The sequence below is a fragment of the Martinezella calliandrae genome (assembly GCF_030272695.1).
GTDB classification, from domain to species: domain Bacteria; phylum Pseudomonadota; class Alphaproteobacteria; order Rhizobiales; family Rhizobiaceae; genus Rhizobium; species Rhizobium calliandrae.
The window spans coordinates 56320-143223 of record NZ_JARFYN010000012.1; the positions used below are offsets into that span (position 1 = coordinate 56320).

Consider the following 86904-nt stretch of genomic DNA (forward strand, 5'->3'; position numbering starts at 1 on the left):
GATCATGGTGCCGACGACAGCCGGCACCGGTTCGGAAACCTCAGCCACCAATATCTTCGCCGGCCCGGAGGGCAAGAAACTCTGGATTTGGGGGGCGGAAACCAAGGCCGATCTCGTCATCCTCGATCCGGCTCTGACGATCACGCTACCAGCCGATCTCACCGCCTGGTGTGGCTTTGACGCCGTCATCCACGCCTTCGAGGCGGCGACGAATAGAAACACGCACCACGGTGGGCAGCTCTACGCTCACCGGGCCTTGCGGCTGCTCACCGGCGCACTGGAAACGGCTGTGAAGGAGCCCGGCAATATCGAAGCGCGGGGCGATGTATTATTCGGTTCCTGCCTCGCCGGCATCGCTATCGACAATTGCGGCACGGCGATTGCCCACAATATCAGTCATGCCTTAGCGGGGCTTGCGCCGGTCCACCACGGGCTCGCAACCGCCCTCGGCTTCGAAGCGTCGCTGCCCTGGTTGGTCGAGGCGGATACGGATGACCTCAATGCCGCCGCAAAAGCTTGCGGTCTCGATAGCGCGGCGGAATTGCCCGCCTTCCTCTCCGATTGGATGGACCGTTGCGGTATCGCCCGCGCCCTGCCGGCAGCTTTCAAGCCCTTCGATACAAGTGATCTCGCGCGAGAAATGCGCGCTCCGGAAAATCAGCCAATGCGACGCTCGACCGTCCGCGATGTCACGGATGCCGATATCGACCGCTTCGCCGCTGCCGTCATGGCACTGCCGAAAGGAATTTGAGATGACCAAGAATTACACACGCGACTATTGGGAAGGCGTTCTGTCCGGCCTCAAACTCGAAGGGCGGCATTTCATCGATGGCGCCTATCGCGCCTCTTCGTCCGGTGCGACCTTCACCCGAAGCCGTCCAATGGATGGCAGACCGGGTGCGGAAATGGCGCGCGGCAATGCGGCTGACGTCGATGCGGCCGTGGCAGCTGCGCGCGCCGCATTTGAGAGTGGCGTCTGGCGCAGGAAGCAGCCGTTGGAAAAGAAAAAGATCATGCTGAAATGGGCGGAGCTCATCCGTGACCATGGCGAAGAGCTCGCCATGCTGGAAACGCTTGACGTCGGCAAGCCGGTCATGGCGTCGCTGACCGTTGATGTTCGCCTTTGTGCCGATGGCATCCAGTTCTACGGCGAGATGATCGACAAGATGTATGACGAGATTGCGCCGACCGGGCCGAATGCCCGCGCTTTGGTGCGCAAGGTGCCGCTCGGCGTCGTCGGGGCGATCACGCCATGGAATTATCCGATGATCATCGATGCCTGGAAACTCGGGCCGGCCATCGCCGCCGGCAATTCCGTGGTGCTGAAGCCGGCGGAACAATCCTCGCTCTCGGCCATCCGCCTGGCCGAACTCGCCCTCGAAGCGGGCTTGCCTGCCGGCGTCTTCAACGTCGTTACCGGTTATGGCGAAGAGACCGGCAAGCCGCTGGCGCTGCATATGGATGTCGACATGATCGCATTCACCGGCTCGACCGAGGTCGGCAAGCTCATAATGGGTTATGCGGCGCAGTCGAACGTCAAGCGCGTGGCGCTGGAACTCGGCGGCAAGTCGCCGTTGGTCGTCTTCGGAGATGCCGATCTCGATGCGGCGGCGAGTGCGGCCGCCTGGGGCTGCTTCTATAATTCCGGCGAAACCTGCCATGCCTCGACGCGGCTGATCGTGCAGCGCTCGATACAGGAGAAGCTGATTGCGAAGATCGAGGCGGTGACCCGCTCCGATATCGTGCTTAAGCATCCGCTCGACCCCTCCGCCCAGATCGGTGCCCTGATCGAGGAAGAGCATATGAACAAGGTGCTCGGCATGATCGCCGCGGGCGAAAAAGAAGGTGCACGCCGTGCTTTTGGCGCCGAGCGCGTCTTGAGTGAAACCGGCGGCTATTATGTCTCTCCGGGCGTCTTCGTCGACATGACCAACGACATGAGCCTTGCGCGTCAGGAAATCTTTGGGCCCGTACTTGCCGCCATTCCCTTCGATACGGAGGAGGAAGCGCTCAAGATTGCCAACGACACGATCTATGGGCTGGCCGGTGCCGTCTTCACTAAGGATATGGATCGCGCCCACCGCTTTTCCGAATCGATCCACGCAGGCACTGTGTGGATCAATACCTACGATATGTCGAATTTCGCGACACCCTTTGGCGGCTTTAAGCAGTCCGGCTTCGGCCGCGATCGCTCGGTGCACGCGATCGACAAATATTGTGACTACAAGACTATCTGGCAGCAGTTCGGCTGAGGTTTGCGGGGAGGCATGACCATGAGCAAGATCGTTTCCATCGAGATCACCCATCACCGGCTGCCGCTCGCCCCGCCATTCAAGGCGAGTTGGGATGGGCGGCCTCGCCGGCATTTCGATGCGACGATCGTTCGCGTTCGGGACGACGAGGGCCGTGAAGGCATCGGTTCCGGCGACCTGATGAAGGGGTTCGAGGGCCACGAGGATCTGTTCATCGGCCAGGACCCGCGACACCTGGAACGTCATTACGAGGTCCTGTCGCATATCAACTTCCATTATGGCCGCTGCTGGCCGATGGACCTGGCGCTATGGGATCTCTCAGGCAACATCACCGGCGAGCCGGTGTGGCGGATGCTTGGGGGCCGCGCCAGCCGTGTACGGCTCTATGCCTCCTCTGGCGTGTTGCGCGAGCCGGCCGCGATGGCGGAGCAGGCGGAGCGTTATCTCGAAGAGGGCTTTCCAGCGATGAAGGTGCGCTTCTCCTCATCCGCGGGCGGGCGCAGCAGCTGGCGGGATGATGTGACGGCCCTTGAGGCGATCCGCGCCCGTATCGGCACGAAGCTGGAGCTGATGGTCGACTGTAACCAGGGTTGGCGGATGCCCTGGGATACGACATTGCCCTGGACCTTCAAGGACGCGCTGACGGTTGCGAAAGAGCTGGAGAGGCTCGGCATCTATTGGATGGAGGAGCCGCTGCACCGCTCCGACCGCAAGGGCATGAAGGAGCTGAAGCAGGCGACTTCGGTGCGCATTGCCGGCGGCGAGATGACGCGTGAGCTCTATGAGTTCCGGGACATTATCGAGGAGCGCGCCTTTGATATTGTGCAGCCGGATGTGGCGTTGGTCGGCGGCATTACCGGTTGTCGGCGGCTGGCCTATCAGGCGCGCGAGGCGGGTGTCCAATTTACGCCGCACTCATGGACGAATGGTATAGGTGTGCTGGCGAACGCGCATTTGACCGCGGGTGTCGGCGATGCGCCTTGGCTTGAATATCCGTACGACAATCCGGAATGGAGCGAGGCCCGTCGTGACTACCCGATGGCGATGCCGCTCAAGCACGATCAGGGTTGGCTGGATTTGGGCCTATCTCCCGGCCTCGGCGTTGTTCTCGATGAAGAGCGTCTGAAAGCCACCCGCATCTGACCTGATGCTCGGCCATCGTGGTCGAGTTTCGTTTCCCACCTTATCTGCCGCCCAACGGTTTTCCTTGGGCGGCTTTTTTGTCGGGCGTGGGTGTCGTCCGGGTTGCCTGCTCGCGCGTGCGGGCCCAGCGAATGACCGGGCGTTCCAGAAAAATGTAGCTGATTGTGCCGATCGCAAAGATGATCGCGATCGCGGCCAGGCTCGATGTGATCCAGCCGTCAAGCACATTGTTGGAGCCGGTGCCGAAGGTCCAGGGGAAGAGCTGCGTCATCAGCGTCAGCACCATATCCTGCCAGATATAGACACCGAAGGAGACGGTGGCGACATAGCGGATGAGACTGTTGTCGAGCACTCTTCCCAGAAAGACCGACTGCGGCAGAACGCAAAGGGCGATGGCCGCCGCCAGGGGAAACAGCGGAAATTGATAGGGAATGCCAAACAAGGCATAGCCTTCCGCTGCGCCACCGATGGATTGCGGCAACTGCCATGCACCCATGACGATCGCGAGAGCTCCGATGACATCGTAGATTGCCGAGCGGCGGGCTGGAATAACGGTCTGGATTCCGGCCGCGAGCGCCCCGATTGCGAATATCGCGAAGAAGCCGATGGGGTTGTAGCGCGGCATCCATTCTTTGGCGCCACCCTCGAAGCCAAATTGCCACCCCCGCCCGACGCTGTCTGTCGGGAGATAGGTAACAATCAGCCAATGGCCGACCAGCGCGGCCGCGATAATGCCGATCCAGAGCGAGCGGCTGATGAGAGGGGAGCGTGACCTCAGCGTGGCATGGAACAGCAGCAGGAAGCCGATTGGCAAAAGAATATAGCAGGTCGTCTCGAAGGGGATAGACCACAATGGCCCGTCACCCTGTACTGGAAAAAAGGTGCGCCAATGCCATTGGCTCATCAGGAAGAAGCCGGCGATGTAGCGGCCGAACAGCTCCCCATCGAGTGGAAACCCATAGATCGTGAAGCTAATTAGGAAGCCGACTGTCAGGGCGACCCAGAAGCCCGGTAGGATGCGGGCGGCGCGGCGCATGGTGTAGATTTTCAACGACGGTAACGGCTGGGCTCTATCCAGCGCCAACCAGAATGGCCGCGAGAGAAGAAAGCCGCTTAGAACGAAAAAGACCGAGACGCCGTGATTGCCGAAGCGGGCCAATATGAAGGTTAGGTCCAAGGTCGGGGGGATTTTGTTGAAATCCATCCGAAGTGCGAGATGATGGACGAGCACCATCAGGCACGCGACGGCGCGCATGAAATCCGCTCCTCCCAGGCGCGTCTCTTTCTCGATCCTCATCGCGCAGACACCTTCCTCGACGCTTGGTTAGGGCATCGTGAAGGTGTCGGCAAGTGTGAGTGAGTTTAGCCGAAGAGCGCGTTGGTGTAGTAAGCGCTGAAATCCGGCTTGTCCCTGAGAACTGCTCCTTGGCCGTCGAGCAGGATACCGTGAGCGAAGAGGAAGTCGCCGAGCGCCAGCGTCTTGACGGGATCGATAATGCCGCTTTTGCCGTCGGCGGTCTTGAGGTAGTGGCCGGCAATGAGTTCCTTGAGGGATGCCTTGACGAGATCTGTGTTGGTGAGCGCGCCGTTGGCACCAGCGATCAACAGATCCGCGGATTCGTCGGGATGGTACACAGAGTAATCGTAGCCGCGCTTGGTCGCCTGGATAAAAGCCTTGGCCGCCCCGGGGTTCTTTGCGATATAGGCGTCGCTGGAGCCGATCAGGGTCGTCTGTTCGTCCGGAACGCCGTAATCAGCATAGCGGAAGCGGCGCAGCGCCTTCTTCTCGAGTTGGGCCTCGATACCCTCCCAGGTATAGACCTCAAGCGTGAAATCGACCGAGCCGCTGGCAAGCGCCTCATAGGCCGAGGTGCCGAGCGTCACGGTGTTGATTTTACCCTCGCCGCCATCATTGCGGATGATGGCGGAGATCAGGGCATTTTCCCAGGCGCTGCCAAAACCGCCATAGGTCTTGCCGTCGAGATCTCTCGGGCGTTGGATGTCCTTGCGGCTGTCGTTGAAGATGACGCGGCCGGTCTCGGTCTGCACGATGGCATAGACGCTCTTGATGTCCGCGCCGGCGGCGCGTTGGGTAAAGACGCCGATCGGCCCGGTAATGCCGAAGTCGGCGACGCCATTGGCAACCAGAGTACCGGCACCGGTGTCGGTATAGGGCAGGATCACTACATCGAGCCCAGCATCCTTGTAAAAATTCTTCGCCTGGGCGACATAGAGGCCGATGTGATTGGTATTCGGCGTCCAGTCGAGGGCGATTTTCACCTGCGCCGGTTCGGCGGCCGCAAATGCGGTGCGGGCGAGCGGCAGGGTGGCGGAGGCAAGCGTCAGGGCAAGAGCCTGGCGGCGTGTCAGAAGCGGCATGGCGGTCTCCTTTAAGAGGGTCGATGAAGCAAGGTTTCGAGAATGTCGGCCTCGATATCGCGGACCGAGGCATCGGCAAGATCGGCAAGCTTGCGCGGACGCGGCAACGGCACGCGGATTTCGCGGATGACCCGCGCCGGGCGCGGCGAAAGCACATAGATGCGATCGGAGAGGAACACGGCCTCGCGGACGTCGTGGGTGATCAAGAGCGCCGTCCAGCGGTGATCGGTCCACATGGTCTGCAGCCATTCCTGCATCTGCGTGCGCGTCAGCGCATCGAGTGCGCCAAAGGGCTCGTCGAGGAGCAGCATGTCATGCTTCTGCACGACGGTGCGGAGCAAAGCGACGCGCTGGCGCATGCCGCCGGAAAGCTGAGACGGATAGTGGTTTTCGAAACCGGCAAGACCAAAGGGTTCGAACAGCGGTTCGACCATCGCGCGCGCCTCCCTCCGGTCCATTCCCTGGACGCGAAGGCCGAGCGTGGCATTGTCGATGATCCGGCTCCAGGGCATCAGCGCGTCGCGCTGCGGCATGAAGGCGAAGGTGGCGGCGCTTTCCGAAAGCGGCAGGCGATCGAAGACTATGTCGCCACCACTCGCCTTTTCAGTACCGGTCAAGAGCCGCAGGATGGTGGACTTGCCGGCTCCCGAGGGACCGACGATGGTGACGAATTCGCCACCGTTAACGGTAAGCGAGATGTCGTCCAGCACGGTTATCGCGCCGAAGGATTTGGATATCCCACGAAATTCCAGCCTATGTGCAGTCATTGGCTGTAAGGCCAGTGCTTGTAAAGTCATGGCGATGTCGGCCTTTCGCTATGGCGCCAGGGCATCGAAAGGTGGCCGACCAGGACGGTGATCGCAAAAAGTGCGAGCGTCAGGCCGGCGCTGACGAAGACGGCGGCGAGCACGAGATCGGGGCGAAAATTGTTCTTGGCGTTCAGGATGTAGATACCCAGCCCTTTGGCGGCGCCGGCGTATTCGGCGAAGATGGCGCCGACGACGGCATAGGTGATCGCGATTCTCAGACCCGCGAAAAAATAGGGCAGCGCCGAAGGCAGGCGGGCCAGGAGGAAGATCCGCCAGCGCGCAGCCTTCATGGAGATCAGCAGCTCGCCGATATCCTTATCCGTTGCCTCATAGCCCTGCAGCAGCGCCACCAACATCGGGAAGAAGGTGACGAGGGCGACGAGCAGGATTTTCGGCACCAGGCCGAAGCCGAACCAGAGCACGACCAGCGGCGCAATCGCCACCAGCGGCAAGGTCTGGCTGATGACGAAGAGCGGAAACAGTGCACGGCGCACCGGCCGGGCGAAATCCATCAGCACGGAAAAGATGAAGGCGACGGCGAGCGAGCAACCGAAGCCCGCGAGCGTGGCGTTGAGCGTCGGCCATGTGTTGTCAATCAGCGCCTGCCGGTTGACCCAGCCCTGCGCCAGGACGCGAGATGGCGCCGGCAGGATGGACGGGCGGATGCCGGAGAAGTCGGCGTAGATTTCCCACAGGGCCAGGAAACCTGCGGCAGCGGCAACCGCCGGCAAGGCGCCGATAATGGCAGTAGCAAGCGCAGATGGCGCAAAAGCGGACAGACGTCGTGACATGGCCGATAAGCTCTGATCAGGCTTTGGTCGGGCTGTTTGCGGATACCGTGATGTCCAAGGTGACGTGGCCTTCGGGCGGACCGAAACTGATGAAGGCCTGCTGCACGGTGGCGAAGATAGCGCCAGCGTCGCCCCGCAACTTGGTGGAGAAGTTCTTGGCCTTATCGAAGGTGCCCGACCGTTTCAGGAAGTCGATGCAGCCATAGATCTCGTCCATATGGTCGCCGGTGCCCATGACATAGAGCGAGAATTGGGCAGCCGACGGCTGATTGGTAACCGGCGTCTCGGCAACGGCGGCGAGCGCGGCATCGATACGCTCGGCAAGCGGCGCCTTGACGCTTCCCCCAAGGGTGACGCCACAGATCGGATCGTCCGGTTCGCCGGGGCAGCCGCGCGAGACGGCGGCCGAAAGCACGCAATGTTCGCCCGATCGTGCGGCAAAGACGAAGAGATCGCGCATGGCAGCGAACAGCACATCGGGCGGGCCGACCAGAAGGGTTGAAATATCGTCGGTTTCAATGCGAAGCGCATCACGGTAGGGGTCGAGGCCCTTGATGGCTTCGAGGATGATGCCGGCGAAATTGCCGGACATGGGATACAAGGATACTTGCGCGCCTGAGAACATTTTAACCTCGCTCCGCTGGCATTACCCAGATCAGCTTTGAAGGGTCCGGAGGCTTGTCGCCTCACATCTCAGCCCCGGCTTTACGGAGCTCCCCTGTGATTGGCGCGAAAGCTAGCACCGGTTTTATGACAACGCAACGGCAAATGTTCAGGTGCCGGCCACGCAACAAGCGGCTGGGCTCGTACGGCGAAGGCTTAACAAGGGGCGCGAAACGGGACGGTATAGAGCCCGTCTGTCTGCGGGGGAGAGGAAACGCGCAGCGGTCAGTCTTCGACGATCTCAATCTCGGGACGGCCGGCAAGCGTGAGCCGCTGGCGGCCGCGGTCGGCGCGCTCAAGTGTGATCGGCCCCGCCTTTTCCTCCAGTCGCCGGCGTAGCAAGATCAGCCGGGTCTCCAGATTGTCCTTGAAATCCGGCAGTTGCAGGCGCCGGTCGCGGCGGATCTCGCGGTTCAGAAAATCCTGCTTGCCGGTGCGTGTATACTCTTCGAGGAAGTGTAGGAGCAGCCGCCCCGGGACGCCGCGGATGAGATAGTCGTCGTCGACGAACAGCGAGCCGTCGCGCGGATAGAAGCGCACGGCGATGCGCCGACCGGCGGGCAGGCTCCAGACCTCGTCGGCCGACGTCTCCGTCTTTTCGCGCCGACCCATCTCCGTCCGCTCGCGTTCCTCGGAAAGAAAGGAGAGCGCGGTCGCCAGGTGCGCGGCGATAACGGTCAGCGCCTCTTCGTCGCGATGGCGAAAGGTGAACCGTTCCGTCGATTCCGAGAACAGCACGCCAACGAGCCTTCCGCGTGAGATAAGCGGCAGCGCGGTCTGGCTGAGCGGCTTGTCGAGCGCCGGAAGCGGGATCGGCGTCGCATCCTCGACGCCCGCCATGGCCCGCACTGCCTGGATGTAGCGCTGGCCGCGACTCAAGTCGGTGATCCGCACATTGCGGCGCCGCTCAGCCGCAACGCCGATAATGCCGCACCCGGGCGGAACCTCGGCGCCGAATCCGAACTGATCGTAGCCGCGGCTGGCGATCGTCGTCAGCCCGTCGCGTTCGCCGTCCGGCACCAGTACCATGGAATGGTGGTAGCCGAAGCACTCGGCGAGGCCTTCAAGCGTCACGTCGAGCAGCGCTTCCGGATCGCTGCAATCCGACATCCGCGCCGTCAGCCTCGCCACCTTGCCCATCAGGTCGGGCAGCACGAGCGGCTCCGCCTCGACCAGCGGATTGGCGGCCGGCACGGCCTGGCAATCCTCCACCCGGTAGATGTCGACGGCGCGCAGCGTCATGATCCCGGTCATCCGGCTTTCCAAAATCGCCAGATGGACCGCCACCCGCTCGAAGATCTCGCCCTCCATCTCGGAGCGCTCGAACACTAGGTCGAGGACGTGCTGCTGGCCGCTATAGCCGTCGACCACCATCACCGTCGCCAGCCCGTTGCGCGCCACATTGGTAGCGGTCTTGGAGAAAAACTGGTTGGAGAGCGCAACATGCGTCTCGTCGACGTAATGCACGTGCGAGAGATAGGAGATATTGGGCATTCCGTCCGCACCGGTCGTTGCGATGACGGAGGGAATGACGCCCTCGAAGCTGTCACGCAGCCTTTCGAGCGGGATCATGCTACAGCTTCCGGTATCAGTCTGCGTCCGGCGCCCGGCCCGGGCGTCTGCTCGAAGATCTCCTGCGGCTCGATCGTCAGGCAGACGAGCTCCTGGTCCGAGAGCGTGCTAGAGAGTTGCATCCGGGTGACCCCGAGCGCCAGCATCCGCGCGAGCTGTTCTGCCACATAGGCCTGACCCAGCGCCCGGCAAGCAGCATCCGCCGGCTCCGCCTTCAGGACCCGGCCCTTGATCTGGCAGGCCTTGTAGTCGTCGGCCCGCACATAGGTCGTGGCAATCGGCCGGCCGGTCAGCGCCTCGCCCACAGCCTTCGGCCATTGGCAGCGGGAGGCGAGAAAGTGCAGATGCCCGCTCTGCCTGTCGAAACGCACGCCGGAACCGCGGCCAATCATCGGCCGGCCAGCTTCGTCGCGCGTGGCGAACAGCATCATGACGGGACTTTCTATAAATTCCGCGAATTCCGGCCTCAGCAATACTTTTCCCCCTGAAATGCGGCGATGATAATTAGTTAGGATATTCTTAGCAATCGTTGCAATCGCTTAGGATAGTTTTAGGAAGCGCCTCGGAAAGACGTTGGTTATCTCTCGGCCATCAGCCCGGTGCACAGAAAGAGGCGCCGGCCAACGAGAGGAAAACCATCATGAGCCACGAATTCTCGCTCACCAGCATTCCCGATCTCAACGGCCGTTATGACATTTACGGCGCGATACACAAGGGCCTGCGCAAGGCCGGCTGCGATCTGCTCGGACGCCTCGGCACTGCCGACTTCCAGAACGCTGAGGAGACAGTCTTCCTGATCGACGACCTGCGCAATTACCTGATGCTCGCCGCTTCCCACGTCAATCACGAGGATGACCATATCCATGTGGCGCTCGCCGCCAAGGGTGTCTCGACCGTCACACTGGATGACCAGCACGACGACCACCGCACTGCCTTCCGCGAACTTGAGGAACTGATCGCCGCCTGGGAAAAGGCCTGGCCGCTGCACAAGCCTGCCTGTGGCCGCAAGCTCTATCTCGCCTTCGCCGCCTATATCGCCGACGATTTCGCGCATATGCACGAGGAGGAGACGGTGACCGGCCCTTTGCTGTGGAGCAACTTCACCGACAACGAAATCCTCGGCATCGAGATGAGCATCATATCCTCGTTGCCGCCGGAAAAGAGCATGGCCTTCATGCGCATTATGATCCCGGCGATCAATCCGGCGGAGCGCGCGGCACTCCTGGGCGCCATGAAGAAGGATGCGCCGCCGGAGATATTCCAGGCGGTCATTGACTTCGCCGTCCGACCGGGCCTTTCGGCCATCGACTTCGCCCGCCTCGCCGTCGCGCTGAAGCTGGCGGCCTGAAAAGGCTACCGCCGGCCGAGGATCGAGGCTCCGCCCGCGGCATCGCCATGAATTTCCGGAGAAGAATGATGTGCAAACCGAACGGCGAGGCGGGCATCACGGCCGAGTGTCCGCGCCGCGGCAATTGTAGCGGCTGCTCCATGCTGCTTTCCGCGACGACGGAGGAGGGGATCGCCGCGCGTGTTGACGCGCTAGTCAAGGGAGAGCGTTCGGTGCGTGCGCCGGTCGTCCTGGAGACGCGCCTCAAATCTGGTTGCCCTATGCCGATCCCGAGAAAGAGAGGAAGCACTCCAGCTGCGTGACGTCGTCGCGCTAGACTGTTCGGTGCCAACTCTCCCACCATCTGAGCACCCGCATTGCCCGTAAAGTGACCCACCGTGAGGGCTTGCCTTGTCCGTTGTCGACCTCGAACCACGCTCGTCCTGTGGGGCTCCAGTCGAGCGGCCATGTGCCGTTTTCCAGGCGTCTGGAACGAAGATGGTCGATCGCCTCCCCAAGTCGCGGATCTGCATCAGCGCCGGTCAGTATTGCGCAGAAGCGGAAGTAATCGAGGGCGCGCAGGATGTCATAACGCCAACGGTTGGGATGTACGAACCGCAGAAAGCGCTCGTCTGCGGGCTCGCCGGTGCCGAGACGGCGAAAGAGGTGGCGTTCCAAGAGATATTCTTGGCCCGACTTGCGCGCCTCTTTTGATGCAGGCGTGCCCCCGGTCGCGCGCTCGTGCTCCAGCAACCCCTCCAGCACGTTGATCGTGCTCGCGAAGGACGAACGGACCGAGCCGTTGATCCTCTCGCAATTCCAGCCGCCGTCTTTGAGACGCTCGCCCACGAGCCTGTCGACGATGGATGAGACGTCGATCCCGAAATAGGCGCCATCAGCAACGGTTCGGCCGTTGATGCATTCCTCGACTTCGCCCTCCCAGTAGGGCTGGCCGCCCTCATCCCAGCGCGAGTTTGCGCCGATCAATTCGACTGTTCGTTTTGCCCGCTCCGACGAGGGATCAAGACCAAACTCCCGCAACTGCGACAAGGAGAAGCTTGTGGCTGTCCACGGCTGACCGAGTTGATGCCACTCTCGGGAGTCGAAATTGCGTGGCAAAAAGGCGCCGCCCGCCCATTGGCCGTCGTCGTCCTGAAAAGAGAGAAGTCTGGCGCCCCAGCCCTCGGTCTCCACTTTGGCTCGCTCCGCTGCCCATTCCGATTCCGGGGCGTCGAGCAGGTCGCGCATCACCTGCCACCGGATCGACGGGTCAGAGTCGAGAAGCCAGTTGATTACCGCGCCAGAGTTAGTCATGCGAGCAAGCCTATCAGCAGATCGGGGCGACGCCTCTTTTAATGGCTTCCGTGGGTTCGCGCCAGCCGCGCTTACGAGGAATCCGGCTGGAGCTTGCGCAGCCACTCAGGCCTGGACGCGCGTGCCGGCCATATAGTCATCCAGCTTTGCGGCTTCGTCCTTCGAGAGATAAAGGCCCTTTTTCGAACGGCGCCAAAGAACGTCGGCGGCGGTGTAGGCCCATTCATGCGCCATGAGATAGCGGACTTCCGCCTCATAGAGATCGCTACCGAAGCTGCGGCCGAGATCGGCCGTGGTCTTCGCTTCTCCAAGAATCATCACGGCGCGGGTGCCATAACGGCGCACGAGTTGGCGCGCGTGCGGGTCGGCGAGGAAGGGATAGCGCCCCTTCAGCTTGGCAACCTCCGCCTCATAGCCGCGAACCGGGAAATCGCCGCCCGGAAGCGAGCTCTTGGCCGTCCACGGCATGCCCTTAAGGCCGAGGACCTCTCCGATCTTTTCCAGCGCATGTTCGCTTAAGCGACGATAGGTGGTGAGCTTGCCGCCGAACACGTTGAGCAAGGGTGCCTGTCCCTCCGCGCCTTCGACCTTCAGCACATAATCCCGCGTCGCTTCCTGAGCCTTGGAGGCACCGTCGTCATAAAGCGGGCGTACGGCGGAATAGGTCCAGACGATGTCCTCGCGTCGGACCGGCTCCTTGAAATATTCGCTGGCGGCGTTGCAGAGATAGATGGTTTCATCGTCGGAAATCGTCGCATCCTTCGGGTCATCCTTATAGTCGCGGTCCGTCGTGCCGATCAGTGTGAAATCCTGTTCGTAAGGGATGGCGAAGATGATGCGGTTATCCGGATTCTGGAAGAAATAGGCCCGCGGGTCGTCGAATTTCTTGCGGACGATGATGTGGCTGCCCTGCACCAGGCGGACATTATGCACCTGGTTCTTGCCAAACGCCTCGGACAGAACATGATCGACCCAGGGGCCGGCCGCGTTGACCAGCATGCGCGACCGGAACGCGCGCTTCCCGCCGGTGATGGTGTCCTGTGTTTCGATCGTCCAGGCGGCGCCATCGCGGCGGGCGGAAATCACCTTGGTCCGCGGCATGATGGTGGCGCCGCGATCGGCCGCGTCCCGGGCGTTGAGCACGACCATGCGTGCATCGTCCACCCAGCCATCTGAATATTCGAAAGCTTTTGTAAACAGCGCCTTCAGCGGTCTTCCCGCCGGATCCGTCTTCATGTTCAGCATCGCCGTCGGCGGCAAGAGCTTGCGGCCACCGAGGTGATCGTAGAAGAAGAGGCCGAGGCGGATGAGCCAGGCGGGGCGGATGCCGCCCTTGTGATAGGGCAGGACAAAACGCAGCGGCCAGATGATGTGCGGCGCCATCGCCCAGAGCACTTCCCGCTCCATCAGCGACTCGCGCACAAGGCGGAATTCGTAATGTTCGAGATAGCGCAGGCCACCATGGATGAGCTTGGTGGCGCCGGAGGAGGTGCCGGAAGCAAAATCGTTCATTTCCGCAAGCGCGACCTTGTAGCCGCGTCCGGCGGCGTCACGGGCGATTCCGCAGCCGTTGATACCGCCGCCGATAACGAAAATATCGTAGATCTGCTCGCTCACGCACGCCCCTCCGAAAGGACAGTCTTTTTGGGAAATGGAAAATTCGAAAATTAGTTCATCTAAAATGAAATCAAAACGAATGTCAAACGAACGTTTCGTGACGAAAACGGTAGGGTGATCAATTCTGGCGGCGCGAAGTTTCCACCAACCGAACGCCGTGTTCCGCCGCCGTGGCGCGAACCGACTCGACGCGGCATTCGTCGGTGATGAAGGTATGGACTTGCGAGAGATGGCCAATGCGCACCGGAGCGGTGCGTTCGAACTTGGTGCTGTCGGCCACCAAGATGACATGGCGGGCGTTGGCAATGATCGCCTGCGCCACTTTCACTTCGCGGAAATCGAAATCCAGAAGCGCGCCGTCAGCATCGACGGCCGAGGTGCCGATGACAGCGTAGTCCACCTTGAATTGTTTTATGAAGTCGACCGCCGCCTCTCCGACGATGCCACCGTCCGAGCCGCGAACGACACCGCCGGCAATGACGACCTCGATCGACGGGAAGATGCGTAATTTATTGGCAACATTGATATTATTGGTGATAACCATCAGTTCATGGTGGCCGAGAAGAGCCTCGCCGACTGCTTCAGTCGTCGTGCCGATATTGATGAAAAGGGAGGTATTGTTGGGGATTAGACCGGCGGCGGCTCGGCCGATCGCCTGTTTCTCGGGGGCGGCGATGGAGCGGCGCGCCTCGTATTTGACGTTTTCCGTACCGCCCGGAAAAATCGCACCGCCATGCACACGCGATAGAACGCGGCCGTCGCAGAGGTCGTTCAGGTCCTTGCGGATGGTTTGCGGCGTGACAGAAAAGCGAAGCGCCAGTTCCTCCACCAGCACGCGGCCCTCAGCCTTGGCGATTTCCAGAATCTCGGTCTGGCGCCCGGATAGGAACATTGTCGACGCTCCCTTTCTTTCGTTTTTCTCTCATCATATGATAAAGTGAAAATTCCGCAATTGCCGGCGCGCGGAATCTGCGACTTGGGGAGGTCATCGTGTTTCATCCGAAGCTATTCGAAAATCGCAATGTCGTGATTACCGGCGCCGGCCGCGGCATCGGGCTGGAGGTGGCGCGGCAGTTTCTTGATTGCAGTGCGCGCGTTCTCGTCCATGTCGGACGGGACGCCGGCCGCGAATTGCCCGATTTTCTGATGGAGGCCGAGCTCGATCGCCGCGCCTTTCTCGTTCCTGCTGATTTCACAAGCGAGAACGGTACGCGGCACTTTGCTCTCGCCGCCGCCGATGCGTTCGATCGCATCGATGTCCTGGTCAACAATGCCGGCACCATGGTAGGCCGCTTTCCGGCCGGCGAATTGACCGACGAATGGTATGACCGGATCGTTCAGCTCAACCAGACCTCCGTCGTCGAGGTAACAAGGGCGCTATTGCCGATGCTTCGGGCGGCGGGTCATGCGGCGATCGTCAACACGGTTTCGATCTCGGCTCTGACCGGCGGCAGCCCGGGATCGGCGATCTATTCCGCCTCGAAAGCCTTTGTCGCCACCTATTCGAAGGCTCTGGCGCGGGAGCTGGCACCGGACGGTATCCGGGTGAATTGCGTGTCGCCGGGAACCATCGCCACCGATTTCCACGAGCGCTATTCGTCGAAAGAAAAGCTTGAACAGACTCGCCGTTCTATCCCGCTGCAGCGTCTGGGCACGCCGGAAGATTGCGCGCCTGCTTATCTCTTTCTCGCTGCGCCCACGCTCTCCGGCTACATAACGGGACAGGTGATCGAGATCAATGGCGGACAGCTTATCTGCTGATAAATCGGACCTTTTTTGGTGTTACGCGACTATTTGAACCAGCTTCTGGACCCATAATATTATAGGGATATCTCTATGTGAGTTACCGCCTGAGGCTATCATATGTCGCTGTGTTCACCACTTGATGGTGCTGCCGAGCATAATGTTGAGGAACTGAGTGCGAAGGCTCAAAGGGCTAGCATCCTGTTGAAGGCTCTGTCGCACGAGACGCGTCTGATCATTCTTTTTATGCTGGCCAAGCGCGAAAAGACCGTGACGGAGATCGAGGAGCTTCTCGGTTTGCAACAAGCAGTGGTTTCGCAGCATCTGGCCCGGTTGCGGCTGGAGAAACTGGTTGACACGCGCCGTGAGGGCCGACTCGTTTATTATGCAGTCGCCAGTTCCGAAATCTGTAGCGTGGTCAATTCGCTGCAGGAAGTCTTCTGCAAGTCCAATTGCTGATTTATTGTTCCTGTCGGACAAGCGGCTGACGTCCGTCATAAACGGAACATGGGTTTGGCCCCTGCCGATCACGGATGTCCTCTCGAAGCTACAGATCCACGCGCCAGCCCCGGCGACGCCGGCGAAAGCGGCGTCTGCAAGCTGTTACGGACTTTCCTTTTATTCTGAAATGCGAACAGTCATTTCAGCAAATGCGGACAGTAAGTTAGGTTTTTGTCACAAAGACGATGCCACGGAAGGCTTAGTTAGGGGTTCCTCGGACAGCGATGTCGGAGGCTTGAATAAAGGAAACCCCATGAAGAAGATCATTATACTCGCGGCAATTGGATTGTTTTCCACAAACGCCGTAGCAATGTCCAGGCACGACTCCCAATCGCTCACCTGTTCAGCCGTTCATGAGAAGATGGCCCAAGACGGCGCGGTGGTGTTGCGACATCCCTCGCACGCGCACCCGGACATGATGATGTACGATCGGTATGTCACGAATTCGGTGGCATGCATCGGGCAAGGCGCGATGGGAACTGTCAGCGTCCCGACCCAAGACGACCCGAACTGCAAGGTGAAGGCCTGCGTCTTTGCCACTGGAAAAGGGCCGAATAAAAACCACTAAGGCGACTGGCTAAGTACGTGCTCTTTGCGTGGACAGCTGAAGTCGCGTCCATGCTGACAGAAAGCCGGGATTGCGATCCCGTCTTTTCAAAAGGTCCAGTCCCAGGATCGCTGAAAAGGCCCGGTGCTCCCAGCCGGGCCTTTTCGGTCCGACGGAAGCCCGGAAATGTCTGAAGCCTCGATTTAGCCTTCAATTCATCATCGTATCGTCAATTGCTTGACACGACAGTGTTATGCAATGGCGCTAATACTCCTAGTATAAGATAAGAAGGAGGACTGGCTCGTGTATCACAGGGAAATGACGATGTCGGAAGTTTTGCGAGATCCGATGATCCGGCAGATGCTCCGTGCCGATCGGGTATCGTTGAGCGAATTTGCAAAGCTTCTGGAAAAAGCCGCCCGCGCAAGAAACGCAGTTTCTGTCGAAGGGAGTGCGATACCGTTTATCCCTCGCGTTTTCGTCGAGCATCCTTGTGTTGGCGGTGAAGCGGGTCACTAAGCCTTTTTGGGCCAACAAGCGGATAGCCGCTGAAACAATTCAATCGCCGCAGCGTGGCTGCAATCAGCGCAGCTCCGCTCGAAGATAGCGTACGCCCCGTCCCAAGCGCTGGCGCAAGAGCGTTCTTAGTGTTGCTCCGTCGGCGTAGCCGACCTCGGCTGCGATAGCGTCGAGGTCAAGGCCGCTGTCGTGGAGAAGGGGTTGCGCGTGTTCGACGCGCAGGTCCTGGAAATAGGAAAGCGGCGATTTGCCGAGCACTGCTTTGCAACGACGTTGCAATGTGCATGCGCTCGTTGCTAGTGAACTGGCGGCTTCCTGCAGAGAGAACCCAGCCTGCAGAGAGAACCCAGCCTTCAGATGATCCCGCGCCCAGCGTTCGAAGCGCAGGACAAGCGGATCTGCCTGCGCCAGATGATTAGGGATGATATAGGGTGCTTGCAGGCTGCGAATATCGACGAACAAATAGCGTGAAACGACGGTCGCCAGTTCCGGGCTCGCCTTGCATATCAGCCAGAGAGCAAGGTCGAGATGCCCCAAGCCGCGCCGGCTGTGACGCCTATGTCGGTCGGCACGAGCATATGTGACTTGTCCAGTCGGACATTCGGGTAGCGTTGCCGGAACAGCGGCGCAAGCCACCCAGTCGTCGTCGCCTCGCGATGATCAAGAAGCCCGGCTTCCGCCAGAAAGAACGTCCCGATGCAGGACGCGGCGTTGAGGGCCTTGCGCATTCCATTTCGGCAACTGCGCCCGAACCTTCTTCATATCCAGCCGTTCCGCGATGTGCTGCCACACTGGGGGATGTTGCTGCCTTTCCAATGTTGCGCTCATGCCCCGGCCCATTTAACTGTCTCATTTGGGAGAGTTAAATGATCGACAAGCTAGAATTCTTCATCGCGCTTGCCAACCAGAAGCATTTCGGCCGTGCCGCCGAAGAATGCGGGGTAACGCAGCCGACATTGTCGGCCGCGATCAGGCAGCTGGAGGATCAACTCGGCGTCATGCTCGTCAGCCGCGGTTCGCGCTTTCAGGGACTGACGCCGGAAGGCCAGCGCGTGCTGGAATGGGCGCGGCGCATCGTCGGCGATACCAGGACCATGCGCGAGGAAATGCGGGCGGCGCGCAAGGGACTTGCCGGCCATATCCGGATTGCCGCCATTCCGACGGCGCTCGCCATGGTGCCGAGGATCACCGCGCCGTTTCAGGAGCGGCATCCCGACGTCACCTTCTCGATCACCTCGCGCAATTCGCTGCAGGTGTTGAGCCTGCTTGAAAATCTCGAGATTGATGCCGGCATCACCTATCTGGAAAACGAGCCGCTAGGGCGCGTCACCAGCGTGCCGCTTTATGCCGAGCGCTATCATCTGATCACGGCGGCCGGCAGCCCGCTGTCCGAGCGCACAAGCGTGACTTGGAAGGAAGTGGGTAATCTTCGGCTTTGTCTATTGACTGCCGACATGCAGAACCGCCGGATCATCAACCGGCATCTCTCAGAAGCCGGCGCGGACGTCTCGCCGACGCTGGAATCCAACTCGATGATCGTATTGTTCTCCCATGTCTTGACCGGACGCTGGGCGAGCATCATGCCGAAGAATGTCGCGGAATCCTTCGGCTTTCCCGCCGATATTCACAAGATTCCGATCACCGAGCCGATTGCCGAGCATCTTGTCGGTTTGGTGGCCACTCATCGCGAACCCTTTACGCCGCTCGTATCGGCATTGTTGCATGAAGCGCGATTACTCGCGGAAAGTGATAAAGATTGATAGAAATTTTCTATCGGTCGACGGGACTACATTATTGATCCTCCGGTTCTTCCCTGCGATTTTTGTTAGGTGAGCATGCATCGTCGCGTGTTTGCGGAGGAGAAGCCTGGGAGGCTGCTTATGAGTTTGCATCTTGGCTCGGGCGAGATCGCGGCCCGCGCCGGCGTCATCATCGACAGCATGAAGTCGATGGAAGGCCCGCTCCTGCCGATCCTGCATGGGATCCAGGCGGAATTTGGTTATGTGCCACAGGATACGCTGCCACTGATCGCCAAGGCCTTGAACCTGTCGCGCGCCGAAGTGCACGGCGTCATGACCTTCTACCATGATTATCGCGATCATCCCGCCGGCCGCCACGTCCTCAAGCTCTGTCGCGCCGAAGCCTGTCAGTCGATGGGCGGCGATGCCGTGGCGGAGCGTGTCAAACAGCTCCTCGGCATCGATTTCCACCAGACGACACCGGATGGCAGCGTGACGCTGGAACCGGTCTTTTGCCTCGGCCTCTGCGCCTGCGCGCCATCGGCGATGCTGGACGGCGAGCTCCATGGCCGGCTGGATGATGAGACCGCCAAAGAGCTGGTGATGGAGGCGCGCCGATGACGGTGAAGATTTACATTCCCCGCGATGCCGCCGCTCTTTCCCTCGGCGCCGAGAAAGTGGCGAAGGCTGTTGCGCAGGAGATCGCCAACCGGACCCTCGATGCGCAGATCGTGCGCAACGGCTCGCGCGGCATGTTCTGGCTGGAGCCGCTGGTCGAGGTCGAGGTCGATGGCATGCGTATTGGTTACGGGCCGGTGAAGGCCAACGACGTTGCCGTGCTTTTCGATGCCGGGCTGATCACCGGCGGCGATCACGCGCTCTGTCTGGGGGAGGTCGAAGACCTCCCATTCCTCAAGCAACAGACCCGTCTCACTTTCGCCCGCTGCGGCATCACCGATCCTCTTTCACTCGAAGATTACGAAGCTCATGGCGGCCTCAAGGGGTTGCGCCGCGCGACCGGCATGGCTGTGGCGGACATCGTGAAAGAAGTGACCGACTCTGGCCTGCGCGGCCGTGGCGGCGCAGGCTTTCCGACCGGCATCAAATGGAAGACGGTGCTCGACGCGCCGGGCGACCGCAAATACATTGTCGGCAATGCCGACGAGGGCGATAGCGGCACTTTCGCCGACCGCATGATCATGGAAGGCGATCCCTTCGTTTTGATCGAAGGCATGGCGATTGCCGGTTTGGCGACCGGCGCGACCAAGGGCTTCGTCTATACGCGCTCGGAATATCCGCATGCGATTGCCACGATGACCCAGGCCGTTGAAATTGCTAGAGCCGCCGGCATTCTCGGACCTTCTGTTCTCGGCTCCGGCAAGGCTTTTGATATGGAAATCCGTAGCGGTGCCGGCGCCTATGTTTGTGGCGAGGAAACGTCACTGCTCAACAGCCTGGAAGGCAAGCGCGGAGTCGTGCGCGCCAAGCCGCCGCTGCCGGCGCATAAGGGCTTGTTCGACTGTCCGACCGTCATCAACAACGTTATCTCGCTCGCCTCCGTCCCCGTGATCATGGACAGGGGCGCGGCCTTCTACCGCGATTTCGGCATGGGCCGTTCGCGTGGCACCATCCCCCTCCAGATCGCCGGCAACGTCAATCATGGCGGGCTCTATGAAACGGCCTTCGGCCTGTCGCTTGGCGATATCGTCGACAAGATCGGCGGCGGCACGAGGACTGGCAGGCCGGTGAAGGCGGTGCAGGTCGGCGGGCCGCTTGGGGCCTATTTCCCGCGCAAGCTCTTCGATACGCCCTTCGACTATGAGGCCTTTGCCGCGAAGGATGGGCTGATCGGCCATGCCGGCCTCGTCGTCTTCGACGACACCGCCGACATGTTGAAGCAGGCGCGTTTCGCCATGGAATTCTGCGCGGTGGAAAGCTGCGGCAAGTGCACGCCCTGCCGTATCGGCTCGATCCGCGGCGTCGAGACGGCCGACAAGATCGCACGCGGCATCGAGCCGGAAATGAACCGGGCGCTGCTTGCCGATCTCTGCAACACGATGAAATTCGGCTCGCTTTGCGCACTCGGTGGGTTCACGCCTTATCCGGTCATCAGCGCGATGACGCATTTCCCGGAGGATTTCTCTCCAGTCCCCCTGATTGAAGCGGCGGAGTAAGACCAGATGTCTCTTGTTTCCGAAATCGATTACGGCACGCCCGCCTCCCGCTCCGAAAACATGGTGACCTTGACCATCGACGGGCAGCAGATCACCGTGCCGGAAGGCACTTCGGTCATGCGCGCATCGAGAGAAGCAGGGATCATGGTGCCGAAGCTTTGCGCCACCGACATGATCGATGCTTTCGGCTCCTGCCGCCTTTGTCTGGTCGAGATCGAGGGAAGGGTAGGCACACCGGCCTCATGCACGACGCCCGTGGCGCCGGGCATGGTGGTGCACACGCAGACCGGCCGGTTGAAGGATATCCGCCGCGGCGTGATGGAGCTTTATATCTCCGACCATCCGCTCGACTGCCTGACCTGCGCCGCCAATGGCGATTGCGAGTTGCAGGACATGGCGGGCGCTGTCGGTTTGCGCGACGTCCGATACGGATATGACGGCGACAATCATGTTACGGCGCGCAACAATGGCGAGATCAATCTGAAATGGATGCCGAAGGACGAGTCCAATCCCTATTTCACCTATGATCCGTCCAAATGCATCGTCTGCTCCCGTTGCGTGAATGCCTGTGAGGAGGTGCAGGGCACATTCGCGTTGACCATCGAGGGCCGCGGTTTTGGCTCGCGTGTCTCCGCAGGCATGCACGAGAATTTCATCGACAGCGAATGCGTTTCCTGCGGCGCTTGCGTGCAGGCCTGCCCGACGGCGACATTGACCGAAAAATCGGTGATATCGATCGGCCAGCCGGAGCACTCGGTCGTCACCACCTGCGCCTATTGCGGCGTCGGCTGCTCCTTCAAGGCGGAGATGCGTGGCGAGGAATTGGTGCGCATGGTGCCGTGGAAGGATGGCCAAGCCAATCGCGGCCATTCCTGCGTCAAGGGTCGCTTTGCCTATGGCTATTCGACCCATAAGGACCGCATCCTCAATCCCATGGTCCGCGAGAAGATCACGGATCCGTGGCGCGAAGTCACATGGGAGGAGGCGTTTGCGCATGTCGCCAGCGAATTCAAGCGCCTCCAATATCAGTATGGCCGCGATTCCGTCGGCGGTATCACCTCGTCGCGCTGCACCAACGAGGAGACATACCTGGTACAGAAGCTGGTGCGCGCCGGCTTTGGCAACAACAATGTCGATACCTGCGCCCGTGTTTGCCATTCGCCGACCGGCTATGGCCTCGGCCAGGCCTTCGGCACCTCGGCCGGCACACAGGATTTCGACAGTGTCGAACATTCGGATGTCGTTATCGTCATCGGCGCCAATCCGACCGACGGCCATCCGGTATTTGGCTCGCGCCTGAAAAAGCGGTTGCGCCAGGGTGCGAAGCTGATCGTCATCGACCCCCGCCGCATCGACCTCGTGCGCACACCGCATGTTGAGGCGAGCTACCACCTTCCGCTGCAGCCGGGCACCAACGTCGCCATGCTGACGGCGCTGGCCCATGTTATCGTCACCGAAGGCCTGTTCGACGAGAAGTTCATCCGCGAGCGCTGCGACTGGTCGGAGTTCGAGGATTGGGCCGCCTTCGTCGCCGAGCCGCAGCATAGCCCGGAGGAGACGGAAAAGTTTACCGCCGTTCCCGCCGATCTCGTTCGCGGTGCTGCGCGTCTCTATGCCAAGGGCGGCAATGGCGCGATCTATTACGGGCTCGGTGTCACCGAGCATAGCCAGGGCTCGACCACGGTCATGGCGATCGCCAACCTTGCTATGGCGACGGGCAATATCGGCCGTCCGGGTGTTGGTGTGAACCCTCTTCGCGGGCAGAACAATGTGCAGGGCTCTTGCGATATGGGGTCCTTCCCGCATGAGCTCACGGGCTATCGCCATATTTCCGACGACGCCACACGCGAGGTCTTCGAAAAGCTCTGGGGCGTGAAGCTCGACAAGGAGCCCGGCCTGCGCATCCCGAACATGCTGGATGCCGCCGTCGACGGCACTTTCAAGGGCCTTTACATCCAGGGCGAAGATATTCTGCAGTCCGATCCGGACACCAAGCATGTCGCGGCCGGTCTTGCAGCCATGGAATGTGTCGTCGTCCACGATCTCTTCCTGAACGAGACAGCCAATTACGCGCACGTCTTCCTGCCGGGCTCGACCTTCCTGGAGAAGGACGGGACCTTCACCAATGCCGAACGACGCATCAACCGCGTGCGCAAGGTGATGAGCCCGCGCAATGGCTATGCAGACTGGGAAGTTACGCAGAAGATGGCACAGGCGATGGGTCTTGGCTGGAACTACACGCATCCGTCCGAGATCATGGATGAGATTGCCGCAACGACGCCGACCTTCGCGCTGGTCTCCTACGATTATCTGGACAAGATGGGCTCCGTGCAGTGGCCCTGCAACGAGAAGACGCCACTTGGCTCGCCGATCATGCATGTCGATGGTTTCGTGCGCGGCAAGGGCAAGTTCATCCGCACCGAATATGTCGCGACCGATGAACGCACCGGCCCGCGCTTTCCGTTGCTGCTTACCACCGGGCGTATCCTCAGCCAGTACAATGTCGGTGCGCAGACACGTCGCACGGAAAATGTCGTCTGGCATGCCGAGGACCGGCTGGAGATCCATCCGCACGATGCCGAACAGCGCGGCATCCGCGATGGAGATTGGATCAAGCTCGCCAGCCGCTCGGGCGATACGACGCTGCGAGCACTGATCACCGACCGAGTTGCCCCCGGCGTCGTCTACACGACCTTCCATCACCCCGACACGCAAGCGAATGTCATTACAACAGACTATTCCGACTGGGCAACCAACTGTCCGGAATACAAGGTAACGGCGGTGCAGGTCTCGCCGTCCAACGGCCCGTCGCAATGGCAGATCGACTATGACGAACAGTCACGGCAGTCTCGGCGGATTGCCGGGAAAATGGAGGCTGCGGAGTGAGGTTGAGCGCGGGGAAAGACACCCCCTCCTATCGCTTTCGCGACATCTCCCCCACATGGGGGGAGATCGTTAACCTGTGGCGCTCTCCTCGCAACATAGTGAACATTATCCTCGCAGAAACGTTGTCTTTGGGTGTTATAGCGCGCAGCGAATTTCTTAGACCGATCGCCCCCCTTGTGGGGGAGATGTCACGGAGTGACAAAGGGGGGTATACACGCTCCACCAACGCCAAAGTCTATGGCGCTGCACAAAAAATTGCCGGTATCGCAGCCATATGACCCATTTCAAACCTACCATCACCGTCTCCGAAACTGCCCGCCGCAACGGCATTGTCCACTCCGGGTCGCGCATCGTGCCGGAAGAGGTACCGATCGCTTTTTCCTATGGCGGCACGTCCCATGCAGTCATGATGGGAACGCCTGCCGACATTGAAGATTTTGCGGTTGGATTCAGTCTGAGCGAGGGCATCATCACCAATATCGATCAGATCGCGGCGATCGAGCCTGTCGAGGGTGAGCAGGGGATCGACGTGCAGATCGCCTTGATCGATGACGCGGCTGGTGCGTTGCGTGTCCGGCGGCGGCATATGGCCGGGCCTGTCGGCTGCGGCCTCTGCGGCATCGAATCGATCGAGCAGGCGGTGCGCAAGGTGCCTGATGTTTCGGGCGTTTCGCTAAAGGTTGCGCACGAGGACATCGTCAAAGCCGTGGCTCTGTTGACCGATGCCCAGCTGTTGAACCGCGAAACGCGGGCCGTGCATGGCGCGGGCTTCTATGTTTCAGGCAAGGGTCTGCTTTGCGTGCGCGAGGATGTCGGGCGACACAATGCGCTGGACAAGCTCTGCGGTGCCGTCATCCGTTCCGGTCACGAAGGCGCGGAGGGCGTGGTAGCCGTCACCAGCCGGTTGTCTGTCGAGATGGTGCAGAAGGCGGCGATGTTGGGCAGCTCCGTCCTCATCGCCATTTCCGCGCCGACGGCACTCGCCATCCGCACGGCCGAGGAAGCGGGCATGACGCTGGTAGCGCTGGTGCGCGGCGACGATTTCGAGATTTTCACCCATCCGCAGCGCATTACTCCAGGGAGCATCGCCGATGTCGCCTGACGACACATCTCACGGCAAGACCGCGACCAAGCTCGTCTATATGGCGAACCAGATCGCCACCTTTTTTAAGACGCAGCCGGCCAGTGAAGCGGTGCAGGGGGTCGCGACGCATATCAATAAATTCTGGGAGCCGCGTATGCGGCGGCAGTTTTTCGAAATCATTGATAATGGAAACAGTGGATTGGATCCCCTGGTGCTTGAGGCAGTCCCGTTGATCCATAGGCCCGAGCCGGTCAGGCAGGACTGATCCGGCTTATTGTCGGCTATTTACAATGAGACAATGGACAGTTGGAATCTGTCCACGACTGCTATTCAAGATAGAATAGCTGGAAGCTCCGTTCCGAAATTCAATCATTAATTGTCCTTGACGGCCGCGACGACAGCCGTCGGCTCCATTCATGGCATGCCGCTTGCATGACTAAAACCGCCTGGAAAACCGGGCTGCTGTTTTACTCATGGAGAGTGGAATGAAAAACAGGCGCTTAAGCGGCGAGTTCTTCCGCTTCGTTTTCCTTGAACATCTTGGCGAGGTTCAGGAAGCAGATCATGCCGCTTTCGGTGGCAATGATGCCTTCGCAATAGGCGCGATCGAAGGAGGCGGTGACTTCGGGGACTGGCTGCACCTGGCTCGAGGAAATCGTCAGGATGTCGGAGACGCGATCGACCAGCATCCCGATGACCATGTTATGCACTTCGGCGACGACGATGGCGCTGCGTTCATTGGCGACCGTGCTCTTCATGCCAAGCTTGTAGGCGAGATCGATGATTGGGATGACTGAGCCGCGCAGATTCATGACGCCGATGACATCGGCGGGCGCATGCGGGATCGGCGTGGACGGCGCCCAGCCGCGGATTTCGCGGATCGTGGTGGTCTTGACGCAGAACTCCTGATCATGAAGCCGGAAGGCAATGATCTCCAAAGTGTCACCGCTGAAGCTGGTGGAATTGATCGTGGCCATGAACATTCTTCCCATTGTGGCGTGGCGCCAAAACTGGCGCGCTGTCATGACGATAGCGCAAGAATGTTGCTCAAACCTAAACCCGTGGAAGGGATTCCGACAGGATATGGCCACTTCCAGGGTTCTGGCCTATTTGGCCAGAACCTTGTCGATCTGTTCCAACGCCCAGTCGACCTGATTGTGGGTAATGACGAGCGGCGGCGCGAGGCGGATGGTGTTGTCGTGCGTATCCTTTGCAAGCAGGCCGAGATCCTTGAGCTGAGAACAATATTGCCGCGCACCGCCGGCTTCCGGCACCAGCTCGACAGCCATCATCAGGCCGCGGCCGCGAACCTCCTTGATGATATTCGAGCGGATCGAGCGCAGGCCTTGGAGGAAATAGTCGCCCATGACGGCGGCGTTCTCGATCATGCCTTCCTCGGTCAAGACGCGCAGCGCGGCGCGAGCGACGGCGCAGGCAAGCGGATTGCCGCCAAACGTGGAGCCATGCTGGCCGGGCTTCAAGACACCAAGCACTTCGGAATTGGAGAGCACGGCGGAGACGGGATAGAAGCCGCCCGACAGGGCCTTGCCGATCAGCGTCACGTCGGCCTCGATGCCCTCATGTTCTTCGGCGAGCAGCTTGCCGGTGCGGCCGAGGCCGGTCTGGATCTCATCGAGGATGAGAGTGACGTTGTTGGCTGTGCACAGCTCGCGTACACGGGTGAAATAGCCGGGAGCGGGGATGATGACGCCGGCCTCGCCCTGGATCGGCTCAATCAGCGCGGCAACGGTATTTCCGTTGATTGCGGCGGCAAGTGCATCGGCATCGCCGAAGGAGACAATGCGGAAACCCGGCGTATAGGGGCCGAAGCCGGTGCGGGCATCCGGATCGGTGGAGAAGCTGATGATGCTGAGCGTCCGGCCATGGAAATTGTTGGAGCAGACGATGATCTCCGCCCGGTTTTCGGGGACCCCCTTTACCTCATAGCCCCATTTGCGCACGGCTTTGATCGCCGTTTCGACGGCCTCGGCGCCGGAGTTCATCGGCAAGATCTTGTGCGAACCGGTCAGCGCCGCCAGCTCCTCGTAAAGATAGGCGAGCTGATCATTGCGGAAAGCGCGTGAGGTCAGCGTTAGCTTGCCGGCCTGCTCGATCGTCGCTTCGCGGATCTTCGGGTGGCAATGGCCCTGGTTGACCGCCGAATAGGCTGACAGGCAATCAAGGTAGCGCTTGCCGTCGGTGTCCCAGACATAGACGCCTTCGCCACGGGTCAGCACAACATCGAGCGGTTTATAGTTGTGGGCGCCGAGGCGCTGTTCGGTCGCAATCAGATCGTTTGGTTCGCTCATCATCATTTACCCCCAGAACTATGCCGCCCTTGTCGGGCGATCGAAAATGCGCCGTCCGAACAGGCTCGCCGCCATCTCCACCAGAACGCGGGCGCTCTTGCCGCGGTCATCGAGGAATGGATTGAGCTCAACCAAATCGAGCGACGAAACGAGGCCGCTGTCGGACAACATTTCCATGATGAGATGCGCTTCGCGGAAGGTCGCGCCACCCGGTACGGTCGTTCCGACACCCGGCGCGATGTCCGGATCGAGAAAATCGACATCGAAGCTGACGTGCAGCAGGCCGTTTTCGGCGCTGATCATGTCGAGCACTTGGCGCATGATTGCAGCCACGCCCTGTTCGTCGAGGGAGCGCATATCGAAGACGTTGACGCCGTGCTCGCGGATTTCTTGGCGTTCGTGCGGATCGACGGAGCGGATGCCGACCTGGAAAACCTTCTTCGGATCGACCAGCGGCCGGTCGGCCGGCAGGATGTCCGCAATCTCCGCTTCGCCGCAGAAGAAGGCGACGGGCATCCCATGAATATTGCCCGACGGCGATGTAGTCGGGGAATTGAAGTCCGAATGCGCATCCAGCCAGAGCACGAATAGCGGTCGGCCGACCTCAGCCGCATAGCGCGCCATGCCGGAAACGCTGCCCATGGAGAGGCTGTGATCGCCGCCGAGGATCAGCGGGAAGCCGCCTGAGGAGGCGACTTCGTAGACCTTGGCCTCGAGAGCACGGGTGAACGCACCGACGATTTTTAGATTATGCGCCTTCGGAAGGTCCGGCAAATCCGCCGCGGGGGCCGGATGCAGGTCACCGCTGTCCGTGACACGGTGGTCGAGCTCGGTCAGCATCGTCTCGATGCCAGCAATGCGCAGTGCCGTCGGGCCCATGCCCGCGCCCCGGCGGCCGGAGCCTTCTTCAAGCGGTACGCCGATCAGCGTAATGGATGTGGATTCTACGTTCATCAGCGGCGCCCCCATCAGTGCAATACCCTGAAAAATGCGAAACGATTTTCGGAAAGACTCAAGATATAAATCGGCTGTTGATCTCGATTATCGGCCGCGGAGATGACAGCAAAAAGATGGAAAATTGTCGAAAATCGACTAGTCTCCTACAGATTGATTAGTGCCATTTATCAGAATGATAAACCCATGGACGATCTCGACCGTGACCTCCTGAGCGCTCTGCGCCACAATGCCCGCACGTCCGTCTCGTCGCTTGCGGCAGCGACCGGCGCCTCACGCGCCACAGTGACCGCGCGCATCGAACGGCTGGTCGACAACGGTACTATCACCGCCTTCACTATCAGAACCGGCCATGAAGCCCGTTCTGCCGGCGTGCGCGCCATCGTCATGATAGAGGTGCTCGGCAAGATGGCGGACAAGGTCGCCGAACAGCTTCGCGGTCTGCCTCAGGTAAGGGCTCTGCACAGCACCAACGGCAAATGGGATTTCATCGCTGAGCTGGAAGACCGCGACCTTGCCTCCTTTGACGAAACGCTGCGCCGAATCCGGCTGATCAATGGCATCAATACGACTGAATCTAATATTCTGCTGAAGACCAGCAAGATGGGATTTTAGGTCTTTCTTTCCAAGGAAGCATCACCGCCCTCGCCCTTCGAGGGGCAGAGAGTGAGCACTGGTCTCTTGCATGCGCCCGAAACCCTGTCCACCTCAGCCTGAGGTGCTTTGGCGCTTGAGCAACAGCGAATGCTGCAGGGCATCAAAGCGCGAGGTTAGCGGCATACTGCCTTGGGCGGAAGTCGTGTGATCTCCTCAATACTCATGCTCGTAGACGATGCCGGCTTCGCCCGCGCCGTTCGAACCGGCCGCTCCCCTGAGCTTGACGCCGCTTCCGACGTCGAAATTGATGATCGCCTTGGTGTTGTTGGCGGCGCCCTGCTGCAGCTCGATATAGGTGCGCTTGTTCAGATATTTTCCTGCGCCCACCTGCGCCTGGCCCCGTGCGTCCGTCGTGATGTCGAGATCGTCGACGCCGAGATGGCTGCGTAGGCCCTCGAACAACGAGGTGGAGCGGCCGCCGGCGAGCTGGCTAGCGGCATCGGCGAGCTGGGCAATCTGGAGGGCCGAGAGCCTCGACATCGATTGTCCAAAGATCAGTTGCGCCAGCACCTCGTCCTGTGGCAGGGCAGGGGAAGAGGAGAAAATGATCCTTGGATCGGTGGCCAAACCGGTGACATGGACGGTGATGGTGGTGGAGCTCACGCTCGACGTGGCCTCCATGTCGAGGGCAGGCGTCAAGTCGCCACCGAAGGTGATCCTGCTGGTATTGGTGAAATCCAGGCGGCGGCTGAGGATAGTGAGGCGCCCGCGCCTCATGGTGAAACCGCCAGAGACGATAGGATCGGCCGCGGTGCCGCGGACGGTGATGCTGCCGCCGAGTTCCGCATCGATGCCGCGGCCACGAACGAAAATCTGCGAAGGTGCGTCGAGTTGCAGGTCAATGCCGAGGGTGGTGGATTTATTGCGTGGGCCTTGTGGCTGCCGGCCCTTGAACTGAGCAGTGACGGCTGCCGGCGCGTTCCTGTGTCTGATGTTGATCTGCGAAAGCGAGGCTGGAAGCTTTTCCGGCACTGTAATGGATGCCTTCGCGAGCTTCAGATTGCCCGTAAGTACCGGGGCGGTCAGAAGCGGTCCCCTGATGCCGAGCGTGCCGTTGATGGTTGCGGTCACCAGCGTGCCGTCGACATAGGTGGCGTTGTTGAACCTCAACTGGATATCGGCCGGAAAGCCGCTGTTCGGGGCGATGCCAATCGTGCCGCTTGCGGATATGCTGCCGCCGCTAGCGAGATTGCCGTTGAACCGCGAGATCACCGCCTGCCTGCCGTCAAGCGCGACGGTGATGGCGAGACCGTTGAGAGTGAGGTTGCGGCGGACATCGACGAGCCTCGCGCCATCGCTGGAGACCGAGCCTGTGACGATGGGCGCCGCCGTCGTGCCGGCGATCTGCAGATCGAGCCTTGCTGCGCCCGTCATGCTCAGGCCCTGGGCGGCAAGTTGTCCCGCCATCGCTTCGAAAGGCAGCGTGCCGGAAAACCTCAACCCCAAAGCCTTGCTACCGGCGACAGCAACCGTGCCACCGCCATTTAGCACCAGGCCGTTCTGGCCGGTCAAGTTGGTGTCGATGGTGATGGTATTGTTGGCGAACTGGCCGTTCGCCCGGATGCCGAGAGGACCGAGGCCGGCCGATCTCGTCTGGCTGGTCGCCGCCCCCGACCAATTGGCCTGAAAGCCGACGACGGGTGAGGCGGGCCTGCCGGTCACCGTCACTCTGCCGGAGATCGTGCCTTCGGCGGCAAGCGTCGGTGCGAAGACGTTGGCGAGGCTGGCGGGCAGGTTGGCGATTTCAGCCGTGATGTTCAGCGCTTGTCCAGCGGTGCCGTTGACCGTCACCGAACCGCCGCCGGTCTGGATGATGAGGCCGTTCAACGATGCCGTGCCATCCTTAATGGTGATCTTGGTCGGTGAGGCCAGTTTAACCGGGATTGTGCGCGGCGCGCCGGCGAAATTGTCGAGGCTGACAACCGTCTGGCCACCACCGGTTTCGACATTGCCATTGGCCGTCAGCGGCGCATTGTCATAGTTGGATTTGAGATCGAAAACCGTGCGGCTGCCCTGCTGCGTGAAGGTCAGCGCGAGATCGGCAATACGATTGGCGCCCGAGGCGATGGCATCGGCGCGGATGCTGCCATTGGCGGAAAAGGCCTTGAGATCGTCGACGGTCAGCGCGATGGCAGGCTTGGTGATCGAAAGATCGTCGCGGCGGATGCCGCTGCCGTTGGCGTCGACCTTCAGGCCGATCTTGCCGTTGGCGCTGGCGAGATCGACCGCGCCTTTGAGGTCCCCTTCAGCTTTCTGCCCGGCCAGGGCGGCGAGTAAGCTGAGGTCGGGAAGATCGAAGTTCAATGTGCCTGACGGTTCGAAACTCGGCGATAAATCCAGCTTGCCCTGCAGCTTGTTGGGGCCGACTTCGACGGCAAGCGTCGGGATGCTGGTGCGGCCGTTCTGCGAGGCGGCGTTGGCAGTGATGCTGATCGGTTTGCCCTCGATGGCGCCATTTGCCTGTACGTTTGCCTGGGGCGCATTCGGATCGGCCGTCCCGGTCACGGCGATATCGAGCGTATCCAGCAGGCGGCCGGCAAGCTTGACATTGACGGCCTTAACCGTCGCTTCGAGATCGAGTGCCCTTAGCTGCCCCTTGGTCTTCAAAGCGATGTCAGCCTGTCCCTCCGCATTCGGCACAAGCTTGGAAAGATCGAGCAGTCTGCCGGTGATATTCGATGTCAGCGTCTGGCCATCGAGCGCGGCATTGCCGGCGATCTCGCCAATGTTGGATTTCACAGCCAGGTTGGAGAGGTTCATTTTCGTCGGCAAGGTGCCGGCGACCTGACCTTCAAGCGAGATCGTTCCCTCGAACTTGTCAGACACGCCGTCCGGCAGCACGGCGGGCAGCGCGAAGATCTTGAAATTGCCAGTCAGCGCCTTCGACGACAGCGTATATTTGCCGTTGATGGTGCCGCCGATGCTGGCGCTCTCCAGCGTCGTGTTGTTGAAGCCGATCATGTCGGGCGAAAGCTGAAGAGGCGCCGTCAGCGCGACCGGCGCACGGATCAGTCGGTTGAGATCGGGGCTGATGAAGGCGGTCTGGCCGATGACGAGGCGAAGCTGCAGCGGGCCGGACCCATTGGTCAGGTTGAAGGCGTCGCTCTTGGCGCTGAGATTTACCTGGCTGATCTGGCCTTGTGGCGTGCTGGCGCTATCGAGCGATGCTTTGGCATCGATCTTCACGGACTGCGCAGCGCCCGTCAGCGCGACGTCGACACGGGAAATCATTGCCCGTACCTCGCCGGTTTCCATCGGCCAGCGGAAATCGACGGGGCCTGATGTACCGAGCAGGTTGGCGTTGAGGCTGTTATTGCCTGCGGGATCAAGCGTGCCCGAGGCGGCGATGACAACGCTGCCGGTGGCGAGATTGCCGGTCTGGATGTCGATCTTGCCCTTGCCGTCGAAGGTGGCGGAAAGGTCTATCGTCGTCTGGCCGGCGAAGAGGGGGCGGAAGGTCGGGGGCAACAGCGAATCGACGTCGCCGCCGCCCTTGACGTCGATATGGTGGAGCCCATCGACGGAAATGGCGTGATGGCCATCGATCGACACCGTCGGCCTGCCATCGAGCGCGGCTTGCAGCTTGCCCGCCCAGTTCGACAGGGGGCCTTCGCCGGAAAGGTTTATATTGATCGCCGGGCCGCCCGGCAGATGCAGCATGCCGGCCAACATGCCGTCTCGCGGTTCAGCGATTTCAGCCTTTAGGTTGAGCCGGTTTTCGGCCGGTGCGAAAGCAATATTGGTGGAGAGCTTGGCGTCGGGGACGTCCTGGCGATTGGCATCCAGGATGAGGTCGACACTGTTGCTATTCGCCCTGACGCTGCCGTTGGCGGCGAGCGCGAAATCCTGGCCGGCCACGGCTTGCCCGACACGAAGATTCGGCAGTGCAAAGGCGCCGATATCGACCGCGATCGGCAGAGAGAAGCCTTTGCTCCCAGTCGTCGCTGCTTGCGGCTGCGCCGTCACGGTCGTGACCGGCAAGCGTTGAAAATCCACGGTGCCCGCGGCAACACGACCGGCATGGAAAGTGCCCGTCAGCAGCGAGACCGGGGACCAGTCGATGGCGAGATCCTGAACTTTCGCGAAAGTGCCTTTCGCGTCGGCAACGGTGATCGAGCCGACCCGCAGGTTGCCGGTCAGGAGCCCGGACGGCTCGGTGATCGTGATGGTGTGGTCGGGTGTGGAGACGAGCTTCGCCACCTGATCGACGGCATAAGCGGTCGCGGCGGGCACGAAGCCGACAACCAGCACGGCGGCGATCGCAAGCACGAGGATTGCCACAATCGCATAAGCGACGAGGCGCACCAATCTGCCGAGAATTCGAATCAACGTGCTCATGAGAGCGACAGTAACCTCAATTTTGTAACCGCGTGCTGAACCGTCCCCGACTGTACGGCTTGTCAGAAGGCTTGGCCTATGCCGGCGTAGATACCGTATGCCGTGCCGTTTGGATATTTATTGAGTGGGACGGCAACGTCGAGCCTGATGGGCCCGAAGGGCGTAGCGTAACGCACACCGACGCCCGCGCCAATGCGAACATCGGAAAAGTCGGGAAAAGTGCTGCCGGTGACGCTGCCCATATCGACGAAAGGCACGATGCCGAACTTTTCGGTAATCTTGACGCGAGCTTCGATCGAGGCAGTGGCATAGGAGCGGCCACCGAGTGCGTTGCCGTGGGAATCGTAGGGCGTGATTTCCTGATAGGCGAAGCCGCGTACCGAGCCGCCGCCGCCGGCATAGAAACGCCGGGTCGCCGGAATGTCCGCGATACTGTTGGCGCCGATCAGCGAACCGAGGGAAAGCTTGCCGGCGAAGATGACATTATCGGTGGCGCCGACGCCCTGATAGCCGGAAATCGAACCCTCGAAAGAGCTGAACACTGAGCCGCCCATGGTTTCGTAACTCGGCGTGGCGCCGATCGACGCGCGGTAGCCTTGAGTCGGGTCAAGTTTGTTGTCGCGCGTGTCCCTGACATATTCGAGCGGGATCGCCACCGTCAGGAAGGTTTGTTTGCCATAGGCGTCGGTGGTGTCTTTCTCATAGCTCACTTCGCCGCTGCCAGAGATGGTATCTTGATCGGTGAGCTCATAGGCAAGGCCGGCGTTCGCGGTGATGGTATCGGCATCGTAGGCATCCGGATGCAGGCTTTGCATCTTCAGGCCGGTGGTGAAAGTCGCCGAGGGATAGAGGGTCGCGGGTCGGACATAGGTAATACCGGCGCTATAGTCGAGCTTGCCCACGTCGGTTGTTTCGCCGATACGGGAGACCGATCCGTCGATACGCAGCGAATCCGCCCGGCCGGTCAAGTTGCGATGGCCCCAATAGCCCTGCAGACCGAAGCCGTCGATGGTGGAATATTGTGCGCCGAAGCCGAAAAAGCGCTGCTTGCCTTCCGACACTTCGATGGTCACGGGAAGGCTGCCGTCCGGCGCCAATTTGTCGGCCTCGCGGACGGTGACGCTGGAAAACACACCGAGCTTGCGCAGGCGGTCGGAGGCTTTCTTCAGTTCGTCCGGCGAATAGGGCTTGCCCTCGTTGATGCGGGCGTAGCGCTTGATGAAATCCGGATCGACCGACTTCTGGCCGGTGACGCCGACATTGCCGATGGGTGCCATCGGGCCGCTGTCGACCCTCAGCATCACATCGACTTTCTGGGTGTCGTGGTCGGCGACGACATCGCGCTTGGTCAGCTTTGCAAGCGGATGACCCTGATTCTTGAAGTCGGCAACGATATTGTCGCCGGCTTTGAGAATGGTCAGCGAGCCGGCATCGCGGCCGGGTACGAGCCCGTATTGGGCAGGGTCGACGCGTTTCGCATCGCCGAGCAGGCTGATCTTGCCAAGCGTGAAGACCGGGCCGGGATCGACGGAGATGGTCACGGCCACAGGCTGAGAACGGCTGAAGCTCGGGTTCGGCGGCAGCGCGTCAATGTTCGTGCCATTGATCGTTATAGTGACCACGCCGCCGTAAAGCGCTTTTTCGTAGAGGGTGGCGATTAGCCGATCGCGATCATCGCGCGCCTTGATGACGACACCGAGATCACCGGAGACTGGGGTCTTCTGGTCGGAGACTAGCATGGAGCTCGCGGTCAGAGCCTCTTTGAGATCCTTATCGAGATTGTCCGTCTTGAAATTGACGGTGTAATGAACGGGGTCAGAAACCTCGTTTACCGTCTCGTCTTCGCCCCAGAGCCTCATGCCGAACAGCTTGAAAGCAAGTGCGTTTCCAGCATAGAGCGGGCCGAGCGCAACCATTGCCGCAACCGCCACCACGGTGCCTGCTCGCCGATACGCAATACTCTTTCTCGGGCCGGTTCTTTTACGCATACGCCGCTTTACGGTTATATAAGAATTTTCTCAGGTTGGCGTTTCCCCCGGGTTAACGCGCGGCCACCATAGATGCAAAAGCGTCCTGCGTGTACCACTTTGGAGTCAAAAACCTGCAAAGGACCGCTTCCGAAACGAAAAATCCCGGATTTACCTCCGGGACTTAGGGCAATCTCGGCGGTGTAATCAAAGGGGATTATGGTCGCGTTGTTGCCGTCACAGCGTTCGATCCAGCGTTGAAATCGACCAAATATGAGTTGGTAGGGCAGATTTTTATCGCCTCAGAGATGAGGAATTGAGGGCCGGAATAAAAAAATCCCGAGCTTTTGCCCGGGACTTCCGTATGTCGATCCGCAATCGATCAGTAGCTGCGATAACCACCGCGTGGGCAATCGTCGATATAGCGACGGCCATAGCGGTCACGGTAGTAGCACTGGCCAGGCTGTTCAGCGACGCTACCGATAAGCGCACCCGACACACCGCCAATCGCGGCGCCGACGGCTGCACCGCGGACATTGCCGGAGACGGCGCCGCCGATGATGGCACCGGAGGCAGCGCCGATACCGGCGCCTTGTTCAGTCGGGGTGCAGCTTGCGATAGACAAGCCGACCAATGCGAGCATAAGAGCTTTCTTCATTCATTCTCTCCAACGTTATTTAAGCCGGCACTCCGGCAACGCCGTCCCAATTTTCCAGCTCCACCACGATGGGCTGTCCTTGCAGTCCTGCAGCTAGGAAGAAATATCGTGCAAAATATGTTTGTCTACTGGGCACTTGCGGTTTTTTTGGTGGTAAACTGGCGACGTCTATATTCGGTAAACAAAGAAATGGCGCGGAGAGAAAATCCACCCTCTTCCTAAAGTAGAGGTTGATCGCACTTCAAAAAAGTCAAATGATGGCTGCTGCCTCTGGAGGAGAGGCGAGGAGGAAAATATGGCAAAAGTGACGTTGACGGTGAACGGCCGGACAGTCAGCGGCGAGTGCGAGGATCGCACGCTGCTCGTCCATTTCATAAGGGAAAAACTCGGTCTGACGGGAACCCATGTCGGCTGCGACACCACCCAATGCGGCGCCTGCGTGATTCACATGGATGGCCAATCGGTCAAGAGCTGTTCGGTCCTTGCCGTGCAAGCATCCGGCTCTGCTATTACAACCATCGAGGGTTTGGCGGCCAATGGCGAACTGCATCCCGTTCAGGCTGCTTTCAAGGAGCACCACGGCCTGCAGTGCGGCTTCTGCACGCCCGGCATGGTGATGACGGCTGTCGACATGATCAATCGCCACGGCGGCGCGCTAGACGAAAAGACAGTGCGGGCCGAACTTGATGGCAATATCTGTCGTTGCACCGGCTACCACAACATCGTCAAGGCAGTCCTTGCTGCCAATGCCGAGATGCACGCCGCCAAACAGGCGGCTGAATAAGATTTCACCGAGATTGTCTGGCGAACGCCAATGACTGTTATCTTGGCGAATTGCCAGGCCCGGAACCCCAATGGGAGGATCACATGGGCGTTGAAGGCATTGGTGCGCGCGTTGCGCGAAAAGAAGACAAGCGATTTCTGACAGGCAAGGGCCGCTACACCGACGACATGGTGGCGCCGGGCATGAAATATGCCTATTTCGTCCGCAGCCCGCATGCGCATGCGAAGATCACCGGCATCGATGCGTCAGCGGCGCTGGCCATGCCGGGTGTGATAGGCGTGCTGGATGGCAAGCAACTTTTGGCCGATGGCATCGGCAATCTGATCTGCGGCTGGATGATCCATTCCAAGGATGGTTCGCCGATGAAGATGGGCGCCTGGCGGCCGTTGGCTGCCGAGACCGTGCGCTATGTCGGCGATGCCGTGGCGATCGTCGTTGCCGATTCCCTTGGCGAGGCCCGCGATGCGGCCGAGGCCGTCGTGGTGGATTACGATGAGCTTCCCGCCGTCACCGAGGCGGTCGAGGCGCTAAAGCCCGGTGCGCCGCAGCTTCATCCGGAAGCGGCGGATAATTTGATCTTTGACTGGGAGCTTGGCGACAGCGCCGCGACCGACAAGGCGATCGCGGAGGCCGCCCACGTCACGGAGGTCGAAATCCATAACAACCGGCTGTCGCCAAATGCCATGGAGCCGCGCGCGACTCTCGGCATCTATGATGCCGGCGACGATCACTACACCTGCTACACCACGAGCCAGAATCCGCATGTGGCACGGCTGGTGATGAGTGCGTTCTACAATGTCGCCCCGGAAAACAAGCTGCGCGTCATCGCACCAGATGTCGGCGGCGGCTTCGGATCGAAGATCTACATCTACCCCGAGGAGATCGTCTGTCTTTGGGCGTCAAAAAAGACCGGCGTGCCGGTTAAATGGACGGCCGACCGTACCGAGGCCTTCCTGACCGACGCCCATGGCCGCGATCATGTCTCGAAAGTGAAGATGGCTTTCGACGCGCAAAACCGCATCACGGGGCTGAAGGTCGACACCATCGCCAATCTCGGCGCCTACATGTCGCTATTCTCCTCATGCGTGCCGACCTATCTTTATGCGACGCTGCTGTCGGGCCAATATGCGATCCCGGCGATCCATGCCAATGTCCGCACCGTCTATACCAATACGGTGCCGGTCGATGCTTATCGCGGCGCCGGGCGTCCGGAGGCGACCTATCTTCTCGAGCGCACGATGGAAACGGCAGCGCGCGAGCTCGGCATCTCGCCGGCGGAACTGCGGCGAACCAACTTCATCCGCTCCTTCCCCCATCAGACGCCGGTCATCATGAATTACGATGCTGGTGACTATGAGGCCTCTCTCGACGCCGCCATGCAGCAGGCCGATTGGAATGGTTTCCCGGCCCGCAGAGCAGAGGCGGAGGCGCGCGGCATGAAGCGCGGCATCGGCATGAGCTGTTATATCGAGGCCTGCGGGCTCGCGCCCTCTCAGGCGGTTGGCTCTCTCGGCGCGGGTGTCGGCCTGTGGGAATCGGCCGAGGTTCGGGTCAATGCGGTCGGAACGGTCGAGGTGCTGACCGGCTCGCACAGCCATGGCCAGGGTCATGAGACCACCTTCGCACAACTGGTCGCCGACCGCCTCGGCGTGTCGATCGACACGGTTTCCGTCGTGCATGGCGACACCGACAAGGTGCAGATGGGCATGGGCACTTATGGCTCGCGCTCGGGTGCCGTCGGCATGTCGGCGGTGGTCAAGGCACTGGACAAGGTCGAGGCCAAGGCGAAGAAGATCGCCGCGCATTTGATGGAAGCCGATGAGAGCGATATCGTCATCGAAAATGGCGAGGTTAAAGTCGCCGGCACCGACAAGTCGCTGCCCTGGTTCCAGGTGGCGCTGGCCGCCTATACCGCTCATAACCTGCCAGCCGGTACAGAGCCGGGCCTGAAGGAAACCTCCTTCTACGATCCATCCAACTTCACCTTCCCGGCCGGTTGCTACATCTGCGAAGTCGAGGTCGATCCGGAAACCGGCAAGACCGAAATTATCCAGTTCGTTGCTGCCGACGATTTCGGCAATATCATCAATCCGATGATTGTCGAAGGTCAGGTGCACGGTGGCATCGCGCAAGGGGTCGGCCAGGCGCTGCTCGAAGGCGTGCATTACGATGCCAACGGCCAGTTGCTGACGGCGAGCTTCATGGATTACGCCATGCCGCGCGCCGATGACCTTCCGTCCTTCAACCTGTCGCACCAGAACACTCCCTGCCCGAATAATCCTCTCGGGGTCAAAGGTTGCGGCGAGGCTGGCGCCATCGGTTCGCCGCCGGCGCTGATCAACGCCATCACCGATGCGATCGGCAACAATGCCCTGACCATGCCGGCCACGCCGCTGAAGGTCTGGGAAGCAGCGCAGGCCGTGGCCTGAGACAAGAGGAGGAGAAAACCATGTATGCAACCAACTATCATCGTGCCTCCTCGGTCGACGAAGCCGTCAAGCTTCTGTCGGACGCACCGGACGGCAAATATGTCGCCGGCGGCATGACACTGATCGCCACCATGAAGCAGCGCCTGGCCTCGCCGAGCGATCTCGTTGATCTCCGGCATATCCCGACCCTGAAGGGTATCCGCGTCGACGGTCGCACAGTGACGATCGGAGCTGCTACGACGCATGCGGAAGTCGCGTCCTCGGCGGCGATCCGCGCCGTCTGTGCGGCGCTCTGCGATCTTGCCGGCATGATCGGCGATCCGCATGTCCGCCACATGGGCACGATCGGCGGCTCGGTCGCCAACAACGACCCGGCGGCGGACTATCCTTCGGCGATGTTGGGCCTGGGCGCCACGATCGTCACCGACAAGCGTCAGATCGCAGCCGATGATTTCTTCACCGGCCTGTTCGAGACAGCGCTGGAAGACGGCGAGCTGATCACGGCCATTACCTTCGAGGCGCCGGAAAAGGCCGGTTACGCCAAATTTCCCAATCCTGCCTCGCGTTACGCTATGACCGGCGTTTTCGTAACCAAGGGAGCGGGCGGTGCCCGAGTTGCCGTCACCGGCGCGGGCGCGGATGGCGTGTTCCGTCATGCCGGCATGGAGCAGGCGCTGGCGGCGAACTGGTCGCCGGATGCGGTCGCCAATGCAGTCGTCGATTCGTCGACGCTGATGTCCGACCTGCATGCGACGGCCGAATACCGCGCCAATTTGATAAAAGTCATGGCGAAGCGTGCCGTAGCCGCGGCATAAATCGCTTACACAAAAGCCGGAAGGGCGGGCCTGCCCGCTCTTCCGGTTTCGTGCGTTCTGGACACGGGCCTGATTGTCAAATCTCGGTGATTGACAATTCTTGTCTGGAATAGTTCAAAATTATGGGCCATTTGCCGCAGCGGGGTGCGAAAGCGAAGCGGAGGGGTTGACGTGCAGACTGGCAAACATGAAAACCGGTCGCATGGTTCTGGAGCAGATGATGGATTTCGAAGCATTTTTCAAAGGTGAACTGGACGGTCTACACAAGGAAGGCCGTTACCGCGTGTTCGCCGATCTGGAGCGTCAGCGCGGCAACTTTCCGCGTGCGACCTGGCATACGCCCGAAGGCTCCAAGGACGTAACGGTCTGGTGCTCGAACGACTATCTCGGCATGGGCCAGCACCCCAAGGTGATCGAAGCCATGAAAGAGGCCATCGATCACTGTGGCGCGGGTGCGGGAGGCACCCGGAATATTTCTGGCACCACCCACTACCATGTTCTGCTCGAACAGGAGCTCGCCGATCTGCACGGCAAGGAAGCGGCGCTGATCTTTACCTCCGGCTATATTTCCAACTGGGCGACGCTCGGCACGCTCGGCGCGAAGATTCCCGGCCTGATCATTTTTTCCGACGCGCTGAACCATGCGTCGATGATCGAGGGCATTCGCTACGCTAAGTGCGACAAGGTCATCTGGAAGCACAACGATCTGCATGATCTCGAAGCCAAGCTCAAGGCCGCCGATCCGAAAGCGCCGAAGCTCATCGCTTTCGAGAGCGTCTATTCGATGGATGGCGACATCGCTCCGATCAAGGAGATCTGCGATCTCGCCGACAAATACGGCGCGATGACCTATCTCGATGAAGTGCATGCCGTTGGCATGTACGGCCCACGCGGCGGCGGTATCGCCGAGCGTGAAGGACTGATGGACCGGCTGACCGTCATCGAAGGTACGCTTGGCAAGGCCTTTGGCGTCATGGGCGGCTATATCGCCGCCTCGGCGGCGCTATGCGATTTCATCCGGTCCTTTGCATCCGGCTTCATCTTCACGACGTCGCTGCCGCCGGCACTGGCTGCGGGCGCTGTTGCCTCCATCCAGCATCTAAAGGTCAGCCAGTTCGAACGCGCCCGCCATCAGGATCGCGTCCGCAAGCTGCGCGCTCAGCTCGACGCCGCAGGCATTCCGCACATGTCGAACCCAAGCCATGTCGTGCCGGTCATGGTCGGCGATGCCGCCAAGTGCAAGTGGATCTCGGATCTGCTGCTCGATTGCGGCGTCTACGTTCAACCGATCAACTATCCGACTGTGCCGAAGAAGACCGAGCGCCTGCGCATCACGCCGACGCCGCTGCATTCCGATGCCGATATCGAGCATCTCGTCAGCGCGCTGCATGCACTCTGGTCGCGCTGCGCGCTTGCCCGCGCCGTGGCATAAGCCGCCGGTTACATTTTTATCCTTTCGTCAGGGTGCGGAACGTTGTTTCCGCGCCCTGATTTATTGCGCACGGGAGAGCGGTGCTATTGAATTCGCGAGACGATCAGGACGCTTGCCAGGCTTGCAACTGAGCGAGAGAAGCCGTCGCCCCGCCGCAAACAACGATAAGGATTCGTTCAAAACGGGCCAGTCGATCGGCATGGGCATAGGCGACCGCCAAAGCTGCACCGCAGGCCGGCTCCACGACCACGCGATGATCGTCAAGAAAGCGTGTGCATGCGTTGACGGCAGCTCGATCGTCGACAACGACGCAATCAACGGGTAGTGTCTGCGTGATGTCGAAGGCGCGCTGGCAAACCTTTCGGGCGCCAAGCGACGTCGCAATGCTGGTAATGGCGGGCAATTCGACGCGCCTGCCGGCCTTCACGGAAGCCGCCAGAGACGCTGCGCCTTCGGTTTCCGCTGCTATCAACGGGATATCCTGCAGTCCGTTGCGCGCCAACCCTTCCGCGACGCCGGACAGAAGCCCGCCGCCGCCAACCGAAAGAACGACCGCGTCGAACGGAACGGCCGCTTTAACGACCTCGTCGATGATCGTTGCATGCCCTGTCCACAAAATCGGATCATCGAACGGGTGTATGAATGCGGTTTCCACGTCGACCGCTTCGAGCGCGCGCTCGTTGGCCTCTTGCCAGGATGTTCCATGGACGAAGACCTCGGCGCCCTCCTGGCGGATCAGCGACTTTGCCCGTTCCGTCGTCGTCTCGGGAACGAAGACCGACACCGGAATCGAGAGACGACGTCCGGCATAAGCGACCGCGATACCCGCATTGCCCCCGGAGGAAGAAATGAAACGCCGCTTTCCGCTTCTGGCGTGATGCTCGCACGCCGCCCCTATACCTCGGATTTTGAACGAGCCGGGGGGCTGAAGCGCGTCCATCTTTAACCAGATGGCTCGCCCCGACGCTTGGCTTAGGGGACGGGATTCGAGGAGCGGAGTTTCGAGATGAAGTGCCATGAAATGCTCCATCAGAATGCGACGTTGGTGATGGTCTAGCGAATATGTTGAAAGTTCGTCGATCACAAACAGATAAGCAGACCTGCCGGTGAGAGCAGTCATCTACTTTGCGAACGTGCGCCCTTTCGCGGGCGCTTACGCGGCTTTTTCCCTTTGCTTTACAAACACGGTGGCGTAGCGGCGGGCTTCATCATCGGCGGCAAAGACCGCATCCATCGTTTCGGCGCTGCCGATACCGATCATCTCGTCCATGACCGCTTCGGCAATATCCGCCATTTCCAGGAAGCCGATCCGTTCGTCCACGAACGCTTGGAAGGCAATCTCTTCGGCGGCATTCATGACGGCGCCCTGCAGTCCGCCGCGTTCCAGCGCGGTGCGCGCAAGACGCAGCGCAGGGAAGCGAACCTCGTCCGGCGCTTCGAAATCCAGCCGGGCTAGTTTTGCGAAGTCCAGCCGGTCGACATTTAGTTTTGTCCGGGACGGATAGGTCAGCGCATAGCCGATGGCTGTGCGCATGTCCGGACAGCCGAGCTGCGCCAGCACCGAGCCGTCCGTATAACCAACCATCGAATGAACAACGGATTGCGGATGGACGACGACCTCTATCTGTTCTGGACCGACATTGAACAGATGCTTGGCCTCGATCATCTCCAGCGCCTTGTTGAACATTGAAGCGCTGCCGATGGAGATTTTCAGGCCCATGGACCAGTTCGGATGGGCGCGCGCGGTCGCCGCTGTGACATTGGCCATCTCTTCGCGCGACCATGTGCGGAAGGGGCCGCCGGAAGCCGTCAGTATGATGCGCTCCACCGCATGCTGCTGGTCATCTTCCAGTGCCTGGAAAATCGCGCTGTGTTCGCTGTCCACTGGAATCAAACGCCCGCCGCCTTCGCTGACGGCGCGAACGAAGAGATCGCCGGCGGAAACCAGGCATTCTTTGTTGGCGAGCGCGATATCAGCGCCCCGGCGCGCTGCCTCCAACGTCGGCGCGAGGCCTGCAGTGCCGACGATCGCCGCCATTACCCAGTCCGAAGGGATGGAGGCCGCTTCGATCAGGGCGTTCCTGCCAGCGGCCGCGGCAATGCCAGTGCCGGCCAGCGCTTCCTTGAGCGCCTGATAGCGATCTTCATTGGCGGTGACGGCAAGTGCCGCGCCACAGGCCCTTGCCTGGCTTGCCAGGAGATCAATGTTGTCGTGTCCGGTGATTGCAGCGATATCGAAGGCTTCGCGTCCACCCAGTTGGGCGATGACGTCAAGCGTGTTTTGGCCGATCGAGCCAGTCGAACCCAATATCGTCAGGCGGCGCGGCGCTTTGCTCCCGGTTGTCATTTCCAAGTATCCGCATCTTGCTGTCGTCGCCCATGGCTCTACAGGGGATCGCGAAAGGCGGCAAGTCCGCAGGCAAGTCGGCGAGCCTCGGCCCGCGTTCCATTATTCGTGAAATTACTGACTTTAACAGTAATTTACAGGTATCTTATGAACCAATATGGAGATGCCGCGTTTTCCCCGTTCTGCAGGACTGCGGGAGTTGGGGCGATGGTTTTCAAAGCGGCAACGTTTCATGGTGTCGAAACCAAAATCGAGAGCGAAAATGCCCGGCGCTCGGCGCTGGAATCCGCCGTTGCGAATGCTCTGGCCGTCGCCGGCGGCCTCGACGCCTCCGACGTCATCGTCATCGCCGCGGGCCAGGAAATCCGGCTCCATGGGATGGTTGCAACACAGCAAGAGGTCGAACGCGCGACCGCGGTGGCGGAGGCCGTGCCGGGGGTGAGACTGGTGCGGAATATGATCGAGGTGGGGTGAGCCTGTTAGGTTTTCCGACCGTGGAGGCGACTTGCTGGAAGCTGCCTGGACGCTCAATCAACCGGATATGGGCGTCACCCAAATCAAGGTGACTTTTTTCATGAGAGGCAGTCGAGCGGCAATAGAACCCGCGACCACCTTCGACACGCACTTTGCGCGACGGCTTGCCGTTGCCAATTATCTTTGAGGCGAGTGCTACATCCGGAGGCCGAGGGCCTTTCACTTCATGCAGCCAAGCGAATAAGAGGCTACAGTAGCGCCGTCTAGCGAGTGCCCACGAAAGACCCGGAGGCGAAAGCCGGTTCAAGCTTTTAGGATAGGCTCTATATGGAACCGATTTTGATGATGGCGCTAATGTTGCTTGGCGCGCATTGGGTATGCGACTACCCGTTGCAAGGTGAATTCCTTGCTACAGCAAAGGTCAAGGGACCGCTGCGGTTCTACCATCTTGTCGCCCATGCCGGCATTCATGGGGCCGCCGTTGGGCTGGTAACGGGTAGCGTCTGGCTCGGCCTGGCGGAATGGCTGGCCCATACCGTCATCGACGAGCTCAAGGTGAGGGGCATAACGAGGCTAGCCTTGGATCAGGTCCTACATATCGTCTGCAAGGCCATTTGGCTGATGATCATCTTTGGAAAGCTCTGAAAACGCAGTTCGCCGACTTGATGCCTGCGGCGGCCCTTCTTAGCCGCTGCCGGCCTCTGGTGTCCTAGAGGAAACCCACGTGCTCCCCAAACGGCACGTCATCATCCCAATTCCCGCTTCCTAACCGTTCGCTTTCGCCAGAGAGCCGTTCCTCGGGATGAGGCACCGTCTCGCTGTCCGATGCATCGCGGCGATGATCCGGATGTCGGCCTGACATTTGGTCGTCATCGCTTGCTTCAGTAAGATTGCAAGCGAACTGTTCTAACCCATGTGTCCGGTATGGACAGAGAGGCGAATGGTGTCCACGAGAGGATTCGAACCTCCGACCCCAGGATTCATACCACTTCGACTTTTGCCGCCGCCCGGAGGGCGTTCGTGGTCTGGACTGTCCCTTCACCATAGGCCGAAGCCCTTAGGTGCTGCCCATCCAGTCTCTACACCTTCACCGGATTTCTCCGGAGCTTGGCTCGGGATTGGCATGCTGGAAGACCAGCGAAGCGTTCCCCGACTTTGAGCAGATCGATTGCAGCGTTTCCAGCTACAACCCCCAATTCATTCAGGAATCCTGTGCTCTATCCTGCTGAGCTACGTGGACACAACACCCCTCCAATAGCGTAGGCTCGCAGGCCGAGCAACCGCTCTTTTGCGGAATTCGTCTTCAACAACTCACCAGAGCATGCGCGCAACAGCGCGTATTCCGTGAGCCATGATCCGGCGCACGGAAAGAGAGTGAATACGTCAGGCGTCCAGGCGCTGCTCGGCGAGCCGCACCCAGTAGGAGATGCCGTGGGCGATCGCTTCGTCGTTGAAGTCGTAGGCCGGGTTGTGCAGACCGGCTGTCTCGCCGTTGCCGACGAAGATGAAGGCGCCGGGGCGGGCGTTTAGCATATAGGAGAAATCCTCACCGCCCATCATGGGATCGACTTCGGGGATGACGTTGGCCGGGCCGGCGATATCGCGCGCGGCCGCAATTGCGTGCTCGGTCTCCTTGGCATGGTTGACGGTTACCGGATAGTTGCGGTGGAACTGGATGTCTGCTTCAGCGTCGTGGCTTGCGGCGATGCCACTGACAATCTGCCTGAAGCGCTGCTCGGCGAGATCGCGGATCTCCGGGTCGAGCGTGCGCACGGTGCCCGCGAAGCTGGCGTCGTTCGGAATGACATTATAGGCGTTGCCGGCATTGAACTTGGTCACCGAGACGACCACCGACTTCAGCGGGTTGGTGCTGCGCGAGGCGATGAGCTGCAGATTGGTGATGATCTGCGCACCGATGGCGATGGGATCGATGGTCTTGTGCGGCATGGCGGCGTGGCCGCCGCGGCCCTTGATGGTGATGGTGAATTCGTCGGTCGCCGCCATAATCGCGCCCTTGCGGATGGCGAAGTGGCCGACCGGCAGGCCCGGCAGATTGTGCATGCCGTAGACCTCGGCGATCTGGAAGCGTTCCATCATGCCGTCCTTGACCATTGCATCGCCACCGGCGCCGCCCTCTTCAGCCGGTTGGAAGATGACAGCGATGTTGCCGTTGAAGTTGCGGGTCTCGGCCAGATATTTGGCGGCCCCGAGCAACATGGCGGTGTGGCCGTCATGGCCGCAAGCGTGCATCTTGCCGGGCGTGGTGGAAGCCCAAGGCTTGCCGGTGATTTCAGTGAGCGGCAGAGCATCCATGTCGGCGCGCAGGCCGACCGTGCGGCCTTCACCCTTGCCGCGGATAAGGCCGACGACGCCGGTGCGGCCAATGCCGGTGACGACCTCGTCGACACCGAAAGCCCTGAGCTTCTCGGCGACGAAGGCGGCGGTATTTTCCACCGCATACAACAGCTCAGGCCTTGTGTGGATATAACGACGCCATTCCGTCACTTCGTCCTGGAGTTCGGCGGCTCTGTTCAAAATCGGCATGCTGATTTTTCCTGCTGCTCAATATCGGATTCGGGTCTAGCAATTTGGTGCGGCACCAACCTCGGACATCACATCGCACTTTTCGTTGCCATGCGCGTGATCACAAGGCTGTGATGCATAGGTAATAAACTCGTCAATCGCCTTTGCCTTCTCCTAGCCATATAGGTTAAATAGGGGGAGCTTTCGAGAAAATTCCGGATTTCTGAAGGATAGACCGTGCCGACGAAGCAAAATCGTTTGTATGCCGCCATGCGGCTTGTTCCCATGGCCGCAGCAGCATCTATGCTTTTCCTGTCGACCGCGCATGTGGCGGAAGCCAATCCGCATATCCTCGTCGATGTCAGCACCGGCCGCGTGCTCGACCATGAAGAAGCCTTCCGCAAGTGGTATCCGGCTTCGCTGACGAAGCTGATGACGGTCTATGTTACCTTCCGCGCTATCCAGTCCGGCCAGATCACGCTTGATACGCCCGTCGTCATGTCCAAGCTTTCTTCGTCGCAGCCGCCGGCGAAGATGTATTTCAAGCCGGGCCAGAAGATGACGCTCGACAACGCCTTGAAGATGATGCTGGTCAAATCCGCCAATGACCTCGCGATGGCGATCGCCGAGACGGTCGGCGGTTCCGAGCAGGGCTTCGTTGCGCGCATGAACGCGGAAGCCGCGCGCCTCGGCATGCGCGACACGCGCTATATCAATCCCAATGGCTTGCCGGGCAAGGGTCAGTACACCACCGCGCGAGATCTCGCGGTTGTCAGCGTCGCGCTGCGCCGCGAGTTCCCGCAATATGCGAGCTATTTCTCTCTTGAAGGCTTTACCAACGGCGTAAAGCAGGTGCCGAACATCAACATGCTTATTGGCCGTTTCGACGGCGCCGATGGCATGAAGACCGGGTTCATCTGCGCTTCCGGCTTCAATCAGATCGCCTCGGCCACCCGCAACGGCCGCACGCTGATCTCCGTTGTTCTCGGCACGGACAGCCTTGCGGCACGCGCCGACGATTCCGCCAATTTCCTCGAAAAGGGTTTTGAGAACCAGTTTACCGGACGGGACACGCTGGCAAGCCTGCAACCCTATGGGCAGGACCAGGACGAGGTCGCCGACGTCACTGCCGATATCTGCAGCGCCAAGGGCGCAAAGGCCCGCAGCGAGACGCGCGACCCGACGGGGCGTACGAAAGTGGAGTCGCCCTACATCCATGAAATGGATCACGATCCGAATTTCGTCTATGCGGGCCTCATTGGCGGCCAGGACGTCGCGACTGCAAGCAAGGGCGATCAGGAAGACACGACCGCCAAAGGCGACAAGGCTGTGAAGGGCAATAAAATTGTTGCCACGCGCGATGTCACCGGCATACCCATCCCCATGCCGCGTCCCACTTTCTGATCGGACCTGAGCCATGAGCCTTCCGCAGCAGAGAGTGCCGGTTTCGATCCTGACAGGCTTTCTCGGAGCCGGCAAATCGACATTGCTGAACCGCATCCTCAAGGATGCGGAGATGCGGGATGCGGCCGTCATCATCAACGAGTTCGGCGATGTCGGCATCGACCACCTGCTGGTCGAAAGCTCCGGCGACTCCATCATCGAACTCTCCGATGGCTGCCTCTGCTGCACGGTGCGCGGCGAGCTGGTGGATACACTGGCGAACCTCATGGACGCCATGCAGACCGGCCGTATACGGCCGCTGAAGCGTGTCGTGATCGAGACCACTGGCCTTGCCGACCCGGCGCCGGTGATGCAATCGATCATGGGTAATCCGATTATTGCCACCAATTTCGACCTCGACGGCGTCATCACCGTTGTCGATGCGGTGAACGGCTTGCAGACGCTCGATAACCATGAAGAGGCCCGTAAGCAGGTGGCGGTCGCCGACCGGTTGATTGTCTCCAAGACAGGCCTGGGAGGTACGGTTTCCGTCGATGTGCTGGAAAGCCGGCTGAGGTCACTCAATCCGCGGGCGCAGATGCTGAATGGCGACAGCGAGGAAGCCGGCCGCGCCGCTATTCTCGTCAACGGCCTCTACGATGCGGCCTCCAAGATCGCCGATGTCGGCCGCTGGCTGCGGGACGAGCTGGAAACGGATGATCAAGATCATCATCATGACGACCATGGGCACAATCATCACGACCATGGGCATCACGATGACGGGCATGGCCATCACCGCCGCGGCCACGATCATTATGGCCATCGGCATCAGCACGCCCATGACGTGACCCGTCACAACGAGTCGATCCGCTCCTTCTCGATCGTCGAAAATCAGCCAATCGATCCGATCGCGCTGGAAATGTTCATCGACCTCCTGCGTTCCGCACATGGCGAGAAGCTCCTGCGAATGAAGGCGATCGTCGCAATGTCCGACAGACCAGAGCGTCCGGTCGTGCTGCATGGCGTGCAGAATATATTCCATCCGCCTATGCGCCTGCCCGCCTGGCCCAATCCTGATGACCGGCGCACACGTATGGTGATCATCACCAAGGACCTGCCCGAAGATTTCGTGAAGGGCCTATTCGACGCCTTCCTCAGCAAGCCGCGCATCGATACGCCGGATCGCGCAGCACTTGAGGACAATCCGCTTGCCGTGCCGGGCATGAGGTTCTAGGGAACGGATGGTTGTGGACCCAGTTGGTCGTAAATCAGGGGCGGCGTCAAAGTATGGCCGAACTCACTCCATCCTGATGGTGAGGCAGGAGCGAAGCGACCCTCGAACCACGACGATGGCCCTTCGGCTGTTACCGGCTATCCCTTGCGGATCGCAAAGCGATGACCGCTTTCCGTCTTCTCGCGTGCGACAAGGGTGTGGCCATTTTCGGTGCAGAAATGCGGAATGTCGATGATTGCCAGCGGATCGCTGGTATCGACGGTTAGTAACGCCCCCGACGGCATGCCGCGCAGGCGCTTTTCCGTCTTCAGCACGGGGAGGGGGCATTTCAATCCGCGCAGATCATAAATCCTGTTGTCGCGGCTATTCACTCTTGGCCCAGAACTTCCAGAAAGGCGGTTTCTTGGCCGGCTCTGTCTGCGCGGTTTCCACAGACGGGGCTGTATAGGCGAGCGGATCGACCATGGGATTCGCCATCGGGATCGGCACATTTGCGGGAATGTTGGCCGCTACGGCGATGCCGGCGGTTCGAGTCCCCTGTTGTCCGGCGAGGCCCGGAGCGGCCGTTGCCAGGCGGACGCCTGCCGTAGTCGGATTGGCGACGGTACCACCGCGGACAACCTGCTGTCCCGCCTGGTTCGCCATCATCGACTCCAGATCGGCCACCTTCATCATCTTGCCCGCGGCAAGCGCAGTACCGGTCGGAGCGTAGGCGATATCGTGGCCCTTGCGTTGCTTGGAGACGATGGCCTTGCGCTCGGCTTCGGTCGGATCGTACCAAGCCATGCCGTCAAACTTCTTCGCGGCCGCCGCATAATCCGCCTGATACTGCTTGTCGTAAGTCGCGAGCGCCGCCTGCAGGGCGGGCGGCGTGGTCATGACCGGGCATTTGCCGGCGGCGTTGAAGGGGGCGTTGGACTCCTGGTTGAAGACGTATTTCTTCTCGCAGACCTCGACTTCCGGCGGACGTTTCGTCACTTCGAAATTGTCATAGCCGACCTTCAGCATCTTCCAGAATTCGATGTTGGGGCTGAGGCGATGTTTGACCATGTTTTCCGCCGTCATGCGGAAAGGGAATGCCTCGAGCTGGACTGCCTTCTGTCCACCCTTAAAGGCGTCGCGCGCGAAAGCATAGATTTCCAGCACCTCTTGGTCGGTCATCGAATAGCAGCCCGACGACGAGCAGGCGCCATGGATCATCAGATTGGCACCTGTGCGGCCATTGGCCGCGTCATAGCGATTCGGAAATCCGGTGTTGATGGCGAGGTAATATTTGGAGTTCGGATTGAGGTTGGCCGGCGTCAGCATATAAAAGCCTTCCGGCGCTTGACGGTCGCCTTCCTTCACCTTCGGGCCGAGACGGCCGGACCAGGCGCAGATATTGTAGCTGGCGATCACCTCGAAGCGATTGTTCTGATTTGCCTTGAGGATCTCCATCACGCCTTCTTCCTTGAAGATGCGGATCATGATCGGCGAATTGCGCTCCATGCCCTTTTTCGCCATTTCGGCGACGATATGGGCGGGAAGCGGCTGTTCAACCTTGTTTTTCACCGTCGACAGATCGATCGACGCCGATTCCAGCGTATCGTTGCAGCCAGCGAGAGCTAGCGCCATCAGGGATATGTAGGCGAGGTGACGGATGCGCATTCTGACTTAGCCCATAGATGCGAAGAGCGGCCGCACGATCTGTTTCGCCGCCCCAATCGAAACATGAAACAGAATCATAGACGGCTTATACTTGAAAATTCCTTACCGGCCTATGACGCGCCCGCGGCGCACCCGCAAGCTTTTCTTTGCCATAACTGTTTCGATAACAAGAATGTGGCCAAGATTTGGCCTCATTCTCGTTTACGTGGTCACGATTCTCGAACTTAAGTTAGAGATTGCGACCCATGTTGAGGAATTTCTGACGGCGGTCGCTACGCAATTGTTCGCCCGAACGGCTGGAGAGTTCGCCGAGCGCGTTGGAAATGACGTCGCCGGTTGCCGCAATCACTGTCTGCGGATCGCGATGGGCACCGCCGAGCGGTTCAGGGATGATGCCGTCGATGATGCCGAGCCCCTTCAGGTCGTCGGCAGTGATTTTCATGTTGGTGGCAGCTTCCTTTGCGCGGGTGGAATCGCGCCAGAGGATCGAGGCCGCACCTTCAGGTGAAATCACGCTGTAGATCGAATGTTCGAGCATATAGACGCGATTACCGGTGGCGATCGCGATCGCGCCGCCCGAGCCGCCTTCGCCGATGACGACGGAAATGATCGGCACCTTGACGCCCAGGCACATTTCCGTCGAACGGGCAATCGCTTCCGCCTGGCCGCGCTCTTCGGCGCCGACGCCGGGGTAAGCGCCTGCTGTGTCAACCAGCGTGATGACGGGCAGTTCGAAGCGGTCGGCCATTTCCAGCATACGGATCGCCTTGCGGTAACCCTCGGGCCTGGCGCTGCCGAAATTGTGCTTCAGGCGCGTCTTGGTATCGTTGCCCTTTTCCTGGCCGATGACGGCGATGGGCTGGCCGCGGAAGCGGGCGAAGCCGGCCTGGATGGCGGCATCCTCGGAAAATTTGCGGTCGCCGGCGAGCGGCGTGAATTCCGTAAACAGCGCGCCGGCATAATCGACGAAATGCGGGCGTTGCGGATGGCGCGCAACCTGCGTCTTCTGCCAGGCATTGAGTTTGGAATAGATATCGGCCATCGCCTCGCGGACGCGGATTTCGAGCCGGCCGACTTCATCGGACGTGTCGATGCTCTCGTCTTCGCTTGCCAGTTTCTTCAGCTCGTGAATCTTGCCTTCGAGATCCGAGATGGGTTTTTCGAAGTCGAGATAATTGTGCATGAGGTGCGTTTCCGATCCTTTTGCCCGTGACGAGAGACGGCACGTATAGCCTGTGTGCCGGTCCTATTCCTGTTTTTTGGCCTGTTTGGCAAGGGGGTGATGCGTTTGCACCAGTTGGTGAAGCCGTTCTTCCAACACATGCGTGTAGATTTGTGTGGTCGAAATGTCGGAATGGCCAAGCAGTTCCTGCACCACGCGCAAGTCCGCGCCATTGGCAAGCAGGTGGCTCGCGAAGGCGTGGCGCATGACATGCGGCGAGATCATCGATGGCGTCAGCCCGGCGCGGATGGCGAGATCCTTCAGGTCCCGTGCAAAGACCTGCCGCGGCAGATAGCCTTGCTTCGAAGCTGCGGGGAAGAGCCACGGGCTATCCGGGACTGGTTGCTTGGCGGTTGCCGCGACCTCCGCCTGCCGCCTGCCGTATGTCCGCAGTGCGGTGATGGCCGACTGCGACAGCGGCACCAGCCGCTCTTTGTTGCCTTTGCCGCGGATCATCAGAAAACGCCCTTCCTGATCCAGCACTTTTGCCGGCAGGGAAACGAGCTCGCTGACGCGCATGCCGGTGGCATAGAGCAGCTCCAGCAGAACCAGCATGCGCAGGTGCTGCAATTGATCGGAACTTTCGACCGCCGCTTCCTGTTCGGCCTGGGCGAGAAGACGCGACACCTCGTCGACACCCATGGTTTTCGGCAGGGGTCGGCTCTTCTTCGGCGCGTCGAGAATGCCGGTGGGATCATCCGTGCGCAGACCTTCGGCATAGAGGAATTTGTAGAATTGGCGCATGGCCGACAGCCGGCGAGCCTGCGACGACGGCTTGAAGCCCTGGCGCGAGAGGCCGGAGAGATAGGCGCCGAGATCGTTCGACCCGGCTTCCGTCAGGCGGACATCGCGCCCGGATAAAAAGGAATGAAGGTCGTCGAGGTCGCGCTCGTAGGACTGCAGCGTGTTGACCGCCGCGCCACGTTCGGCACTCATCATTTCCAGGAAAGCTTCCATATGGGCGCGGCTCAGATCCTTCACCGTGATCTCCGCGCCTAAGGCTTCACCGAGCCGGTCGCCGGCGGGTTGACTCGTTCCGAGGGTATGCGGATCGTTACGTCGCGCGGCTGCGGTTCGACGAAGAGCACGAGAGCCCACATTGCTCCATAGACCGATCCGGCGATCACCGCACAGATGACAAGGAAGCGAAACAGGGTCGGCATTCAGAAACTCTCCTCGTCCCATTCATTGGTCCGGCGACATATTGTAATCCTATCCGCCAACCGTTAGCGGAAGGATATTGCAGACATGTTTATGTTGCGGCGTCTTGACGCTACAGGTGCATTTGACGATACCGTTTCCAAACAAATTGTGAATGGGGCGATGAGTGAAGAAGTGCTGACCCTTGCAGAAAGCCTCAGAGACAGAGCGCGCGCCGTGTTGGGCACGCGTAATCTTGTCCTCGTCGGGTTGATGGGGGCGGGAAAATCCTCGATCGGCCGGCTGGTCGCGAACCAGCTCGGCATTCCTTTCGTCGATACCGATATCGAGATCGAGCGCGTGTCGCGCATGACGATCGCCGAGTTGTTCGAGGCTTACGGCGAAGCGGAGTTTCGGGCGCTGGAAACGCGGGTAATCAAGCGGTTGCTCAAGGGCGGCCCCCGCGTTGTTTCCACCGGCGGCGGCGCTTTCATCAATGAGCGGACGCGCCGGCACGTGAAACGCAGCGGCCTGTCGGTCTGGCTGAAGGCCGATCTCGACGTGCTTTGGGATCGTGTCAGCAAGCGCGACACCCGGCCGCTGCTTAAAACCGAGAATCCGAAACAGACCCTCGAAAATCTGATGAACTCGCGCTACCCGATCTATGCGGAGGCCGATCTCACGGTCTTATCGCGCGATGTCGGCAAGGACGTCATGGTCAAGGAAGTCCTTGCCGCGATCGTCGAGGGGAAAGAAGAAAGCAAGATATCATGAATGCGATCACACCGGCGTCGGCGGAGCGCCTCGTCCGCGTGCCCCTAGGCGAGCGCGCCTATGATATTCTGATCGGCCCCGGCCTGATCGCGCGCGCCGGCAAGGAAATCGCAGCTAGGCTGAAAGGCCGCAGGGCTTCCGTCATAACGGACGAACATGTCGCACCGCTCTACCTCGATGCGCTGCTTACGAGCCTTCAAGAGGCCGGTATTCAACCTTCCAAGCTGGTGCTGCCGGCGGGCGAGAAAACCAAGAGCTTCGAGCATTTAATGGCTGTCTGTGATGCGGTGCTCACGGCCCGTATCGAGCGCAACGATGCCGTCATTGCGCTCGGCGGCGGCGTGATCGGCGATCTCTCTGGCTTTGCTGCTGGCATCGTGCGCCGCGGCGTCCGTTTCGTGCAGGTGCCAACCTCGCTGCTGTCGCAGGTGGATTCTTCCGTCGGCGGTAAAACGGGCATCAATACCCACCACGGCAAGAACCTGATCGGCGTCTTCCATCAGCCCGACCTCGTGCTGGCCGATACCGACGTGCTGAATACGCTTAGCGAGCGTGAATTCCGCGCCGGCTACGCCGAGGTCGCCAAATATGGGCTGATCGACAAGCCGGATTTCTTTGCATGGCTGGAGACCAACTGGAAAGAGGTGTTCTCCGGTGGCGCTGCGCGCATCGAGGCGATCGCTGCTAGCTGCCAGGCGAAGTCCGACGTCGTCGTCGCCGACGAACGGGAAAACGGCCCGCGGGCGCTGCTCAATCTCGGTCATACCTTTGGCCATGCATTGGAAGCCGCCACCGCCTATGACAGCCGGCGGTTGGTACACGGCGAGGGCGTTTCCATCGGCACGGTGCTGGCGCATGAATTTTCCTCGCGCCTCAACCTGGCCAGCCCGGACGACGCCAAGCGCGTGGAGACACATCTGAAGGCGGTCGGTCTGCCGACGCGAATGGGCGACATTCCGGGCGAGCTTCCGCCTGCCGAGGTGCTGATGGATGCCATCGCGCAGGACAAGAAGGTCAAGAGCGGCAAGCTCACCTTCATCCTCACCCGCGGCATCGGGCAATCCTTCGTCGCCGATGACGTTCCTGCTTCCGAAGTCCTCAGTTTCCTAAGGGAAAAACATCCGTAATGACGGTTCAAGGCACGCTGGCTGTTTTGTGGGAATATTGGCCTGAGATCATCTCGATCATCGTGCTCGTGTTGCTTTCGGCGTTTTTCTCCGGTTCGGAAACGGCGTTGACGGCCGCCTCGCGCAGCCGCATCCATACGCTGGAAGCGAATGGCGACAAGCAGGCGGGGATCGTGCGGAAGCTCATCGAGCGCCGCGACCGGCTGATCGGAGCGCTGCTGATCGGCAACAACCTCGCCAACATCCTAGCGTCATCGATTGCGACTAGCCTGTTTCTCGGCCTGTTCGGCAGTTCCGGCGTCGCTTTGGCGACGGCGGCCATGACCGTCATCCTCGTCATCTTCGCGGAAGTCCTACCGAAAAGCTGGGCGATCTCGACACCGGATCGTTTTGCTCTGACCGTCGCCGGCACCGTGCGCCTCTTCGTTGCCGTGGTCGGGCCGATGTCGAGCTTTGTCAACGGCATCGTCCGGCGGATCCTCGGCATCTTCGGCATCAATCTCTCCAAGGAAGTGTCGATGCTGTCGGCGCACGACGAGCTGCGCGGCGCCGTCGACCTGCTGCATCGCGAAGGTTCGGTGGTCAAGGCCGACCGCGATCGCCTGGGCGGCGTGCTCGATCTTGGCGAGCTGGAGCTTTCCGACATCATGGTCCATCGCACCGCGATGCGCGCCATCAATGCCGACGACCCGCCGGAGGTTGTCGTGCGGGCCATTCTCGACAGCCCCTATACGCGCATGCCGCTCTGGCGCGGTACGATCGACAATATCATCGGCGTCGTCCATGCCAAGGATCTGCTGAGGGCGCTGGCGGAGCCGAACGTCGAGCCGGAAAATCTCGACATCTCCAAGATCGCGCAAAAGCCCTGGTTTGTGCCCGACAGCACCAATCTCGAAGATCAGCTCAATGCCTTCCTGCGCCGCAAGCAGCATTTCGCCGTCGTCGTCGACGAATATGGCGAAGTGCAGGGCATCGTCACGCTGGAAGACATTCTGGAAGAGATCGTCGGCGATATTGCCGACGAGCACGATCTCGATATTCAGGGCGTGCGGCAGGAGGCCGATGGTTCGATCGTCGTCGACGGCGTCGTGCCGATTCGCGACTTGAACCGCGCTCTGGACTGGGATCTGCCCGACAAGGAGGCGACGACAATTGCCGGCCTCGTCATTCACGAATCAATGACCATTCCGGAAGAGCGCCAGGCCTTCACTTTCTACGGCAAGCGCTTCATCGTCATGAAGCGAGAAAAGAACCGCATCACCAAAATCAGGATCAGGCCGGCAGAGACGGAAGAGGGTAACCGGCAGTAACGACTTACCACAGCACGGTTTCGCCCGGGGCTGCAGGCTCGAGCGCCAGCGCATGCAGCCCGGCATCCAGCTCCGGCTTCAAAAGATCAGTTATCGCCTTGTGGCGGGCAAGTCGCGGCATGCCGGCGAACTTGGCGGAGACGATCCGAACTCTTACATGAGTTTCGCCCGTTCCGGTCATGCCGGGCTGATGGCCGGCGTGCATGTGGCTCTCGTTGATGACAATGAGACGCTCCGGCGCGAAGGCGTCGGTGAGCTTTTTCTCAATGCGGGATTGAAGTGTCGTTTCCATTTTCCCGCCATCACTTTGTTCGCGAAAAAGGTTCCCACAAAGCCTGCAACATTCCGATTTGTCAATTCTTGTTGTCGGGTAGCTGAGGCCCCATAATTAGGCCGCCATGAGACTCGATTCAAAATACTTCGATCGCATTCGAACCCGCCGCAAACGCGAGCCGGAAGCCGAACAGGCCCCGCCGACGTGCCAGTGGGACGGCTGCGACAAAAAGGGCACGCATCGTGCGCCGGTCGGGCGCAATGCGGAAGGGCAGTTCTTTTTGTTCTGCTTCGAGCACGTCAAGGAATACAACAAGGGCTACAATTATTTCTCCGGCCTCTCGGACGGCGAGATTGCGCGCTACCAGAAGGAGGCCATCACCGGCCATCGTCCGACCTGGACCGTCGGCGTCAATAAGGCGGCGCGCAACAGCCCGCTGCATTCCGACATCCGCTCCGGTTCCTATGCCCGGGTGCGCGATCCCTTCGGATTCGTCAAGGAAGGGCAGGGCCCGGGACGCGGACCGCGTTTCCCGCAGGAGCGCAAGCTGAAAACGCTCGAGGCGAAGGCCTTCGACACGATGGGGCTGGGTGCAAATGCCACCGGGCCGGAGATCAAGAGCCGTTACAAGGAATTGGTGAAGAAGCACCATCCGGACGCCAACGGGGGCGATCGCGGGTCGGAAGAGCGGTTTCGCGCGGTCATTCAGGCCTATCAATTGTTGAAGCAGAACGGTTTTTGTTAATTCCTGTCCTTGCTCTCCGCCTTCAATCAGGTATGGTCCAAATCGGCTGAGGCCGCAGGCAACTGCGGCAAGGTGCGCTTTTGGCTGGCTGCACCTCGGCCTACTTTCCGGACGCGGCGTTTCTTGTCCGGGACTCAGTTCAAGAATGCTCGCCAGCGGTCAATTCATCGCGCCGAGGTTTCGCTTCAGTCCCGGAGAAGTATCGCCGATGTCCGACCGGACGGATGCGGGCAACAAGCTGCGGCGTCACGGATACAAATGGCTGAGATTGATATGGCTGGGTGACAGTCACCCGCCCTGGAGACATGATGAGCAAGATTGACCTTGATATTTCCGAGCTTCCCGACACCACTGTTTCGGTCCGCGAAGTCTTTGGCATCGATTCCAATATCCGCGTTCCGGCATACAGCAAGGGCGACGCCTATGTGCCCGACCTTGACACCGACTATCTCTTCGACCGCGAGACGACGCTCGCCATTCTCGCCGGCTTTGCCCATAACCGCCGCGTGATGATCTCCGGCTATCACGGCACCGGCAAATCGTCACATATCGAACAGGTTGCAGCTCGCCTCAACTGGCCGTGTGTGCGCATCAACCTCGACAGCCATGTCAGCCGTATCGATCTCGTCGGCAAGGATGCGATCGTCGTCAAGGACGGCCTACAAGTTACCGAATTCAAGGATGGCATCCTGCCCTGGGCTTATCAGCACAATGTCGCGCTCGTCTTCGACGAATACGATGCCGGTCGCCCGGATGTTATGTTCGTTATCCAGCGCGTGCTGGAATCTTCGGGCCGCCTGACGCTGCTCGACCAGAGCCGTGTTATCCGTCCTCACCCGGCCTTCCGCCTGTTTGCGACCGCCAACACCATCGGTCTTGGCGACACGACCGGCCTTTATCACGGTACGCAGCAGATCAACCAGGCACAGATGGACCGCTGGTCCATCGTTACGACGCTGAACTATCTGCCGCACAACAACGAAGTCGATATCGTGCTGGCGAAGGTGAAGTCCTTCCGCACGGAGAAAGGCCGCGACATCGTGTCCAAGATGGTGCGCGTTGCCGATCTGACCCGTGCCGCCTTCATGAACGGCGATCTTTCCACCGTTATGAGCCCGCGTACGGTCATCACCTGGGCCGAGAATGCGGAAATCTTCGGCGATGTCGCCTTTGCCTTCCGCGTGACCTTCCTTAACAAGTGCGATGAGCTGGAGCGGCCGCTGGTCGCCGAGCAGTATCAGCGTGCCTTCGGCGTCGAGCTGAAAGAAAGCGCTGCCAACATCGTACTTGAAGCCTAAGAGAAGAAGAGCCAGCAAGTCATGGCAGGTCGCGGAGACAATTCCAAAGCGAAGCCGGGCGCTCCGGTGGACATGGAGCCGTTGCGTCGGGCGATTACCGGCTGCGTGCGCTCTATCGCCGGCGATGCCGAGGTCGAGGTGGCCTTTGCCAACGAACGCCCGGGGATGACGGGAGAGCGCATTCGTCTGCCGGAGCTTTCGAGACGGCCGACGGCGCATGAGCTGGCCGTGACGCGCGGCCTTGGCGACTCGATGGCGCTGAGGCTTGCCTGCCACGATGCCCGCGTCCACGCCACCATGGCGCCGCAGGGTGCCGATGCCCGCTCGATCTTCGATGCCGTCGAACAGGCGCGCGTGGAATCGATCGGTGCGCTGCGCATGAGCGGTATGGCCGCCAACCTCAACTCGATGAATGCCGAGAAATATTCCAAGGCGAATTTCTCAGGCATCGAGCGGCGAGAGGATGCGCCCCTCGGCGAAGCCATGGCGATGATCGTGCGCGAGAAGCTGACCGGCCAGCAGCCGCCGGAAAGCGCCGGCAAGGTGCTCGACCTCTGGCGTTCATTCATCGAGGACAAGACCGGCGGCGAGCTCGACAATCTGCTGTCCACCATCAACGACCAGCAGGGTTTTGCGCGCGTCATCCGCAATATGCTTACGGCCATGGATATGGCCGAGGAATATGGCGATGAGGAGATGGAGCCGGATTCCGATGACGAGTCGGCCGAGGAGGACAAGCCGAGCGGCGAGGATCAGGACGACCAGGATGTCGAGAGCGATGATGGTTCCGACTCCGCGCCCGCCGAAGATAGCGAAGCCTCCGACGAGCAGATGGACGACGGCGAGATGGACGGCGCCGAAATCTCCGACGACGACATGAGCGAGGAGGGAGAAGAGGATTCGGAGACGCCGGGCGAGACCCGCCGTCCGAACACGCCCTTCGCCGACTTCAACGAGAAAGTCGATTATCACGTCTTCACCGAGGAATTCGATGAAACGACGACGGCGCAGGAACTCTGCGACACCGTCGAGCTCGAACGCCTGCGTGCCTTTCTCGACAAGCAGCTTGCGCACCTGCAGGGCGCGGTCGGGCGGCTTGCCAACCGCTTGCAGCGCCGGCTGATGGCGCAGCAGAATCGCGCCTGGGATTTCGATCTGGAAGAGGGATATCTCGACCCGGCGCGGCTGACGCGCCTGATCATCGATCCGATGCAGGCCCTGTCCTTCAAGATGGAGCGCGATACGCAGTTCCGCGATACGGTCGTGACGCTGCTGATTGACAATTCCGGCTCGATGCGCGGCCGGCCGATCACCGTTGCGGCGACCTGCGCCGATATTTTGGCGCGAACGCTGGAACGCTGCGGCGTTAAGGTCGAGATCCTTGGCTTCACCACCAAGGCCTGGAAGGGCGGACAGGCGCGCGAGAAATGGCTCGCAAGCGGCAAGCCGCAGACGCCGGGCCGGCTCAACGATCTCCGCCACATCGTCTACAAATCCGCCGACGAGCCCTACCGGCGGGCGAGAACCAATCTCGGGCTGATGATGCGCGAAGGCCTGCTCAAGGAAAATATCGACGGCGAGGCGTTGATCTGGGCGCATAATCGCCTGCTCGGCCGCCGCGAGCAACGCCGCATCCTGATGATGATCTCGGACGGCGCGCCGGTCGACGATTCGACGCTGTCGGTCAACCCGGGCAATTACCTGGAGCGGCACCTGCGCGCCGTGATCGAGCAGATTGAGACGCGCTCGCCGGTGGAGCTGCTGGCGATTGGTATTGGCCACGACGTCACGCGCTACTATCGGCGCGCCGTGACGATCGTCGATGCCGACGAATTGGCCGGCGCCATGACGGAGCAACTCGCATCGCTGTTCGAGGATCAGGCAAGCTTGCCGCGCTCACGCATGCGCAGCGCAAGCTGAATAGCCGATAATTCTGCCCGCGTCGGCCGCTCGGCCGGCACTTTGCCGATTTTCTCCCAGTTCCAAGGCGGCCCGAGAGCCCATGAAACGCCTTTCAAGCGCGACCATGCTTGTGATGCTACTCGCCGGCTGCGGCCCAATGGATACATCGGAGGGCGGGCCGGCGGAAATCCATGCGACGGCGATTTCGGCGCTCAGGCCCGGTTCCGAGCAGACCCGGTTCGGTGCGCTCGAATTCCTCGGTGGTCTCGAACTCAGCTCCGACAATGCGCTCCTCGGCGCCCTATCTTCCATTCGCTTCCGCCCTGATCAGCGTCAGTTCGTTTCTGTCCTGGATACCGGCCACTGGCTGACCGGGGCGATTGAGCGTGACAAGGACGGCAGGCTGAGTGGCGTCGTCGATGCCCGCATCATGCCGATGATCGATCGTTTCGGTGAGACGGATGCCGGAAAGGGCGCAACGGATGCGGAGGGGCTGGCGTTGCGGGATAATCACGTGCTCGTCAGCTACGAGCAGAATCATCGCGTCGACGCCTATCCCAATCCCGGTTTCGAGACATCGCCGCCGGATGGCAACATTCCGATCGTGATCCCGAAGAGGCAACTGCGCGCCAACCGCAGTTTGGAAGCCTTGATGATCGCGCCGCAATCAAGCCAGCTGTTGGGGGCGACAGTGATCGTCGCGGAGCGTAGCCTCGACGATCAGGGGAACATGCTTGCGGCAATCCTCGACGGACCGCTGAAGGGCCGTTTCACAGTGCGTCACTATGACGATTTCGACGCCAGCGACGGCGTTTTCCTGCCCGATGGCGATCTGCTGCTGCTGGAGCGGCGCTTCGATCTGGCGCACGGTATCGGCGTGCGCATCCGTCGCATTAGAGGCGACGATATCCGCCCTGATGCGATCGTCGACGGCGACATTGTCTTCCAAGCCGGGTCTAATATGCAGATCGATAATATGGAAGGACTGGACGCCTTCCGAGCCGAAGATGGCACGACCCATCTGATCATGGTTTCCGACGACAACCATTCGATCCTGCAGCGGAGCTTGATGCTGGAATTCCGGCTGCTCGATGAGAACCTGGTCAGCCTGAAATAAGCTCGGCCGGAGAGGCGGCAACCGGCATTGAGGAAAGCTGGCCGCCGGGCTGCATGCTGGCTTTTCACTTCCCAGGATAGGATAAGTGCACGCCCGTTATCGATAAACCCCTCGTTCTGGTGCATGGCTTGTTTGGCAGCTTGAGCGACCCCAAGATCCTCGGTGCTTTCGGGAATGCCGATGTTCAAGCGCCTGACCTGTGTTCTGGTCCGGGCAAATCGCCGTCAAATCCGACGAAGAGGTTGCTGAGATCATCTCGGGCTATGAAGCGGACCCGGATGCATGGATCGCGGGCGCGGGCGTGCGGCTTGACGATTGGACGTCGATGCTTGCGAGACAGTGGCTGGCAAACCAGCCGGCCTCAACCATCAAGGCGCAGGCGAAGGCCGTTGTCGCGGCTACGGGAAGAGTCGACTACCTCGAGGGCATCCGAGGTCTGATGGCGTCTGACATGCCCGTCTATCTTATCGCCGGCGCGTTCGGCGCAGGGATGGGACATGCCAGACTGGGCTAACGATATGTGCATAGTGCGAATCAACATACGGAACGCCGGTCACTTGATGATGGCGGAGGATCCGGCAGCTTTCTCTGCGGCGGTCCTCACCTGGCTCTCCTATCGCTGAAGAACCGAAGCGTCGCGGGTATGCCGCACGCTTCGATCTCAGCTGCTCAGGCGGCCCGGGCTGGCTTCATCGGCTTCAGCACGTTCATCAGCGCGCCATACGGCAGCAGCATGACGAGGCCGACCGTCATCTTCACGGAGAAATCGCCGATCGCCCAGGAGATCCAGCGCGGTGCCGACGTCTGGAAGACACCGAGGATCGGCGCCCAGTCGATCGCGAAGGGCTCGTTGGGGCCGAAAAACGCGAAGAACGGCGCGAAAGCGAAGGAGAAGAACATCACGGTGTCCAACATCGAGCCGATCAGTGAACCGAACAGCGGTGCGCGCCACCAGGCCATGCGGCGCAGGCGGTTGAACACGGAGATGTCGAGAAGCTGGCCGGCGAGATAGGCCGAACCGGAGGCGATCGCGATGCGTGGCTGCGCGGTATAGAACGACAAAGCGACGCCGACGACGAAACCGGCAAACACCACCTTTCGCGCGGCCTTGGGGCCGAACTGGCGGTTGGTGAGATCGGTGATCAGGAAGGCGACGGGATAGGTAAACGCGCCCCAGGTGAGGATATCCGCAAGATTGACGCCGGCAAGCGTCGCATGCAGCGGATACTGCACGAGGATATTGGAGGCGACGACGACCAGCGTCATCAGCAGAACGTAGAGAAGGGTATGGCGTGCTGTAAGCATTTTTTTATCCTGGGTGATGCCACCAGTTGGAGGAAACCAGACATGGAAAAAGGCTTGTCCGGAAGTTATCCGTGCAAGCCTTTTAGCCCGTATGATATCGCAAAGTACCTGTAGCTTAGGCAGCTACGGCAGCTTCAGCGGACTTCTTGACGATCTGACGACGCAGCAGGCGAGCGCGCATGCTGAGTTCGTTTTCGCTTGCCTTCAGGAGGAAAGCGTCCAGACCGCCGCGATGCTCGACCGAGCGGAGCGCTGCAGCGGAAACGCGCAGGCGGTAGCGCTGGCCGAGAACGTCGGAGATCAGCGTGACCTGGCAGAGGTTCGGCAGGAACCGACGCTTGGTCTTGTTATTGGCGTGGCTGACATTGTTGCCCACGAGGACGGCCTTGCCGGTCAATTCGCACATGCGGGACATGAAACACCTACTTTTGTTTTTCTTGGCCATCGGATAGTCATTCCGGGCAAAACCCAGCGCGCAATCCAACAGGCCATAATTGGAAAGTTGCGGTTCTATAGTCAGCGCGGCCGGCTACGTCAAGCCAAACCTTGAGCTTTCCCGCAATTCCGTCAAAAAGCTGCTGTTTTCTCACCGTCGCAGGAAGTGCATAATGCGCCTATATATGCTGCCTGCTCTTTGTTAAAGGCTCTGGTCATGGTTCTTCGAAGGTGGCTTTTTATTTCGGCTCTGGTGGCGTCGATGCCGTTGATGGCATCGGCCGAAGTGCTGCGGCATGAAACGCAATATCGTGTGGCGCTTGCGGGCTTTCCGATCGCGAGGGCGGATTTCAAGACCGAGGTCAAGAACAAGCAGTTTACAATCCGGGGCGATATTACCTCGGCCGGCCTCGCAGATCTTGTCACGTCGATCGATGCGAAAACCGATGTAACAGGCACTGTCGGCGACAGCAAGCTACAAGCGACGCATTACACGCTCTATTACAAGAGCGGCAAAAAGGAACGCACCTACGATGTCGCCTACGCCAATGGCAATGTGACGTCGAATACGATCACACCGGAGCCGAAGCGACCGCAGAGTTGGATACCCATCCATGATGCGGATTTGCGCTCGGTGCTCGACCCGATTTCTGGCATGATCTTTCCGGCCACTGCCAATCTCAACCTCTGCAATCAGACCTTGGCTGTCTTCGACGGCGAGATGCGCATGGATCTGAAACTGTCGCCGAAGGGATCTCACACGTTTTCGACGGATGGGTTCAAGGGCAAGACGATCGCTTGCGGCGTGCGCTTCATGCCCAAGAGCGGCTATAAGGGAACGCGCAAGGATTATCTCTATCTCGCCAAGACCGATGGCATGGAGATCTGGTTTGCCAAGGCCGACACCATGAATGTATATGCACCTGTCTACGTCCGTATCCCGACGCAATATGGAACAGTGACGATAACCGCCGTGAAATACGGCAGCTAGACGGGCTTCTGACAGAATGGCCCGCGGCGACAGACTGGGGGCCAGCTTGAAGTTTCGCGCAACATTGACGGGGTTTGCGGCCATCGTGATGTGGTCGTTTCTGGCGTTGCTGACTGTGGCGTCGGGTAAGATACCGCCGTTTCAATTACTTGCCATCTGTTTCGCCATCGGCAGCATCCCCGGCATCGTTGTTCTCACATCGAGGCCAGAGCGCGCGCGATTGCTGCGTCAGCCGGCCAAGGTCTGGATCACCGGCATTGGCGGACTGTTCGGCTATCATTTTCTCTATTTCACCGCCCTGCGTCATGCGCCGGCAGTCGAGGCGGGGTTGATCGCCTACCTCTGGCCGTTGCTGATCGTCGTCGGTTCGGCGCTTTTGCCGGGCGAGCGGTTGCGCTGGTACCATATCGTCGGCGCACTGATGGGGCTAGCCGGCACGGTGCTGATCGTCGGACGCAACGGGTTTCACTTCGAAGGAGCTCATGCCATCGGTTATGGGGCGGCTTTCCTTTGTGCTTTCACCTGGTCCGGTTATTCGCTGATCACGCGCCGGTTCGAGGCGGTGTCGACCGATGTCGTCACCATATTCTGTCTAGTGACGTCAGCTCTTTCCTTGGTCTGCCACCTCGGGCTGGAGAATACGATCTGGCCGGAGACGACGTCGCAATGGATCGCCGTTCTTGGGCTCGGCCTCTTTCCGGTGGGGGCTGCCTTCTACGCCTGGGATTATGGCGTCAAGAACGGCGATATCCAGATTCTCGGCGCTGCCAGCTATGCGGCACCGCTGCTCTCGACGCTGATCCTGACCGTTTTCGGTTTTGCCGAAGCGAGTTGGGGCATTGCGCTTGCCTGCCTTCTGGTGACCGGCGGCGCCGTGCTGGCGGCCCACAGGATGATCCTGCGCCGTGACGGGGGTGGCGCGGCGCAGGCGGAAGCGGCCGAATAGGCTTTCGGCGGCTCAGGCGGCGGGTTTCCAGTCAGGCGCGGCCATTTCGAAGCTCGAAAACTCAAAGCCGGGTGCGACTGTGCAGCCCACAAGCGTAAATTCGCCAAGGCATTGGCCGCCTGCCACCAGTCTGCTGGAATGATCGCCTGAGGACGCTCGCCTTTTGCGAGGTCGGCGCCGAGAACAATCGTCTCGCTCATCTTACCATCGGCGGAACGATAGAGCGCCAGTGGGGCACCGGCATAATAGTGCCAGACCTCGGCCGCATCGCGCACCCGGTGCCAATGCGAGCGCTGGCCCGCTTCCAAGAGGTAGTAGATTGCGGTCGAATGTCCGCGCGCGCCGCCGTGCTGATCGCGAAATGTCTGCACATACCAGCCGCCCTCCGGATGCGGCTGCATGGAAAGCGCCTCGATGATCTCTTTCGGCTGCATCAGAAATTGTCCTTGCGCTTGCGGATTTCGGCAAAAACTTCCTCGTTGCTGCGGCTTTCCATCAGCAGATTCCTGCGGATCGACGGGTCGGCGGCGCGCAGGAAGGGATTGGTTTCCTTCTCCAGCGCGAGCGTCGTCGGGATGGTGAATTTGCCTTCGGCCCTTAGAGCCTCGATGTCGGCGGCACGCGCTTTTAGCCTTTCATTGCCGGGATCAATGGTCACGGCAAATCGGGCGTTGGAGAGCGTATATTCGTGACCGAAATAGATAGCGGTTTCGTCCGGTAATACGGCAAGCTTCTGCAGAGATGCCCACATGTCCGCCGCCGGCCGTTCGAACAGCCGACCGCAGCCGAGCGCAAACAGCGTGTCGGCGGCGAAAAGCAGCTTGTCGTCAACGAAGTGGTAACAGATATGGCCGGCCGTATGGCCTGGTGTCTCGATGACATCGACGGTGTGATTGCCGAACTCGAAGGTGTCGCCGTCGCCATAGGCGCGGTCGAGGCCCGGAATGGCGACGGCCTCGTTGATCGGACCGATGATCTCGCAGCCGAATTGCTCCTTCAGCGCCAAATTGCCTTCGACATGGTCGGTATGATGATGGGTGGTGAGGATGTGGGTGATCGTCCAGCCGCGGCGTTCAGCGGCCGCCAGAATGGGGTCCGCCTCGGGAGCGTCGATCGATGCCGTATAGCCGCTTTCGGGATCATGGACGAGTACGCCAAAATTGTCGGAGCGGCAGATAAATACCTCTAATTCCAAGGGTTTCATGGTCGAAATAGTCCTCATCGATGCGGTTTACTCGGAATGTAGGCGGTTCGGCCTTGAAGTCCAACGGCCGGCTGATAACATTTATGGCGATGCACGCCGATATCGTCGATCTCCGCCAATTCTATCATTCCGAGCTCGGGCGCTTGGCGGAACAGTCTATCGCCATGGCGCTTTCTTCGATCTGGTCGCGGCTGCCGGATGAGCGTCTTGTAGGCCTCGGCTATGCCGTTCCCTATCTCGATCGTTTCCGCGCCGATACCGAGCGCACCTTCGCCTTCATGCCGGCCGGGCAGGGGGCCGTGAATTGGCCGGTGGATTCGGTGTCGTCGACAGCACTGATCTTCGATGAGGAATTGCCGCTGCCGGACAGTTCCATCGACCGCGTGTTGATGGTGCATTCGCTTGAATTCGCCGAGAGCCCGCGCGAGACGCTAAAGGAGCTTTGGCGGGTTTTAGCGCCCGGCGGCCGGCTCGTCATCGTGGTGCCGAACCGCAGAGGCGTGTGGGCGCGCATGGAGCACACGCCCTTCGGTTCCGGTCGCCCCTATTCGCGCGGGCAGCTCACTGCGCTGCTGCGCGAGACCAATTTCACGCCGGGAGCGACGGCGGAAGCACTCTTCTTTCCTCCTTCAAAGCTGCGCGCATTCTTGCGTCTCAGACGCGCTTTCGAGCGGGTCGGTCGTACCCTCTGGCCGGCTTTTTCCGGTGTCATCATCGTCGAGGCGCAGAAGCGGCTTTATCAGGGCCTGCCGGTTGCCGTCCGCGCTTCGCGCCGCGTCTTCGTACCGGTATTGGCGCCGCGCGGCATCCCGACGACGCGCGACGGTGTGTCGTTGGATGGGCGACCGCCAAACACTCGACAAATTCGTCAATCCGCATTAATGCCACGGGGTGTCTAAACCGGAATTTTCCGGCCCTTCCCAAGGTCGATCCCATGAGCATGGAAATGAGCAAGCCCGTCCCGCGCCCCGGCATCCTCGATATCGCCGCCTATGTGCCGGGTAAGGAACATGCGCCGGGCGTTGCGCGGGTGTTTAAGCTCTCCTCGAACGAGACGCCGTTCGGCGCAAGCCCGAAGGCCATCGAGGCTTTCCGTGCTGCCGGCGAGCACTTGGAGCGCTATCCGGACGGGCAGGCCAAGGAGCTGCGCCAGGCGATCGCCGACGTTCACGGCTTAAATACCGCCAATATCCTCTGCGGCAACGGTTCCGACGAGCTGCTCGCTCTGCTCTGCCATGTTTATCTTGGCGCCGGCGATGAAGGCATCGTCACCGAGCACGGCTTCCTGATCTACAAGATCCAGATCATGGCCGCAGGTGCTACACCGGTTACGGTGAAGGAGAAGGATTGCAAGGTCGATGTCGACGCGATTCTCGCCGCTGTCACCGACAAAACCAAGATCGTCTTCATCGCCAATCCGGCAAATCCGACAGGCACCTATGTACCGGTCAGCGAAATCCGTCGTCTGCAAGCGGGTTTGCCGAGGCATGTCATCCTCGTGCTTGACGCTGCCTATGCCGAATATGTCCGCCGAAACGACTATGAGGCCGGCCTCGAAATCGTCTCCTCGAATTCCAATGTCATCATGACCCGCACATTCTCGAAGATTTACGGGCTGGCAGCGTTGCGTGTCGGCTGGATGTACGGGCCGGTCGATATTGTCGATGCGCTGAGCCGTGTCCGCATGCCGTTCAACATGAATGGTGCCGCCATTGCCGCTGGTGCTGCCGCGATGCGCGATCAGGCCTTCATTGCACAGGCGGTTGCGCACAACATTCTGTGGATCGAGAAAGTGACGAAAGCATTCGAAGCCCTCGGTCTCGAGGTCACGCCGTCGGTCGCCAACTTCGTGCTCGTGCATTTTCCCGATACCGACGGCAAGCGCGCCGCCGATGCCGACGAGTTCCTGACCAGCCGCGGTTATATCCTGCGCGCTGTGCGTGCTTACGGCTTCCCGAATTCGCTGCGCATGAGCATCGGCACGGAAGAGGCCAATCTGGGCGTCATCGACGCGCTGACCGAATTTATGGGACCGAAGGCATGAGCAGCATTCAGTTCGACCGTATTGCGCTGATCGGCATCGGCCTGATCGGCTCGTCGATCGCCCATGATATCAAGCGCCTCGGCCTCGCCAAGGAGGTGGTGATCTCGACGCGCAGCGCGGAAACGCTGAGGCGCGCCGAAGAACTCAAGCTCGGAGACCGTTATACGCCTTCGTCAGCAGAGGCGGTTAATGATGCCGATCTCGTCGTCGTCTCGGTGCCAGTCGGCGCTTCGGGAAGCGTTGCCGCGGAAATCGCCGCGCACCTGAAGCCCGGGGCCATCGTTACGGACGTCGGCTCCACCAAGGCCTCCGTTATCGCACAGATGCAGCCGCATATGCCAGGTAACGTACATTTCATTCCTGGCCATCCCATTGCAGGCACGGAACGGTCCGGGCCTGACGCCGGTTTTGCCGGGCTATTCGAGGGCCGCTGGTGCATCTTCACGCCGATCCCCGGCACGGATGAACAGGCAATCAAGAGGCTCCGCCATTTCTGGGAAACGCTCGGTTCGCGTGTCGATGAAATGGATGCCGCCCATCACGACAAGGTGCTGGCGATCGTCTCGCATCTGCCGCATCTCATCGCATATAACATCGTCGGCACGGCTGATGATCTGGAGACGGTGACGGAATCGGAAGTGATCAAATATTCCGCCTCCGGATTCCGTGACTTCACCCGTCTCGCCGCTTCCGACCCGACCATGTGGCGTGACGTCTGCCTCCACAATCGCGATGCCATTCTGGAGATGCTGGCGCGTTTCTCGGAAGACCTTGCCTATTTGCAGCGCGCCATCCGCTGGGGTGAAGGCGACAAGATCTTCGATCTCTTCACCCGCACCCGCGCCATCCGCCGCTCGATCGTCGAGGCCGGCCAGGACGTCGACGCCGCGGATTTCGGCCGTCACGCACTGGATGCGAAGAAGTAGGCATCGACTACCTTCTCCCCGCAGGGGCGAAGGTGTTGATTGTCAAATCGGCGGAATCTTGCCAAGCGGGATGAAGCCGCTCAGGGATAGCCGGCCGCGATCGGCGGTCAGGTCGACGGAAACTTTGTCACCGCCGGCTGCGAGCGATTTCAGGAGCTTGGCGGCGGTGTCGATCATGTTTTTGGCCGCCGGGATCGTTGCTTTCAAGCTATCGCCCCATGGCCCGATCTGATTGATTTCCAGTTTGAACTTGCCGGACAGAAAGCCCTGATCGTCGAAACTGAAGGGGCCTGAGAGGGTCATGGTGCGGCCGTCGCCGATATCGATCACCACCTGGCGGAGAACGCCGGCCGTGCCATAGAGGCCGTGTCCGTCGGTGCCGTCGAGCAAGCCGGCCTTGCCGATCAACGTGATATCGGCACTTGTCGACGCCGTCGGCAGCGTTTGCGCAAAGTCCTTGATCACTGCATTGGCGTTTTCGATGGCGATCGCAACATCGAGGTCGTCACCGTTCTGGCGCGCGTGCATTTCGGTGTGGGCCGCGGTCACATTGGCGCTCTGGCCGGTGAAGGAGGAGAGGATATTGGCTTTCAGCCCATCGATCGCAGTCTGGCTCTGCGAGATGCCGCGCCCCTTGGCAACGAGACTTGATTGCAGGTCAGTCCATTCGGCCGAGACCGTCAGACCTTGCGCGGTGCGGAACTCAGCCGGCGATTTCAGGTTCCACGCGATATGGTTCGGCAGATAGACCGGCGCCGACGCATGGAGATTGTCGAAGGAGACCGAAACACCCTTCACATGATCGTCGATCGTCACCTTGGCGCATGAGAGGCCGATTTTGAACGGAAAGCCGCTGAAGCCCATATCCGCGCATTCGCCCGAGATGCCGGCGGCGTTTTGCTGGCCAAGCGCCTTCAGCACGTTCGCCTTCACCAGAGTGGTCGCATAAAACCAGCCGCCAGTGTAAAGCGCGGCAAGGATCACTATAAGGCCCAGCCCAATGAGCCACATGCGTTTACCTTTGCCGGACGCCACGCTCTGGCTTGACGCTGCCATGTTGTTCTCCAATGGTTGAACCGATGTGGTCACAATGATTTGGCGTTGGATATGGACGAATTTTGGGTGTTTGGCTACGGATCGCTCATGTGGAATCCGGGGTTTAGCTATGTTGAAAAAGCAGAGGCGCTGATTTTCGGCTATCGCCGCTCCCTTTGTGTCCATTCCTGGGTCCATCGCGGCTCGGAGGCAAGCCCCGGTCTGGTGCTTGGGCTCGATCACGGCGGCTCCTGCCGCGGCATGGCATTCAGCATCGCCGCCGCCGAGCGGGATGAAGTGCTGAGCTATCTGCGCGAACGAGAGCTGGTCACCAAGGTCTATCTGGAAAAGACGCTGCCGATTCGCCTTGCGGACGGCCGGAGGGTCACCGCGGTCGCCTATATCGTCGACCGCAGCCATCAGCAATATGCCGGCGCGCTCGATGCCGTGGAAGCGGCCCACATCGTCGATTCTGCCATCGGCCAATCCGGGCCGAACGATGCCTATCTCTTCAACACGCTGGCGCATCTGCGCGAAATGAAGATTCGCGATCAGTGGCTTGAGCAGGTGGCGGGCGAGATCGAGCGGCTGCGGAAAGCGTCTTAAACCGCGGCCGCCACCTCCGCTTTGGCGATGTCAGCCAGGCGCTGCGCGGCCGTGGGCGGGACCGGCAGATGCGGATTGTTGGCGATGGTTTCGACCAGCAGTTCGTCGCTTGCCTTTTCCGTCTCTTCGATCAATCGGGCGAAGAAAGCATCAGGGTCCAGGCCGGGCGGGATCGGCGGCAGGATGCGCACTTTGAAGTGGCCGGGATATTTGCGGAAGGTGCGGCGCGGCCAGAAGAGGCCAGGATGCATGGCCACTGAGACAACGGGAATGTTCAGATCGCGATACATGCGGGCGATACCGTATTTGTAGACCGGCTCGGCGCCCGGCGGACGGCGGGTACCCTCGGGGTAGATGATAAGCTGCCGGCCGCTGGCAAGCTCTTCCCGCGTGCGCTTCAACACATCGAACATCACTTTGCCGCGGGCGCCGCGGTCGACCGGGATCATGCGCTGTTTCTTGACATACCAGCCGAACAGCGGAATCCACATCAGCTCCCGCTTGAGGATGTAGACGGGATCATCGAGATAGGGCAGCAGTGCGAAGGTGTCCCAGAAGGATTGATGCTTCGGCGCAAAGATGTAGCTGCCGGCCGGAATATTCTCCAGGCCCTCGATTTCGCAGGTGGTGCCGACGATTGCCCTCATCAGCCAGACGCTGGATTTCGCCCAGGCTTTGGGAATCGCGTAGGCGGCCTTGCGCGGCATCAGGAAATAGATGGGTGTGAGCACGATCATGCGAATGATCAGGTTCGCATAGAAGATCGTATTGAACAGGATCGAACGCAAGGTAATCATAAAGGCCTTCCCAACACGCCGGCTTTCACCAGCATCCGAAACTTTGCCTACACGATTACGCTGTCAATAAAAAGTCAGTCTGCACGTTGTCGGATATCTCAGCTCGGATCGTCGCCCGGTTCGCGAGAGCGCAGGCCGAGTGGGCGTCCGAGGCCCGTGAGATTGCGGGCGCCGGCTAGAAGAACCTTGGCGTATTCGGAAACCATGGTGCGCAGCGCATTGGGATCGGTAAACCAGTTCGTGGTCTTGAGATCGGAATTGACCACCGGATAGGGAATGAATTCCGTAGCCGGATCGACATATTTCAGCTCAGCAAGGCTGCGCGGCATATGATAGTTGTTGGTCACCACCAATATGCTCTTGTAACCCTTGGCGTGAATCCACTTCGCGGCCTCACGGGCGTTGCCGATCGTGTCGATGGCATCGTAGCCGATGTCGACGCAGCAATTGAAGAGGCTGGCGGGACTTTGCGTCAACTTCCGGAGTTGCGACGGCGTGGTGGTCGGATGCACGCCCGAGATCAACAATCGATTGCCGGCGCCGGTGCGCAGCAGTTCCACGGCCTGGTCGATTCGCTGATAGCCGCCGGTTAGCACGACGATGGCATCTGCCTTCGGTTCTGCCGGCGGTTTCAGAGTGGTGATCGAATCGGCGAAATGCAGGAAGCCGCCGAAGACGATGGCGACGAGGATGATGAAGGCGAAGCCGCCCCAGCGCAGGAAGCGACGGAAAACGCTGCGTCGGACAGGTCTCTCGCTGCGAGAGCGCTCTTGCTCCTGCAGCGTCTGCGAACTCACGCTCTTGCGAGTCGTCATCTCCATGCTCATGATTCGTCATTATCCGAAAATTGCGGCAAGGAACGGGCCATCAAATCGTAAATAATCATTGACGCAGCGTCAGTTCTGCACACTTTCGGTCCTCCCCGGATCAGAGCGGATCAAGTCGATCTCGTAGATGGTGCGCATGACGGTGAAACGCGCCGTGACCGTGGTGAGCAGGGCGATAATGATCATGGTGGCGAGAATGCCGAGATAGCCGAGTGCGCCAACCGAGAACGTGCCGAACAGGGCCGTCGCTTGGTCGGTCTGCGGCGTGGCGATGGTGCGGCTTTGCAAAAAGCCGGCGCTGGCAAAGAAAAGAGCGGCAAGTGCGCTGCCCGCGGCTGAGCCCTTCAGGCTGATCTTCAGGAAATGCTTCTGGAATTCCGTGGCGACGAAGGTACTCTCGGCGCCGACGAAATGTAGCACTTCGACGATGTGGCGGTTGCCGGAGAGGGCGCCGCGCGTGGCGAAAACCACGGTCAGCACCATGGCCGTAAAGACTAGCAGCAGGACGCCGGTGCCGATAAGGACGGTGGTGTGGGCCATCGAGACTAGCCGATCGACCCAGGTGCGGTGGTCATCCAGCGACGCCTGTGGAATCTGATCCTTGAGAAGGTTGCGCATCGCCTCGAAATCGGGGGGATGCGTCTCGTCGATAGTGATGATCACCAGGCGCGGGACCGGCAGCTCCTTAAGGTCGAGGCCGGCACCAAGCCAGGGTTCGAGCAGGCGAGCCGTCGCCGCCTCGTCGACGATCTGGCCGCTTTTCGTGCCGACAAAACCGAGCGCGATGTCGCGCGCGCTGGCAAGCGCCTTGTCCATGTCGAGATTGTCATCCGGCTTGATCTGGATGGTGATCTCGCGGGAAATTTGGCTTTCCCAGCTCGCCGCTGTCGAACGCACCATGCTGACGGCGCCGAGCGTCAGGCACGCCAGGAAAGCCATGATGGCGATGACGACGATCAGCGCATTGCCTTGGATATTGGAAGAAGGCACGATCGGTCCGGTCGGGCGCACCCGCATTTCCGGCCGTCTCCTCTCCGGCGGAGGTGCAACGGGTCTTTCCTTGTTGTTGGTTGCCCCGGCGTTCGGGGCTCTCCTGCGGGGGGTGGGCTCAGTCATAGATATCGAGATGCCCTCCCGATAAAATCATGCGCCGCGCTTCGATCTGATCCATGAGGGTCAGGTCGTGCGTGGCAATGACGACCGCTGTACCGAGGCGATTGAGTTCGAGGAACAGGTTGAGCAATCGTCTGGCCATGGGTGGATCGACGTTGCCTGTCGGTTCGTCGGCAAGCAGGATCTCCGGGCGGTCGATCAGCGCGCGGGCGATGGCTGCGCGCTGCTTCTCGCCGCCCGACAGCACCGGGGGAAGCACATTGATGCGTTCGCCAAGGCCGACCCACTTCAACAGTTCCAACACGTCGGTACGATAGGAGCTTTCCTCCTTGCCACGCACGCGGAGCGGTAGGGCGACGTTTTCGTAGGTCGTCAGATGTTCCAGCAGCCGGAAATCCTGGAAGACGATGCCGACGCGGCGGCGCAGCAGTGGCAATTCGTTGCGCGGGATCGAGGAAATCTCGCGGTCGAACATGCGGATCAGCCCACGGGTCGGCTGGAGCGACATGAAGAGCAGCCGAAGCAACGTCGTCTTGCCGGCACCCGAGGGGCCCGTTAGGAACTGGAACGATTTCTTCGGAATGTCGAAGGTCAGGTCACGGAGGATTTCCGGACCCATACCATAGCGCAAACCGACGTTCTCAAAATGAATCACGGGTGTCCAGTCTTCCGCAGTGTTCAATCAGGTGACTTGTTAACCAACGGCGTTAACAGACGGTAAATTTGCTGGAAAGGCGCCCGATTCATGGCGATCTTTGCGAAGCATTAACTAATAAAATTTACGACTGGGCAGGATTCGTTTCAATGCCCAGAATTTAGGTGGGCGTGAAACCATGTGGATCACCGGAAAGGGAGGTCGTCATGGGCGCTTTTCGCCACCGCCAGCAACAAGCGGGATTGATCTATGACCTGCTGCCGCCCGAACGCGGATTGGGTTCGACACTGTCACGCCCCATCGGGCCGAAGCCGGACGTTGTGGATGCCGAGTTCGTGACGGTCATCCCTAGCCGCATCAGGAACGCCTCGGCAAACATCGCCGGCGAGGGGGCTTCTCAATCCGGACAGCGGCAGTCGCCGCCGGCTGCCAAGAGCGCTCTCCTTCATGCGCTCTCTGGCCCGCGCCTTGCCGAAGGCTGGCTGCAGCAGGCCTCGCGTCGCAGCTTCGTGGCACTCATCGCTGCTCTCGCCGTCCTGGTCTTCGGCCTTGCTGGGGGCTTCTCGGGGCTGACGGGCACACAGGCGCAGGAGACGTTGGAGCCGCTGCAGTTTTCCCATGTGACGCTGACGCCGCGCGACGAAAACGGCATGCGGGTGCTAACTGTCAACGGCATCATCGAGAATAAGACCGGCGCCACGCTCTCGGTGCCGCTTGTGCGCGCGGATATCTTCTCCAGCGGTCAATTGCTGACGAGTGTTGTGGTGGACGCGCCGGTCAATCGCATCGGGCCATATGAGAGTCGCGGATTTTCCACGCGATTGCAGCATCCCGGTGGAAAAATGCCGGATGTTCGCCTTTCCTTTATGCCTTAGGGGGTGTGTCGGCCCGCATGATTGTGCTACGGGCTAAAGCCTGATCGGCGGACAAGCGCCGCAACAGCCATGGAGCATGCCAATCAATGCCTGTCGTACGCGGGAAAAATATCGAGCCGCTTTTCACCGCCGAGCAGATTGCCGAGCGCAATCGCGCCATGGCGAAGGAAATCGCCAGCGGGCCGACGAAGGATCTCCTCGTCATCGCTATCCTCAAGGGCTCCTTCATTTTCGCCGCCGACCTGCTGCGCGCGCTGCATGAGACGGGGCTGGCGCCGGAAGTCGAGTTCATCACGCTGTCGAGCTACGGCGCAGGCACGGTCTCCCAGGGTGTCCGCATCGTCAAGGACATCGACAGCGATGTAAAAGATCGCGACGTGCTACTGATCGACGACATTCTGGAATCGGGCCGCACGCTGCGTTTCGCCAAGGAATTGCTCTACGAGCGCGGCGCCCGTAACGTCTCGCTCGCGGTGTTGCTCGACAAGAGCGTCAAGCGCAAGGAGGAGCTGGAGGCCGATTATGTCGGCTTCGAATGCCCCGACTATTTCGTCGTCGGCTACGGCATGGACGTCGCCTATGCCTTCCGCGAGCTGCCCTTCGTGGGTGTCGTGACCGGGGACGCCTGAGGCACCGGCCTCCAACAGCGGCCGGTTTGGCACAATTCAACGCCCGAGCAGGCTGTCCCAATTTGCTCCAGCGATGACGACTCATTAACCACGGAGCCGGATCGCACCGCCGTCGTTTACCGATCGCAAACGGAATTCTGGTGATTTCGGTCGCGGAACATGACGGACCACGGAGCAAGACCATGGCAAAAATTCTGATTACGGAAGACGAAGATTCTCTTCGCACTTTTGTCGCCCGCGCGCTGCGCTTGGACGGCCACGAGATCGAAGAGGCGGCCGATGGCGCCGAGGGTCTGGAAAAATTGAAACTAGGGTCCTACGACCTGCTGCTCTCCGATATTCGCATGCCGGTGATGGATGGCATCGAGCTGGCGCATGAGGCGGCCTCCACCTGCCCCGGCATGAAGATCCTGCTGATGACCGGCTATGCCGAGCAGCGCGAACGCGCCGACGACCTGATGGAAAAGATCGTCGATGTCGTCGCCAAGCCCTTCGCCTTGCCGGATATCCGCAAGGCGGTGGCCCACGCGCTGGCTGCCTGATCGCAAATGGCAGGAAGGAGCCTTCGCCGGATGGGCGGAGGCTGTGTGGGCTTTCACTGCCCAGTATCCAACAGGCGCTCCAGATAGCGCCGTTCTTCGGATAGGGACGGATTATTGCTCAGGCGCTCGCGGATGGCGTCAAGGATTTCGCGAGCACGCTGCGGATTGATGATGGCGGGGATTTTATTCTCGTTGGCTTCGCCGAAAGGATCGCCATTGCGTTCGCGTCCCAGCGGATCGCGGCCGTTCTGGTTACCCTGGCCGACTTGTCCCTGCTGCTGACCTTGGCCCTGACCCTGCTGTTGCATCTGCGCCATAAGCTGATTCATCATATCGCGCGTGCCCTTGCGCAGCGCGTCGAGTACGCGGCCCTGGTCCTGCACGGCGCCTTCGCCATTGCCTTGGGCGAGATCGCCGGAGGCGCCCTTCATTTCCTGCTGGGCCTTGCCGTAATTCTGGTTCGGCTTCATGCCCATGGAGCCCAGATCCTTTTGCAGTTGGCCGAGCTGCTTGCCGAGCTCATCCTGCTGCTGGCGCAATTGTTTCAGCGCGTCGCGTAGCTGACCGGCGGTCATATTGTCCGTCTGATTGTCGCTCTGCTGCTTTTGGCCCTGTTGTTGACCTTGCTGGTTCTGGCCCTGTTGGTTCTGGCCTTGTCGCCGATCCTGTTGGCCTTGATCCTGTCCCATATCGGGCTGTGTCGGATCGTTCAGGCCAGGAGGCATGGGTTGGTTCAGCGCGTCGTCGCCATCCTCGTTGGGATCGCCGCGCTGCATGCGGTCGCGCATGGCTTGGTCCAGCTTGAAGGTCTGCTCCATCAGCTTCTGTTGGTCGCGCAGGATGTTGCCGAGCTTATCCATCTGCTGGCGCATCTTGTCGTTGGCTTCGTTCTGCTGCTGGTTCTGGCCACGTTGCGGCCTGCCTGCCTGGAGGCTGTTCAACATCTGCTGCAGCTCGGACAGCATCTGCTGTGCCGCCTGGCGGTTGCCGGTGCGGGCCAGATTTTCGATCTGGTCCATCATCCGCTGCAGGTCCTGCTGGCGCAGGATATTGGCAGACCTCTGGTTCGGCTGCGCCGGCATGTTCTTCATGCGCTCGGCGAGCTCTTTCATATAGTTGTTCATCGCCTTGCGCAGCTCATCCATCAGCTTCTTGATTTCCGCGTCGGGCGCATTGCGCTGGAGAGCGTCGGAGAGCTTCTGCTGCGCGTCGCGCAAAGCCTTCTCCGCATCGGTCAGTTGCGCGTCTTCCATGCCGAGCGCGATCTGCCAGAGGTAGTCGGCAGTATCTTTCAGAGCGACATCGCCGTTGGCGAGCTTCATGCGTGTCAGCGCCGATTGGATCAGCAAATAGTTGCCGAGATCCGGGATCGTTTCATCCGGCCGGATCGTCAGCGATTGATTGAGTTCGATCGCTTCCGGCATCTTGCGGGTGTCCAGAGCGAAAACCTGGCGTTCTTCGGCTACGGCTGCTGCAAGAGGCTGGCTGAAATTGCGCGAGGGCAGGGTCATTTCATAGGGCGCGCTACGCCCCGTCTGGCCGGCGCCGTCGCGTGCGACGAGGCTGATGCGTACCTGCTGGCCGGCAAGCGGGTCCTGCGTCAGGTCGTGATTTGCAAGCCCCTTGCCGTTGCGGCGGTCGCGGCGTGAAATCTCCAATTTGTATTCTGGCAAACCGTAAAGCGGCGTGGCCTGGGGATTGGTATCGACAGGAACGATCTCGGCATGGGCTTCCTCAACGCCATAGTCGTCCTTGACCTTGAAGCCGATTTCGAGCGCGCCGTTGGGCAGTGCGTGCGGAATGCCGTCAAAGGCTATTTCCGGCGGCTTGTCGGTGACAACTTTGAAAGACCAGGACTTGCCGTTGACGGTCAGTTTGCCGCCCTTGTCGAGTTTCAGAACATGCGTGCGGGCAATCATTGCATCGCCACCGGCCGAAGCGGCGTCCATAGCAGAGACTGGTTGGACGGCCGGGGGTGGCGCGGCATTTCCGTTAGCCGGAGGCTGCTTGCCGTCATCCGCGGCTTGCTCGGGGATCGCGGCGCCGGCGTCGCTCCCCGCGGCCTGGAACAGTACTTTTTCATCCGTCGAGGCGCCGCCGGTGACACGCACGGTCAGTTCGGAGAATTGCGGTACGTTGACGCTGTCGCCGGTATTTGCGGCACTACCGGTCAGGTAGACCGGCGCTTCGCCGGTGTAATAAGGCGGCGTCACCCAGGCATCGACGCGCACGTCCGGATTGCTCGACGTCGCGGCCGGGGCGGCAAAGGCATCGCTCAGTGAGCCGCCGCTGTTGGACATGGAGAAGCTGAAAGCCGTCACCAGCAGCAACGCCGGGATGGTGCGCAGCGCGAAGCGGTCGTAAAGGGCAATGTCAGGGCGCGGCAAGCCCGCGTCCAGCGCCGCGATCCGTGCCGCCATCCGGGTCTGGTGCTCATGCCACAGCGCCCGGGCAAAGGGCGTGTCGAACGCTGGCTCGTCTTCCTGCACGGTGACCGGCTGGTGGGCGAGGCCATTGCGCTCCTCGAGCATCCGGTCGGCTTCGCCAATCGTTGGCCAGCGCAGGCGGCGGAAAGGGAAGATGGAGGCGGTGAAGGCAACGGCGAAAGCGACAAGCAGGACATAGCGCAGCGCATCCGGCGCGACGCGGAAAATGCCGAACCAGGCAGCCGAGATGAATAGGGCAAGGATGGAAAGCGGCACCAGCAACAGGGGCAGGATCTGTTCTGAGGCCAGTACCAGCCGCGCAAACAGACGCTTGACCGCAACCAGCCGCGCCAGCGCCGGACGGGTAGCAAAAGCGCCCTTCTTTGGACTGCTGGGGCTGGTCATCGGTCCGGTTTTCTCCCCGATCTGATGTTGATGGCTATCTGCCCGTTGGAGATTAACGCGTCCAATGCGCCCGCAATAACGGCGCCCGGCGAGGCTCCTGCACAAGAAGATAACATTCTTTGTGGCGAAGACGAGGGCAAGGCCGGTTTTTCATCGGATTTCGCCGAAACGTGATCAAGCAGGTTGCCGGGGCGTGATGGACAAATTCTCTCCGAAAATCGGTTCCGATATCTGAAATTATGCCTCGAGCCAGGCCGGGATCGAGTCGAGACCGATCAGCTCTTCATAGGTCTTGCGCGGACGAATGACGTGGAAATCGCCGCCCTTGACCAGCACCTCAGGCACCAGAAGCCGGCTGTTATAGGTGCCGGCCTGTACCGCACCGTAAGCGCCGCCGGAGCTTATCGCCAGGAGATCGCCGGGCTTCGGCATCGCCATTTCGCGGTCGAGGGCCAAATAATCGCCGGTCTCGCAGACCGGACCGACGACATCGGCCATGATGCGTGGCGCATTGGCAGCGGTGATCTCCACGGCGCGAATTTCGTGATGGGCCTCGTAAAGCGTCGGCCGGATCAGGTCGTTCATGGCGGCGTCGACGATGACGAAGGTCTTGTGACCCCCGTCCTTCACATAGATGACTTCAGTCACGAGGATGCCAGCATTGCCGACAATCAGGCGCCCAGGCTCGGTGACGATCTTGCAGTTCAGACCGCGCAGCTGGTTCTTGACGATATGGGCGTAAGCGTCCGGCAGCGGCGGCGGGTTGTTGTCGTCGCGATAGGGAATGCCGAGGCCGCCGCCGATATCGACATGATGGATATCGTGGCCGTCGCCGCGCAGCGTCTCAACGAGGTCACGCAACAGCTTGAAGGCGTCCTCGAAGGGCTGCAGCTCGGTGATCTGGCTGCCGATATGCATGTCGATGCCGGTCACCTTGATGCCCGGCAGGCTGGCGGCGCGGCCATAGACGGCGCGGGCACGCTCCCAGGAAATGCCGAACTTGTTTTCCTTCTTGCCGGTCGAAATCTTCGCATGCGTCCGAGCGTCGACATCCGGATTGATGCGGAAGGAGACGGGGGACACCTTGCCAGCGCGGATAGCGCGCTGGTTCAGCACTTCCAGCTCCGGCTCGGATTCGACGTTGAAACAGTAGATGCCGGCTTCAAGCGCCACGTCCATCTCCTGCGCGGTCTTGCCGACGCCGGAGAACAAGATGCGGCTTGCGGGGATGCCGGCCGCCAAGGCGCGGTGAAGCTCGCCGACCGAAACGACATCGACGCCGGCGCCGAGCCGGCCGAGCGTCTTTAGAACCGCCTGGTTGGAATTGGCCTTCATCGCATAGCAGACCATGGCGTCGACATCGCCAAAGGCTTCGGAGAAGACACGGTAGTGGCGCTCTAGGGTTGCCGTCGAATAGAGGTAAAAGGGCGTGCCGACAGCCTTGGCGATTTCGGGAACGGGCACGTCCTCGGCGTAGAGAATGCCGTCGCGATACTGAAAATGGTTCACGGTCGATGCCTGTTTAGAGAAGCGGATCGAGGAAGAACTTCTTGTCCTCGGTGCCTGGCTGTTTCGTCGGCTTGTTGACGTCGCCGCCCTTGGTCGCTGCCGCACTCGGCGGATCGAGTTCGCCTTTGCGACCACATCCGACGACGGCAAGGCCGATGACCGAAAGCACGACGGTCAGGCGGATGATGTGCGGCATGTTGATCTGCATCGAAATCCTCTTGGGCGACAAACGCGGAAGCAGTCCTTCATAGCGAAGTTTCCGGAGCTTGTGCACCCTGATTGTTTGATTGTGTTTTCGGCAATTTACTCAGTTGCGAGCGCGCCAGAAGGCGATCTGCTTGCGCACTTCCGACGGCGCAGTACCGCCGTAACTTTTGCGGCTGGCGACCGAGGCCTCGACGGTCAGAACATCGAAGATCTTGGCTGTGATCGCCGGGTTAATCTCCTGCAGTTCTTCGAGCGATAGTTCGGCGAGATCGCAGGACTTGCTCTCGGCAAGCGCGACGGCGCGGCCGGTGACGTGATGGGCATCACGGAAGGGCAGGCCCGCTTCGCGCACCAGCCAATCGGCGAGGTCGGTCGCCGTCGAATAGCCGGAGCCGGCGGCGGCCTTCATGCGGGCGGTATTGATCGTCATGTCGCGCACCATGCCGGTCATTGCGGCGACAGCCAGCTCGAGGCTTTCGGCGGCGTCGAAGACCTGTTCCTTGTCTTCCTGCATGTCCTTGGAATAGGCGAGCGGCAGCCCCTTCATGATGGTCAGCAATGCGACCAGCGACCCGTTGATGCGGCCGGTCTTGGCGCGCACCAGCTCGGCCGCATCCGGGTTCTTCTTCTGTGGCATGATGGAAGAGCCGGTCGAAAAGGCGTCGGAGAGCCGCACGAAGCCGAACTGCGGCGTCGACCAGATGACGATCTCTTCGGCCAGCCGCGACAGGTGCATGCCGGCGATCGCGGCGATCGACAGGAACTCGATGGCGAAATCGCGATCGGAAACAGTATCGATCGAGTTGCGGGTCGGCTCGCGGAAACCGAGCGCCTTGGCCGTCATGTGACGGTCGATCGGGAAGCCGGTGCCGGCGAGGGCTGCGGCGCCAATCGGAGATTCATCCATATGTTCGATGGCATGGCGCACACGCGCGCGGTCGCGGCCGAACATTTCAACATAGGCCATGCAATGGTGACCGAAGGTGACGGGTTGGGCCGTCTGCAAATGGGTAAAGCCGGGCATGACGGTTTCGGCGTGTTCTTCAGCGCGGTCGAGGAAGGCCAATATCAGCTCGGTCAGCGCCTGTTCGCATTTCTGCAGCTCTTCCTTGACCCATAGCCGGAAATCGAGCGCTACCTGATCGTTGCGCGAACGGGCCGTGTGCAGCCTTCCGGCGGCAGGTCCGATAAGGGTAGCAAGGCGCGCTTCGACATTCATGTGGATGTCTTCGAGGCGGCGGGAAAATTCGAAATTGCCGGCTTCTATCTCTGACAAGATCGTGTTTAGCCCGTGAACGATCTTGTCTTTATCGTCGGCTGAAATGATGCCTTGATGAAAAAGCATGGCGGCATGGGCGATGGAGCCACGGATATCCTGCGCAAAGAGCTTCTTGTCGAAACCGATCGATGCATTTATCTCCTCCATAATCGCCGCGGGGCCGGAGGCGAAACGTCCGCCCCACATCTGGTTGGAGGATTTGGTGTCCGTGCCGTCAGCCATGAGATGCCTACCTGGAGAATGAAATGACAGCAAAGAAGCCGTTTGGTCTGCCGTCCGTGAAACTCGTTCTGCTTGCCGCCGTCGCCGGGGTCGTCGCCGGTGCGGCAGCGGTATACGTGAAGGAGGCGGGGTATGGCAATGGCATCGGTGAAATGGCATCGTCCGGACAGTGCGAGGCAGCAAAGGATCGCGCCGCCGCGTTGACGCCCTTTACCAAGGGACAGGTCGCCGCAATGACTGCGCCGCAGTCGCCGATCTCGCTGCAGAATGTTTCCTTCAAGGGTGCGGACGGACAGCCGCTGTCGCTCAGCAATTTCGCCGGCAAGACGCTGCTGCTGAACCTCTGGGCGACGTGGTGCGTGCCCTGCCGCGAAGAAATGCCGGCGCTGAATGCCCTGCAGAAGAGCATGGGCAACGACAAATTCGAGGTCGTTGCCGTCAATATCGACACCGGCGACGACGAAAAGCCGAAGGCATTCCGTACGGATCACGGCATCGACCAGCTCGGCTTTTATCGTGACAACTCAATGGGTGTCTTCAATGCACTTAAAAAGCAAGGACTTGCTTTCGGTCTTCCGGTAACGTTGTTGATCGACGACAAGGGCTGCCTCGTCTCGGCCATGAACGGCCCAGCCGTTTGGGACAGCGACGATGCGAAGAAGCTGATCAAGGCTGCGATCGCGCTGTGAGGCCGTTTGTGCGAGACACGAGATCTGGAACCGATCGAATAGGCGTCATCCTCGGGCAAGGCTGAACTGAGAGACTCGAATAATCGCCCAACCGATTCTCTCCTTGAAAATCGCTCCAGATGAACCTGTCTCCAGCCTATGCTCCAGCCCATGCTCCGGCCGATGCGTCAGCACTTCCCTCCATCCTGGTCCAGGCTGCGGCCTTGATGGGTGCCGGTCGTTACGAGGATGCTATCAATATGTTCCTGTCGGCTGGCGAGCTTGTCAGCCACGAACCGATCGCATGCAACACGCTGGGTTTTTTGCTGCTGAATGTCGACAGGCCGCAGGATGCAATCTTGTGGTTCGAAACAGCGCTCAGTCGGAAGCCCGACTATGTGCAGGCGATGTCCGGCCTTGGCATGGCATGTCAAAATATCGGGGATTCTGCACGGGCGCTGCGGTGCTATGAGGCAGTGGTTGCCGCGCAGCCGGGCGACGCTGCGGCCTGGTACCACCAGGGGGCCGTGCTGCAGGAGCTTGGGCGATCGGTGGAAGCGCTTTCGAGTCTCGAGCGGGCAATTGCTCTCAAGGGCGACTACGGTCAGGCTCTTTCCAAGCGCAGCCAGGTCATCGAATCGCTGCGCAACGTGCCACGCGCCCTACAAGAAGCCTTGCGCAACTGCCACGAGTCGCCCGAGGACGCGACATCGTGGTCGCAACTCGGAGATACTCTCCAGAAATCCGGCGATTTCGAAAGGGCAATAGCGGCCTACGACAGAGGATTGTCGCGCTCTCCCGAGGATTTTCGCTGCCTGTGCAACAAGGCGCAAGCGCTGGAGGCGACGGGGCGCTGGCTCGAAGGCCTAGCCACAGCTCAACGGGCGCTGCGCGTTGAGCCGACTGATCGCGAAGCGCTGATGCTTTGCGGAAAGTTTGAGCTCAGGCTCGGAAATCCGGCGGCTGCCCATATTTGTTTTCTGGCGGTCGCCGAGATGGGCGTGGTCCGCAACTATCCGGCGGCGCAGAAGCCCGCAAAGTTTCGGGCGCTGCTGCTCTTTTCGCCCGAAGCAGGCAATACGCCTTATGAGGACCTGATCAGAGACAGTTGCTTTGACACGGAGGTAATCTTTATCCTGCGTGGCTATCGCAATGACCCGCGAGCCCGCAGCGATCGGGTTGACGTCGTCGTCAATCTCGTTTCGGAAACCGACTTTGGGCTCGATGTGATGGCATCCGCCATCGATGTCGCGGATTCCCTGCAAAGGCCGGTCGTCAATCACCCACGGCTGATGCTGGCGACGGATCGCGAATCCATCTCGCGGCGCCTGAGCGGCGTCGCGAACGCGGTCATGCCGTCGACAATTCGTATCGAGGCTAAGGATTTGTGTCGCCGGGTACGCGATGGCGATACCGGTACCTTTCCGTTGATCGTGCGCCATACGGGCAAGCATGGCGGCGATATGATGGAACTTGTGGCGGATGCCGGCGCCCTGCTGAGCTTTGCTGAGGAGGCTGGAGAGCAGGCCCTCTATCTGACTGATTTCGTTGACTACAGTTCACCCGACGGGCTTTTCCGCAAGTATCGCTTCGTTTTCATAGGAGATGAAATCCTGCCTTATCATCTCGCCATAGGTGATGGGTGGAAGGTGCATCATGTCACGACGCGCATGGCTGATGTCGAGTGGATGCGCAAGGAGGAAGAAGCCTTCCTCAACGACCCCGGCAGCGTCTTCGGGCCGGAAGGCATGGCGGCCCTCGATGCCATCCGCCGCCAGATCGGTCTCGATTATTTCGGTATCGACTGTTCACTGGATTCCCAGGGTAGGGTGGTGATTTTCGAGGCCAACGCCTCGATGCTGATCCACCTTCACAATGAACGGTTCGAGTATAAGACGCCGCATGTAAGGAGGATCAAACAGTCGTTTGAGCTGCTACTGGAGCAGCGCGCAAGCGAGTACCGAGCATCGGTTTCTGCAGCCCGGGCGCTATCGGGTAATCATTGAGTCAGTTTCCGGTTCACCAACCGCCCTCGTGGTTCGAGGGGCAGCCGCGAGGCTTCCGCAAAGATCAGCGCGTTGGAACCGGCGTCTCGCCGCGATAGTCATAGAAGCCGCGGCCGGATTTGCGGCCGAGCCAGCCTGCTTCCACATACTTTACCAGCAGTGGGCAAGGGCGGTACTTCGAATCCGCCAGGCCATCATGCAGCACCTGCATGATCGACAGGCAGGTGTCCAGGCCGATGAAATCGGCAAGTTGTAGCGGGCCCATCGGGTGGTTGGCGCCGAGCCGCATGGCGGTGTCGATGGCATCGACTGTGCCAACGCCTTCATAAAGCGTGTAGATCGCTTCATTGATCATCGGCAGCAGGATGCGGTTGACGATGAAGGCCGGGAAGTCTTCAGCCACAGTGATCGTCTTTTCCAGCGAGGTGACGAATTCCTTTGCAGCTGCGAAGGTCGATTCCTCGGTGGCGATGCCGCGCACCAGCTCAACCAGCTTCATCACCGGCACCGGGTTCATGAAGTGAATGCCCATGAAGCGCTCCGGCCGGTCGGTCGCGGATGCGAGCCGCGTGATCGACAGCGACGAGGTGTTGGTGGCAAGGATCGCCTCGGGCTTCAGGACAGGACAGACCTGGGCGTAGATCTTCCGCTTGACGCTTTCGTCCTCTGTTGCGGCCTCGATAGCGAGGTCGACATGGGCGAGGTCGTTGAGATCAGCCGAACCGGTAATGCGCGACAGCGCCGCCTTGCGATCTTCATCGCTGGTCTTGCCGGAAGCGACCTGGCGAGCAAGGTTGCCGTTGATGGTAGCGAGGCCGCTTTCGATACGATCCTGCGACAGATCGTAGATGTGAACCTTGTAGCCGGCCATGGCAGACACGTGGGCAATACCGCAGCCCATCTGGCCTGCGCCGATAATACCGATCGTCTTCAGCGAACTCATTGCCAACTCCCCGGCGGCGCGTTCTTGATGGCGCGCCATGCTTTTCGTCATAAATTTGCCGGACTCTTTCCAGTCCGGCAAGATTGATAGCTCCATAAAGGACAATTTTCCAGTCTTTCGCAACTGCGAAAGAGATCAAACCGCGCGATCAAAGCGCCTTTTCGAGTTCCGGCAGGGCCTCGAAGAGGTCGGCGACGAGGCCGTAGTCGGCGATCTGGAAGATCGGCGCCTCTTCGTCCTTGTTGATCGCGACGATGACCTTAGAATCCTTCATGCCGGCCAGATGCTGGATGGCGCCGGAAATGCCGCAGGCGATATAGAGCTGCGGGGCGACGACCTTGCCGGTCTGACCCACCTGCCAGTCGTTCGGCGCATAGCCGGCATCGACG

General features: G+C 60.4%; 83 protein-coding genes, 1 pseudogene and 1 riboswitch (1 of these 85 only partly in view). Of the genes and pseudogenes, 42 read left to right on the top strand and 42 right to left on the bottom strand.

The genetic code is table 11. From position 1 onward, the window contains the following. The 3 genes in view from PY650_RS11690 to PY650_RS11700 are tightly spaced (at most 21 nt apart) and all read left to right on the top strand, a layout consistent with a single transcriptional unit that may run on beyond the window. A protein-coding gene (locus PY650_RS11690) for an iron-containing alcohol dehydrogenase (protein ID WP_285879401.1) crosses the window boundary here: on the top strand, positions 1-751 show its 3' portion. It extends 395 nt beyond the left edge of the window; 751 of the gene's 1146 nt are visible here — the last part of the coding sequence; its start codon lies off the left edge, out of view; it ends in the stop codon at positions 749-751. A 1-nt stretch (position 752) separates the two neighbouring features. Beyond that, the gene (locus PY650_RS11695; RefSeq protein WP_285879402.1) at positions 753-2252 is read left to right on the top strand and encodes an aldehyde dehydrogenase; all 1500 of its coding nucleotides are present in this window, start codon (positions 753-755) and stop codon (positions 2250-2252) included. A 21-nt stretch (positions 2253-2273) separates the two neighbouring features. Next, complete coding sequence (locus PY650_RS11700) at positions 2274-3395, top strand: mandelate racemase/muconate lactonizing enzyme family protein (protein WP_285879403.1); 1122 nt, start codon at positions 2274-2276, stop codon at positions 3393-3395. A gap of 40 nt (positions 3396-3435) precedes the next feature. Here PY650_RS11700 and PY650_RS11705 read toward each other — a convergent pair whose 3' ends face one another. The 7 genes from PY650_RS11705 to PY650_RS11735 form a co-directional block, all read right to left on the bottom strand. Next, on the bottom strand, positions 3436-4686 hold the full coding sequence (locus PY650_RS11705; RefSeq protein ID WP_285879495.1) for an acyltransferase family protein: 1251 nt from the start codon (positions 4684-4686) through the stop codon (positions 3436-3438). A 71-nt stretch (positions 4687-4757) separates the two neighbouring features. After that, positions 4758-5774: an ABC transporter substrate-binding protein gene (locus PY650_RS11710; RefSeq protein WP_285879404.1), complete on the bottom strand. Its 1017-nt coding sequence runs from the start codon at positions 5772-5774 to the stop codon at positions 4758-4760. Positions 5775-5785: 11 nt separating this feature from the next. After that, positions 5786-6541 carry an ABC transporter ATP-binding protein gene (locus PY650_RS11715; protein WP_285879405.1) on the bottom strand — a complete coding sequence of 252 codons (756 nt, stop codon included), beginning with the start codon at positions 6539-6541 and terminating at the stop codon, positions 5786-5788. Between the two features lie 26 nt (positions 6542-6567). Further along, the gene (locus PY650_RS11720) at positions 6568-7374 is read right to left on the bottom strand and encodes an ABC transporter permease (RefSeq protein ID WP_285879406.1); all 807 of its coding nucleotides are present in this window, start codon (positions 7372-7374) and stop codon (positions 6568-6570) included. A 16-nt stretch (positions 7375-7390) separates the two neighbouring features. Beyond that, positions 7391-7999, bottom strand: coding sequence for a YkoF family thiamine/hydroxymethylpyrimidine-binding protein (locus PY650_RS11725; protein WP_285879407.1), 609 nt, complete (start codon positions 7997-7999; stop codon positions 7391-7393). Next, a riboswitch (TPP riboswitch) is annotated at positions 7990-8103 on the bottom strand. (Overlaps the previous gene by 10 nt.) Positions 8104-8262: 159 nt before the next feature. Further along, entirely contained in the window at positions 8263-9609 is a 1347-nt protein-coding gene (locus tag PY650_RS11730; RefSeq protein ID WP_285879408.1) for a GAF domain-containing protein, read from the bottom strand. After that, positions 9606-10082, bottom strand: coding sequence for a hypothetical protein (locus tag PY650_RS11735; RefSeq protein ID WP_285879409.1), 477 nt, complete (start codon positions 10080-10082; stop codon positions 9606-9608). The genes PY650_RS11730 and PY650_RS11735 overlap by 4 nt, the downstream gene beginning before the upstream one ends. A gap of 167 nt (positions 10083-10249) precedes the next feature. Here PY650_RS11735 and PY650_RS11740 point away from each other — a divergent pair, with 167 nt between their 5' ends. Beyond that, complete coding sequence (locus tag PY650_RS11740) at positions 10250-10957, top strand: hemerythrin domain-containing protein (RefSeq protein WP_285879410.1); 708 nt, start codon at positions 10250-10252, stop codon at positions 10955-10957. A 312-nt stretch (positions 10958-11269) separates the two neighbouring features. Here the strand turns inward: PY650_RS11740 and PY650_RS11745 are convergent, their stop codons facing one another. The 3 genes from PY650_RS11745 to PY650_RS11755 form a co-directional block, all read right to left on the bottom strand. Further along, positions 11270-12250 (bottom strand): squalene cyclase, encoded by a 981-nt coding sequence (locus PY650_RS11745; RefSeq protein ID WP_285879411.1) that lies wholly within the window; start codon positions 12248-12250, stop codon positions 11270-11272. Between the two features lie 105 nt (positions 12251-12355). Beyond that, the gene (glpD, locus tag PY650_RS11750) at positions 12356-13867 is read right to left on the bottom strand and encodes a glycerol-3-phosphate dehydrogenase (protein WP_285879412.1); all 1512 of its coding nucleotides are present in this window, start codon (positions 13865-13867) and stop codon (positions 12356-12358) included. A 118-nt stretch (positions 13868-13985) separates the two neighbouring features. Next, complete coding sequence (locus PY650_RS11755; protein WP_285879413.1) at positions 13986-14759, bottom strand: DeoR/GlpR family DNA-binding transcription regulator; 774 nt, start codon at positions 14757-14759, stop codon at positions 13986-13988. A 98-nt stretch (positions 14760-14857) separates the two neighbouring features. Here PY650_RS11755 and PY650_RS11760 point away from each other — a divergent pair, with 98 nt between their 5' ends. The 3 genes from PY650_RS11760 (at position 14858) to PY650_RS11770 (ending at position 16679) form a co-directional block, all read left to right on the top strand. Next, positions 14858-15628 (top strand): SDR family NAD(P)-dependent oxidoreductase, encoded by a 771-nt coding sequence (locus PY650_RS11760; RefSeq protein ID WP_285879414.1) that lies wholly within the window; start codon positions 14858-14860, stop codon positions 15626-15628. Positions 15629-15730: 102 nt separating this feature from the next. After that, on the top strand, positions 15731-16069 hold the full coding sequence (locus tag PY650_RS11765) for an ArsR/SmtB family transcription factor (protein WP_285879416.1): 339 nt from the start codon (positions 15731-15733) through the stop codon (positions 16067-16069). A gap of 295 nt (positions 16070-16364) precedes the next feature. Continuing rightward, entirely contained in the window at positions 16365-16679 is a 315-nt protein-coding gene (locus PY650_RS11770) for a hypothetical protein (RefSeq protein WP_285879418.1), read from the top strand. Between the two features lie 561 nt (positions 16680-17240). Here PY650_RS11770 and PY650_RS11775 read toward each other — a convergent pair. Beyond that, positions 17241-17714 (bottom strand): helix-turn-helix domain-containing protein, encoded by a 474-nt coding sequence (locus PY650_RS11775; protein WP_285879419.1) that lies wholly within the window; start codon positions 17712-17714, stop codon positions 17241-17243. Beyond that, entirely contained in the window at positions 17684-17905 is a 222-nt protein-coding gene (locus PY650_RS11780) for a type 1 glutamine amidotransferase family protein (protein ID WP_285879421.1), read from the bottom strand. Before PY650_RS11780 ends, PY650_RS11775 begins: the two co-directional genes overlap by 31 nt. A 138-nt stretch (positions 17906-18043) precedes the next feature. Between PY650_RS11780 and PY650_RS11785 the strand changes: the two genes are divergently transcribed. The 6 genes from PY650_RS11785 to PY650_RS11810 all read left to right on the top strand — a co-directional run bounded on the left by PY650_RS11785 (position 18044) and on the right by PY650_RS11810 (position 25325). Beyond that, a complete protein-coding gene (locus tag PY650_RS11785) occupies positions 18044-18937 on the top strand; it encodes a LysR family transcriptional regulator (protein ID WP_285879423.1) in 894 nt (297 codons plus the stop codon). Positions 18938-19057: 120 nt separating this feature from the next. Next, complete coding sequence (locus PY650_RS11790; protein ID WP_285879424.1) at positions 19058-19537, top strand: formate dehydrogenase subunit gamma; 480 nt, start codon at positions 19058-19060, stop codon at positions 19535-19537. Beyond that, positions 19534-21090: a formate dehydrogenase beta subunit gene (locus tag PY650_RS11795; RefSeq protein ID WP_285879426.1), complete on the top strand. Its 1557-nt coding sequence runs from the start codon at positions 19534-19536 to the stop codon at positions 21088-21090. Before PY650_RS11790 ends, PY650_RS11795 begins: the two co-directional genes overlap by 4 nt. Before the next feature lie 6 nt (positions 21091-21096). Continuing rightward, positions 21097-23976 carry a formate dehydrogenase subunit alpha gene (fdhF, locus tag PY650_RS11800; RefSeq protein WP_285879429.1) on the top strand — a complete coding sequence of 960 codons (2880 nt, stop codon included), beginning with the start codon at positions 21097-21099 and terminating at the stop codon, positions 23974-23976. 274 nt (positions 23977-24250) lie between these two features. Further along, positions 24251-25078, top strand: coding sequence for a formate dehydrogenase accessory sulfurtransferase FdhD (gene fdhD, locus PY650_RS11805; RefSeq protein ID WP_285879431.1), 828 nt, complete (start codon positions 24251-24253; stop codon positions 25076-25078). Further along, positions 25068-25325 carry a formate dehydrogenase subunit delta gene (locus PY650_RS11810; protein ID WP_285879432.1) on the top strand — a complete coding sequence of 86 codons (258 nt, stop codon included), beginning with the start codon at positions 25068-25070 and terminating at the stop codon, positions 25323-25325. Before fdhD ends, PY650_RS11810 begins: the two co-directional genes overlap by 11 nt. Before the next feature lie 235 nt (positions 25326-25560). Here PY650_RS11810 and PY650_RS11815 read toward each other — a convergent pair whose 3' ends face one another. The 3 genes from PY650_RS11815 to rocF form a co-directional block, all read right to left on the bottom strand. Beyond that, a complete protein-coding gene (locus PY650_RS11815; RefSeq protein ID WP_120705731.1) occupies positions 25561-26037 on the bottom strand; it encodes a chemotaxis protein CheW in 477 nt (158 codons plus the stop codon). Between the two features lie 129 nt (positions 26038-26166). Continuing rightward, positions 26167-27369 carry an ornithine--oxo-acid transaminase gene (gene rocD / locus PY650_RS11820; protein WP_285879433.1) on the bottom strand — a complete coding sequence of 401 codons (1203 nt, stop codon included), beginning with the start codon at positions 27367-27369 and terminating at the stop codon, positions 26167-26169. Between the two features lie 18 nt (positions 27370-27387). Continuing rightward, the gene (gene rocF / locus PY650_RS11825; RefSeq protein ID WP_285879435.1) at positions 27388-28323 is read right to left on the bottom strand and encodes an arginase; all 936 of its coding nucleotides are present in this window, start codon (positions 28321-28323) and stop codon (positions 27388-27390) included. Positions 28324-28509: 186 nt separating this feature from the next. Between rocF and PY650_RS11830 the strand changes: the two genes are divergently transcribed. After that, positions 28510-28938, top strand: a complete 429-nt coding sequence (locus PY650_RS11830; RefSeq protein WP_120705729.1) for an Lrp/AsnC family transcriptional regulator — start codon at positions 28510-28512, stop codon at positions 28936-28938. Between the two features lie 195 nt (positions 28939-29133). On the opposite strand, the gene PY650_RS11835 is transcribed toward PY650_RS11830, so the two are convergent. The 3 genes from PY650_RS11835 to PY650_RS11845 form a co-directional block, all read right to left on the bottom strand. After that, positions 29134-33318 (bottom strand): translocation/assembly module TamB domain-containing protein, encoded by a 4185-nt coding sequence (locus PY650_RS11835; RefSeq protein ID WP_285879436.1) that lies wholly within the window; start codon positions 33316-33318, stop codon positions 29134-29136. A gap of 62 nt (positions 33319-33380) precedes the next feature. Continuing rightward, positions 33381-35306, bottom strand: coding sequence for an autotransporter assembly complex protein TamA (locus PY650_RS11840; protein ID WP_285879438.1), 1926 nt, complete (start codon positions 35304-35306; stop codon positions 33381-33383). Positions 35307-35667: 361 nt separating this feature from the next. Then, a complete protein-coding gene (locus PY650_RS11845; protein ID WP_285879439.1) occupies positions 35668-35943 on the bottom strand; it encodes a YMGG-like glycine zipper-containing protein in 276 nt (91 codons plus the stop codon). Positions 35944-36238: 295 nt separating this feature from the next. Here PY650_RS11845 and PY650_RS11850 point away from each other — a divergent pair, with 295 nt between their 5' ends. The 4 genes from PY650_RS11850 (at position 36239) to hemA (ending at position 41403) form a co-directional block, all read left to right on the top strand. Beyond that, positions 36239-36727 carry a (2Fe-2S)-binding protein gene (locus tag PY650_RS11850; RefSeq protein ID WP_285879440.1) on the top strand — a complete coding sequence of 163 codons (489 nt, stop codon included), beginning with the start codon at positions 36239-36241 and terminating at the stop codon, positions 36725-36727. Between the two features lie 83 nt (positions 36728-36810). Continuing rightward, positions 36811-39156, top strand: coding sequence for a xanthine dehydrogenase family protein molybdopterin-binding subunit (locus PY650_RS11855; RefSeq protein WP_285879441.1), 2346 nt, complete (start codon positions 36811-36813; stop codon positions 39154-39156). Between the two features lie 20 nt (positions 39157-39176). Then, on the top strand, positions 39177-39971 hold the full coding sequence (locus PY650_RS11860) for an FAD binding domain-containing protein (RefSeq protein WP_285879442.1): 795 nt from the start codon (positions 39177-39179) through the stop codon (positions 39969-39971). A 220-nt stretch (positions 39972-40191) separates the two neighbouring features. Further along, positions 40192-41403, top strand: a complete 1212-nt coding sequence (hemA, locus tag PY650_RS11865) for a 5-aminolevulinate synthase (protein ID WP_285879496.1) — start codon at positions 40192-40194, stop codon at positions 41401-41403. A gap of 103 nt (positions 41404-41506) precedes the next feature. Here the strand turns inward: hemA and PY650_RS11870 are convergent, their stop codons facing one another. Then, a complete protein-coding gene (locus PY650_RS11870; protein ID WP_285879445.1) occupies positions 41507-42421 on the bottom strand; it encodes a pyridoxal-phosphate dependent enzyme in 915 nt (304 codons plus the stop codon). 135 nt (positions 42422-42556) lie between these two features. Further along, a complete protein-coding gene (dxr, locus tag PY650_RS11875) occupies positions 42557-43750 on the bottom strand; it encodes a 1-deoxy-D-xylulose-5-phosphate reductoisomerase (protein WP_285879446.1) in 1194 nt (397 codons plus the stop codon). 207 nt (positions 43751-43957) lie between these two features. Here dxr and PY650_RS11880 point away from each other — a divergent pair, with 207 nt between their 5' ends. The 3 genes from PY650_RS11880 to PY650_RS11890 all read left to right on the top strand — a co-directional run bounded on the left by PY650_RS11880 (position 43958) and on the right by PY650_RS11890 (position 44869). Then, a complete protein-coding gene (locus tag PY650_RS11880) occupies positions 43958-44224 on the top strand; it encodes a BON domain-containing protein (protein WP_285879448.1) in 267 nt (88 codons plus the stop codon). A 31-nt stretch (positions 44225-44255) separates the two neighbouring features. Continuing rightward, positions 44256-44411, top strand: a complete 156-nt coding sequence (locus PY650_RS11885) for a hypothetical protein (RefSeq protein ID WP_285879449.1) — start codon at positions 44256-44258, stop codon at positions 44409-44411. A gap of 140 nt (positions 44412-44551) precedes the next feature. Next, positions 44552-44869, top strand: coding sequence for a DUF3307 domain-containing protein (locus tag PY650_RS11890; RefSeq protein ID WP_285879450.1), 318 nt, complete (start codon positions 44552-44554; stop codon positions 44867-44869). A gap of 738 nt (positions 44870-45607) precedes the next feature. Here PY650_RS11890 and PY650_RS11895 read toward each other — a convergent pair. Next, entirely contained in the window at positions 45608-46768 is a 1161-nt protein-coding gene (locus PY650_RS11895; protein ID WP_285879451.1) for a M20 aminoacylase family protein, read from the bottom strand. A gap of 216 nt (positions 46769-46984) precedes the next feature. Here PY650_RS11895 and PY650_RS11900 point away from each other — a divergent pair, with 216 nt between their 5' ends. Then, complete coding sequence (locus tag PY650_RS11900; RefSeq protein ID WP_432761520.1) at positions 46985-48151, top strand: D-alanyl-D-alanine carboxypeptidase family protein; 1167 nt, start codon at positions 46985-46987, stop codon at positions 48149-48151. Positions 48152-48164: 13 nt separating this feature from the next. Next, positions 48165-49364 carry a CobW family GTP-binding protein gene (locus PY650_RS11905; RefSeq protein ID WP_285879452.1) on the top strand — a complete coding sequence of 400 codons (1200 nt, stop codon included), beginning with the start codon at positions 48165-48167 and terminating at the stop codon, positions 49362-49364. A 137-nt stretch (positions 49365-49501) separates the two neighbouring features. Here PY650_RS11905 and PY650_RS11910 read toward each other — a convergent pair whose 3' ends face one another. From PY650_RS11910 to PY650_RS11930, 5 genes are all read right to left on the bottom strand, one after another. Beyond that, positions 49502-49735 (bottom strand): sulfurtransferase TusA family protein, encoded by a 234-nt coding sequence (locus PY650_RS11910; RefSeq protein ID WP_285879453.1) that lies wholly within the window; start codon positions 49733-49735, stop codon positions 49502-49504. Continuing rightward, on the bottom strand, positions 49728-51011 hold the full coding sequence (locus tag PY650_RS11915; RefSeq protein WP_285879455.1) for a L,D-transpeptidase family protein: 1284 nt from the start codon (positions 51009-51011) through the stop codon (positions 49728-49730). The genes PY650_RS11910 and PY650_RS11915 overlap by 8 nt, the downstream gene beginning before the upstream one ends. Before the next feature lie 229 nt (positions 51012-51240). Next, the gene (locus PY650_RS11920; protein WP_285872625.1) at positions 51241-52194 is read right to left on the bottom strand and encodes an acetyl-CoA carboxylase carboxyltransferase subunit alpha; all 954 of its coding nucleotides are present in this window, start codon (positions 52192-52194) and stop codon (positions 51241-51243) included. A 63-nt stretch (positions 52195-52257) separates the two neighbouring features. Next, positions 52258-53214 (bottom strand): site-specific tyrosine recombinase XerD, encoded by a 957-nt coding sequence (xerD, locus tag PY650_RS11925; RefSeq protein WP_285879456.1) that lies wholly within the window; start codon positions 53212-53214, stop codon positions 52258-52260. 14 nt (positions 53215-53228) lie between these two features. Then, on the bottom strand, positions 53229-53396 hold the full coding sequence (locus PY650_RS11930; protein ID WP_285872627.1) for a hypothetical protein: 168 nt from the start codon (positions 53394-53396) through the stop codon (positions 53229-53231). Between the two features lie 160 nt (positions 53397-53556). On the opposite strand from PY650_RS11930, the gene PY650_RS11935 reads away from it, so the two are divergent. The 3 genes from PY650_RS11935 to PY650_RS11945 are packed head-to-tail and all read left to right on the top strand — an operon-like array spanning position 53557 to position 56584. Next, positions 53557-54147 carry a shikimate kinase gene (locus tag PY650_RS11935; protein ID WP_285879457.1) on the top strand — a complete coding sequence of 197 codons (591 nt, stop codon included), beginning with the start codon at positions 53557-53559 and terminating at the stop codon, positions 54145-54147. Beyond that, complete coding sequence (aroB, locus tag PY650_RS11940) at positions 54144-55274, top strand: 3-dehydroquinate synthase (protein WP_285879458.1); 1131 nt, start codon at positions 54144-54146, stop codon at positions 55272-55274. The genes PY650_RS11935 and aroB overlap by 4 nt, the downstream gene beginning before the upstream one ends. Then, the gene (locus tag PY650_RS11945) at positions 55274-56584 is read left to right on the top strand and encodes an HlyC/CorC family transporter (RefSeq protein WP_285879459.1); all 1311 of its coding nucleotides are present in this window, start codon (positions 55274-55276) and stop codon (positions 56582-56584) included. Before aroB ends, PY650_RS11945 begins: the two co-directional genes overlap by 1 nt. 4 nt (positions 56585-56588) lie before the next feature. On the opposite strand, the gene PY650_RS11950 is transcribed toward PY650_RS11945, so the two are convergent. Continuing rightward, a complete protein-coding gene (locus PY650_RS11950) occupies positions 56589-56876 on the bottom strand; it encodes a BolA family protein (RefSeq protein WP_285879461.1) in 288 nt (95 codons plus the stop codon). Positions 56877-56982: 106 nt separating this feature from the next. On the opposite strand from PY650_RS11950, the gene PY650_RS11955 reads away from it, so the two are divergent. The 5 genes from PY650_RS11955 (at position 56983) to PY650_RS11975 (ending at position 62434) form a co-directional block, all read left to right on the top strand. Beyond that, a complete protein-coding gene (locus PY650_RS11955) occupies positions 56983-57603 on the top strand; it encodes a J domain-containing protein (RefSeq protein ID WP_285872633.1) in 621 nt (206 codons plus the stop codon). Positions 57604-57911: 308 nt separating this feature from the next. Beyond that, a complete protein-coding gene (cobS, locus tag PY650_RS11960; RefSeq protein ID WP_285879462.1) occupies positions 57912-58901 on the top strand; it encodes a cobaltochelatase subunit CobS in 990 nt (329 codons plus the stop codon). Between the two features lie 21 nt (positions 58902-58922). Further along, positions 58923-60821: a cobaltochelatase subunit CobT gene (gene cobT / locus PY650_RS11965; protein WP_285879464.1), complete on the top strand. Its 1899-nt coding sequence runs from the start codon at positions 58923-58925 to the stop codon at positions 60819-60821. Positions 60822-60903: 82 nt separating this feature from the next. Further along, positions 60904-61920 carry an esterase-like activity of phytase family protein gene (locus tag PY650_RS11970; protein ID WP_285879465.1) on the top strand — a complete coding sequence of 339 codons (1017 nt, stop codon included), beginning with the start codon at positions 60904-60906 and terminating at the stop codon, positions 61918-61920. Positions 61921-62119: 199 nt separating this feature from the next. After that, complete coding sequence (locus tag PY650_RS11975; protein WP_285879466.1) at positions 62120-62434, top strand: hypothetical protein; 315 nt, start codon at positions 62120-62122, stop codon at positions 62432-62434. Between the two features lie 155 nt (positions 62435-62589). Here the strand turns inward: PY650_RS11975 and PY650_RS11980 are convergent, their stop codons facing one another. After that, positions 62590-63225, bottom strand: coding sequence for a queuosine precursor transporter (locus tag PY650_RS11980; protein ID WP_285879467.1), 636 nt, complete (start codon positions 63223-63225; stop codon positions 62590-62592). A 115-nt stretch (positions 63226-63340) separates the two neighbouring features. After that, a complete protein-coding gene (gene rpmB / locus PY650_RS11985; RefSeq protein ID WP_069612914.1) occupies positions 63341-63640 on the bottom strand; it encodes a 50S ribosomal protein L28 in 300 nt (99 codons plus the stop codon). A gap of 237 nt (positions 63641-63877) precedes the next feature. On the opposite strand from rpmB, the gene PY650_RS11990 reads away from it, so the two are divergent. Next, positions 63878-64651, top strand: a complete 774-nt coding sequence (locus PY650_RS11990; RefSeq protein ID WP_285879468.1) for a DUF3108 domain-containing protein — start codon at positions 63878-63880, stop codon at positions 64649-64651. A 46-nt stretch (positions 64652-64697) separates the two neighbouring features. Then, positions 64698-65597, top strand: a complete 900-nt coding sequence (gene yddG / locus PY650_RS11995) for an aromatic amino acid exporter YddG (RefSeq protein WP_285879469.1) — start codon at positions 64698-64700, stop codon at positions 65595-65597. A gap of 12 nt (positions 65598-65609) precedes the next feature. Here the strand turns inward: yddG and PY650_RS12000 are convergent. Then, a pseudogene (locus PY650_RS12000) lies at positions 65610-66031 on the bottom strand (cupin domain-containing protein). Continuing rightward, positions 66031-66801 carry a hydroxyacylglutathione hydrolase gene (gene gloB, locus PY650_RS12005; protein WP_285879470.1) on the bottom strand — a complete coding sequence of 257 codons (771 nt, stop codon included), beginning with the start codon at positions 66799-66801 and terminating at the stop codon, positions 66031-66033. Before gloB ends, PY650_RS12000 begins: the two are co-directional and overlap by 1 nt. A 53-nt stretch (positions 66802-66854) precedes the next feature. On the opposite strand from gloB, the gene PY650_RS12010 reads away from it, so the two are divergent. The 3 genes from PY650_RS12010 to PY650_RS12020 are packed head-to-tail and all read left to right on the top strand — an operon-like array spanning position 66855 to position 69771. Continuing rightward, positions 66855-67700, top strand: coding sequence for a class I SAM-dependent methyltransferase (locus PY650_RS12010; RefSeq protein WP_285879472.1), 846 nt, complete (start codon positions 66855-66857; stop codon positions 67698-67700). Positions 67701-67735: 35 nt separating this feature from the next. Beyond that, positions 67736-68845, top strand: a complete 1110-nt coding sequence (gene hisC / locus PY650_RS12015; protein ID WP_285879473.1) for a histidinol-phosphate transaminase — start codon at positions 67736-67738, stop codon at positions 68843-68845. Further along, positions 68842-69771 (top strand): prephenate/arogenate dehydrogenase family protein, encoded by a 930-nt coding sequence (locus PY650_RS12020; protein WP_285879474.1) that lies wholly within the window; start codon positions 68842-68844, stop codon positions 69769-69771. Before hisC ends, PY650_RS12020 begins: the two co-directional genes overlap by 4 nt. Positions 69772-69813: 42 nt before the next feature. Here PY650_RS12020 and PY650_RS12025 read toward each other — a convergent pair whose 3' ends face one another. Further along, a complete protein-coding gene (locus tag PY650_RS12025; protein ID WP_285879476.1) occupies positions 69814-70827 on the bottom strand; it encodes a DUF2125 domain-containing protein in 1014 nt (337 codons plus the stop codon). Between the two features lie 51 nt (positions 70828-70878). Between PY650_RS12025 and PY650_RS12030 the strand changes: the two genes are divergently transcribed. Continuing rightward, positions 70879-71412 (top strand): gamma-glutamylcyclotransferase, encoded by a 534-nt coding sequence (locus tag PY650_RS12030; protein WP_285879477.1) that lies wholly within the window; start codon positions 70879-70881, stop codon positions 71410-71412. On the opposite strand, the gene PY650_RS12035 is transcribed toward PY650_RS12030, so the two are convergent. From PY650_RS12035 to ftsE, 4 genes are all read right to left on the bottom strand, one after another. Further along, complete coding sequence (locus tag PY650_RS12035) at positions 71409-72209, bottom strand: lysophospholipid acyltransferase family protein (RefSeq protein WP_285879478.1); 801 nt, start codon at positions 72207-72209, stop codon at positions 71409-71411. The two genes, PY650_RS12030 and PY650_RS12035, sit on opposite strands and share 4 nt — an antisense overlap. 98 nt (positions 72210-72307) lie before the next feature. Beyond that, entirely contained in the window at positions 72308-73036 is a 729-nt protein-coding gene (locus PY650_RS12040) for a YdcF family protein (protein ID WP_285879479.1), read from the bottom strand. 69 nt (positions 73037-73105) lie between these two features. Continuing rightward, positions 73106-74053: a cell division protein FtsX gene (locus PY650_RS12045; RefSeq protein WP_285872651.1), complete on the bottom strand. Its 948-nt coding sequence runs from the start codon at positions 74051-74053 to the stop codon at positions 73106-73108. A gap of 91 nt (positions 74054-74144) precedes the next feature. After that, the gene (gene ftsE / locus PY650_RS12050; protein ID WP_028754819.1) at positions 74145-74804 is read right to left on the bottom strand and encodes a cell division ATP-binding protein FtsE; all 660 of its coding nucleotides are present in this window, start codon (positions 74802-74804) and stop codon (positions 74145-74147) included. Positions 74805-75010: 206 nt separating this feature from the next. Between ftsE and PY650_RS12055 the strand changes: the two genes are divergently transcribed. The 3 genes from PY650_RS12055 to PY650_RS12065 all read left to right on the top strand — a co-directional run bounded on the left by PY650_RS12055 (position 75011) and on the right by PY650_RS12065 (position 76850). Beyond that, positions 75011-75679, top strand: coding sequence for a hypothetical protein (locus PY650_RS12055; protein WP_285879480.1), 669 nt, complete (start codon positions 75011-75013; stop codon positions 75677-75679). An 86-nt stretch (positions 75680-75765) separates the two neighbouring features. After that, positions 75766-76308, top strand: coding sequence for a hypoxanthine phosphoribosyltransferase (gene hpt, locus PY650_RS12060; RefSeq protein WP_285872653.1), 543 nt, complete (start codon positions 75766-75768; stop codon positions 76306-76308). A 182-nt stretch (positions 76309-76490) separates the two neighbouring features. Continuing rightward, positions 76491-76850: a response regulator gene (locus PY650_RS12065; RefSeq protein ID WP_285879481.1), complete on the top strand. Its 360-nt coding sequence runs from the start codon at positions 76491-76493 to the stop codon at positions 76848-76850. Between the two features lie 53 nt (positions 76851-76903). On the opposite strand, the gene PY650_RS12070 is transcribed toward PY650_RS12065, so the two are convergent. From PY650_RS12070 to argH, 4 genes are all read right to left on the bottom strand, one after another. Beyond that, complete coding sequence (locus PY650_RS12070; RefSeq protein ID WP_285879483.1) at positions 76904-79681, bottom strand: TIGR02302 family protein; 2778 nt, start codon at positions 79679-79681, stop codon at positions 76904-76906. Between the two features lie 237 nt (positions 79682-79918). Continuing rightward, a complete protein-coding gene (gene lysA / locus PY650_RS12075; protein ID WP_285879484.1) occupies positions 79919-81190 on the bottom strand; it encodes a diaminopimelate decarboxylase in 1272 nt (423 codons plus the stop codon). Between the two features lie 13 nt (positions 81191-81203). Further along, the gene (lptM, locus tag PY650_RS12080) at positions 81204-81398 is read right to left on the bottom strand and encodes an LPS translocon maturation chaperone LptM (RefSeq protein WP_285872657.1); all 195 of its coding nucleotides are present in this window, start codon (positions 81396-81398) and stop codon (positions 81204-81206) included. A 99-nt stretch (positions 81399-81497) separates the two neighbouring features. After that, on the bottom strand, positions 81498-82898 hold the full coding sequence (gene argH / locus PY650_RS12085) for an argininosuccinate lyase (RefSeq protein WP_285879485.1): 1401 nt from the start codon (positions 82896-82898) through the stop codon (positions 81498-81500). A 23-nt stretch (positions 82899-82921) separates the two neighbouring features. Here argH and tlpA point away from each other — a divergent pair, with 23 nt between their 5' ends. Further along, positions 82922-83587, top strand: a complete 666-nt coding sequence (gene tlpA, locus PY650_RS12090; RefSeq protein ID WP_285879486.1) for a thiol:disulfide interchange protein TlpA — start codon at positions 82922-82924, stop codon at positions 83585-83587. Between the two features lie 119 nt (positions 83588-83706). Then, the gene (locus PY650_RS12095; protein WP_285879487.1) at positions 83707-85572 is read left to right on the top strand and encodes a tetratricopeptide repeat protein; all 1866 of its coding nucleotides are present in this window, start codon (positions 83707-83709) and stop codon (positions 85570-85572) included. Between the two features lie 64 nt (positions 85573-85636). On the opposite strand, the gene PY650_RS12100 is transcribed toward PY650_RS12095, so the two are convergent. Further along, on the bottom strand, positions 85637-86515 hold the full coding sequence (locus PY650_RS12100; protein ID WP_285879488.1) for a 3-hydroxybutyryl-CoA dehydrogenase: 879 nt from the start codon (positions 86513-86515) through the stop codon (positions 85637-85639). A gap of 148 nt (positions 86516-86663) precedes the next feature. Continuing rightward, a partial coding sequence (locus PY650_RS12105) for an electron transfer flavoprotein subunit alpha/FixB family protein (protein ID WP_285879490.1) occupies positions 86664-86904 on the bottom strand: 241 nt, incomplete at its 5' end.

What these genes read in the sequence shown, in the direction of transcription:
- PY650_RS11695 (WP_285879402.1), top strand. Translation starts at nt 753, where the DNA reads ATGACCAAGAATTACACACGCGACTATTGGGAAGGCGTTCTGTCCGGC.
- PY650_RS11700 (WP_285879403.1), top strand. Translation starts at nt 2,274, where the DNA reads ATGAGCAAGATCGTTTCCATCGAGATCACCCATCACCGGCTGCCGCTC.
- PY650_RS11710 (WP_285879404.1), bottom strand. Translation starts at nt 5,774, where the DNA reads ATGCCGCTTCTGACACGCCGCCAGGCTCTTGCCCTGACGCTTGCCTCC.
- PY650_RS11715 (WP_285879405.1), bottom strand. Translation starts at nt 6,541, where the DNA reads ATGACTGCACATAGGCTGGAATTTCGTGGGATATCCAAATCCTTCGGC.
- PY650_RS11720 (WP_285879406.1), bottom strand. Translation starts at nt 7,374, where the DNA reads ATGTCACGACGTCTGTCCGCTTTTGCGCCATCTGCGCTTGCTACTGCC.
- PY650_RS11725 (WP_285879407.1), bottom strand. Translation starts at nt 7,999, where the DNA reads ATGTTCTCAGGCGCGCAAGTATCCTTGTATCCCATGTCCGGCAATTTC.
- PY650_RS11730 (WP_285879408.1), bottom strand. Translation starts at nt 9,609, where the DNA reads ATGATCCCGCTCGAAAGGCTGCGTGACAGCTTCGAGGGCGTCATTCCC.
- PY650_RS11740 (WP_285879410.1), top strand. Translation starts at nt 10,250, where the DNA reads ATGAGCCACGAATTCTCGCTCACCAGCATTCCCGATCTCAACGGCCGT.
- PY650_RS11745 (WP_285879411.1), bottom strand. Translation starts at nt 12,250, where the DNA reads ATGACTAACTCTGGCGCGGTAATCAACTGGCTTCTCGACTCTGACCCG.
- PY650_RS11755 (WP_285879413.1), bottom strand. Translation starts at nt 14,759, where the DNA reads ATGTTCCTATCCGGGCGCCAGACCGAGATTCTGGAAATCGCCAAGGCT.
- PY650_RS11765 (WP_285879416.1), top strand. Translation starts at nt 15,731, where the DNA reads ATGTCGCTGTGTTCACCACTTGATGGTGCTGCCGAGCATAATGTTGAG.
- PY650_RS11770 (WP_285879418.1), top strand. Translation starts at nt 16,365, where the DNA reads ATGAAGAAGATCATTATACTCGCGGCAATTGGATTGTTTTCCACAAAC.
- PY650_RS11780 (WP_285879421.1), bottom strand. Translation starts at nt 17,905, where the DNA reads ATGCGCAAGGCCCTCAACGCCGCGTCCTGCATCGGGACGTTCTTTCTG.
- PY650_RS11785 (WP_285879423.1), top strand. Translation starts at nt 18,044, where the DNA reads ATGATCGACAAGCTAGAATTCTTCATCGCGCTTGCCAACCAGAAGCAT.
- PY650_RS11790 (WP_285879424.1), top strand. Translation starts at nt 19,058, where the DNA reads ATGAGTTTGCATCTTGGCTCGGGCGAGATCGCGGCCCGCGCCGGCGTC.
- PY650_RS11795 (WP_285879426.1), top strand. Translation starts at nt 19,534, where the DNA reads ATGACGGTGAAGATTTACATTCCCCGCGATGCCGCCGCTCTTTCCCTC.
- fdhF (WP_285879429.1), top strand. Translation starts at nt 21,097, where the DNA reads ATGTCTCTTGTTTCCGAAATCGATTACGGCACGCCCGCCTCCCGCTCC.
- fdhD (WP_285879431.1), top strand. Translation starts at nt 24,251, where the DNA reads ATGACCCATTTCAAACCTACCATCACCGTCTCCGAAACTGCCCGCCGC.
- PY650_RS11810 (WP_285879432.1), top strand. Translation starts at nt 25,068, where the DNA reads ATGTCGCCTGACGACACATCTCACGGCAAGACCGCGACCAAGCTCGTC.
- PY650_RS11815 (WP_120705731.1), bottom strand. Translation starts at nt 26,037, where the DNA reads ATGGCCACGATCAATTCCACCAGCTTCAGCGGTGACACTTTGGAGATC.
- rocD (WP_285879433.1), bottom strand. Translation starts at nt 27,369, where the DNA reads ATGAGCGAACCAAACGATCTGATTGCGACCGAACAGCGCCTCGGCGCC.
- rocF (WP_285879435.1), bottom strand. Translation starts at nt 28,323, where the DNA reads ATGAACGTAGAATCCACATCCATTACGCTGATCGGCGTACCGCTTGAA.
- PY650_RS11830 (WP_120705729.1), top strand. Translation starts at nt 28,510, where the DNA reads ATGGACGATCTCGACCGTGACCTCCTGAGCGCTCTGCGCCACAATGCC.
- PY650_RS11835 (WP_285879436.1), bottom strand. Translation starts at nt 33,318, where the DNA reads ATGAGCACGTTGATTCGAATTCTCGGCAGATTGGTGCGCCTCGTCGCT.
- PY650_RS11840 (WP_285879438.1), bottom strand. Translation starts at nt 35,306, where the DNA reads ATGCGTAAAAGAACCGGCCCGAGAAAGAGTATTGCGTATCGGCGAGCA.
- PY650_RS11845 (WP_285879439.1), bottom strand. Translation starts at nt 35,943, where the DNA reads ATGAAGAAAGCTCTTATGCTCGCATTGGTCGGCTTGTCTATCGCAAGC.
- PY650_RS11850 (WP_285879440.1), top strand. Translation starts at nt 36,239, where the DNA reads ATGGCAAAAGTGACGTTGACGGTGAACGGCCGGACAGTCAGCGGCGAG.
- PY650_RS11855 (WP_285879441.1), top strand. Translation starts at nt 36,811, where the DNA reads ATGGGCGTTGAAGGCATTGGTGCGCGCGTTGCGCGAAAAGAAGACAAG.
- PY650_RS11860 (WP_285879442.1), top strand. Translation starts at nt 39,177, where the DNA reads ATGTATGCAACCAACTATCATCGTGCCTCCTCGGTCGACGAAGCCGTC.
- hemA (WP_285879496.1), top strand. Translation starts at nt 40,192, where the DNA reads ATGGATTTCGAAGCATTTTTCAAAGGTGAACTGGACGGTCTACACAAG.
- PY650_RS11870 (WP_285879445.1), bottom strand. Translation starts at nt 42,421, where the DNA reads ATGGCACTTCATCTCGAAACTCCGCTCCTCGAATCCCGTCCCCTAAGC.
- dxr (WP_285879446.1), bottom strand. Translation starts at nt 43,750, where the DNA reads ATGACAACCGGGAGCAAAGCGCCGCGCCGCCTGACGATATTGGGTTCG.
- PY650_RS11880 (WP_285879448.1), top strand. Translation starts at nt 43,958, where the DNA reads ATGGTTTTCAAAGCGGCAACGTTTCATGGTGTCGAAACCAAAATCGAG.
- PY650_RS11890 (WP_285879450.1), top strand. Translation starts at nt 44,552, where the DNA reads ATGGAACCGATTTTGATGATGGCGCTAATGTTGCTTGGCGCGCATTGG.
- PY650_RS11895 (WP_285879451.1), bottom strand. Translation starts at nt 46,768, where the DNA reads ATGCCGATTTTGAACAGAGCCGCCGAACTCCAGGACGAAGTGACGGAA.
- PY650_RS11905 (WP_285879452.1), top strand. Translation starts at nt 48,165, where the DNA reads ATGAGCCTTCCGCAGCAGAGAGTGCCGGTTTCGATCCTGACAGGCTTT.
- PY650_RS11915 (WP_285879455.1), bottom strand. Translation starts at nt 51,011, where the DNA reads ATGCGCATCCGTCACCTCGCCTACATATCCCTGATGGCGCTAGCTCTC.
- PY650_RS11920 (WP_285872625.1), bottom strand. Translation starts at nt 52,194, where the DNA reads ATGCACAATTATCTCGACTTCGAAAAACCCATCTCGGATCTCGAAGGC.
- PY650_RS11930 (WP_285872627.1), bottom strand. Translation starts at nt 53,396, where the DNA reads ATGCCGACCCTGTTTCGCTTCCTTGTCATCTGTGCGGTGATCGCCGGA.
- PY650_RS11935 (WP_285879457.1), top strand. Translation starts at nt 53,557, where the DNA reads ATGAGTGAAGAAGTGCTGACCCTTGCAGAAAGCCTCAGAGACAGAGCG.
- aroB (WP_285879458.1), top strand. Translation starts at nt 54,144, where the DNA reads ATGAATGCGATCACACCGGCGTCGGCGGAGCGCCTCGTCCGCGTGCCC.
- PY650_RS11945 (WP_285879459.1), top strand. Translation starts at nt 55,274, where the DNA reads ATGACGGTTCAAGGCACGCTGGCTGTTTTGTGGGAATATTGGCCTGAG.
- PY650_RS11950 (WP_285879461.1), bottom strand. Translation starts at nt 56,876, where the DNA reads ATGGAAACGACACTTCAATCCCGCATTGAGAAAAAGCTCACCGACGCC.
- PY650_RS11955 (WP_285872633.1), top strand. Translation starts at nt 56,983, where the DNA reads ATGAGACTCGATTCAAAATACTTCGATCGCATTCGAACCCGCCGCAAA.
- cobS (WP_285879462.1), top strand. Translation starts at nt 57,912, where the DNA reads ATGAGCAAGATTGACCTTGATATTTCCGAGCTTCCCGACACCACTGTT.
- cobT (WP_285879464.1), top strand. Translation starts at nt 58,923, where the DNA reads ATGGCAGGTCGCGGAGACAATTCCAAAGCGAAGCCGGGCGCTCCGGTG.
- PY650_RS11970 (WP_285879465.1), top strand. Translation starts at nt 60,904, where the DNA reads ATGAAACGCCTTTCAAGCGCGACCATGCTTGTGATGCTACTCGCCGGC.
- PY650_RS11980 (WP_285879467.1), bottom strand. Translation starts at nt 63,225, where the DNA reads ATGCTTACAGCACGCCATACCCTTCTCTACGTTCTGCTGATGACGCTG.
- rpmB (WP_069612914.1), bottom strand. Translation starts at nt 63,640, where the DNA reads ATGTCCCGCATGTGCGAATTGACCGGCAAGGCCGTCCTCGTGGGCAAC.
- PY650_RS11990 (WP_285879468.1), top strand. Translation starts at nt 63,878, where the DNA reads ATGGTTCTTCGAAGGTGGCTTTTTATTTCGGCTCTGGTGGCGTCGATG.
- gloB (WP_285879470.1), bottom strand. Translation starts at nt 66,801, where the DNA reads ATGAAACCCTTGGAATTAGAGGTATTTATCTGCCGCTCCGACAATTTT.
- hisC (WP_285879473.1), top strand. Translation starts at nt 67,736, where the DNA reads ATGAGCATGGAAATGAGCAAGCCCGTCCCGCGCCCCGGCATCCTCGAT.
- PY650_RS12020 (WP_285879474.1), top strand. Translation starts at nt 68,842, where the DNA reads ATGAGCAGCATTCAGTTCGACCGTATTGCGCTGATCGGCATCGGCCTG.
- PY650_RS12025 (WP_285879476.1), bottom strand. Translation starts at nt 70,827, where the DNA reads ATGGCAGCGTCAAGCCAGAGCGTGGCGTCCGGCAAAGGTAAACGCATG.
- PY650_RS12030 (WP_285879477.1), top strand. Translation starts at nt 70,879, where the DNA reads ATGGACGAATTTTGGGTGTTTGGCTACGGATCGCTCATGTGGAATCCG.
- PY650_RS12035 (WP_285879478.1), bottom strand. Translation starts at nt 72,209, where the DNA reads ATGATTACCTTGCGTTCGATCCTGTTCAATACGATCTTCTATGCGAAC.
- PY650_RS12040 (WP_285879479.1), bottom strand. Translation starts at nt 73,036, where the DNA reads ATGAGCATGGAGATGACGACTCGCAAGAGCGTGAGTTCGCAGACGCTG.
- PY650_RS12045 (WP_285872651.1), bottom strand. Translation starts at nt 74,053, where the DNA reads ATGCGGGTGCGCCCGACCGGACCGATCGTGCCTTCTTCCAATATCCAA.
- PY650_RS12055 (WP_285879480.1), top strand. Translation starts at nt 75,011, where the DNA reads ATGGGCGCTTTTCGCCACCGCCAGCAACAAGCGGGATTGATCTATGAC.
- hpt (WP_285872653.1), top strand. Translation starts at nt 75,766, where the DNA reads ATGCCTGTCGTACGCGGGAAAAATATCGAGCCGCTTTTCACCGCCGAG.
- PY650_RS12065 (WP_285879481.1), top strand. Translation starts at nt 76,491, where the DNA reads ATGGCAAAAATTCTGATTACGGAAGACGAAGATTCTCTTCGCACTTTT.
- PY650_RS12070 (WP_285879483.1), bottom strand. Translation starts at nt 79,681, where the DNA reads ATGACCAGCCCCAGCAGTCCAAAGAAGGGCGCTTTTGCTACCCGTCCG.
- lptM (WP_285872657.1), bottom strand. Translation starts at nt 81,398, where the DNA reads ATGCAGATCAACATGCCGCACATCATCCGCCTGACCGTCGTGCTTTCG.
- argH (WP_285879485.1), bottom strand. Translation starts at nt 82,898, where the DNA reads ATGGCTGACGGCACGGACACCAAATCCTCCAACCAGATGTGGGGCGGA.
- tlpA (WP_285879486.1), top strand. Translation starts at nt 82,922, where the DNA reads ATGACAGCAAAGAAGCCGTTTGGTCTGCCGTCCGTGAAACTCGTTCTG.
- PY650_RS12095 (WP_285879487.1), top strand. Translation starts at nt 83,707, where the DNA reads ATGAACCTGTCTCCAGCCTATGCTCCAGCCCATGCTCCGGCCGATGCG.
- PY650_RS12100 (WP_285879488.1), bottom strand. Translation starts at nt 86,515, where the DNA reads ATGAGTTCGCTGAAGACGATCGGTATTATCGGCGCAGGCCAGATGGGC.